Genomic DNA, 115343 nt, shown 5'->3' with positions numbered 1-115343 from the left:
CCGGTGTAAACCCGGTAGACGAACGCGGTGCAGAGGGCGACGAGCACTGCGGAGATGACGAAGTGGAGGCCGACGACGGTGGGGTCGAGCCTGCGTGAGCACGCTGATGCCGCCGATGACTGCCTGGGCGGGGATGCCGAGACCGGCGAACAGCGCGAGGCGGAACAGGTCGGGGCGTTCGCGCCGCAGCCGGACGACGGCGAGGAAAGCGAGTACGGCGACGAGGCCGAGCACGACGCCGAGCAGGCGGTTGCCGAACTCGATGACCCCGTGGATGCCCATCTCCGGGGTGTTGACGAGCGATCCGTCCGTGCACTTCGGCCAGGTGGGGCAGCCGAGCCCTGAGCCGGTGAGGCGGACGAGGCCGCCGGTACCGACCAGCAGGATCTGCGCGGCGAGGTACACCCACGCGATCACGCGAACCCGTCGGTCAACGCTCGTGGGCAGCCATTCGGAAATCCGTTTCACGGGTTCTGCTTCCTCTCGGGCCTGGTGCATGTGAAATCGCCGGGCGGGCCACTTAATGCATCGGGAACCTGTAGAATTAGGTGTTTCTGGGCGGTGATCACGCGGTTGTTTGAACCGCGGTTCGACACCTCGCCGCCTCTAATCATCTTAGGTACGCAACGTAGCCGCCCACGCAACCCGTTCACCGCACGTCTTCGCCTGGAGCCGTACGGGAATGACCGGACTAATATCCGGGTTGTCGTGGATGGGAGAAGAGGTAAATATGTCTGACGTCCTGCTCGACCGGCCCGAACTCGCGGGCCTGGGAACGTACGAATTCGGCTGGTCCGATTCCGACGCGGCCGGAGCATCCGCTCGCCGCGGCGTCTCGCCAGAGGTCGTGACCGACATCTCGAAGCTCAAGAACGAGCCGGACTGGATGCTGCAGCGCCGGCTCAAGGCCCTCGAGCTCTTCGAGCGCAAGCCGATGCCCACGTGGGGCGCCGACCTGTCCGGCATCGACTTCGACAACATCAAGTACTTCGTGCGTTCAACGGAGAAGCAGGCCCAGACCTGGGAAGACCTGCCTGACGACATCAAGAAGACCTACGAGAAGCTCGGCATCCCCGAGGCGGAGCGCCAGCGCCTCGTCTCCGGCGTCGCGGCCCAGTACGAGTCCGAGGTCGTCTACCACCAGATCAATGAAGAACTCGAAGCCCAGGGCGTCATCTTCATGGACACGGACACCGCGCTCAAGGAATACCCGGAGGTCTTCAAGGAGTACTTCGGAACGGTGATCCCCTCCGGTGACAACAAGTTCGCCGCGCTGAACACCTCGGTCTGGTCGGGCGGCTCGTTCGTCTACGTGCCGCCGGGCGTTCACGTCGAGATTCCCCTGCAGGCCTACTTCCGCATCAACACGGAGAACATGGGCCAGTTCGAACGCACGCTCATCATCGCCGACGAGGGCAGCTACGTGCACTACATCGAGGGCTGCACCGCCCCGATCTACTCGTCTGACTCGCTGCACTCCGCGGTCGTCGAGATCATCGTGAAGAAGAACGCCCGCGTTCGCTACACGACGATCCAGAACTGGTCGAACAACGTCTACAACCTCGTCACCAAGCGCGCGACCGCAGCAGAGGGCGCGACCATGGAATGGATCGACGGCAACATCGGCTCCAAGGTCACCATGAAGTACCCCTCTATCTACCTCATGGGCGAGCACGCCAAGGGCGAAACCCTGTCCGTGGCCTTCGCCGGTCCCGGCCAGCATCAGGACGCCGGCGCCAAGATGATCCACATGGCCCCGTACACGCAGTCCTCGATCGTGTCCAAGTCCATCGCCCGCGGCGGCGGGCGCTCCGGCTACCGCGGTGAAGTGCGGGTGGATGCCGGTGCGCACCACTCCGCGAACACCGTGCGCTGCGACGCGCTCCTCGTCGACACCCAGTCCCGCTCCGACACCTACCCGTCCATCGACATCCGTGTCGACGACGTGCAGCTCGGCCATGAGGCCACTGTCTCCCGCGTCAGCGAGGAGCAGTTGTTCTACCTGATGAGCCGCGGCATGCCGGAGGACGAGGCCATGGCCATGATCGTCAGAGGCTTCATCGAACCGATCGCACGGGAGCTCCCGATGGAGTACGCCCTCGAACTCAACAAGCTCATCGAAATGGGCATGGAAGGATCCGTCGGCTAAATGTCCGCCGCCCCGACTTCAACCACAGCAGCATTGCCCACCAGCGAACAGCACGGAATCAAGGCCCACTCGGACGGACGCTTCGGCTTCGTCCCTGTGCAGACCAGGAACGATCGCTTCAAGAGCGTCGATGTCGACGACTTCGCCCCCGTCACGGGGCGCGAAGCCGTGTGGAAGCTCTCCCCGGTCGCCAAGTTCACCGACCTCACGGCCGGCGAGCTCGACGGCGCACCCTATGGCGTCGACTCGACCCCGACCGACGGTGTCGCTATCGACTGGGTCGGTCGCGACGACGCCCGGATCGGTTCCGTCGGCGCCCCGGAAGAACGCGCAGCCGCCAACGCCTGGACGAGCTTCGAGAAGGCCCTCGCCATCACCGTCACAGGTGAAGAGGACAAGGAGATCACGATCACCCGGGCCGCACTCGGCACCGGTGCCCGGGGAGCGCACACCATCATCGAGGCCAGGCCGTTCAGCCGGGCGACGATCATCCTCGAGAACACCGGCGATGCACGCATCACCGAGAACCTCGAGATCATCGTGGGGGAGTCCGCGCACCTCACGGTCGTCTCCCTGCAGGAGTGGAACACCGGTGCCGTGCACCTGGCCAACCACTTCGCATCCGTCGGCCGCGACGCGTACCTCAAGCACGTCGTCGTGTCCCTCGGCGGCAGCATCGTGCGGGTCAACCCCTCGGTGCGTCTCGCCGGACCCGGCTCGGACACCGACCTCTACGGGCTGTACTTCGCGGATGCCGGCCAGCACCTCGAACAGCAGGTGTACGTGCACCACGACGCGGCGAACAGCCGCAGCCGGGTGACCTACAAGGGCGCCCTGCAGGGCACCGGTGCACGGACCGTCTGGATCGGCGACGTTCTCATCGGGCGCAACGCCCCGGGGACCGACAGTTACGAACAGAACCGCAACCTCGTGCTGACCGAAGGCACGCGCGCGGACTCGATCCCGAACCTCGAGATCGAGACCGGTGACATCAAGGGCGCCGGGCACGCGAGTGCGACCGGGCGTTTCGACGATGAACAGCTGTTCTACCTGCAGTCCCGCGGAATCACGGAAGACGAGGCGCGACGACTCGTCGTGCGCGGCTTCCTGAGCGAGATCGTGCAGCACATCGGATCCAAACCGCTCGAAGACCGTCTCCAGGCGGCCATCGAAGCGGAACTGCGCAGCACCGACGAGGTCCGCGCACCCGCACCAACCGAGGAGAACTGACCATGGCGTCCACGAAGATCTGCGCCTTCGACGAGCTCGAAGAGAACCAGGCCGTCAAGGTCGAGATCGACGGAGTCCCCATCGTCGTGGTGCGGGACAGCGCCGGCGACGTCTTCGCGATCGGCGACACCTGCACGCACGGTGACATCTCCCTCTCCGAGGGATTCGTTGAGGACGACACTGTCGAATGCTGGGCGCACGGCTCCAAGTTCTCCCTGAAGAGCGGTCGCCCGCTCAACCTCCCGGCGTACGAACCCGTTCCCGTCTTCAAGGTCGAGTTGATCGACGGCGACGTCTACATCGACCCGACCCCCATCAGCGTTCCCGCGTAACGGGTCTCCGACCCTTCGCGTTTCGCCCCACCACGTACCGGCGCCTCGGCGCCGTTTGAATGAAAGAGACCAGAGAATTCATGTCAGTTCTTGAGATCAAGGACCTGCACGTCAGCGTCGAGACCGACCAGGGCACCAAGCAGATCCTGAAGGGTGTCAACCTCACGATCAACGAGGGCGAGATCCACGCCATCATGGGGCCGAACGGCTCCGGCAAGTCGACCCTCGCGTACACGATCGCCGGCCACCCCAAGTACCACGCCGACAGCGGCTCCATCCTGCTCGACGGTGAGGAAGTCCTCACCATGACCGTCGACCAGCGCGCCCGAGCCGGGCTCTTCCTCGCGATGCAGTACCCGGTCGAGATCCCGGGAGTCACCGTCACCAACTTCCTCCGCACCGCCAAGACCGCGATCGACGGCGAAGCGCCCGCGATCCGCTCCTGGATCAAGGACGTCCGCCAGTCCATGACGAACCTGCGCATGGACAAGAGCTTCGCTGAGCGCAACGTGAATGAGGGCTTCTCCGGTGGCGAGAAGAAGCGCAACGAGATCCTGCAGGCTCGAACTGCTCAAGCCCAAGTTCGCGATCCTCGACGAGACCGACTCCGGCCTCGATGTCGACGCGCTCAAGATCGTCTCAGAGGGTGTCAACCGCGCCAAGGCGAACACCGGCCTCGGCATCCTCCTGATCACGCACTACACCCGCATCCTGCGCTACATCGAGCCCGACTTCGTGCACGTGTTCGTCAACGGGCGGATCGCGGAGCAGGGCGGGCCCGAGCTGGCCGACCGGCTCGAGGACGAAGGTTATGATCGCTTTCTCGTCGATTCGAACGTAGGCTGACCGCATGGTTTCAACGCTGGCACCCGAGCGATTCGATGAGATCGAAGAGGCGCTCAAAGACGTCATGGACCCCGAGCTCGGCATCAACGTCGTCGACCTCGGACTCATCTACGACCTGGGCTGGGACGACGAGAACGACGCCCTGATCATCCACATGACCCTGACCTCGGCAGGCTGCCCGCTGACGGACGTGCTCGAGGAGCAGACCGCCGAAGCACTCGACGGCGTCGTGGAGCAGTTCCGGATCAACTGGGTCTGGATGCCGCCGTGGGGCCCGGAGAAGATCACCGACGACGGCCGCGACATGATGCGCGCCCTCGGCTTCGCGATCTGACCGTCGCACCGGTATCACCCGCACAGCAGCAACGTCGCCCCGGATTCCGATCCGGGGCGACACTGCGTTAACCGGCGGATGCCGTCGACCGGCAGTCCAACCGGGGCCCGCCCGCGCCCGTGGCTGACTTAGTATGCTCTTCCACTCACTGGAACGGTATGCTAATCAAATGGATTTCCCTGGAAAGACGCGGCCGAACCGTCGATCGGTGCAAAGTGAGGCGACCAGGACCGAGATCCTCGACGCGGCCGAGCGCCTCATGCTCGAGCGCGGGTACATCGCGGCCTCCGTGGCAGCGATCGCCGCGGAGGCGGGTGTCGCGGTGCAGACCATCTACAACTCCGTGGGCCTCAAGGCGGACCTCCTCGCTGCCGTGCTCGAGCGCGGCGCCACGGGGCCCGCCGGCCTGGGGGAGTCCGCGCATGAGCATCCGGTTTCGGCACCCCGGTCGGGGAGCGGACCGCGCTCGGCGACCGACATCATCCGCCTGCTCGTCGATTGGTGCGTTGAGACGAACGTGCGCACCGCCGCACTGCGGAGGGTCGTCGCGCAGGCAGCCGGGGTGGACGCCGACGTGGCTCGGCTCGAGCCTGCGCCAGTCCGCGCGATTGCTGCACAACTTCAGCCAGACGGCAACGGCGTTGCGCGACCGCCATGCGCTGCGGAGCGGACTGAGCGACCACGAGGCCGCCGCGGCGATCTGGGCACTCGCCCACCCGCAGGTCTACCGATCGCTCGTCCTCGACCTGGACTGGTCGGTCGGGGCATACCGGGAGTGGCTTGCGAACACGCTGAGGGCGACACTTTTCTGAGCGTCCCGGCTGGTCGCCGCGCGAGAATATACTAAATAGCTGGCCCGGTCGGGCCGAACCCCTCCCACGAACATTCCGAACGGACTATTGCTGTGCTCAGTGTGCAAAACCTCGAAATCAGAGTCGGGGCGCGCGTGCTCATGGAAGACGTCAGTTTCCGCGTCTCCGCCGGCGACAAGATCGGCCTCGTCGGCCGCAACGGTGCGGGAAAGACGACCCTCACGAAGACGCTCGCGGGCGAGACGATGCCGACGCACGGCCAGATCGACCGGTCCGGTCAGATCGGCTACCTTCCCCAGGACCCCCGCTCCGGTGAGCCGACGATGCTCGCGCGCACGCGGATCCTCGATGCGCGCGGCCTCGGCACGATCTCGCTCGGCCTCTACCAGGCCGGTCTCGACATGGGCAGCGACGACCCCAAGGTCGCCGCGAAGGCCATGAAGGTCTACGGTAACCTGACCGACCAGTTCAACTCCCTCGGCGGCTATGCCGCGGAGGCGGAAGCCGCCTCGATCGCGAGCAACCTGAACCTTCCGGACCGGATCCTCGACCAGGAGCCTGCAGACGCTCTCCGGAGGCCAGCGCCGCCGCATCGAGCTCGCCCGCATCCTCTTCTCCGCCGCGGAAACGATGATCCTCGACGAACCGACCAACCACCTCGACGCCGATTCCGTCGTCTGGCTCCGTGAGTTCGTCAAGAACTACCGCGGCGGTGTCATCATCATCTCGCACGACATCGAACTCGTCGGCGAGACCGTCAACCGGGTGTTCTACCTCGATGCGAACCGCATGGTCATCGACATCTACAACATGAACTGGAAGAACTACCAGCGCCAGCGCCTCGCGGACGCCGACCGTCGCAAGAAGGAACGTGCCAACGCCGAGAAGAAGGCGTCCACCCTGCAGCTGCAGGCCGCCAAGTTCGGCGCCAAGGCGAGCAAGGCCGCAGCGGCCCACCAGATGGTCGCCCGGGCAGAGAAGCTGCTCTCCGGACTCGACGCCGTGCGTGCCGTTGATCGCGTGGCCAAGCTGCGCTTCCCGGTGCCGGCGCCGTGTGGTCGCACACCGCTGATGGCAAACGACCTGTCCAAGAGCTACGGTTCGCTCGAGATCTTCGCAGCGGTCGACCTCGCGATCGACCGCGGGTCCAAGGTCGTCATCCTCGGCCTCAACGGTGCGGGCAAGACCACGCTGCTGCGGATGCTCGCGGGCGTCGACAAGCCGGACACCGGCACGATCGTCCCCGGCCACGGTCTGCGCATCGGGTACTACGCGCAGGAGCACGAGACCATCGACGTCAAGCGCAGCGTGCTGCAGAACATGGTGTCCTCGTCACCGAACATCACCGAGATGGAGGCCCGCCGGGTCCTCGGCTCGTTCCTGTTCACGGGTGACGATTCCGACAAGCCGGCCGGGGTCCTCTCCGGTGGAGAGAAGACCAGGCTCGCCCTCGCCATGATCGTCGTGTCCGGCGCCAACGTGCTGCTTCTCGACGAACCCACCAACAACCTCGATCCCGCGAGCCGCGACGAGATCCTCGACGCGCTCGCGCACTACGAGGGTGCCGTCGTCCTGGTCAGCCACGACGAGGGCGCCGTCGAGGCGCTCAACCCGGAACGCGTGCTGATCATGCCTGAGGGCACTGAGGACCACTGGAACAAGGACTACCTCGACCTGATCATGCTGGCCTAGTCGCCAGCAACCATCCGCCGGTGCATGCTCGCAAACGGTGCTTGCTCGCGAGCGGTGCGTGCTCGCTGCTAGTGCGTGCTGTCGATGAGGTCGTCTTCGACTTCTGCGTCCGAGCGGGGCTTGGCGGCCACGCGGCGGGCGCGTTCCGCTGCGCGGGTGCGTTCCTCGGGGTCGTCCGCGTTGAGAGCGCGGAACTCCTGGCGAACCGCCCAGGCGAGCCCGATGAAGCCGAGCAGGGCGAACAGCATCCACTGGAACGCGTAGGACAGGTGTGATCCCTCGTCCGCGACGGGCCGGGTCACGCCGGCGGGCCGGGTGGCCGGCGCGGGGTCCTCGGACGCCATCAGCCCGTATGCCGCGGTATAGGTCGGCGCGCCGACCCGTTCGGCGACGTCGGCGAGATGGATCGTGGCGATCTGGTTACCGCTCGCCGTGCGCCCGGGAAGGGTCGGCTCCCCAGCCTTGAGCCGGGCGATGACGGTGACTTCACCGGACGGGGCGGCGGGAACCGGGCCGGGGGCATCCGCTGACTCGCCGGTCGGGACCCAGCCGCGATCGACGACGAAGACGGTGCCGTCGGCGAGGAGCAGCGGGGTGAGCACCTCGAAACCGGGGTGCACGTTCATCGGGCGGTTCCGCACGATCAGCTCATCGGTGGCGAGATAGGTGCCCGTCATCGTCACCGGGAGCCACTTCTGCGACTCGTTGAACGAATCGAGGGTAGGCAGGGCTTCGGTCAGGCTCACCGGCGTGTGGTCGTAGTTCGCGTCGACCTTGTTGATCTCGACGAGGGCCTCGTTACGCCTGGCGAACTGCCACATGCCCAGGCCGGCGCACGCGGCGCCGAAGATGATGGTCAGCACGAGGTATCCGGCCCACCGTCGGGTGAACGCGAACTTCCAGCCGATCATGACGGGTTCGTCCCGACGGCGGCATGGCCCGGAGTCGTGCCCGGCGCAGCGTTGAGCGCGACGACAGCCACTGGAAAGTCCCTGGCGCTCAGGAATTCTCGGAGGAAGTCGACGTGCCCGGAGCAGGCGAGCCACGTCTTCACCCGGTCCTCGGCGTGGATGCGCGGATTGCGCCAGTCGATGCGCCAGGTAGCGTCGTCCTGGCACCCTGCCCGGGAACACCGGGGGATCTCGAGGTCGTCGTCGAAACCGATCATGCGGCCTCTGCCGGGCCGCGCGACCCATCCGGGCGCGCGGAGTTCGATTCAGCCGAGGTCGCTTCAGTCGACCCGGGTTCCGCCGATGCGTGGGCCTCTGACGCGGGTCCCCGATACGACTCGGACTGCCCGCGGTACAGCTGCACGGCGCCGGGGCGTACGACGGTGCTTGCCTCGCCCGTGCCGTGGACGTTCGCGATGATCATGGCGAAATACGGAAGCACGATCGCGCCGGCGGCGCAGACCAGAAGCCACCAGCCGTGCACGAAGAGCATCAGGACGATGCACACCATGCGGATGCCCATGGTGACGGAGTACTTGATCATCCGGGCGTGTCGTTCGGCCTCCGGAGACGGAGGCAGGGAAGTGATCGACTGCTGTTTCATACTCTCATCGCTTCGGTCAACCGGTCGAGGTTTTGCCTGATAAGCCTACGTCTCGCCCGGTCTGTGGGATGACACCGTAAACTGGAATATACGTGCGTACGGCTGGTCGTTCGCTGGGAATAGATTGGAACCGGATGCCTTCCGTCAGGACCGTTCTCGTGACCGGGGGCAACCGCGGGATCGGCTTTGCCATCGCCGAAGAATTCGTACGCCAGGGCCACCGCGTGGCGGTCACCGCCCGCTCCGGGTCCGGCCCGGAGGGCACCCTCACGGTGCGGGCCGACGTCACGGACGCCGCATCGATCGACGCCGCGTTCACCGAGATCGAGGCGTCCCTCGGACCGGTCGAAGTGGTCGTGGCCAACGCCGGAATCACCAAGGACACCCTCCTGATGCGGATGACCGAGGACGACTTCACCTCGGTGATCGACACGAACCTGAGCGGCGCCTTCCGCGTCGTCAAGCGCGCGTCCAAGGGCATGCTCAAGGCCAGGTTCGGCCGGATCGTGCTGATCTCGAGCGTGGTCGGCCTCTACGGTTCCGCCGGGCAGGTCAACTACTCCGCCTCCAAGAGCGGGCTGGTCGGGCTCGCCCGCTCCGTCACGCGCGAACTCGGTGCCCGCGGCATCACCGCGAACGTCGTCGCGCCCGGCTTCATTGAGACCGAGATGACCGCCGAGCTTTCCGATGCCGTTCAGGCCGAGTACAAGAAGAACATCCCGGCAGGACGCTTTGCGTCTGCCACCGAGGTCGCGAAGGTCGTCACGTGGCTCGCGGGCGACGACGCCGGGTACATCTCCGGTGCCGTGATCCCGGTCGACGGCGGTCTCGGCATGGGTCACTGACCAGGTCAGCGATGCGCCCACGGCGACATGGAGGTCGGCGCGACCCTGCGCGAGACCCTCGCCTCACGCAGTAGCCTCAGGAGATTCGGGCAGTAGTGGTGGCTACCTCAGGAGATCCGTGCTGCCGGGAGGGATCCGCCGCACTGGTCCGCGGACCTGAGGCGCTCGCCCGGGCGGATCTCATGAGGTAGCCACCACGGGCGATGCTTACTCTCGTCTGCAGGTGTGAAACTTGAGATGATCAGCCATAAATTAGGTGAGTAAGTCTCGCATTCGTGTTCGATTCGGGGTAGAATCGGGGTATGGCAGGAGCTACGGATCCCCAGTCACACACCCCGCAGACACCCGATTCCGGGGCCGCGGGAGACCAGCCCACCGTCGGTGTCGAGCCGGCCCAGCCGGCCCAGCCGGTCGCCGTTGCCGAGGGTTTCGAAGGTGCGGAAGGGCTGGCCGGGTCGGTGCCGTCGGTGCCGTCGGTGCATGCGGATGCTGTCGCCCGGCTCGTCGAGGCGCAGGCGGCTCTCGCAGAAGCCCTGGCCGCGATCCCGGTCGGACTGCTCAGTGACACAGAAGCGGTGAAGGCGCTCAGCACTGTGGAGGCGATCGGCCGGACGGTGGACGCGGCCCGGGTGAACACCGCCACGGATGTGGACCGGCGGGCCCGGGTGCTCGGCCGGGAGGGCCTGGCGTGGCGCATGGGCTGCCGGGGCCCCTGGGATGTGCTGACCCGGGTGACGCGGGTCTCGGCCCGGGAGGTGAAGCGCCGCATCAAGCTCGGGGATGCGGTGTTGCCCCGCCGGGCGGGCCTGGCGGTGTTGCCGCCGCTCTTCCCGGTCGTCGGGGCCGCCCTGGCGACGGGGGACATCGGTGTGGAAGCGGCCGAAATGATCACCACGGGGCTCGGGGCGGTCAGTCACCGGGCGGTCCCGGCCGAGGTCGAGGTCGCCGAACGTGCCCTGGTCGCCACGGCGGCCGGGTGGATCACGCCCGAGACCGAGATCCTCGCCGGCGCCGGGGTGCCCGCGGCCGCAGACCTGATCCGCGGCATGGTGCTCCAATGGCAAGCCATCCTCGACCCCGACGGGGTCCTGCCCCAGGAGGATCTGTTCGAGGCGAAGTCGAACATCGGCTTCGGCCAATTGAAGAACGGCCTGTACCCGGTGAAGGGTGGGGTGACGCCGGAGCTCTACGGGATGATGAACACCCTCTTCGACGCGTTCCTCAGCTTCCACGCCCGGCCCGCGTTCCCCACCGAGGAGGAGCAAGCCCTGATGGACTCCGGGCAGCTGATCCCCGGCGCCGAGACCTCTGGCGAGGCTGGTACGGGCCCAGAGCTGGATGTGATCGAGGCCGAGCTGCGGGAGCGCCGTGCGGATACCCGTACCGGCGGGGAGAAACGTGCAGACATCCTTCGGGCCTTGTTCGAGCACGCCGCCCGGGACGAGGACACGCCCAGCATGGGCGGGTCGGCCCCGACGGTGATGGTGCACGTGAACGCCGCCGACCTCGCGAGCGGCGTCGGCGTCGGGTGGATCGACGGCGTCGAGGCCCCGGTGTCTTTGAAGACGGTGCATCAGCGGATCTGTGACGGCGGCTTCCAAGGGGTGTTGTTCGGGGAGAACAACCAGGTCCTCAAACTCGGACCGGAGCGACGGTACTTCAACCGGGCGCAGCGCCGGGCGATCACCGCCCGCGACGGCGGCTGCATCATCCCCGGCTGCAAAGCACCCGCACACTGGGCCGAAGTGCACCACGTGAAGCCATGGGCGAAAGACGGACCCACGACCGTCGACAACGGTGTCTTACTGTGTTGGTTCCATCACCACACGATCGACACCTCCGGGTGGGAGATCCGCATGGTGAAGGGGTCGCCGCAAGTCCGGGCCCCGGGGCTGATCGACCCGCAACGACTGTGGCGGCCACCGAACCGGCACCGCGCCCACCAGGTCCTCACCGGACCACCCAACCGCGACTGAGTCCACCGGACACGGCGGCGCCTGGTGCGGAAGCGCTAGCCGCGGAGGCCGAGGATGGGAAGGACCTGGCTGAGGTCGCAGATGTCGATCGCGACGTCCGCCTTGGCCCGAACGAGAGGCTTCGCGTTGAACGCGATGCCGAGGCCCGCGACGTGCATCATCTTCAGGTCGTTCGCGCCGTCGCCGACGGCGACGGTCTGGGGGAGTGCGACGCCGAGTTCCGCCGCCCATTCCTGGAGGGTGTCCGCCTTCGCGGTCGCGTCGATGATCGGCCCGACCAGGTTGCCGGTGAGGTGGCCGTCGGCGACCTCGAGCCGATTGGCTCGCCAGTGGTCGATTCCGAGGCTCTCCGCGAGCGGATCGAGCACTTCGTGGAAGCCTCCCGAGACGACCCCGATGCGACTGCCGTGGGCGTGCAGGCCGGCGATGAGCTCGTGGACGCCCGGAGTCGGGCGCACCAGACGGCCGACCTCGGTGAAGACGCTCTCCGGCAGCCCGGCGAGCGTCTTCACCCGGGCACGGAGGCTCTGGGCGAAGTCGATCTCGCCGCGCATGGCCTGTTCGGTGACCGCGGCGACGAGTTCGAGCGAACCCGCGGCATCCGCCAGGAGTTCGATGACTTCGTTTTCAATCAGGGTGGAATCGGAATCGAGGACGACCAGGAAACGAGTGGGACGGGTCACGGGTGTACGTGCACGCCCTTGCCGACCACGGTGATGCCGGACTCGGTGACGCTGAATCCACGCGCGAGGTCGCGATCCTTGTCGACGCCGACGGTGGCCCCTGCGGCGACGACGACGTTCTTGTCGAGGATGGCCCGACGAACGGTCGCGCCGGGCAGGATCTGCACCCGGTCGAAGAGGATCGAGTCGGCGATGTGGGCGCCGGAATCGATCGCCACCCACGGCCCGAGCACGCTGCGCTCGATGTGGGCACCGGAGATGACGCAGCCGAGGGACACGATCGAGTCGATCATCGTGCCGAGCGAGCCACGGCCGTCCCGGACGAACTTGGCCGGCGGCGAGTTGAGCTGCTGGCTGAAGATCGGCCACTTCTGGTTGTACAGGTTGAAGACCGGGAGCGCGCTGATCAGGTCCTGGTGCGCCTCGAAGAAGGAGTCGATGGTTCCCACGTCGCGCCAGTAGTACCGGTCGCGATCGGTGGAACCCGGAACTTCGTTGCGCTGGAGGTCGTAGACACCGGCCTCACCGCGGGACACGAAGTCGGGAATGATGTCCCCACCCATGTCGTGGCTCGAGTCGGTTCGTTCGCCGTCACGCAGCACGGCCTCGATCAGGGCGTCTGCGTTGAAGACGTAGTTGCCCATGGACGCGAACACCTCGTGCGGTGCGTCGGCCAGACCGACGGCGTCCTTGGGCTTCTCGCGGAACTCGCGGATGTGGTCCGGAGTGGCTCCGTCGACCTCGATGACGCCGAACTGGTCGGCGAGGCCGATCGGCTGGCGGATCGCAGCGACGGTGGCCTGCGCCCCCGAGGCGATGTGGGCGGCGATCATTTGACTGAAGTCCATGCGGTACACGTGGTCTGCACCGACGACGACGACGATGTCGGGCTTCTCGTCGTGGATCAGGTTGAGGCTCTGCAGGATCGCGTCCGCAGAACCGGAGAACCAACGCTTGCCGAGGCGCTGCTGCGCGGGGACGGAGGCGATGTATGAGTTGAACAAGCCGCCGGAGACGTGCCAGGTCTGTGAGACGTGACGGTCGAGGCTGTGCGACTTGTACTGCGTCAGGACGACGATCTGGGTCAACCCGGAATTGATCAGGTTGGACAGTGCGAAGTCGATGAGCCGGTAGTTGCCGCCGAACGGTACGGCCGGCTTTGCGCGGTCCTCCGTCAACGGCATCAGTCGTTTGCCCTCGCCACCAGCGAGTACGATTCCAAAGATCTTCTTCGATGCCATGTCTTTACAGTAAGGGCATCCGGGGCCGGGGGCCACCCGAAAACGGTGTGTCGGACGCGATGCTGCGCTAGTTTTACTTTCATGCGAGTCGATCTGTTGACAAAGGAATATCCACCAGAGATCTACGGCGGGGCCGGCGTGCACGTCGCCGAGCTCGTCAAGGCCCTCCGTACCGACATCGATGTCGTGGTGCGCTGCTTCGGTTCTCCACGCGACGAGCCGGATACCTTCGCCTACGGCGTCCCCGCCGAGCTGGCCACGGCGAACGGTGCCCTGTCGACGCTCGGCGTCGACCTGTTGATGGCCCAGGACGCCGCGGGCACCGATATCGTGCACTCGCACACCTGGTACGCCAATGGCGCCGGGCACCTCGCAAAGCTCCTCCACGGCGTCCCTCATGTCGTCACCGCGCACAGCCTCGAGCCGCTCCGGCCGTGGAAAGCCGAACAGCTCGGCGGCGGCTACCGGGTCTCGAGCTGGATCGAACGCACGGCGTTCGAGGCAGCGGATGCCGTCATCGCCGTGAGCGGTGGCATGCGGGCGGACATCCTCCGCAGCTACCCGGCACTCGACGAGTCCCGGGTGCACGTCGTCTACAACGGAATCGACCTCGAGAAGTGGAAGCCGACCGCAGACGAAGACATCGTTCGTTCGCTCGGCATCGACCCCACCCGGCCCTCGGTCGTGTTCGTCGGACGGATCACCCGGCAGAAGGGTCTGCCGTACCTTCTCCGGGCCGCAGCGTCGCTCCCGCCTGAGGTCCAGCTCGTCTTGTGCGCCGGGGCACCGGATACCGCGGAGATCATGGCCGAGGTGACGGCGGGAGTCAGGGCGCTGCAGGCCGAGCGCACCGGCGTCGTCTGGATCCCCGAACACCTGTCCCAGCACGACCTCTCTGCCGTACTGACCGCCGGGACCGTCTTCGTCTGTCCCTCGGTCTACGAGCCGCTCGGCATCGTCAACCTCGAGGCGATGGCCTGCGGCCTCCCCGTTGTCGGGTCGGCGACAGGCGGCATCCCCGAGGTCGTCGACGACGGCGTCACCGGACGCCTCGTTCCCCTCGACCAGGTCACCGACGGAACAGGAACGCCGATCGACCCCGATCGTTTCGTCGCCGACCTCGCCGGCACCCTGATCGAGGTCCTCGCAGACCCCGACCGCGCCGCGGAGATGGGCAGGGCCGGCCGGATCAGGGCCGAGCAAAAGTTCAGCTGGAGCCAGATCGCCACGAGCACGCGGGAGATCTACGCCGGGTTGCTCTGAGGCCCGCCCGGCGTGCCGGCGCGTCGGCGTCGGCAGATAACATGGATGCATGGTCAACGTTCTTCACTTCACCGACGTCTCCGTCGTCCGGGCTGGCACAACCATCCTCGACTCAGTGAACTGGAGTGTTGATGACGATCAGCGCTGGGTGATCCTGGGCCCGAACGGAGCAGGAAAGACCACGCTCCTGCAGATCGCCGCCGCGATGCTGCACCCCACCAGGGGCACCGCAGAGGTGCTCGAAGAGCCGATCGGCGGCACCGACCTGTTCGAGCCTGCGTCCCCGCATCGGCTTCGCGTCGACAGCGCTCGCCCGCAAGGTTCCGGCCGGGGAAAAGGTGCTCGACGTCGTCATGACCGCCGCGTACTCGGTGACCGGTCGCTGGACCGAGGAATACGAGACCATTGACGAGCGTCGTGCCCAGCGTGTGCTCCAGGAATGGCGACTCGACCACCTCGCCGACCGCACCTTCGGCACCCTGAGCGACGGCGAACAGAAGCGCGTCCAGATCGCCCGCTCGATCATGACCGACCCCGAACTGCTCCTGCTCGACGAACCAGCGGCCAGTCTCGACCTCGGCGCCCGCGAAGAACTGCTGCGCCTTCTCGGCGGCTATGCCCTCGAGGCGAGCTCCCCGGCGATCATCATGGTCACCCACCACGTCGAAGAGATCCCGTTGGGCTTCACCCACGCCCTGCTGCTTTCCGGCGGTCGGGTCGTCTCGGCCGGCCCATTCGCCGAGTCGCTCACGGCGGACACCCTCACCGAAACGTTCGGCCTGCCGATCGACCTCGGCCAGGATGGCGGCCGTTTCACGGCCCGTGCGGCCTGACGCCGGCTTCTGCTAGACTCGACAGTCGGTCCTCGGGCCGTGCAACTTTTTCCTGCCGCCGTTCCCCGGTCCACCCGGTCCGGACCGGCGCAACTCATATAAGGAAGTTTTCATGAAGTCTGACATCCACCCCACCTACACCCCCGTGGTCTTCCGCGACCTCGCGTCGGGTGCGACCTTCCTGACCCGTTCGACGGTCTCGAGCGCCAAGACGATCGAGTGGGAAGACGGCACCACCTACCCCGTCATCGACGTGGAAATCTCCTCCGAGTCGCACCCGTTCTACACGGGCAAGCAGCGCATCATGGACTCCGCCGGACGCGTGGAGAAGTTCAACTCCCGCTACAAGGGCTTCGGCAAATAAGACCGACGCACTCAAGCGCGATTTAGAAAAGGCGAGCAGCCCTGTCTGCTCGTCTTTTCTGTACCCGCGCTACCGCTCAGGCCACGCGCCGGTCGCGACGAACTTCGGGTCGCGTTCGCGGCGCATGTAGTCCTGGAAGCGCTCCGCCTGCTGCATCGACCACTGCACCTGCAGCTCGTGCAGCTCGGCGACCGTGCCAGGCAGCACCGCGACGTGCGCCTTGGCGATGGCCTGGGCGACCCTCCCAGCGGCGATCGCGTCCGCGCCGGCGTCATGGGCGTCGTCGAGGGAAACCCCGTAGTAGGCGCTCGTGACCTCGAGCGTGCGCTTGCCCTTACGGTAGCGGTCCACCTGCTTGTCGATCACCAGTGGGTCGACGACGGGTGAGGGGGAGACGAGCGGTGCGACGCCATAGCGCAGTGCCTCCCGGTTGAGCAGGGAGAGGTCGTAGGGAGCGTTGTACGCGACGATCGGAAGGCCCCGGCCGAGCAGCTCGCGGATGGTCGCGACGATCTCCGTGACGCCTTCCCCGGCGACGCGGCCGTTCGCGACGGCCTGGGCGGTCGTGATGCCGTGCACGTTGGTCGCCTGTTCCGGGATCTCGACGCCGGGGTCGAGAAGCCAGTCGATGCGTTCGACGACGGCCCCCGAGACGTCGATCACGGCCACCGTCGCCGAGACGATGCGACTCGTCTCCACGTCGATTCCGGTCGTTTCGAGGTCGAAGACGGCGAGGGTGTCACTCCAGTTGCTCATGGGGCCAGCCTAGGGCCGACCGCCGACATCCCCGGGAGTCACCGCCGTCCGCCGTGCGCGTCACCGTAAACTGGAGCGGATGATTGTTCCTTCGCCATACGACGCCCAGCTCGCCCGCATCCCGGTGAGCGTCCACACCGTCCCGGTGCTCGGGACCGACACCCGTTACTGGGAGTACGGGGATCCGGCCGCGACGACGACGATCGTGATGGTGCACGGCTTCCGCGGTGACCATCACGGCCTCGAGCCCGTTGTCGCCCAGCTCGCGGGGTACCGCATCCTCTCGCCCGACCTGCCCGGCTTCGGCGAATCGGCGCCCCTCACGGCCCTGGCACACGATGTGCCCGGCTACTCGGAGTGGCTCAGGGGGTTCGTCTCTGCGGTCGCCCCGACCGGGCGCACGGTGATCCTCGGGCACTCCTTTGGCTCGATCATCGTGGCCTCCGCCGTCGCCGGCGGGCTGCCCGCCGATGTCGTCGTGCTGGTCAACCCGATCGCGGCGCCGGCCCTGTCCGGTCCCCGCGGCATCCTCACCCGACTCGCGGTGTTCTACTACTGGTCGGCGGCCGCCCTGCCAGAACGGTTCGGCTTCGCCCTGCTTCGCAACCGCGTCATCGTGCGCGTGATGAGCATCGCGATGGCCAAGACCCGTGACCCCGCCCTGCGCCGCTGGATCCACAACCAGCACGACCGGTACTTCTCCGCCTTCTCCGATCGTCGGGTCGTGCTCGAGGCCTTCCGCGCCTCGGTCGGAAGCGATGTCAGTGAATTCGCCGCACGCATCCCGCAGCGCACCCTGCTGATCGCGGCGGACAAGGACGACATCACCCCCGTCGAGGCCCAGTATCGGCTGCGCGGGCTGTTCCCCGACGCACGTCTCTATGTCATCCCCCACGTCGGGCATCTCATCCACTATGAAGTCCCCGCCGAAGCGGCGGAACAGCTGCGTCGCTTCCTCGACGAAACGGCCTCCTCATGAACGGCCGACCGGCATGAGAATCGTGTTCGACTGCCGCTACACCCGGTTCGACCGGCACGACGGCATCAGCCGCTACACCTCCGAACTCGTGACCGAGCTCAGCAGGCTGCACACGGTGACGATGCTCATCAGCGACCACCGGCAGCTCGCGATGCTGCCCGCACTCCCGTGGCAGCTCGTGAACGCGCCCACCAGCATCCGTGAACCCCTCGTCGCCCTCAGCGTCAACCGGCTGCACCCCGATGTCGTCTTCAGCCCGATGCAGACCATGGGATCGTGGGGCCGCAACTACCGGCTGCTGCTCACCGTGCACGACCTGATCTACTACCGCAACCGAACACCCCCGCGCGACCTGCCCGGCTTCATCCGGCTGCTCTGGCGGCTCTACCACCTGTCCTGGTGGCCCCAGCGGATGTTGTTGAACCGCGCAGACGGCGTTGTGACCGTGTCCGAGACGACACGGGCGCTCATGCTGAAGCACCGCCTCACCCGCAAACCCATCACGGTCGTCCCCAATGCCGCCGGCGCCCTCGGCGGGGCGGCCGGGGCGGAGACGGTGGTGCGGCGCACCGGGCCGGCAACGGGCAGCCTCGTCTACATGGGCTCGTTCATGCCGTACAAGAACGTCGACACGCTCGTGCGCGCCCTCGTGGACCTCCCTGGCCACGAGCTGCACCTGCTCAGCCGGATCGGAACCGCAGAACGGGCCCGTCTCGGGGCGCTCGCCCCCGGTGCCCGGATCGTGTTCCACGACGGGGTCTCCGACGAGGAGTACGTGTCCCTGCTCGATTCGGCGACTGCCCTCGTGACCGCGTCCCTCGACGAGGGCTTCGGAATCCCCCTCGTCGAAGCGATGAGCCTCGGGATCCCGGTCGTCGTGAGCGATGTCCCGATCTTCCGCGAGATCGGCGGTGAGGCTGCGCTCTACTTCGAACCGCGCGACGCGAGCGGGCTCGCCGCCGTCGTGCACCGGCTCGACGAGCCGGGGGAGTGGGCGAAGCGCTCCGGGCTCGCCATCGAGCAGGCCGCCCGGTACAACTGGGCCGATTCCGCCCAGATCCTGCTCCGTGTGATCCGGGAGACCGCTCAGCCCGAATAGTGCGTGTTCTCCGCGAAGCCGCGGATCGTCGCGTCGAAGTGCTCGAGCTCGAGGTGGCCGTCTGTCCAGAGGAAGTCGTGGACGGATCCGTTGGCGATGATCTCGTCGGGGTGCGGGCGCACGCCGGCGGTGAGGTACCGGATCAGCGTTCCGATCACGCCGCCGTGGCAGACCACGAGCACCGCGTCGCCCGGGAATTCATCGGCCACACGGCCGAGCGCCGGAAGGACCCTGTCGAGGACCTGCTGGCGCGACTCGAGCCCGGGCACGGGTATCCCGTTCGGGAACTGGCGCTGTCGTTCGGCGAACGTGAGGCCCTCGATGTGGCCGTGGTGGCGCTCGGTGAGATCGTCGATGATCTCCGGCCGTGGCAGGCCGAGTTCCCCGGCGATGATGCGGGCCGTCTCCGCAGCCCTGTCGAGCGGGCTCGACACGATCTTCTCCCAGCCTGCCGCACTCGGAGTCTGGCCGCCGTCGAGGCTCGGCGCCGCACCTTCGCGACTCCGTTTGAGCAATCGCAGACCGGTCTCGGCCGCCTGGGCTCGTCCCGTCGAGTTCAGCGGGATGTCGGTTCGACCCTGGATGCGGGTGGCGAGATTCCAGTCGGTCTGGCCGTGGCGGACGATCGAAAGCCTGGTCTGCAACCGGTGCATGGTCTCGCGTGGCTCCTGTCTGGCGGTTTTCGGTGCTTCCCCGCCCTGGCGAACCGGACCCCGCTACCCCGCGAGGCGCTGAGCGAGCCCGGACAGCACCTCGGAGGTGCCGGCTTCCAGTTTAACCAGTGCGCGCGCGTCTCCCTTGGTCACGCCCCGATTGATGACGATAATCGGCAGTTTGCGGCGGCGGGCCTGTTCGAGCAGGCGGATGCCCGAATTCACCGCGAGGGACGACCCGGCGATGATGAGCGCCTGGGCCCCGGCGACGAGGGCGGTGGCCTCGACGAACTTCACCGTCGGCACGAGCTCGCCGAAGAAGACCACGTTGGGCTTGAGCATCCCACCGCAGACCGTGCACGCGGGGATGACGAAGCCCGTGAGGTCGGTGACGTCTGCGTCACCGTCCGGTGCCAGACGGGCGGAGTCGGGTCGCCGGAGCGACGGGTTGTCCGCCTCGAGGCGTGCCGCGATGCTCTCCCTGTCGAAGGCCTGGCCGCAGGAGAGGCAGACGACGAGATCCATCGACCCGTGCAGGTCGACGACGTGGCGGGAGCCTGCCCGGGTGTGCAGCCCGTCGACGTTCTGGGTGATCACGCCCGAGATGACCCCGCCCGCCTCGAGGGCGACGAGGGAACGGTGCCCGAGGTTCGGCTCGGCGGCGCGGAACCGACGCCAGCCGAGGTGGCTGCCTGCCCAGTACCTGACCCGGGCCCTCGGGTCGTCGATGAAGGTCTGATAGTTCATCGGGGTGCGGACCGGTGCGCCCTTCCCCCGATAGTCGGGGATGCCCGAATCCGTGCTGAGCCCGGCGCCGGTCAGCACCGCAGCACGCTTTCCGCGCAGGAGTTCGGCGACCGTGTCAAGGGTGTCTGCCGAAACCTCGCCCGCGACCGGAATCGTCTCGGTGGTCATAACGCTCCGTCCTGTCCACTCCGAGTCTAGGCGGGCCAGTTTTCGTCCTTGTTACAGAACCCAGGTACCGGACCCCGAGTACGTGACCTCGGGTACGTCACCTCGGGTACTGGACCGGGCGGGACAACTGGCAGGCTGGACGTGTTCTCCTTCGAAAGGCAATCACCGTGCAGATCATCCACATCGACTCCCTCGACCTTCCCGGTCTTGCCGATTATTCCCAGCTCACGGATGTCGCACTCCGGCGGAAGTCCGAACCGGCGGGCGGCCTGTACATCGCCGAGTCGACCAAGGTCATCGCGCGCGCCCTCGAGGCCGGACACCGCCCCCGCTCGGTGCTCCTGCAGGAGCAGTGGCTGCCCGACGCCCTCGAACTGCTCGCCGACTGGCCGGACGTACCGATCTACGTCGGCGCGGCATCCGTGCTCGAAGAACTCACCGGGTACAACCTGCACCGGGGGCACTCGCCGCGATGCACCGGCCCGCGCTCGCGCCGGTGTCCGACCTGATCCGGGACGCCCGCCGGATCGTGATCCTCGAGAACATCGTCGACCACACCAACGTCGGCGCCATCTTCCGCTCCGTCGCCGGACTCGGCGCCGACGCTGTGCTGATCACCCCGCGCTGCGCCGACCCGCTGTACCGGCGCAGCGTGCGCGTGAGCATGGGCACGGTGCTGCAGGTGCCGTGGACCCGCCTGCCGGAGTGGGACGAGGCCGTTCCGCTGCTGCACGACGCCGGTTTCCACCTCGCAGCACTCGCCCTCGCCGACAACGCGGTGAGCCTCGACGACTTCGCGATCGACCCGCCGGAGCGGCTCGCGATCGTGCTCGGCGCAGAGGGCGACGGGCTCAGCAGACAGGCGCTCGCGGTCGCGGACACGGTCGTGACGATCCCGATGCTGCACGGCGTCGACTCGCTCAATGTCGCATCGGCGAGCGCGGTCGCACTGTACGCACTGCGCTGACCCGCGCCGCGCCGCGGTGCCCAGCGTTTCCCTATCCGTGGATCGGTAAAGTGAACGGATGCCTTCCGCGAGTCGTTCCACCATCCTGCGTCGCCGATTCGCGGTCCTCGGCGGCCTGCTCGTCGTGATCCTCCTCGGGGGCTACTTCGCGACCACGAGTATCGCAGCCCTCCCGGCCTCGGCGGCGACGCTCACCCAGCCCGCCGCGCTCACCCAGCCGGCGACGGCGATGGCATGGCCGGGAATCGGGGAGGGCGCGATCGGCGCCGTCGGCTACGACGGTGTCCTCGGCTCCAACGGCAGCCAGGCCGCCGTGCCGATCGCGAGCATCACCAAGATGATCACCTCCCTCGTGCTGCTCGAGGCGAAACCCCTCGCAGCCACGGAGGCCGGACCCGCCCTGAAATTCACCGACGCCGACGTGCAGATCTACTACGACGTGCTCGCCCAGGACGGCTCGGTCGCCCCCGTCGTGTCCGGCATGGTGCTGAGCCAGCGCCAGGCCCTCGAGGGCATGCTGCTGCCCTCCGCGAACAACTACAGCATCACCCTCGCCAACTGGGCGTTCGGATCCGTGGACGCCTACCTGAAGGTCGCCAGGGCCTGGCTCACAGACCATGGCCTGACCGGGACCACGATCGCAGACACCAGCGGGCTCTCCCCGCTGAGCGCAAGCACGCCCGCGGACCTCGTCGAGATCGGCAAGCTCGTGCTGAAGAACCCGGCGCTCGCCTCGATCGTCTCCGAGAAGACGGCCACGCTTCCGACGATCGGAACCGTGACCAACACGAACGAGATGCTCGGCGAGCACGGCGTCGACGGCATCAAGACCGGGACGACGGACGAAGCCGGCGCGTGCCTGCTCTTCTCCGCGGACTTCACCGTCGGAGACAAGACCGTGACCCTGGTCGGGGTCCTGCTCGGCGGGACCACCCACAACAGCCTCGACGCCGACATCGGACGGCTCATCGAGAGCGTCAAACCCGGTTTCCGTGAGGTCGCCCTCACACAGGCGGGTGCGCCCTACGGAGCGTACGCGAGCGTCTGGGGACAGAACGGGACGGTCGTGGCCGCCGAGCCGGCATCCGCCCTCGTCTGGTCAGACACGCCCGTCACGGGCGTCGCCACGGCTCGTTCGGTCGGGGTCGGCTCGAACGGGGACGCCGTCGGGTCCCTCGATTTCACGGTCGGCACCGAGAAGATCAGTGTGCCCCTGGTACTCGAAGGCACCCTGAGTGATCCCGGACCCGGCTGGCGCTTCACGCACCCGGGCGAACTGCTCGCGTCCCGCTGACCCCCGCTACGTGACGGCCTGGCGCTACTTGACGGCCTGGCGGAACGGGCCGGCTTGCGGGCGCTTGGGCAGCACGTGGTCCCCGGACGACTGGTGCCGGATGCGGCGCAGTACCCACGGCACGAGATACTCCCGCGCCCAGACCATGTCCTCGCTGCGGGCCTGGCGCCAGGTCTGCGCGGGCAGCGGCTCGGGCTGCGAGGGTTCGAGGCTATTGGGCACGTTGAGCACGTCGAGGACCATCCGGGCGACGGTGTGATGTCCGAGGGCGTTCAGGTGCAGCCGGTCGGGCGCCCACATCCGTGCGTCCTGGATCTCGGTGAGCGCCCACAGGTCGGCGACGACACAGTCGTACCGGGCCGCGACCGCGCGGATGTTCTCGTTGTAGATCGCGATCTTGCCGCGAATCCCGCGGAAGACCGGGGCGAACCCGACATCGGCGCCCGTGAAGAGCACGACCGTGGCCCCGTCGCGGCTGAGCAGGCGAACGGCCTCGTCGCATCGGGCGGCGATCTCATCGGGGTCGGACCCCGGCCGGATCACGTCGTTGCCACCCGCGGAGAAGGTGATCAGGTCGGGGTGCAGGTCGAGGGCCGGCTCCAGCTGCTCGTCCATCACCTGCCGGATCAGCTTGCCCCGCACGGCGAGATTCGCGTATGCGAAGTCCGCCGAGCCCTGGCTGAGCACCTCGGCGACCCGGTCGGACCAGCCCCGGAACCCGCCTGGGCACGCGGGCTCGGGGTCCCCGACGCCCTCCGTGAAGGAATCGCCGACGGCTACGTACCGCGACCAAGGATGCAATGGGGTTGTCATCAGTCCATTCTCCTCGTTTGCACGAAACTGTCCGTGCACCTTGCTAGGTTCTATTGAAGTGACTATCTCAGCAGCGTTCGAACCGAACCAGGGAACGAGTGCAGCCGAACACCTGTCCCCGTCCTTCCCCGGCCGGGCCGCCTGGGGCACCGCGACCAAGCTGCGTGCCTGGCAGGAAGAGGCCCTCGCCGCCTACTTCGTGCACCAGCCCCGGGACTTCCTCGCCGCCGCGACACCGGGAGCAGGCAAGACCACCTTCGCACTCCGGCTCGCCTCCGAGGCTCCGCGCGCGGCACCTGATCGACCGCATCACCGTCGTCGCCCCGACCGAACACCTCAAGCGCCAGTGGGCGGATGCCGCAGCTCGCGCGGGCATCCGCCTCGACCCCTCGTTCAAGAACGCGGACGGGCGCTACGGCAACCACTTCCACGGAGTCGCCGTCACCTACGCCCAGGTCGCCAGCCGGGCCGCCCTGCACCGAGAGCTCACCCAGTCGAGCCGCACCCTGGTCATCCTCGACGAGGTGCACCACGGCGGCGACGCCCTCAGCCTGGGGCGACGCGATCCGCGAGGCCTTCGAACCGGCGACCCGCCGCCTCTCGCTGACCGGGACCCCGTTCCGGTCGGACACCTCGCCGATCCCCTTCGTCAGCTACCTGCCCGACGAGCACGGCATCCGCCTGTCGCAGAGTGACTACAACTACGGCTACGGTCGCGCTCTCGCCGACGGTGTCGTGCGACCCGTCATGTTCATGGTCTACGCCGGGCACATGAAATGGCGCACACGCGCAGGCGACGAGATGGAAGCCAAACTCGGCGAGGGCAACACCAAGGACATCACGAGCCAGGCCTGGCGCACCGCGCTCGAACCGACGGGGCAGTGGATCCCCGCGGTCCTCCGTGCGGCCGACTCCCGCCTCACCCAGGTGCGGCACGGCATCCCGGACGCCGGCGGTCTCGTGATCGCGACCGACCAGTCGGCCGCTCGGGCCTATGCCACCATCCTCGAGGAGATCTCCGGGGAACCGGTCACCGTCGTGCTCTCGGACGAGAAGGAGTCGAGCGACCGGATCGACGAGTTCTCGAAGAACACCCGGCGGTGGATGGTCGCCGTGCGAATGGTGTCCGAAGGTGTCGACGTGCCCCGGCTCGCCGTCGGTGTCTACGCGACGAGCGCGTCGACGCCGCTGTTCTTCGCCCAGGCGATCGGCCGCTTCGTGCGCGCCAGGCGCCGCGGTGAGACTGCCTCGATCTTCCTGCCCAATGTGCCGAGCCTCCTGAGCCTGGCCAACGCGCTCGAACTCGAGCGCGACCACGCCCTGGACCGCAGCAACCGGGACGACGGCGACGACGGGATGTACAACCCCGAAGATGCGATGGTGGCAGCGGCCAACCGCGACGAGAAGGGGTCGGACGGTCTCGGCGAGGACGAGTTCACCTGGCAGGCCATCGACTCCCAGGCGACCTTCGACATGGTCATGTTCGACGGCGACGAATTCGGCCAGCTCGCCGAACCGGGAACCGACGAGGAGTTCGACTTCATCGGCATCCCCGGGCTCCTCGAACCGGAACAGGTGTCCGAGCTGCTCAGGCAACGGCAGTCCCGCCAGGCGAAACGTTCGACCGACCGGCGCAAGAACCCGGTGACGGGCGAGGTCGCCCCGGAGGAACCGCCGCCGCTCTACCGCACCCTGAAGGAACAGCGCACCCTGCTCGCGAGCCTGGTGGGCATGTGGTCGAAACTGGCGAACGAACCGCACGGAATCGTGCACGCCGAACTTCGGCGCGTGTGCGGAGGACCCGCGGTCGCCCAGGCGAGCGTGACCCAGCTCCAGAACCGGATCGACCTCCTGCGCCGCCGTCTCGGCCGCAGCTAAAGCCAGGGAGAGAGGCGATCGATCCTCGATCGTTATCCGGTTTGGCCGCAGACCCTTGCGTCTGGGGGAGTTTTGTCGCATAAACTCTCAATGACGAAAGAGTGTGACTGATGGAACCGAAGAAGGCCGAAATCGACAGGGTCGACCGGGCATTGCTGAAGGCCCTCTCGGTCAACGCGCGGGCCTCCGGCGCCGCACTGGCTGCCGAAATCGGTGTCGCCGAGTCGACGGTGTCGCTCCGGCTGCGCCGGCTGCAGCAGCTCGGGCACATCCGCGGGTACCGGGCGAACATCGACCTCGCGGCCCTCGGTGCCTCCCTGCAGGCGCTCATTTCGGTGCGGCTCGTCAAGCACGCCCGGGTACAGATCGACGACTTCCGCAACGCCGCCCCGCACTGGCCCGGCGTCATCGGCCTCTTCCACACCGCGGGGGCGGACGACTACCTCCTGCACGTCGCGGCGGCGAACGCGTCAGCGCTCCGTGACTTCGTGCTCGAACATCTCGCCGAGCATCCTGCGGTCGCGCACACCGAGACCAACCTCATCTTCGAGTACGTCGACGGCGACGGCTGGCAGGACCTCGTCAACTAGTCCCACGACCGTCTCGTCACCGGTCGCGGTGCCGGTGCGGAATGTCTTCGGGCGGGCGCCCGGTCGCGAGCATCTCGGCCGGCTGCCGGCCGGCGTCGGACCACGGTCCGGTCAGGCCAAGCACGGCGAGTGTGCTCGTCGGCATCGGTATCCACGCACCGGTGAGGAGTTCGGCGAGGCCGGCGATCCCGGGGTTGTGCACGACGAGAACGACAGTATCGAACTCGTCCGGAAGTTCCCGGACGACGTCGAGCAGCTCACCGGCGGATGCCGCATAGCCGCGGCTGTCGACCCGGATCGGCGGCGTTTCCGCCAGCTCACCCGCGGCGATGTCCCAGGTGCTGCGGGCACGGTGCGCGGGGGAGACGACCGCGAGATCGATGTGACCGATGTTCCGGTCGAGCCACGCGCCCGCCAGCGGCGCCTGGAGGAGTCCCCGGTCCGCGAGCGGGCGCTCGAGGTCGGAGACCTCGCCGGACCAGTCCGATTTGGCGTGCCGCAGCAGGATCAGGGTGCGCTCAGTCATACCCTGAGTCTGCCACCGCCGGCCGCCCCGGTCGCCTCGGAAACTGGCTCCTGACAGGGTTCACGGAATCTGGGAGGATTCCCTGACTGCATTGTGCTCTTCACGAGGGACTCGGAGGCATCGTGACCAAGAACAGGCTCGAAGCGTTCAGCGATGGCGTGCTCGCCATCATCATCACGATCATGGTGCTCGAGATCCGGGTGCCGGAAGAACCGACCTGGCAGGGGCTCGCGTCCCTCCTGCCGACGCTGTTCAGTTACCTGCTGAGTTTCCTCTACATCGGGATCTACTGGAACAACCACCACCACCTGCTGCGCCTCGCCTCCGGCGTGAACGGCGGCATCCTCTGGGCGAACCTGAACCTTCTGTTCTGGCTCTCCCTGTTCCCGTTCGTGACGAGGTGGAGCGACGAGTCGGGCTTCGCCGAGGTTCCGGTCATGGTCTACGGGATCACGTTGCTCCTGGCCGCCGTGGCGTTCTTCATCCTGCAGCAGGCGCTGATCCGTTACCAGGGCGCAGACGGAGCCCTGGCAACGGCCCTCGGGCGGGACTGGAAGGGCAAGGCCTCGCCGTTCATCTACCTCGCCGGGGTTCTGCTTGCCCTCGTGCAGCCGCTCGCGTCCATGGGCGTCTTCGCCGTGGCCGCACTGATCTGGCTGGTACCGGACCGGCGGGTCGAGCGTTTCGTCGGCGAGGGCCGCGAAGAGTGATGCGCCGGCACCGCTTCAGTTCTTAGAACTGCTTCAGGGCTTAACGAAGTAATGCCCCCGCCGAAGCGGGGGCATTACTGGAGCTCTCTGGGCGAGTGACTGGGTCAGTCGCAGTTCAAGCAGTGTGCTGATTCAGCACTGAGCAGAATCAGAGGGCGCGGATGTTCTCGGCCTGGGGACCCTTGGGGCCCTGGGTTACCTCGAACTCGACCTTCTGGTTCTCGTCGAGGGACTTGTAGCCATTGGAAGCGATCGCGGAGTAGTGCGCGAACACGTCGGCGCTTCCGTCGTCGGGAGCAATGAATCCGAAGCCCTTTTCAGCGTTGAACCATTTCACGGTACCTGTTGCCATTTTTGAAACTCCTCCAGGAGTGTTAGACCGACCCCGACTGTCGGGGCCGTTCGTCGCGGTATTCGTCGTCCGCTTCCGAAAGGAATACGCCGCATGGACCGAAGTCCGTGCGTTTTAAGACGTGCAAGCACTACAACTACTGGGACAAGACTAGACCACTTCGCTCGGTAAGAAGCCGAATCGGGGCGAATTCGAGTCATAACCGTTACGTTTTATGAATATTTCGCTCGAACAGGGGCAGTATCCAGTCGAACTGTCAATCAACGGTGACGAAGTCGATGAGTTGTTCGACCCTGCCGAGGAAGGCGGCCTCGAGGTCGGCATACGACCGCACCCGGCCCAGGATGCGTTGCCAGGCCCTGGCGATGTCGGCCTGGTCTTCGTGCGGCCAGCCCAGGTGCTGGCAGATCCCGTGTTTCCACTCCACCGACCGGGGGATCGTCGGCCAGCCCGTCATGCCGAGCCGCTCCGGTTTCACGGCCTGCCAGACGTCGACGTACGGATGTCCGACGACGAGCACGCTCCGACCGTGCGGCCCCCGAGAGACGCTCTCGGCGATGCGGCTCTCTTTGGACCCCCGCACGAGGTGGTCGACGAGCACGCCGACCTTACGTCCGGATCCCGGCTTGAATTCGGCGAGGAGCTCCTCGAGGTTGTCGACGCCCTCGAGGTATTCGACGACGACGCCCTCGATCCGCAGGTCGGCCCCCAGACCTTCTCGACGAGCTCGGCATCGTGCCTGCCCTCGACGAAGATCCGGCTGCCGCGGGCGACCCGCGCGGGTGACGAAGCCACAGCGAGGGAACCGGAGGCCGTCCGGGCGCGCTGCTGGGGCGCCCTGGCCGGGACGACGAGCCGCACGGGCTCCCCGTCGATCAGGAAGGCGGAGCCGAGGGGAAAGAGCCGGAGGGCGCCGTGGCGGTCCTCGAGGGTCACGATCTGCTTCTCGAGGCGTACGATCGCACCGCAGAACCCGGTCGCGACCTCTTCGACGACGAGGTCGCGGACGGCCTCCTGGGTCGGGACGACCTTCCGTCCCACGTCGCGCCAGCCCGGTCTCAGGGCGTCCTGTCCGTATCGGTCCTCATTCACCCGTTCGACGTTAGCCGAAGAGATCAGCCGGCGATGCGCGGGTCCTCAGCGGAAGTCCCGGGAGGTCGTCGGTGCGACGAGGGTGAGGGTGTCGAACTTGTCGGCGAGGAGGTTCGTGACTCCCTCCGGGGAGCGCTCCAGGATGCCGCGCACCACGAGGGCGGGCGATTCCCGTGCGATCCGACGGTACCGGTTCCAGACGCCGATTCCGGCGATGACGTTGAGGGTCCCGGTCTCATCCTCGATATTGAGGAAGGTCACCCCACCGGCGGTCGCCGGTCGCTGCCGGTGCGTCACGACGCCACCGACCTGGATCCGGCGTCCGGACTCGACGGTGGGCAGCCGGTCGATCGGCACGGCGCCGCGTGCGGCCAGGCCCGCGCGCGCGTGACTGATCGGATGGTCGTCCGGGGAGATGCCGGTCGCCCAGAGGTCGTAGACGACCTGCTCGACCGGGCTGAGAAGATCGAGCAGCGGCGGCTGCACGGTGACCGCTGTACCGCTGAGGTGCTGGGGTCGCTCGGTAGCCGCCTCTCCGGCCGTCCACAGCGCGGTCCGCGGTTCGAGCCCCAGGCCGGAGAAGGCGCCGGCGGCGGCGAGCGCTTCGAGCCTGCTCCGTGTTCAGCCCGACCCGGCCCGCGGCATCCGCCATCGACAGGTACGGCCCGCCCCGGTCGCGCTCGGAGACGATGCGGCGGGCGAGGTCACGGCCGATGCCGGATACCTCGGCGAGGCCGAGGCGGACGGCGAAGGCGCCGTCCCTGCGGTGATCGGCCCAGTCCGGAGGAACCAGGCGGTCGAAGAGCGGCACCGGCGGCTGCTCGGGGTACAGGCACGCGGCACCGCGAGCCGTTCGTGGGACTGCCGGGGGAACGGCGGCGGCTGCGACGCAGGCCTCGAGGCCGGCCTCGGCGCCCGAACGGAGGATGTCCGGGCGGAGCACGGTGACGCCGTGGCGGCGCGCGTCCGCGACGAGGGACTGCGGAGAATAGAAGCCCATCGGTTGGGCGCGGAGGAGGGCCGCCAGGAAGGCGCCCGGATAGTGCAGGCGCAGCCAGGCGCTCGCGTACACGAGCAGGGCGAAGCTGATCGAATGACTCTCGGCGAAGCCGAAGTTGGCGAAGGCCTCGATCTTGGCGTAGATCGTGTCTGCGACGTCCCCGGTGATCCCGTTCGACGCCATCCCGGCGTAGAGACGGTCGCGGAGGGTGGAGATCTTCTCGATGCCGCGCTTGGACCCCATCGCGCGGCGAAGCAGGTCGGCGTCCTCGCCGGAGCACCCGCCGACGGCCATGGCCATCTGCATGAGCTGCTCCTGGAACAGCGGGATGCCGAGGGTGCGTTCGAGCACAGGCTCGAGTTTCGGGTGCAGGTAGGTCACCGGCTCCTGCCCGAGCTTGCGCCGGATGTACGGATGCACGGCGCCGCCCTGGATGGGCCCCGGCCGGATCAGGGCGATCTCGACGACGAGGTCGTAGAACCGGCGCGGCTGCAGGCGGGGCAGGGTGCCCATCTGGGCACGGCTTTCGACTTGGAAGACTCCGACGGAGTCCGCCCGGCTGAGCTGGTCGTAGACGCCGGCTTCCTCCTTCGGGATGGTCGCGAGGGTCCAGGTCTCGCCGAGGTGTTCTGCGGTGAGGTCGAAGGTGTACTGGATGGCCGCGAGCATCCCGAGTCCGAGCAGGTCGAACTTCACGAGGCCCATCCAGGCGCAGTCATCCTTGTCCCACTGCAGGACCGTCCGGTTGTCCATCCTGGCCGGTTCGATCGGGCAGACCTCTCCGACGGGGCGGTCGGTGAGGACCATTCCACCCGAGTGGATGCCGAGGTGTCTGGGCGCCCCGAGGAGCCTGCTCGGCGAGGTCGGTCACGAGCGGGGGGATGTCGTGCTCCGGGCTCGAGGCCGATTCTCCCCAACGCTCGATCTGCTTCGACCAGGCATCCTGCTGGCCGGTGCTGAAGCCGAGCGCCTTGGACATGTCGCGCACAGCGATCTTGGGCCGGTAGGTGATCACGTTCGCGACCTGGGCGGCGTTGAGCCTGCCGTAGCGGCCGTAGACGTACTGGATGACCTCTTCGCGCCGGTCGGAGTCGAAGTCGACGTCGATGTCCGGTTCCTCGTCGCGGAGGCTCGACAGGAACCGTTCGAACGGGAGCCGGTAGAAGATCGAGTCGACGGCGGTGATGCCGAGCACGAAGCAGACGGCGGAGTTGGCCGCAGAGCCGCGGCCCTGGCAGAGGATGCCGCGACTGCGCGCGAACCGGACGATGTCGTGCACGATCAGGAAGTATCCGGGGAAGTCCTTGGCCTCGATGACCGCGAGTTCCTTCTCGATGCGTTCGAGCACCGACGGAGCAGCGCCCGGGTATTTCTCGGCGACGCCGTCCGTGACGAGGGACCGCAGCCACGTCATTGGCGTGTGTCCGGCGGGGACATCCTGGCGGGGCAGGCGGGGGCGCGCCCGGCGCAGTGAGAATGCCAGCTCGGTCGCGAGCGGTACGGTGTTCGCGACCGCGCCGGGGTAGCGCGCGAAACGAGCGGCCATTTCCGCGCCGCTGCGCAGGTGGGCCCCGTCGGAGCCCGGGAGCCAGCCGTCCATCTGGTCGAGGCTGCGCCGGGCGCGCACGGCCGCGAGGGCGGCGGAGAGCCGGGAGCCCTCCGGGGTGGCGTAGTGCACGGCGTTCGTGGCGAGCACCGGCACGCCCGTTTCTGCGGCGAGGCCGGCGAGGACGTCGTTCGCGGCGCTGTCCGCCGGGTAGCCGTGGTCGTACAGTTCCACGAAGACGTTGTCCCTTCCGAAGAGACGAATGAGTCCGGCCAGTTCCCGAGCCGCGGCAGTGGGCCCCCCGGTTGCGAGAGCCCTGCGCACGGCGCCCTTGCGGCATCCGGTCAGGACGGCCCAGGTCCCGTCGCCCTGGGCGGCGAGTTCCTCGGTGTCGTAGAGCGGCCTGCCCTTCTCGCCTCCCGCGAGATGGGCGCTCGTGAGTGCGGCGGCGAGGCGGTGGTAGCCGGCCTGGCCGCGGGCGAGCACGAGCAGGTGGGTGCCTGCCGGGTCCGCACTGCCGTTCTGCGGCTCGGTGAGGCCGAGAGAGAGTTCGGCGCCGAAGATCGTGGCCACGCCGGGGAAGCTCTCGGCCGTCTCGGCAAGGCGCACGGCGCCATAGAGTCCGTCGTGGTCGGCCAGGGCCAGGGCGGAGAGCCCGAGTCTCGCGGCCTCCTCGAGAAGGGCCTCCGGGGAGCTCGACCCGTCGAGGAAGCTGAAGTTGGAGTGGGCGTGCAGTTCCGCGTACGGCACGACAGCACCAGCGGCGGGAGAGCCGACCGGGGCCGTTGGTGCGGCCGGACGGTACGGCATGCGCTTTCCTGACCAGGCCGGGCTGTCGCCGCCGTCGGCTCCCGGCGGCGGGCCGCCGGGTCTGCGCTGATCGGAGAGGGCGCGCTCGAGGTCCGACCACGGGATCGGGGGATTGCTCCAGCCCATCAGTAAGCACCCTTCTCACTGACACGGTCTTCGGTAAGACGCGTCCCGGCCATACGGTCTTCAGTCATAGCGCGCCTCGGCGACCCAGCCGGCGGCGTCGAGCAGGAGCAGCCAGGCCGTGCCCGATCCGTCCACGAGCTGAAGGCGCTGGCAGTGGTTCGTCCGGACGGGATCCCACCAGTGCTCGACGAGAGGCCACGGACCGGCCCAGGCCGTGACCGGGCCGAGGCCTTCCGGCCGAAGGGTGGGCGAGAAGGAGGCCGGGGCGCCGGAGAGCACGCCGCGGTCGTCGACTCCGACGGCGGCGCCGTCCGGCGCGACGAGCAGGACCCGGGGCGGGTCGGCGAAGACGGTGGCGGGGGAGAGCCCGGGCAGGCTGCCCGGCCAGGGCGCCGATTCGGTGCGTTCGCGCGCCGAGGCGGGCTGGACTCGGGCGGCGGGCGCCGCATCCCCCCACGGCACGAGCACCCGACGGTCCCTGAGCAGCCGGCCGCCGCCGTTGACCGCGGTGAGCACCCCGTCGTGGCCGAGCAGGCCCTGGACCCTGGTGAGCGCGTGGTGGATCCTCTCGTCGGGCCCGGAGTCCCAGAGTCCCTGCTCGTGATCCGCGGTCGAGTCCACCCGCTCGGGGATGATGCGCACCCGGGTGATGGCGGCGTCGAGTTCGCTCGTGCCCGGGCCGGCGCCCTGCAGTTGCCAGCGCACCCGGTCCGCGATGTCGGCGCCGGTGAACCAGCGCGGATGCCGCCACGAACGCGTGTGCACGCCTCCCGCTCCGGCCAGGGCCTCCGTGCATACCTCGATCGTGACTTCGGTGCAGACGAGGCGTGAGGCGGCGAGGGCGCTGACGAAGTCATCGAGTCCCGCCCGGATGGCGAAGGTGACCTGGTCGACCCGGTCGAGCGGAGGCTCCCAGTCGAAGGCCACCTCGCGGTGGCGCGGCGGGACACGCGGCACGACGCGGCCGTCGTCCGTCGCCCCGGCGATCCGGTGGGCGCGGGCTGCTGCTGCCCCGAACCGGTGCCGGACCCTGTCGTCGGGGAGCGCCGCGAAATCGCCCAGGGTGTGCACGCCCAGGCGCCGGAGCAGGGTCGCGAGTTCCCTGTCGATGAGCCCGGTCTCGACGAGCGTCGTGACCGGGCGGACGGCGAGGAATGCCGCTGAGTCGCCGGAGGGGACGACCCTGACGGGGGCTGAACCGGCCTCCCTGGCCACCTGTTCTGCGGCGAAGGTCCCATCGGCGATGCCGACCCTCGCGCCGGTGATCCCCAGACCCGTGACACACGCGATGAGTGCCGCCGCGGCCGCCTCTTCGCTGCCGTAGAACCGCGCGGGTCCGCGGGAGCGGACGGCGCAGAGTCCAGGCCGGAGTACCTGCACGCCGGGGGTCGTGTCCTCGAGGCGCTCGATGACGGGCTCGAACGCCCGATCGTCGAGCACGCGGTCGTAGCCGAGCACGACGAGGTCGGGGCAGCGGAACTGGGCCTCGCGTGCGGCGAGTCCTCGCCGCACCCCTGCCTCCCGCGCCACGGGCGAACACGCGAAGACGATTCCGCGGTCGACGAGCGCGAGCGCGGCATCCGCCGCGAGGCCGGCGCGTACCCGCGCTGCCGTGACGGGCCAGTCAGGGCACCAGAGCACCAGGGTGCGATCGGGACCCGACCGGCGCCCGATCGTCGGGTCGGCGAGCGCGGTCACACCGCCTCGCTGGATCGCTGTGCGGAGAGAGTCAGGTCGAGGTCGGCTGTCTGCGCTCCCGGAGCATCCGGCGGCCGGCCTCCCAGCGACATCCGTGCGGTGCGGGAAGGGCCGGAGCGCACGGAGGCGGCGACGAGGACCTCTCGCCCGGTGAGGTGGCCGTGTCCGAAGCCGAGCCCGCTCCAGGTGTTCGTGCGCAGGGCGAGCCTCGCCTCCGCGAGCGGCCAGTCGCCGGCGACGAGGAGTGTGCAGCCGCGCTGCCGGAGCCGGGCACCCAGACGCGAGGCTTCGGTCTCCGAGACCCGCCGGGTCGGCCGCACGGCGACGACGGGGAGCACGTCGGCGAGCGCCGCGGTGACGGTGAGCCACTGGTCGCCCGGCGTGGGAACCAGGACGAGCCGGGCGAGGTCGATTCCGAGGCTCGCCGCCGCTTCGGGGCCGAGGTCCGGCAGTCCGATGACGCCGCACCAGGACCCGGCCAGGGACGGCCCGGCGAGCAGGGCGAGCACGAGGGACACGGAGCCGTCGACGGTGTAGACCGAACCAGGCTTGAGCGCGCCGCCCGGCAGAAGGCCAGAGAATCCCGCAGCGGCCGGACGGGTTTCGAGCCCCCGACGAGTGGATTCCATCCCGCGGATGCGCGATTGAAGCCCGGCCGCGAGTTCTCGCGGTCCGGGTCCGCTGCGGGGGACGGGAAGACTGGACACCCCACCATATTCGAACAGACATTCGATTAAGTCAAGAGGGGCCGCGGCGCGCTGGGGCCCCGCCGACGCCCGGGAACCGGGGTGTCGGTGGGCCGCGCTAGCCTGAGACCATGTGTGGTCGATTCATTATCACGGACACGGCGCCGGACCTCGCCGCGATGTTCGACGTCGAGCATGAGGGCGAGAACCTCCCCGAACCGTCGTGGAATATCAAGCCGACCGAGCGGATTCCGATCGTTCTCGAGTCTGCGAAATCGGGAGCCGTCGTGCGCAGGCTCGAGTCGGCCCGCTGGTCGCTCGTGCCCTCGTTCGCGTCGGCGCTCGTGTCGACCTTCCCGACGTTCAACGCCCGGTCGGAGACCGTGGGGGAGAAGGCCACTTTCCAGCCGTCGCTCGCGTCACGCCGTGCCCTCGTGCCGGCCACCGGGTACTACGAATGGCACACCGAGGGCGCGGTCAAGACCCCGTACTTCGTTCATTCGGACGATGGGCTGCCCCTGGCCCTCGCCGGTCTCTACGCGTGGTGGCGCAACCCCGCCCTCGCGGAAGACGACCCGGCGCGCTGGGTGCTCAGCGCCACGATCCTCACCCAGGAGGCGAGCGGCCGTCTCAGGGGGCCTGCACGAGCGGATGCCCGTCGTGCTGCCGGAGGAGACCTGGGACCAGTGGCTCGACCCGCACACCGTCGGCGACCAGGAGTTCGTGGATGCGGCCGTCGGCGCCTCTGCGGAGTCGGTGGAGGGACTCACCTTCTACGAGGTCGCGCCGCTCACCGGCGACGGTCCCGAACTCATCGAACCGGTCGCCTGAACCTGGTGCCCGAACCGGTCGCCTGACCTGCTCAACGCACCGGTCGTCCGAACGGCTACGCTCGTCATGGCGCGGAACGGCCGGGCCGGTGTGGAAAGGACCCCTCCCATGAACGTTGTCGCCTTCATCGTCGCGATGGCCGTGTTCGTCTTCGGACTCTGGCTCTTCGGGTTCGCGTTCACCGTCACCGCGGGCCAGCTTCCGATCTTCTTCGGCGGGATCCTCTGCGTGGCCCTCGCGGTCGCGATTCCCGTCCAGATCCTGCGCGACTGAGCCGCCCCGTGCAGGCCGAACAGCGCACAGATCCTCTCGCCTTCCACGGCGAAGGTCCGGTATGGTCCCCGTCCTGGGGCGGCCTGCGCTGGCTCGACATGTTCGCGGGAGACATCCTCTCCCTGGACGGCGACACCGTGCACCGCAGGCACGTCGGCAGCATGGTCGTGACCGTGCGTCCGCGCCGCGCGGGCGGCGCCGTCCTGGCCCTGCAGCGCGGTTTCGCCCTCGAGGACGCACACGGCACGATCACGGAGCTCGGTGACCTCTGGAGCGATCCGCTTCTCCGGCTGAACGAGGGCGGGTGCGACCCGGACGGCCGGTTCTATTGCGGGTCGATGGCTTTCGACCAGAAGCACGGCGCCGGTTCGCTCCGCCGCCTCGATCCGGACGGGTCGGTCGACGTCGTCCTGACCGGCCTGACCATCTCCAACGGTCTGGACTGGAGCCCCGACGGCTCCCTGGCCTACTACAACGACACCGCGACCGGCCGGGTCGCCGTGTTCGACTACAGCGCAGAGACCGGCCTGACCGGCCAGCGCAGTTTTGCCGAGATCCCCGCGGAATCGGGCTTCCCGGACGGCCTCACCGTGGACAGCCAGGGCGGGGTCTGGGTGGCCCTGTACGGCGGAAGCGCCGTGCACCGCTACACGCCGGATGGCCGACTCGACGGCGTCGTCGAGGTCGCCGCAAGCCGGGTCACGGCGTGCACCTTCGGCGGCCCGAACCTCGACGAGCTCTTCATCACGACCTCCCGGGAGGGCCTCGACGAGGGCGAAGAGGCCCTCGCCGGGTCTCTCTTCCGGGTGGATGCGGGGGTCACCGGCCAGCCCGTGCGCGAGTTCGCCGGCTGAGCAGCCCGCCCGGCGCTCGCACCTGGCCCGAATCAGATCAGTGCAGCAGCCCGGCGACGAGATTGATCATCGTCGCGAGGATGACCGATCCGAAAAGGTAGGACAGCAGTCCGTGGCGGAGCGCCGTCATCCGGATGATGTGCGTCTTCAGGTTCGTGTCAGACACCTGGAAGGTCATGCCGAGGGTGAATGCCAGGTAGGCGAAATCCCCGTAGCTCGGCGGTTCGGTCTGGTTGAACTCGATCCCGCCATCCGCTCCCTCGTAGTAGAGCCGGGCGTAGCGGAGCGTGAACAAGGTGTGCAGCAGCGTCCAGGACAGGACGACGCTCAGCACGGACACCAGGGCGAGCACGACCTGAGCCGCCCCCGTCGTGGAATGCGTCTCGATGAGGAGGAGGCCGAGGGCGCCGAGGCTCGCGAGACTGATCAGGAGCACGAGCAGGTCTGACACGCCCCGGGACGGGTCCTCCCTGGTCGCGTGGGTCGCGGTCGTCGCGGCGTCCATCGGCGCGATCACGATCCAGACCCAGCCGATGAACGTGACGCACGCTGCCGCCCAGCCCACGATCGGGGTGAGCACCCAGTCGCCCCAGATCGACGCCACGAATGCGGCGGCCACGCCGATCACGGCCATAACGATCAGGCGGGTGCTCGAGCGACGCACCCGCAGGGTATCCCAGGTCTTCATGGCCCGATCGTCCCACAGATCCGCCCGGAGTCCGTGAGCGGCACGGGTGGGGCGAGATGCCAGAATCGCTCGATAAGGTGAAGAGAACGTCAGACGCAGGTCTGGCCCAGGACAACTGCGGCTTACCGCACACGATCGAACGAAAGAGACCGCGAGGATGTCAGACAGCCCGGCCGCGGCATCGCCATACGAGGTGCTCGGCGTGAGCCCGGAGGCGACCAGCGAGGAATTGCGGCGCGCGTATCGCAAGCGGCTGCGTCTCACCCACCCGGATGTCGGGGGTCGCGCCGCCGACTTCCAGGCCGTGCAGGTGGCGTGGGAACGGATCGGCAATCCCGAGAGCCGGGCGGACTACGACCGGCGCCGGTACCCGGACAACGATCCGGGGACCGTGCACACCGGCTCCGCCACCGGTTCAGGCTCGCCGCGTGCGTCGTCTGCGGCGACGGGTCCACGCGCCCGGATGTACGGCCACCCGGGTGGCCACGCCCGGCAACGGTACCTCGAACTCCTCCGCGAATGGGTCGGCCGCGGCACCGTCATCGAGGATCCATACGCGCCCCAGCTCGTCCGCTCCGCGCCCCGCGAGATCCGGCACTGCCTGGCCCGCGCCCTCGCCCAGGAATCGACGGCCCACCTCGTCTCCCTGCTCGGCATCGGCTACACGGCCTGGCACGACGTGCTCGCCGGCTCGCACCCCGACCCGGTCGACCACGTCGTCCTCGGCCCGGCCGGCCTGTTCGCGATCCTCTCCGAGGACTGGGGCGCCCCGGTCGAACTCCGCCGCGGGGGGAGCTCCTCGCGGAGACCCTGCGGCCGGAAGACCGTCCCGTGCACGAATTCGAGGACGCCGCGCGCGCGCTCTCCCGCGCCCTCGGCGTGCGCTTCACCGCCCTCGTGGTCGTGCTCCCCGACGACGCACTCTCCGAGCCGCTGGGAATACCCGGTCGCGGACGGCGTCCCTCGGTCGTCATCATTCCACGGTCGCGGCTCGTCGGCCTGTTACGCGACGGGCTGCCCGGCATGGATCGCGGCAGCTTCGAGAAGGTGTTCGAGCTGCGCAGCCGCCTTCAGGACGGCATCCGCTTCGTCACCGACTAGTCATTCGGCCTGGTCATTCAGCGCTGGCGAAGACCCAGTTTGTCGACCCAGTAGGACAGGAAGCTCGCACCGGCGGCGTCGTGAATCAGGTCACCCTCGACGATCACCGGGTACGGCCGGTCGAGGACCCCGTCGGACGGGCGCACGTCGACGTGGGCGACCTCGTACCCGGCGGTGTGCAGGTGGTCGGCCATCAGGTAGTCGCTGCGGGAGTCGCCGACGGAGCGCCACACCCGGGGGAGCGGGCCGGACTCGGCGAAAAAGGCGAGGGCGCGTTCTGCACCGTGGTCCTTGTCGAGGGTGACGGACTCGATGTCCGTCGAGATGATCGTGGGATCGATCCGGAACGGTACGGCGCCGGACGCGTCCGGTGAGACCCGGTCGCCGAAGCGGACCCCGAGCCCGAGGCCCGTGAGGATCGCGAAGGAGGCGTCGTTGAAGTCGGCCGCTGCCGCGGCGTAGTCCGCGTCTGCGGCATCCGTGCGTTGCTCGACGGACACCATGGCCTGCTTGGTCTCATCGAAGAACATCGTGTCGGCGAAGCGGTTGTGCACGAGCGAACGGATCGCGTCGACGGCCGCCGTCGGCAGTGCGACGCTCGGATCGACGACGGCCGTGCCCATTCCGGCCGCGGTGATCGGGAACCAGACGGCGCCCTTTTCGCACACTCCGTACATGCGCATGGTCTCGGGCAGGCCGGCCGCGAGGAGAGGCGAGATGACCTGCTCCCGAATGAAAAGCGACGAGCGGCCGGTGATGAAGGCGATCGGAACGTTCGCGGCGGCGAGCGTGATCAGGTCGGCGATGATGCTGTCGCGCCGGATCGTCCGGGTGACCGGACTGGCGATCGGCCCGTCGACGTCGAGGAGGAGGCCGAGGGGAGGAAGGCTGTCTGGCATGCCCCCATTGTTTCATGGCCCGCCTGTTCCACGACCCGCCGGCGCTGCGTCAGCGGGTCGTGACCCTCACGTCTCCGTTGGTGGTCTGCGCGATGATGGTGCGCCGCGCCGAGGGATCGCTCGGGATGGAGCCGGTGTCGACGTTCCCGTTCGTCGTGCGCGCGTCGACGCGGTAGGAGAGTCCGGCTTCGGGCATCCGCACCGTGATCGAACCGTTGGTGCTGCGGGCCTCGACGGCCTCGGGGGCATCCCGGAAATCGACCTCGACGGCTCCGTTCGTGGTCGTGGCGACCACGCGGCGGGAACCGGCATCGCGCACCCTGACGGCGCCATTGGTGGTGTGGACCTCCACCCGGCCGAGCGTGCCGGTCGTCTCGACGGCTCCGTTCGTGGTCGTCAGCCTGAGGGCGCCGGTGAGCCCCGACACTTCGATCTGCCCGTTCACCCCGTCTGTCGTGACGGAGAGGGCCGCGGGCAGGGCCACGGTCATGGTCAGGGAGCAGAAGCCGAGCCACTGGTTCGGGCATCCTCCGGTGACCTCGGTCACGCCGTTCGCCGTGGTGATCTCCAGCGTGGGGGTGGCACCGAGGGAGCTGCCGTCGGCACGCACGTGCACCTGGGCGTCGGGGCTGGACTCCAAACGGAGGGCGGAGTTCGGAACCCGGACGTCAACACTCGACCCGGCTTCGGCATCCGCTGCGAGATGGACGGGCGTGCCGACCGCGCCGCCGGTGACCAGGAGGACGAGCAGCCCGGCCCCGGCGAGGATGACGAGCGCCAGCACGACCACGGCAACGATGAGGCCGGCCCGTCCTCCGCGGCGCCGGGCCGGCTGCGAGGATGCGGCGGCCTGGTCCTGGGCGCTCGGGGGCGGTATCGGTGGTCGTGCCGGCGGTGTCGCACTCGCGCTCATGCAGCAGACCATACCCGGGTCGCGCTCACCCGGCGCGGCAGGAGGCCTGGCGCAGCGGGTCAGCTGACGTGCACCGCCGGTCGGCGTTTGACGTCGCGCTCGGCGACGCGGAGCACCTCGCGGGTCACCGGGGCGACCTCGCCGTTTCCGAAGAACAGGAACCTGGCCATGTTGGAGATCGGGCTGCCCTCTGTCCACTCGAAGTAGATCGTGGGGACGACTCCGGTCAGATCGCGGATCTCGAGGAGCACGGAAGCCAGGGTGTTGGGGATGTTCCCGCTGTAGACCTCGAGGACCCGGTAGCCGTGCTTGACCACGCCGCGAACGAGGAGGTCTTCCTCGAACTCGGAGGAGTCCGTGCCGTGCACCTCGAGGAAGATCGTCTGGGAGTCTCGGGGAATGTGCGAGTAGCGACGTTCGTCGCGGTCCTTGTGCCGGTACTCGTGCTCGCTGCCGTCATCGGGTTCGTTCGCGATGACCCGGACGGCACCGTCAGTGGCATCCGCCTTGACGAACGCGAGGGCCGTCTCGTCGAGGACCACGGATGTCGCCCGAAGCTGGAAGGAACGGCGCACCCGGGAGATCAGGGAGATCAGCAGGATCCCGGCGATGAACAGCGCCGCGATGCGCAGGCCGTCCGGGCGTTCGATGATGTTGAGCACGGTCGTGTACGCGAAGACGAGGGAAATGGCGCCGAAACCGATCGTGCGCTTGCGCTGGCCCTGCCGGCGGGCAGACAGGGTCACCGCGGCGGACGCCGAGGTGATCAGCACGAGCACGCCCGTCGCGTATGCGCCGCCCTGGGCATCGACGCTGGCCTGGAAGACGACCGTGATGATGAATGCGATCGCGGTGAACACGAGCACGAGCGGCCGCACGGCGCGGGCCCACTGCGGCGCCATGCCGTAACGCGGCAGGTAGCGGGGCACGAGGTTGAGCAGTCCGGCCATGGCGGACGCCCCGGCGAACCAGAGGATGCAGATCGTGCTGATGTCGTACACGGTTCCGAACACTGGGCCGAGGAACTCGTGCGCGAGGTACGCGAGCGCGCGACCGTTGGCCTGCCCGCCGGGCTGGAATTCGGCTTGCGGGATCAGGAACGTCGTCATGAAGCTCGTCAGGATCAGGAAGCCGCTCATGATCACGGCGGCCGTCGTCAGCAGTCGGCCGGCGCCTCGGATGCGCCCGGCGGGGCGCTCGGGGGTGTCGCTGGGGTCCCCGGTGATCTGGGGCATCACGGCGACGCCGGTTTCGAAGCCGGAGAGTCCGAGGGCGAGCTTCGGGAAGACGATCAGGGCGATCCCGACCATGATCAACGGGTCACCGTGCTGGGCGTTGAGGGCGCTCCACCAGTCGGTGATCATCACCGGCTGGCTCGCAATCTGCGCCAGGGAGACGAACACCACCACAAGGTTGAGCGCGAGGTAGATGCCTACGAGCACGACGGCGATGCCGATCGCCTCCTTGAACCCCTTGAGGAAGACGATCGCGAGGAGCGAGATCAGGGCGAGGGTGATGCCGATCTCGTTGCCGTGGAACCACTCAGGGGCGAACGGGTTCTCGATGGCGTGGGCCGTGGCATCCGCCGCCGAGAGCGTGATCGTGATCATGAAGTCGGTTGCCGCGAAGCCGAGCAGGGCCAGGACGAAGAGCTTGCCCGCCCACCAGGGCAGGAGATGTTCGAGCATGTGGATCGAACCGGAGCCGTTGAAGCTCTCCCGGGCGACCCTCCGATAGACGGGGAGCGCACCGAGCAGCGTGAGCAGGACGAGAACGATCGTCGCGAACGGGGACAGCAGGCCGGCCGCGAGCGCGGCGATGGCCGGCTGGTAGCCGAGCGTGGAGAAATAGTCGACGCCGGTGAGGCACATGACCCGCCACCAGCTGTGCGTCTTCTCCGCGGTCCGGGCGTGCGGGCCCTGGTGCGGACGCTCACTGTCCTGCAGGAGCCAGTGCGACAAACGGTCCCGCCGGGTGGGAACGGTGCGGGGAGCCGCGGTGGAGCCGGCCTCCGTCGAGGAGTGAGGCATACGAGGGGCCCTTACTGGTGTGGAGGTCGCGCAGTGCAGAGATTATCCTACGCGCCTGCACGGCCCGCGGACACGGTCGGAAGCCCCGAAGCACCGGCGGAGGCCGGGGTGGCGACCTGGAGTGCACTCCCGGCCAGCGGCGATTATCCTTGAACACGATGATTACGAGACGAATGGCCGCCTTGCGCCTGGATATTCCGCTCGAGATGGCGCAACGACACGACCTCCCTGCGCGCCTCACCGAGGCGGAACTGGCCCAGATCGAAAGCAACCCGCCTGACTGGCTCGTGCAGTCGCGGGCCAACCGAACGGGCAAGAAACCCGTCTGGGTTGAACTCCGCTGCGACGTCTGCGGTTTCTCGGAGGCGGCCCGCCCGAAGAAGTGGTGGCCTGCCTTCACCTACCTGACCTGTGACGACCATGGCGCGGACGAACTGCCGGAGCCCGCGGCCGGGCTCAGCCGGACAGAGGTCGACGGTGTCGGCACCCGCTTCATCGGGATCGTCGACGAGACTCCCTGATACTTCCTGACCGGGCCTGCCTCAGGCCCGGGTGCGCCGGGGCATCGACACCGCGGCGACCACCGTCAGCGCAGCGGTGATCGCGACCGCGACGAAGACCGCAGCGGATGCCGCCTGGACGCTTGCGGCATCCCGCACGCCCGATGCCGAGGCGCCGATGATCGCGTTCGCCACTGCCCCGAAGATCGCGACTCCGACGGCGCTGCCGATGGACCGGGAAAACAGGTTCGCACCCGTCACGACGCCGCGTTCGTTCCATTCGACGCTCGACTGCGCGGCGATGAGCGTGGGAGTCGCGACGAGGCCGAGGCCGAGTCCCACCACGAAACAGCTGAGCGCGGTGACGCCGAGAAGCGGCGTGCGGGCCGTCCCCGCGAGGATCAGGGCACCGGTCAGCACGATCGAGACACCGATCAGCGCCGTGTTCCGGAATCCGATCCTGAGGTACAGCCGGCCTGAGAGTGCCGCCGAGATGGGCCAGCCGATGGTGAGGGCGGCGAGGGCGAGGCCGGCGACGAGCGGCGGCGTGCCGAGTACACCCTCGAGGTAGGTCGGCACGAAGGAGGTCAGCCCGATCAGGATCGCACCGACGCCGACCGAGATCAGCGCTGTGCTGAGGAGCAGGCGCCGGCTGAACGCCCAAAGCGGGAGCACCGGCTCTGCGGCCCGACGCTCCGCAAAGCCGAACAGCACGAGGAGCACCGCCCCGGTCGAGAAGGCCGCGATGCTCGGCACGGAGTCCCAGGCCCAGGCCTGGCCGCCCTCGAGCACCGCGAGGATCAGGAGGGTGAGCGCCGCGGTCAGGAGGACGGCGCCGAGGTAGTCGACCCGGTGGCGGCGGACCGTGATGGTCTCGTGGAAGGTGCGCTGCAGCATCCACGCCGCGATGAGGCACAACGGGATGTTCACGAAGAAGATCCAGCGCCAGGACAGGAACTGCGAGAAGATCCCGCCGAGGCTCGGGCCGACCACCGAGGAGATCGCCCACACGCTCGCGAGGTAGCCCTGCACTTTCGCACGTTCGACGACGGTGTAGATGTCACCGGCGATCGTGATCGCCATGGGCTGCACGGCGCCGGCTCCCAGGCCCTGGATCGCCCGGAAGGCGATCAGGGCGGGCATGCTCCAGGCCAGGCCGCAGAGCACGGAGCCGAGCAGGAACAGCCCGATGCCGATCATCACGATCGGTTTGCGGCCGAGCGTGTCGGACAGTTTTGCGTACACGGGCACGGAGACGGCCTGGGCGAGCAGGTAGATCGAGAACAGCCACGGGAACTGGGCGAAGCCGCCGAGGTCGCCGACGATCGTCGGCACCGCGGTCGCGAGAATTGTCGCGTCGATCGCCACGAGTCCCGTCGTGAGCATCAGGGCGATCAGGATCGGGCCGCGCGCGGACCGGAAACCTACTTCAGTGGTGCTCATTCGGCCTCCGTCGTCAATTCGGTACGAGGGATGTAATCCTTACGGGCGGTCCGGCATTCCCATTCCGGAATAAGAACTCGGGCAGGGGCACATTCGACCTGAGGCAAAGAGAAGGCCCCCGGACGAATCCGGGGGCCTTCCTGCACTGTCTCAACCAGCGCTCGTCCGGTCGCTTTGGTTATGTGCGAACGGAAGTCTAGGTCGAGTGTAGCAACGCCTCGCCGTCGAGGCGGTACGTCGTCCACCCGTCGAGGGGCCGGGCGCCGAGCGACTCGTAGAAGCCGATGGCGGGCGCATTCCAGTCGAGGACGTCCCATTCCAGGCGCGCATACCCGCGCTGGACGCAGAGTGCCGCGAGGCCGGTCAACAGCGCGGTACCGAGACCGCTGCCGCGATAGGCCGGGCGCACGTAGAGGTCCTCGAGATGGATGCCGTGCACGCCCTCCCAGGTCGAAAAGGTGAGGAACCACACGGCCATCCCGGCAAGGGTCCCGGCCTCGTCGCCGTCGATGACGAATGCATGGACCGCGGGGTCGTCGCCGAAGAGGGCGGTGAGGAACCCCTCCTCTGTCGCGGCAACGGCGTCGGGTTCGCGTTCGTATTCGGCGAGCTCGATGACCAGCCTGAGGATCTCGGGAACATCGGCGGGCACGGCGGGACGGATCGGTTTCATCCGATCAGCGTACGGGACCTCCCGCTGACCGGCGCTACTCCTCCGACGGCTTCCGGCGCTGTTGTTTCGTCGCCGAACGCTGTTCCTTGTTCGCGAGTCGACGACGGGTCGAGCCCCTGGTCGGCTTGGTGGCCCGGCGGGGAGCAGCATCCGGAGCGAGGGCCGTGGCCACGAGTTCGGCGAGTTTGGTCAGGGCGATCTCGCGGTTCCTGAGCTGGGATCGTTGCTCCGATGCGGCCATGGTGACCACTCCGCCGACAAGTCGTCTGTCGAGTCGCACCATGAGCCGTGCCCGCTGGTCCTCGGACAGTGTCGGGGACAGGGCGACGTTCCAGGACACTTCGACCCGGCTGTCCGAGGTGTTCACGTGCTGCCCGCCCGGTCCCGGCGACCGCGAGAACCGCCAGCCCAGTTCCGCTGCGGGAATCGTGAGCGCGGGCGACACCTCCAGATCCATGGTCCCAGCGTGTCACACCCGGGCGAAGTGCATGCGCAGTGCGTGCGGTGTGGCACCCCGGTGACTTCCTTTGCTAGAGTAGCCGCGGGCGCCAATGAGAGCGCTCTCACAAGGTTTGGGTCTGGTTCGTCGTTGGAGTCCACTATTTTGGAACCCATCGCCATCCGGTTCTCCGCATATCGCAAAGGTGCACACATGAGGTTCGGTCATTTCGACGACGAGGCCAGGGAATACGTGATCGAGACCCCGCTCACGCCATACCCGTGGATCAACTACCTGGGCAGCGAAGATTTCTTTTCCCTGATTTCTCATACGGCCGGCGGGTACACGTTCTACAAGGACGCGAAGATGCGTCGCCTCACCCGGTATCGCTACAACGACATTCCCACCGACTCCGGCGGACGATATTTCTTCATCAACGACGGCGGCGACGTCTGGACGCCCAGCTGGCTGCCGATGAAAAAGGACCTCGACTTCTTCGAGACCCGGCACGGCATGGGCTACACCCGCATCACCGGCGAGCGCGGCGGCCTGCGCGTCTCCACGCTCTACTTCGTGCCCCTCGGCGAGACGGCCGAGGTGCAGAAGGTGACGATCACCAACACCTCGGACCACGTCAAGACGTTCTCCCTCTTCTCCTACCTCGAGTTCTGCCTCTGGAACGCCCAGGACGACCAGACCAACTACCAGCGCAACCTCTCCCTCGCCGAGGTCGAGGTCGAGGGCAGCACGATCTACCACAAGACGGAATACCGGGAACGGCGTGACCACTACGCCGTCTACTCGGTGAACGCCGAGATCGCCGGCTTCGACACCGACAGGGAGACCTTTGTCGGGCTCTACGAGACCCTGGCCGAGGCGAAGGTCCCGAACGCCGGCACGGCACAGAACTCGATGGCGTCCGGATGGTACCCGATCGGTTCGCACCAGGTCGACTCCACCCTGCAGCCCGGCGAGACCCGCGAGCTCGTGTTCGTGGTCGGCTACGTCGAGAACACCGAGGAGAACGGCCAGGGCAAGTGGGCCGACGACGCCAAGCAGGTCGTCAACAAGACCCGGGCACACGAACTGCTCGCCCGCCTCGACACCACCGAGAAGGCGGATGCCGCGTTCGCGGCCCTGGGGGAATACTGGACCACCCTGCTCTCCGCGTACACCGTGACCTCGCCGGACGACAAGCTCAACCGGATGGTCAACATCTGGAACCAGTACCAGTGCATGGTCACGTTCAACATGTCCCGCTCGGCCTCCTACTTCGAGACCGGAATCGGGCGCGGGATGGGCTTCCGAGACTCGACCCAGGACCTGCTCGGCTTTGTGCACCTGATCCCGGACCGCGCACGCGAACGCATCCTCGACATCGCCGCCACCCAGCTTCCGGACGGGTCGGCATACCACCAGTACCAGCCGCTCACGAAACGCGGAAACAACGAGCTCGGGAGCGGCTTCAACGACGACCCGGCCTGGCTGATCATCGGGGTGGATGCCTACCTCAAGGAAACCGGGGACTTCAGCATCCTCGACGAGGTCGTGCCGTTCGACAATAACGACGCGCTCGCGCAGACGCTGTACACCCACCTCACGCGCTCCTTCGAGTTCACCCTCAACAACCTCGGCCCGCACGGCCTGCCCCTGATCGGGCGCGCCGACTGGAATGACTGCCTCAACCTGAACTGCTTCTCGACGACGCCGGGCGAGTCCTTCCAGACCACGGAGAACCAGGCAGGCGGCGTTGCGGAATCGACCTTCATCGCAGCGCAGTTCGTCCTCGCGGCCGGACAGTACGCGACCATCGCTGAACGCGGCGGCGACACCCAGCAGGCCGACCGCGCCCGCAAGGCCGCTGCGACCATGAGCCGGGTTCTGCTCACGGACGGCTGGGACGGCGAATGGTTCCTGCGCGCCTACGACTTCTACGGCAACAAGGTCGGCACCCACGAAGACACCGAGGGCCGGATCTGGATCGAGCCCCAGGGCTTCGCGGTCCTCGCCGGCGTCGGCGTCGAGCACAACGCGGACGGAACCCCGTCCGCCACGAGCCCCGCGTTCCGCGCCCTCGACTCCGTGGACCGCCTGCTCGGCTCCGAGCACGGACTCGTGCTGCAGTACCCGGCGTACAAGAGCTACCGCATCGAGCTCGGCGAGGTCTCGACGTACCCGCCGGGCTACAAGGAGAACGGCGGAATCTTCTGCCACAACAACCCGTGGGTCATCATCGGCGAGACGGTCCTCGGCCGCGGCGCCAAGGCCTTCGACCACTACCGCAAGATCACGCCCGCGTACCGGGAGGACATCTCCGAGGTGCACCGCCTCGAGCCGTACGTGTACGCGCAGATGATCGCGGGCAAGGAGGCCTCCCGCCACGGCGAGGCCAAGAACTCCTGGCTCACCGGAACGGCGGCGTGGAACTTCGTGACGGTCTCTCAGTACCTCCTGGGCGTGCGCACCGACTACGACGGCCTGGTCGTCGACCCGCAGCTCGGGCCGGACGTCGCGGAATTCACCGTCACCCGGCGCGCCCGCGGTGCGACCTACGTCATCACGGTGGCGAACTCGGGCCGTGAGGGGTCCCGCGCGAGCCTCGAGGTCGACGGAGTGGCGATCGACGGCCGCACGGTGCCGTACGCCCCGGCCGGCAGCGTCGTGCAGGTGCGCGCCACCCTGTAGCGACAAAGGCCCGGTCTCCCACCCGGTTTTCGCTCAGCGGTCAAGCGAAACCCGGGTGGTGCGGCCAGCCGGTTGGCGGCGCCGTTCTAATCGTGTTGGGCCGACGTGGGCGTCGAGCCAGTCGGTCAACGGCCGGGAAGCGCGCAGGACGTCGGCAATGTTTCCTTTGGCCGTCGCGGTGTGAATCCTTCTCTGCCTCGGATTGATTCTTGCTCCCGTCGTGGTTGGATGAGTTTGCACTTGGGCGCCTGGCTTGAGGCGTTCTCACGTCGCATCGAGGCGGCCGCACGGGACGCCGCACGCGATTCCGCAGCCCAAGCCCGTGCCCTTCGGGCGCTCGGGATCGGAGTGACGGTCGATGTCACGGTCGCTGAGGCTACCGTCGAAACCGATCTGAGAGGCCTGTCCACGTCCACCCGCTTCTTGCAGGCCGTCCACCACGGTCACATACCGAGTGGCGGTTACTTCCTTCGGATCTTGGGCTGCTTGGCGGGCAGCTCACTGACTTGGGTGAACGCTGTCTCCATCCATTCCGAGACACGGTCGGGATCCGACTTCCACACCTCCGGCAGGGCGATGTACCCGCCCATGGGGCGTTCCTCCGGTCCGAACGGGCCTGTGCCCTCGATAGCCCGGAGCTCCCGCTGCGACGCCGCATCCAACAGACGGATGCCGATGGCCGGGCCATACAGGCCGGCGAACATGTTCCCGTTCACGAACGCCCCCAGATTGCCGAACATCGGTTTGACCACCACGGACGGCCCGTCCGGAACGACCGAGCGGAAGAGCTCCTTGACCTCGTCGGTCGGCTTAGGAATCTGCATGCCCCAGTCTCACCCGGTCGTCAACCCTGCGCTGCGATTCTCCGGGATTCGCTTGACAACGCGGCCCGAAACGCGAGTCCGAAGGTGTCGTCAGCGGGCTCGCCGACGAAGGACTAGCTTGGCGGCGTGACCACTCCTGCGATCGACGCACGCACCGCTCACGCCGCCGGCGTCGAGCGACTCCTCGCGAGCTACCGGGCGGTCCCGCCGGCGGCATCCGTTCGGCTGGCCAAGCCCACCTCGAACCTGTTCCGGTCACGCACGAAGCCGGACGCACCGGGCCTGGACACGTCGGGATTGACCGGCGTCATCGCGGTCGACCCGGAGGCGCAGACGGCCGACGTGGCCGGCATGTGCACGTACGCCGACCTCGTCGCCGCGACGCTGCCGCACGGGTTGGCGCCCCTCGTGGTGCCGCAGCTGAAGACGATCACCCTCGGCGGTGCGGTCACGGGCCTGGGCATCGAGTCGACGTCGTTCCGCAATGGACTCCCGCACGAGTCGGTGCTGGAGCTGGACATCCTCGCGGGAACGGGCGAGGTCGTCACCGCTTCGCCCACCGAGCACGATGACCTCTACCGTGCCTTCCCCAACTCCTACGGCACCCTCGGTTACGCGGTGCGCCTGCGCATCGAGCTGGAGCCGGTGGAACCCTTCGTCGAGATCCGGCACGTTCGGTTCCACTCGCTTCCCGACCTCGTCGCGGCGATGGGCCGAATCGTCGCGACCGGGGAATTCGACGGTCACCGCGTCGATTACCTCGATGGCGTGGTGTTCAGCGCCACAGAGAGCTACCTCTGCCTGGGCACGCAGACCGCGGCGCCCGGCCCCGTGAGCGACTACACCGGCCAGAAGATCTACTACCGCTCCATCCAGCACGATGACGGCACCACGGTCGACCGGCTGACGATCCACGACTACCTGTGGCGGTGGGACACGGACTGGTTCTGGTGCTCGGAGGCATTCGGTGCCCAGCGTCCGCTCGTGCGCAGGCTGTGGCCCAAAACGCTTCGGCGCAGCAGCTTCTACGGGAAGCTGATGCGCTACGAACAGCGATTCCACATCGGCGATCGCCTCGAGCGACTCCGGAATCGTCCGCCCCGGGAACGGGTCGTGCAGGACGTCGAGATACCGATCGAGCGATGTGCGGAGTTCCTCGGCTGGTTCCTGGACACGGTGCCGATCGAACCGATCTGGCTCTGCCCGCTGAGGCTGCGTGACGACGGCGACTGGCCGCTCTACCCGCTGCGGCCCCGGCAGACCTATGTCAACGTCGGATTCTGGTCGACGGTACCGGTGGGGTCCATCGAAGGGGCGACGAACCGTCTGATCGAGGCTGCGGTCAGCGAGCTCGACGGCCACAAGTCGCTCTACTCCGACTCGTACTACTCTCCGGAGAGATTCGATGAACTCTATGGCGGAGACGCCTATCGGAGCGTCAAGAACCGCTACGACCCCGACTCACGTCTCCTCGATCTCTACGCAAAGGCGGTGCAACGACGATGACCACGTTCCAGCAGCGATCCTCGGAAGCCACGGAAGGGGCTCGCACGTCGGAGGCGGAGGGGAAGCTCGCCCTCGCCGGGATCCTCGAAATCCTGGCCGGCGGACGGCTCCCGCTCCGTTTCACCGCCTACGACGGGAGTTCGGCCGGCCCGCCGGATGCACCGCTCGGGCTGGAGCCTGAGAACGCCGCGGGGGACGACCTACCTGGCGACCGGCCGCGGCGACCTGGGCCTGGCCCGCGCCTACATCGCCGGTGACCTCGAGATCCACGGGGTGCACCCCGGCGACCCGTACGAACTTCTCAGAGCGCTCACCGGCGACCTGGTCTTCACGCTGCCGTCGCCCCGGGTGATGGCCACCATCATCCGCTCGATCGGAGTCGGGCACCTGCGCCCGATCAAACCGCCGGAACTGGAGGCACCGCCGCGCTGGCGCCGGATCGCCGGGGGACTCCGGCACAGCAAGGGCAGGGACGCAGAGGCGATCCACCACCACTACGACGTCTCGAACACCTTCTACGAGTGGGTGCTCGGGTCGTCGATGACCTACACGTGCGCGTGCTACCCGGGTCCGGATGCGTCCCTCGACGAGGCCCAGGAGAACAAGTACCGGCTGGTGTTCGAGAAGCTGCGGCTGAAGCCGGGCGACCGGCTGCTCGACGTCGGCTGCGGCTGGGGCGGCATGGTGCGCTACGCCGCCCGCCGCGGCGTGAGGGCCACAGGAGTGACCCTGTCGGAACAGCAGGCCGGCTGGGCGCAGCGTGCGATCGCCGAGGAGGGCCTGGCCGACCTCGCCGAGGTCCGGTTCGGCGACTACCGCGACATCGCCGACACCGGCTTCGACGCCGTGTCGTCGATCGGGCTGCTCGAGCACATCGGCGTGCGCAACTATCCCGCGTACTTCGAATTCCTGCAGTCCCGCCTGCGCCAGGGCGGGCTCCTGCTCAACCACTGCATCACCCGCCCGGACAACCACTCTGAGGCGTCCACCCGCGGGTTCATCGACCGGTACGTCTTCCCCGACGGCGAGCTCACCGGCTCTGGCCGCATCATCAGCGCCGCACAGGACACCGGCCTGGAGGTGCTGCACGAGGAGAACCTGCGCCAGCACTACGCACCGACCCTGCGGGACTGGTGCGCCAACCTCGTCGAGCACTGGGATGAGGCAGTCGCCGAGGTCGGGCTGCAGACCGCGAAGGTGTGGGGCCTGTACATGGCCGGCTCACGGCTCGCCTTCGAGACCGGGGGAATCCAGCTGCACCAGGTCCTTGCTGTGAAGCCGTCAGGCGCTGAGGGCCTCACTGACCTGCCCCTACGACCGTGGTGGACGCCCTGATTCGTTGGGGAAGCTCGTTGGGGAAGAATGATGGTCCGGAGAACCGATGTCGTCCTAAGCTGAGGCGTGATCAGTAACTCAGCGGCCGGCGTTGCCAGCACAGCAAAGAACAGCCGCGCTTTGCAGATGCTTGCCCGTCTGGGCTTCGCCGTCAACGGCTTGTTGCACATCCTCATCGCCGCGATAGCCATCGCTATCGCGGTTGGCGCCGGAAGCGGTAGTGCAGACCAGTCCGGTGCTCTCGGGCAGCTCGCGACGAGCCCGGGCGGAGTATTCGTTCTGTGGGTTGTGGTCGCGGGAATGGCTGCTCTCGGGCTCTGGCTGCTTCTGGGAGCGTTCCTGATGCGCGGCGCAGACCCCAAACGTAAGTGGTCCCGGCGCGTCACTGAAGTCGGCAAGGCGGTTGTCTACTTACTCCTTGCGGGTACCGCGTACACCTTCGCGCAGGGGGAGCGACGAGTTCCGCCGGCAGTACCCGTGATGCCAGCGCATCGCTTCTTGCGGCGCCAGGAGGCGTGATCGTCCTCCTGGCCGGGGGTCTCCTCGTGCTGGCCATCGGGGTCTACTTCGTGCGCAAGGGTGCGTTGCAGAAGTTCACGGCAGATATCTCGGTGCCGAGCGGGTCTGCTGGAAAGGTTGTCCTCGGCTTGGGAATCGTCGGCTACGTCGCCAAGGGAATTGTGTTGGGTGTCGTGGCGGTCCTCATCGTGGTTGCGGCCATAACCCTGGACCCGAGCCAATCGACCGGTCTGGATGGGGCGCTGAGGTCCCTCGTCGCTCTCCCGTTCGGCGGGCTTATCCTGTCTGCTCTGGGGGCGGGTCTGATTGCGTATGGGCTGTACTGCTTCGTCAGGGCCTGGCGCGCCCGGCTCTGACATCTGAGGTTCACGCGGGTCCAGGTCAGTCCGCAGCAGGCGGGATCGTGATCTTGGGCTCATCGGAAGCCCGAAGGCTTCGCCACGTGTCGTAGGCGATCACGCCGCCCACAATCACCAGGGACAGCGAGACGGATGCCAGGGCATCCGTTGCCCAGTGGTAGCCCAAATACACGCGACTGACCGCCGCGGCGACGATGCACAGGAGCGCGAAGCCGAAGCCCGCCCATGCGCCGCGGATGCTTCCACGACGGGAGAACACGAGATATGCGGTCAACAGGACGAAGTCTGACGCGCCCAGGACGTGTCCGGACGGAAAGGAAAAGGATGGATCGGGGCCGAACAGCATGAGATCGGTCGGCGGCCGATGGCGGTCCACCGCATGGCCGATCAGCTGCGCCAGCACGACTCCGACCAACATGGCCGATGCCAGGATCAGTGGACGTCGGGCGTGCTTGCCGACGATGCCCCAGACCACACACACGACGAGCAGGAGGCCGGGAAGGGCGACGGGCCCGAAAAGGATCGCCAGTCCGATCATGACCGCCGTCATGGTCGGCGACCGCAGTCCGAAGAGCCAGTCCTGCACAGGCGCGTCCACGCCGGTCAGTCCACCGTGCAGCAGAACGGAGGCGAGGATCGCCAGGAAACAGGCGGCACCGGAACCGGCGAGGATCATCGACGTCAGATAGAGTCGCCGGCGTGAGTCGGGTCCCAGCACGCGCTCCTCCGCGATGAATCTCGAGCGGATGCCGCGCACGGTAGGCCGCTCGTCATCGGTGTGGGGAGAAGTCACGAGGCACCACGGTGTGTCGAACGTGACCGGCGATCCACGGCAAGTGCGCGTTCACCGTCGAGCTTGGCCGCGAGCGGTGCCCAGACGACAATTGCGACGCCGATTCCGAGCAGCAGGGCGCCCACGGTATCGGTCAGCCAGTGGGCACCCAGATAGGTGCGACTGATCATCATGAGGGCCGTGTAGACGGTCCCCGCGGCTACGACCCAGATCCGCGGTGCGAGAATCGCCAGGACGGCCGCCATCGTCGCGGCATTGGCAACGTGGCCCGATGGGAAAGACCCGAAATCGAGGTTCGTCAGGAAATTTTCTGGGCGTGCGCGTCCGAAGAATTGTTTCAGGAGTTGGACGCCCGCTCCGGTGACGATGGTCGCGACCAGGTAGTAAGCCGCCGCCCAGGGACGTCGGGCCAGGAAGAGTGCGGCGGCGACGAGCACCGGCACGACGAGGGTCGCCACCACGCCTCCTCCGAGGAAGTCCATCGACAGTGCCAGGACCTGCCAGAGGGGTTCGCGATTCTCAACCAGTTCCCTCATCCATTCCACGTCGATGGACAGCGGCAGCCCATGGTCGCGGGTTGCAATCAGAGCGCCCAGCGCACACGCCAGGGCGACGGCTGCGAGGCCACTGATCAGGGGCCACCGCCGGGAGACGCGGCGTGCACCCGACGTTGCCGCACCTTCAGGACGCACACCGGGCGCTGCATCCGAGCGTTCTGTCGAACTACCGGCCATGACTCCAGCCAAAGGATCGTTTGATGGGCACCGATCGGTCACCATGCTCGTGCGGTGATCGAAGGTGAAGCGAGCTTACCTCCCGGGGTACCGTCGACCCAACTAAGGTGGGGACACGTGAATCCGCGCGGCCGCCCGTCAGATCGGACTTCCAGAGTGAACCTGCGAAAGCTGCCCAAGGCCCTGCCGATCGCGCTCCTCGTCATCGAGATGGCCATCCGCGTCGGGGCGGTCATCAGGATTCCGCCGAACCGCCGTCCCACGTCGGCGATGGCCTGGCTGATGGCGATCTTCATTGCGCCGATCCCGGGAGCGGTCCTCTTCAGCCTGTTCGGCAGCACCAGGCTCCCGAAGACACGGCGCGAGAAGCAACAGGACATCAACGACTACATCCTCGGCACGACCGCCGGCCTCGACCAGGTCTCCAAGACGGAGACCTGGCCCCAATGGTTCGAATCCGTCGTCGAACTGAACCACACGTTGGGCGCCATGCCGCTCGTCGGCGGCAACGACGCTGTGCTTCTGCCTGACTACGAGGAGTCGATCGCCGCGATGACCGAGGAAGTGATGAGGGCCGAACGGTACGTGCACGTGGAGTTCTACATCCTCAGCCGGGACCGGACGACGATGCCGTTCTTCGACGCCCTCCTGGCAGCCCATGAACGGGGTGTGATCGTCAGGGTTCTCTATGACCACATCTCGACGATCCGGAGCCCACAGGGCCGGGCGACCCGCCGTTGGCTGAGGAACGTCGGCATCGATTCCCACGAAATGCTGCCCTTCCATCCCTTCAGAACGCAATGGCGGCGCCCGGACCTGCGAAACCACCGCAAGGTGCTCGTGATCGACGGAATCGTCGGATTCATGGGCTCGCAGAACATGGTCGACCCCAGCTACAACACCAGGGGAAATATCAGACGGAACCTCCGGTGGAAGGATCTCATGGTGAGGCTGGAAGGCCCCGTCGTCGCGGGCGTCAACGCGATCTTCATCACCGACTGGTACTCCGAGACGGAAGATCTCCTCACCCGTGAGGCAGACCCGATCTATTCAGTGACCACCGAGGACACCCTCGACTGCCAGGTCGTCCCGAGTGGGCCCGGATTCGAAGGCGAGAACAACCTGCGGGTCTTCAACGCCCTGCTCTACTCGGCCCAGGAACGACTCGTCATCGCCAGCCCCTACTTCGTCCCCGACGACTCCATGCTCTACGCGATCACGACGGCCGCGGAACGGGGAGTAACGGTGCACCTGTACGCCTGCGAAGTCGCCGACCAGGCCCTCGTCTACCACGCACAACGCTCGTACTACGAGACCCTGTTGCGGGCGGGCGTGCGCATCTTCCTGTACGAGAAACCGGTCGTCCTACATGCCAAGCATTTCACTGTCGACGATGAAGTCGCGGTGATCGGGTCGAGCAATATGGACATGCGCTCGTTCAGCCTCAACTTCGAAGTCTCGCTGCTCGTCCGGGGGAGACGTTTCGTCGACGCGCTGCGCAGCATTCAGGACGACTACCGGACCCATTCTCGGGAGGTGCTCCTCGACGAGTGGCTCGAGCGGCCGCTGCGCACACAAGTCCTGGACAACCTCAGCCGGCTCACGGCAACGGTCCAATGACCGCCGCATAGCGCGATCACTCCCGCGCCCGTCGCACAACGAGAGGGCAGGTACGTCAGTCGTTCTTCAGGACTCGGGCGGCACGATCGGGAACGCATCGGAATGAGTCCTTGGGCCACTGTCAGCAAACTGCAGGCTGCCTATATCGCAAGAATCGCTGAGCATCCGATCCGGGCAAAAAAATAGGCCGGACATCCGCTGGATGTCGCGACCTATTTCATTTCACAGCGAAGAACCTGACCTGCCGGATCTTCATTCTGTGCCCGAGGGGGGACTTGAACCCCCACGCCCATAAGGGCACTAGCACCTCAAGCTAGCGCGTCTGCCATTCCGCCACCCGGGCTGGTGCTGGCCAGCCGTTGACCGGCTGACGAGTCAATAATCTAGCACGGATTTCGAGGCCCTCCGGCACACCCCGGCCACGCGCCTGTCAGATGACGGTCATTGACCGCCCACGAGCCCTCTCGACGACGACTACCGATAGCGTGAAGTCATGGCTTCCTGGGCAGACGACACCGATCCGGCAACACCCCCGATCTGACCGCGGAACTCGCCCGCGACCTGATCCGGTTCGACACCACGAACTACGGCGAGGGCCGATCCAACGGCGAAACGGATGCCGCGGAGTACGTCGCCGAGCACCTCAGGGGCCTGGGACTCACCCCGGAACTCTTCGACTCGGAGCCGGGCCGAACGAGCGTCGTCGTGCGCGTCCCAGGCAGGAACCGCGATGCGGGCGCGCTCGTGGTCCACGGCCACCTCGACGTCGTCCCCGCCGACCCGGAGGCCTGGTCGGTCGACCCCTTCGCCGGCGTCATCAAGGACGGCCTGCTCTGGGGCCGCGGAGCCGTCGACATGAAAAACATGGATGCGATGATCCTCGCCGCCCTGGGCGACATCCTCGGGGCAGGGGACGCGCCGGCCCGCGACCTCGTCGTCGCGTTCTTCGCCGACGAGGAGGCCGGGGGAGTGCTCGGCTCGCACCACCTCGTCGACACCCGCCCGGGGCTCTTCGCCGGCGCCACCGAGGCGATCAGCGAGGTCGGCGGCTACTCGATCACCCTCGGCGGCCAGCGCGCCTACCTGCTGCAGACGGGGGAGAAGGCCCTCATCTGGATCAAGCTCGTAGCCCGGGGCGACGCCGCCCACGGTTCCCGGCTGATCAGGAACAACGCCGTCACGAAACTCGCGACTGCTGTCGCTGCGATCGGAAGCCAGGATTGGCCGATCCGGCTGACCGGCACGACGACCCAGCCTGCTCGCCGAGATCGCCCGGATCCTCGACGTTGACCCGCAGGCTCGTCGGCCCGGACGAACTCGCCCTCGCGACCGGCACCGCCTCCGGATTCATCCAGGCCAGCCTCCGCACCACGACCAACCCAACGCTGCTCAAGGCCGGGTACAAGCACAATGTGATCCCCGACCTCGCAGAGGCGCTCATCGACATCCGCACCCTTCCCGGCGAGGAGGACGCGGTGCTCGCCGAGGTCGCGAGCCTCATCGGCCCGGATATCGAGATCGTCGTCATGCACAGGGACATCGGCCTCGAGACCGACTTCGGCGGCCCGCTCGTCGACGCCGTCGTCGGCAGCCTGCACCGGCACGACCCGGGAGCCCCCGTGCTGCCCTACCTTCTGTCCGCGGGAACCGACAACAAAGCCCTGTCCAAGCTCGGTATCCGCGGGTACGGGTTCGCCCCGCTCCGGCTTCCCGCCGAGCTGGATTTCCCGGGCATGTTCCACGGGGTCGATGAGCGGGTTCCGCTCGACGCGCTAGTCTTTGGCAGGCGGGTCCTTACCGACCTGTTGTCGACCTACTAGCAAAGCGAGCCACCGGTGAACTTCCTCAACGCCATCATTCTGGGACTCGTGCAGGGTCTCACCGAGTTTCTCCCGGTGTCCTCGAGTGCCCACATCCGCATCGTCGGCGAACTGCTCGGAATGGGCGGGGACCCGGGCGCCCGGTTCACCGCGATCATCCAGATCGGCACGGAGGCGGCCGTCGTGCTGTTCTTCTGGCGGGACATCTCGCGCATCGTGACGCACTGGGTCAAGGCCCTGTTCGGCAAGATCCCGCGCAGCGATCCCGACGCGCGGATGGGCTGGCTCATCATCTTCGGTTCGCTCCCGATCGTCGTGCTCGGCCTGGTCTTCCAGAACCAGATCGAGTCCACCCTTCGCAACCTGTGGATCACGGCGACCGTGCTCATCGTCTTCGGCGTGCTGCTCGGCGTCGCCGATGCGGTCGGGGCCCACCGGCGCCGCCTGAAGGACATCACGGTCACGCACGGCGTCATCTACGGCTTCGCCCAGGCGCTCGCGCTGATCCCCGGCGTCTCCCGCTCCGGCGGAACGATCACGGCCGGCCTGTTCATGGGCTACGAGCGCCGCGCCGCCGCCCGCTACGCGTTCCTGCTCGCCATCCCGGCCGTGCTCGGCAGCGGCTTCTACGAGATGTACAAGGCCATCGCGCACCCGTGCCTCGAAGGCGCCACCAACTGCACCCCGGAAATCTTCGGTCCGGCCGAGACCGTGGTCGCCACCGTCGTCGCCTTCATCGTCGCCTTGTTCGTGATCGGATTCTTCATGAACTACATCTCCAAGCGCAGCTTCCTGCCGTTCGTCATCTACCGCATCGTGCTCGGCTTCGCACTGATGGCCTTGCTCGCGACCAACACCATCGCGGCATAGGGGTCCCTGAATGCGCGCCTGGCGACACCCCGACATCCCCGTCCTCCCCGGAAACTCCGAAGCTCCGCGCCTGTACGACACGGCGACGGAAGCTCTCGTGCTCGCGGAACCGGTCGACGTCGCCCGGCTCTACGTCTGCGGGATCACGCCCTACGACGCGACGCACATCGGGCATGCGAACACCTACCTCGCCTTCGACACCCTCCAGCGGGTCTGGCTCGACGCCGGATACCGCGTGCACTACGCGCAGAACGTGACGGACGTCGACGACCCGCTCCTGGAGCGGGCGACGGCGACCGGTGTCGACTGGCGGGACCTCGCAGCATCCCAGGTCGACCTGTTCCGCACCGATATGGAAGCCCTGGGCATCATCCCTCCGGACAACTACGTCGCCGTGACCGAGGTCATCGAGGAGGTCGCCGACGCGGTCGCCCAGCTCTGGGACGACGGCCTCGCCTACGCGGTCGCCGTCGACGCCGCCGAGCTCTCCGACACCGACGGCCCGGCAGAGTCGGCAGGCTCCGACATCTACTTCGACATCGCCGCCGCAGAACGGGTCGCACCCTGGCGACTCGGCGACGAGAGCAACCTCGACCGCGAGCAGATGCTGACCCTCTTCGCCGAGCGTGGCGGCGATCCTGACCGCGAGGGAAAGCGCGACGCCCTCGACCCGCTGCTCTGGCGTGCCGCCCGGGTGGGGGAACCGGCCTGGGACTCCCGCGTCGGCGCCGGCCGACCCGGCTGGCACATCGAATGTTCCGTGATCGCGCTCAAGGAACTCGGCACGGACTTCACCGTGCAGGGCGGCGGCTCAGACCTGATCTTCCCGCACCACGACATGAGCGGCGGCCACGCGGCCGCCCTCTCCGGGCATCCGCTCGCCGGCGTGTACAGCCACACCGGCATGGTCGCCTACCTGGGCGAGAAGATGAGCAAGTCGCTCGGCAACCTCGTGCTCGTGTCGGCGCTGCGTGCCGGGGGCACCGATCCCCGGGCCATCCGCCTGGCTTTGCTCGCTCAGCACTATCGCAGCGACTGGGAGTGGACGGTTGACTCGCTCACCGCGGCAGAGGCGCGCCTCGAGGCGTGGACGAACGCCTTCGGTCGGGCCACCGCAGACACGACCGCGAACGCCGATGGCACACTCGCTGATGTCGACACGGATGCCATCGCAAGCGCTGACGAGGTCATCGTCACGCTGCGGGCGGCGCTCGTCAACGACCTCGACACCCCGGCAGCGCTGCGGACCCTCGACGCCGCAGCCGTTGCCGGCGCGGCCGAGCCGGAGCTCGTGGCCCTGGCCATCGACGCCCTGCTGGGCATCGCGCTCTAGCCAGACGAAGGGCTACGGCTGACGCGGCCCGTCTGGTCCTGGACGACCGTCTGCGCGGCCGGCCTGGCCGTCGCGGCCGTCTCCGCGCTTGCGGAGGTACTTCTCGAACTCCTGGGCGATCGCCTCGCCGCTCGCCTCCGGCGAGTCGACCGTGTCCCTGGCCTGTTCGAGCTGGTTGATGTACGCGGCCATCTCCTCGTCGTCCGCAGCGAGGGTGTCGATACCGGTCTGCCATTCCTCGGCTTCGGTGACGAGGTCGCCGCGTGGGATCACCACGTCGATGATCTCCTCGAGCTTGTCGATCAGGGCGAGCATCGCCTTGGGCGACGGCGCGTTGTGCACGTAGTGGGGGACCGACGCCCAGATCGAGAGGGTCGGGATGCCGACGAGCTCGGCCGCGTGCGAGAGCACGCTCAGGATGCCGACGGGACCCTCGTAGCTGCTGCGCTCGATCTGCAGGCTCGCTGCGCACCTCGGGATTCTCGCTCGAGACGAAGATGGAGATCGGGCGCGTGTGCGGAACGTCGGCGAGCATGGCGCCGAGGAAGACGATTCCCCCGATGTCCGCCGCGAGGGCGGCGTCGAGCACCTCAGCGGTGAATCCCTTCCAGCTGCGGCTCGGCTCGGTGCCCAGCAGCAGGTAGATATTGCCCGCGTTGCTGCCGCTCACGCGCAACTGCGCGTCATCGGCGAGAGGCTCGCCGACTACTCCGGGTTCGGCTGGACCGAACAGGGTCGCGCCGGGCCATTCGAGCTGGCGGTGACCCTCGTCATCCGTGGAGATCGTCGGCCGGTTGAACTGGTAGTCGAAGTAGACCTCGGGGTCCACCTCGAAGAGCGAGGACACGTCGAGGAGGTCCCTGAGGATGCCCACGGCACCGGTCGCAGCCTCACCCGCGTCGTTCCAGCCCGCGAACGCCACCACGAGGAGGCGTCCGCCCAGGAATCCATTGCCATCTGTCACTGCGTGAAACCTCGATCTGCCGGGGCGCCCGGAAAAGCACCGTCAGTCAAGGATAAGCGGTGCCCCTTACACTTGGACCCTGTGAACCCGTTCCGTCTGAATTCGCCCCTGCCCGCGGCCGTGCTGTGGGATATGGACGGCACGATCGTCGACTCGGAACCGTACTGGATGCGCGCCGAAACCGAGCTCGTCGAAAGCTTCGGCGGGGTCTGGACGCACAGCGATTGCATGCTCCTGGTCGGCAGTGGCCTGCTGAACTCCGCGTCCATACTTCAGGACCGCGGGGTCCGCCTCGACGCCGAAGCGATCGTCGACCGACTGACCACCCGGGTGCAGGGTCTCCTCGGCGAATTCGGGGCGCCATGGCGTCCCGGAGCGCTCGAACTGATGACGGAGGTCAAGGCCGCGGGCATCCCGATGGCCCTCGTGACCATGTCAGAACACCGGATGGCGCAGCAGGTGTCCGACCAGGTCGGATTCGCAGCGTTCGACGCGATCGTCGCCGGGGACATGGTCGTCCAGAGCAAGCCGCACCCCGAGGCCTACCTGTCCGCCGCCCGGTTGCTCGGTGTCGCCCCCGCAGACTGCGTCGCCGTCGAAGACTCCCTTCCCGGCATTGCGGCGGCCGTCGCCTCCGGCGCCGTCGTCATCGCGGTTCCGCACATGGTCGAGATCGAGGCCAGCGCCCGGTACGAACTGTGGCCGACCCTGCACGGACGCACGCTGGCCGGCGTCCACACTGTCTTTGCCGAGCGGCGCGCGGATGCCGCCGAGGTACCCGCGCGGCCCGGTTCCGGCCCGCATCCGATCGAGGACGACACCCACGCATGAGCGACACCGACAACATGAGCGACACCGGCACCACCCCGAACGGCGAGTACACCCAGGTCATCCAGAGCAGCGGGCCCTTCCGGGTCGGTGACCGTGTGCAGCTGACCGGCCCCAAGAACAAGCTCAACACGATTACGCTCGAGCCGGGCAAGGTCTTCCACACCCACAGGGGAATCCTCGCGCACGACGACATCATCGGCCTGCCCGATGCATCCGTCGTCGTGAACAACGTCGGGGTCGAGCACCTCGCGCTGCGCCCGCTGCTCAACGACTTCGTGATGTCGATGCCGCGGGGCGCTGCGATCATCTACCCCAAGGACGCAGCCCAGATCCTGGCCCAGGCCGACATCTTCCCCGGCGCGACGGTCGTCGAGGCCGGGGTGGGCTCCGGAGCCCTGTCGCTCTGGCTGCTTCGCGCGATCGGGCCGGCCGGGCACCTGGCCTCCTTCGAACGCCGCGCCGAGTTCGCCGACGTCGCGAGGGACAACGTCGCGACGTTCCTCGGCGCCGACCCGTCGAACTGGACGATCACCCTCGGTGACCTTGCGGACGCCCTGCCGTCGGCGGTCCCGGACCAGACGGCCGACCGGGTCGTGCTCGACATGCTCGCCCCCTGGGAATGCCTCGAGGCCGTCTCCGCCGCACTCAAGCCCGGCGGCGTCCTGCTCTGCTACGTCGCGACCGTGACCCAGCTCTCCCGGGTGGCCGAGGCCATCCGCGGAACCGGCTTCTACACGAACCCGGATTCGAACGAGACCATGGTGCGCGGCTGGCACGTCGAAGGACTTGCGGTCCGCCCTGACCACCGCATGATCGGGCACACCGGGTTCCTCATCACGGCCCGGCGTCTCGCACCCGACACGATCCTGCCCGAGCTCAAGCGCAGGCCCTCGAAGACCGACTTCTCGGATGCGGATGTCGAGGCCTGGACCCCCGGCGCACTCGGGGAACGCAGCGTGAGCGGGAAGGTCATGCGCAAGCGGGTCCGGATCGCGGAGGCCGGCGCGGCCACCTCCAAGGCCCGGGGCCTCGACGGGCGAGGGCCGGCCGTCGTCGCCACGCAATTGGACGAGCCCGGAACCACCGAGACGCCCACCGACACCGAGACCGACACCACGACCGATACCGCAGCCGACGCCGGTTAGGATAGGCTCCGGCCGTGTTCGGCCTCCCGACTGTGGGCGCCCCGAGGGCGCCGCACGCTGAACGTCCCACACTGAAATGAGATCCTGTGCGTAGAGCTTCTGCCCTCATTGCGACTGCCAGCCTTCTGCTTGCCGCCCTCACCGGGTGCAGCAGCAGTGCGGATGCCGCGTCGAGCCTGCGTCGCACCCATCAGCGATGGCGCCGCCTCGAAGCTCGTCACGGTCAGCGACAACCTCGGCGCAGTCCCGAAGGTCGACTTCCCCACCCCGCTCATGACCGGGGCAACCCAGGGCCGGGTCATCGTCCCCGGCTCCGGCGACAAGCTCGTGACCGGCCAGCAGGCGAAGATCGAACTCAACGTCTACAACGGGACGACGGGCTCGCCGATCCAGGTCAGCAAGTACGACAGCACGAGCGCCAACGTGCTCACTCTCAACGACCAGACCATCAAGGGCATCACCGACGGACTCGCGTGCGCGCAGGCAGGCTCGCGCATCGCCGTCGTCGTCTCCCCGGATGACGCTTTCGGACCGCAGGGCGGCAACTCCACCCTCGGGATCGCCGCGACCGACTCGCTGGTCTTCGTGATCGACGTTGTCAAGACCTACCTGCTCCGGGCGAACGGTGCCGATCAGGCCCCGGTCAACGGCCTTCCCGCCGTCGTGCTCGACGCCAACGGCACCCCGGGCATCACCATCCCGGGCGGCACACCGCCGGCTGACCTCCAGGTCGCCGTCCTGAAGAAGGGCACCGGCGACACCGTCAAGGAGGGCGACACGGTCACCGTGCACTACACCGGTGTCCTCTGGGCCGAGAAGAAGGTCTTCGACTCCAGCTGGACCAAGGGCGCACCGGCACAGCTGCTCGCCGTCGACGGCTCGAAGACCCAGGGCGGCGTCGTCCCCGGTTTCGCGACGGCGATCATCGGCCAGACCGTCGGTTCGCAGGTCCTCACCGTCGTCCCGCCCGCCAAGGGCTACGGGGACGCAGTGCAGGGAACCATCCCCGCCGGCTCCACCCTCGTCTTCGTCATCGACATCCTCGGCATCGGCTAGCCAGCCCGCTCCGCAACCTCACGCGTCACCCTCCGTTCACGACAACGGGGGGTGATGCTTGTTTTCCGGGGACTGTCCCGTACTTTCGCCGGATCGGCCGTGTCTGCACGCATGCCCCACGAACCTCGGGCCAGGACAATGCGGGCGCGTCTGGGCTCGTGAGTGTGTCGAATTCAGGAGATCCGTGCTGCCGGGTGGGATCGGCCGCACTGGTCCGCGGGCCGGTGTTGCTCTCCCGGGCGGATCTCCTGAGTTCGCCACACAGTGTGCTGGCGTGCATGCGGCCAAACGTCTGAAAATCAGGATAAAAACTCAGAAATTAGGTGAGTAAGTCTCGTATTCGTGTTCGATTTGGGGTAGAATCGGGGTATGGCAGGAGCTACGGATCCCCAGTCACACCCCCCACAGGCAGACGATCTGGCCTCGGGGGATCAGCCCACACCGGTGGGGCTCGCCTCCACCGAATCGTCGGCTGAATCGTCGGCTGAATCGTCGGTCAACTCCTCGGACGGGCAAGTCGAGTCGGCGCATCCCGTTGCGGTCGCAGAAGGATTCGAGGGTGCTGTCGGGCTGGCCGGGTCGGTGCCGTCGGTGCATGCGGATGCTGTCGCCCGGCTCGCCGAGATCCAGGCGGCTCTCGCGGACGTTCTAGCCGCGATCCCGGTCGGGCTGCTCAGCGATGCGGAAGCGGTCACTGCGCTGAAAGAGGTCGAGGCCATTGGGCGGTCGGTGGATGCGGCCCGGGTGACCACCGCAACCGATGTGGACCGGCGGGCGCGGGTGCTGGGCCGGGAGGGTCTGGCGTGGCGGATGGGGTGCCGGGGCCCGTGGGATGTACTGACGCGGGTGACGCGGGTGTCTGCCCGGGAGGTCAAGCGGCGCATCAAGCTCGGGGATGCGGTGTTGCCCCGCCGGGCGGGCCTGGCGGTGTTGCCGCCGTTGTTCCCGGTCGTGGGCGCCGCGCTGGCGGCGGGGGATATCGGGGTGGAAGCGGCCGAGCTGATCACCACGGGGCTCGGGTCGGTCAGTCACCGGGCGGTCCCGGCGGAGGTGGAGGTCGCCGAGCGTGCCCTGGTCGCCACGGCGGCCGGGTGGATCACGCCCGAGACCGAGATCCTCGCCGGCGCCGGGGTGCCCGCGGCCGCAGACCTGATCCGCGGCATGGTGCTCCAATGGCAAGCCATCCTCGACCCCGACGGGGTCCTGCCCCAGGAGGATCTGTTCGAGGCGAAGTCGAACATCGGCTTCGGCCAATTGAAGAACGGCCTGTACCCGGTGAAGGGTGGGGTGACGCCGGAGCTCTACGGGATGATGAACACCCTCTTCGACGCGTTCCTCAGCTTCCACGCCCGGCCCGCGTTCCCCACCGAGGAGGAGCAAGCCCTGATGGACTCCGGGCAGCTGATCCCCGGCGCCGAGACCTCTGGCGAGGCTGGTACGGGCCCAGAGCTGGATGTGATCGAGGCCGAGCTGCGGGAGCGCCGTGCGGATACCCGTACCGGCGGGGAGAAACGTGCAGACATCCTTCGGGCCTTGTTCGAGCACGCCGCCCGGGACGAAGACACCCCGTCGATGGGCGGGTCAGCCCCGACCGTGATGGTGCACGTGAACGCCGCCGACCTCGCCTCCGGGGTCGGCGTCGGGTGGATCGACGGCGTCGAAGCCCCGGTGTCTTTGAAGACGGTGCATCAGCGGATCTGTGACGGCGGCTTCCAAGGGGTGTTGTTCGGGGAGAACAACCAGGTCCTCAAACTCGGACCGGAGCGACGGTACTTCAACCGGGCGCAGCGCCGGGCGATCACCGCCCGCGACGGCGGCTGCATCATCCCCGGCTGCAAAGCACCCGCACACTGGGCCGAAGTGCACCACGTGAAGCCGTGGGCGCAGAACGGGCCCACCACGGTCGACAACGGTGTCCTGCTCTGTTGGTTCCATCACCACACGATTGATACCTCCGGGTGGGAGATCCGCATGGTGAACGGCTCACCACAGGTCCGAGCTCCCGGGCTCATCGACCCGCAGCGACTGTGGCGGCCACCGAACCGGCACCGCGCCCACCAGGTCCTCACCGGACCACCCAGCCGCGACTGAACAGGGACCCGGGCACCGTGTCGCATCCGCTTCTCACTGCTCGACACGGGCGGGCTACCGGGGCTCGGTTAGACTCACAGCGTGTCGACCACCCCCGAACCGATCAACCGCGTCACGGTTGAAGAACGCCTGTTCAGCCTCGTGCTGGCACTGATAGCGACGGAAAACGGCCTGACGAAGGCCGACATTCTCTCGACCGTCCAGGGCTACCGGCAGCGTTACGTGCACAGTGGCGACAATGCGAGCCTGGAGCGGCAGTTCGAGCGGGACAAGGACGACATCCGCGAACTCGGGATCCCGCTCGAGACCGTCGAGCAGCCCGAGGATCCCGGCAACAACCGCAACCTGCGCTACCGGATCCCCAAGGGCCTCTACGAACTCCCGACGGACGTATCATTCTCCGGCGACGAACTGATGCTGCTCAAACTCGCCGCGACGGTCTGGAAAGAGGGCTCGCTGTCCGCCGAGTCCCGGCGCGCCCTGACCAAGCTCAACGCGCTCGGCGGAGCGGACGGCGACCCCGTCCTCGGATACGCCCCGACCCTCCGGGTCCGAGAGGCCTCATTCGAACCGCTCAGCAAGGCCATGGACCGTGGGCACGTCGTCTCCTTCCTCTACCTCAAGCCCGGCGAGGCCGCCCCGCGACGCCGGAAGGTGGCGCCGCGCGCGGTCGTCCAGCACGAAAGCCGCTGGCATCTGTTCGGGACCGACCTCGACGCCGGGGCCACCCGCACGTTCCTGCTGTCCCGCATCGTCGGACCGGTCACGGTCGTCCCCGACCTCGTCGCCCCCGAATCCGGGCCGGACGCGGGCCAGACCGCCCTCGCCGAACTCGACGCCCTCTTCACGGCCAACGTCGCAGAGATCGAGGTCCTCCCGGGCAGCGATGCCGCCGTCCGCCTCGGCAAGCGGGCAGCCGATGCCTCCGGCGCCCAGCCGACCGCGGCGCTCGTCCTGCACTACACCGACCTGAACATCCTCGCCGACGAGCTCGCAGGATTCGGGCCGGAGGTGTTCGTGCACGCCCCGCAGGCGCTCAGAGACGCCGTGCTCGACCGGCTTCTCTGCGTCCGCGACGCCCACGAGCCGCTCGAGGCGCGCTCATGAGCCCCCGCGTGCCGCTCGGCGCACCCGACAAGCTCACGTTCCTGCTCTCGCTCGTCCCGTATCTCATCGACCACGACGGCATCAGCGTCACGGACGTCGCGGCCCACTTCGGCGTCGCCCCCGAGCGCGTGCGCGACGCCGTCACCCTGATCGCCGTGTCCGGGGTGCCCGGCGACACGAGCCAGTACCTGCCGGGGGACCTCTTCGACATCGAGTGGGGCCAGTTCGAGGCCGACGACACGATCGTGCTGACCCATCTCGTGGCGATCGAGGATTCCCCCCGGTTCTCCGCCCGCGAGGCAGCCGCGCTCATCGCCGGGCTGCAGTACCTCTCGTCCCTTCCCGAGAATGCCGACCGCGATGCGATCGCATCCCTGATGGCCAAGCTGACCCGGAGCGCCACCGCCGCGCCGAGCCAGCTCGCCGTGTCCGCGAGCACCTCGGGAGCAGCGATCTCCGTCATTCAGTCCGCCCTGCGGACCGGCGTCCAGGTGCGGTTCGACTACCTGAACGCCCGCGGCGGGCAGGAGGAACGCTATGTCGACCCGCTCCGGGTCGAATCCGTCGACCGGGACTGGTACCTGCGCGGCTGGTGCCACCTGCGCGGCGCCGTCCGGACTTTCCGGCTCGACCGGATGAGCGCGCTCACCGCGACCGATCGCCCCGTGACAAGCCGCACCGAGGAACTCATCCTGCCCGAGACCCTGTTCCAGGGCTCCGAATCCGACCTGAACGTGGTCGTCGAGCTCGCCGCCGGTGCGCTGCCCCTCCTCGGCGACTACCTCTCCGGCCGCCCGGTCCAGCCCCTCGAGAGCGACCGGGTCAGGGCGACCCTGCGTGTCTCGCACTATCACGCGCTCAAACGCCTCGTCGCGGGTCTCTCCGGGGTCGTCACCGTCGTCGAACCCGCCGCAGCTCGCGAGATCGTGCGGGCGTGGGCGGATGCCGGTGCGGCGCGGTACGCGGAGGCTGCGGCATCCACTGCAGCGGCAGGGCCGGGGGAGTAGCCGATGCCGTGGTGGAGTTGGGTCCTGATCTGGACCGGCCTCGTCCTGGTCCTCCTCGGGATGCTGGCCTGGTTCGCCGTGACGCTGTTCCGGAAGCTGATGGCCCTTGCGGATGCGGTCGGCGCGCTCGGCGACCTCGTCGGCGGACTCGACGCCGACCCGGCCGAGGAGACGCCACCACGACGTCCGGCGATCTTCGCGGACTGGAGCGAACTCGCCCTGGCCGTCGACCTGCAACGCACCGCCCGTGAACGCCACAGGCAGGAACGGCGGGATCGCCGGATCGCCAGAGGTAAGCTATTGCAACACGGCCCGATCGTTAGACCTGACCCACCGATGAAGAGGACGCAACCTCATGCTTAACAACCTGACCGGATGGCACTTCCTGATCATCCTTGTCATCGTTCTGCTGCTCTTCGGTGCGCCCAAGCTTCCCGCACTCGCGCGCAGCCTCGGCCAGTCGATGAAGATCTTCAAGAGTGAGATCCGCAGCGACGAGCCCGCCGAGACGAAGAGCGCACCGGGGACGGACTCCGCCCCGGGAGCCGACGCGCCCGATCCGACGACAAAGCCGTAACCTCCGTGCCTGGGCGCACTCCTCGGCGCACGAACTCCGACGGGAAGATGTCCCTCGGGCAGCACCTGCTCGAGCCTGCGGAAACGCCTCTTCCTCGCGGCAGCCGGAATTCTCGTCGGCGCGGTGATCGGCTATTTCCTGTCCGATTTCGTCTGGAACGCCCTCAGGGAGCCGATCTACACGATCGCGTCGGCACAGGGGCGCAGCGCGCAGCTGAACTACCCGGACATCACGAGTGCCTTCGACCTCAAGCTCAAGATCTCCGTCTACGTCGGAATCGTGATCTCGAGCCCGATGTGGCTGTACCAGGTCTTCGCCTTCCTGATGCCCGGACTTACCCGAACCGAGAAGCGCTACACCTTCGGCTTCTTCTTCACCGCGGTGCCTCTTTTCCTGGCGGGCTGTGCCGCCGGCTTCTACGTCCTGCCGCACGTCGTCGAGCTCATGACGAGTTTCGCACCGTCGCAGGACGCCGCGCTCATCACCGCTCAGAGCTATTTCGATTTCGTGCTCAAGCTCGTCGTCGCGATCGGGATCGCATTCGTGCTGCCCGTGTTCATCGTTCTGCTCAATTTCGCGGGGGTGATCAGTGCGACGTCGATCATCAAGTCCTGGCGGGTCGCCATCCTCGTGATCATCCTTTTCACCGCCATCGCTACCCCCGCGGCCGACGTCGTGTCGATGTTCCTCCTCGCCGTCCCGATGGTGGTGCTGTATTTCGCCGCGTACGGGGTTGCCGTGCTGCATGACCGGCGTGCCGCCCGGCGCGCCCTCGCATTCGAACAGGAGCCTGGCGCTCTAGGCGTCCCCCATGACCTCTCTCCAGACTCCGGCCGAGCCGACACCGGCCGAGCGCTTCGCAGCGGCTCGGGACCGGGCGAGCCGTCCCAGGCTCTCCGCCTTCCGAGCCGGCCTCCGGTTCGATCTCGACCCGTTCCAGATCGCCGCCTGCGCCTCCCTTGAGGACGGCAACAGCGTGCTCGTCGCGGCTCCGACCGGAGCGGGCAAGACCCTGATCGCGGAGTTCGCGATCTACCTCGCGATGAAGCAGTCGACCAAGAAGGTCTTCTACACCGCCCCGATGAAGGCGCTGAGCAACCAGAAGTTCCAGGAACTCGTCGCGGAGTACGGGGCAGACGAAGTCGGCCTCCTCACCGGTGACACCAACGTGAACCCGCAGGCCCGCATCGTCGTCATGACGACCGAGGTGCTGCGCAACATGCTCTACGCGGACTCCGACCTGCTCACCAACCTCGCCTTCGTGGTGCTCGACGAAGTGCACTTCCTCGCCGACCGGTTCCGCGGCGCCGTCTGGGAAGAGGTCATCATCCACCTGCCGCAGAACGTGCGGATGGTGTCCCTGAGCGCAACCGTGTCGAACGCCGAGGAGTTCGGCGACTGGCTGCAGGCCGTTCGCGGCGAGACCGACGTCATCGTCTCCGAGGAACGGCCCGTGCCGCTCGAGCAGCACGTGCTCGTCAAGAGCAAGATGCTCGACCTGTTCGACTCCGCGGGGGCTGCGGGAACCCACCGGGTCAATCCGGAACTGGTCCGCCTCGCCCAGGGCGCCGGCCGCGGGGTCTCCGTCCGCCAGGATGGCAGGCACGGGGGCAACCGCGGCCGCGCGCAGCCTCCGCGGTCGACCTTCGAACCGGGCAGGATGGACCGCGCCGAGATCGTCCGGCTCCTCGGCGGCAAGCACCTGCTCCCCGCGATCTTCTTCATCTTCAGCCGGGTCGGTTGCGACCAGGCGGTCAACCAGGTCCTGCGGGCGGGCGTCCGCCTGACCGATGCCGCCGAACGCGCCGAGATCCGCGCGATCGTCGACGAACGCTGCCGCACCCTGCTCGACGAGGACCTCGGCGTGCTCGGCTACTTCGAGTGGCTCGACGGTCTCGAACGCGGTGTCGCCGCCCACCACGCCGGCATGCTGCCCGCCTTCAAGGAGGTCGTCGAGGAGCTCTTCCAGAAGAAGCTCGTCAAGGCGGTCTTCGCGACGGAGACGCTCGCCCTGGGGATCAACATGCCCGCGCGAACCGTCGTCCTCGACAAGCTCGAGAAGTTCAACGGCGAGGCCCGGGTACCGATCACGCCGGGGGAGTACACCCAGCTCACCGGCCGCGCCGGCCGGCGCGGCATCGATGTCGAAGGCCACTCGGTCATCCAGTGGGCCGCAGGACTCGACCCGCAGACCGTCGCGTCGCTCGCCTCCCGCCGCACCTACCCGCTCAATTCGAGCTTCAAGCCGACGTACAACATGGCCGTGAACCTCATCGACCAGTTCGGGCGTGACCGCACTCGCACGGTCCTGGAATCCTCGTTCGCCCAGTTCCAGGCCGACAGGGCCGTCGTCGACATGGCCAGGGCCGTTCGCCAGCAGGAGGCATCCCTCACGGGCTTCGCCGCCTCGATGGTCTGCCACCTCGGCGACTTCACCGAGTACTCGGCAATCCGCCGCCGGCTCACCGAGGTCGAACGGGAGACGCTCACGGGGGAGACCGGCGCCCGCGCGGCGAAGGAGCGCCGCCAGCGCGAGCTCGCGAGCCTGCGGAAGCGGCTGCGCGCGCATCCGTGCCACAACTGCCCCGAACGCGAGTCCCACGCCCGCTGGGCGCAGCGCTGGTGGAAACTGCGTCGAGAGACGGATGCCCTCACCAAGCAGATCACGACGCGCACCGGCGCCGTCGCCCGCGTCTTCGACCGTGTCACCGAGGTCCTGCTCGGCTACGGATACCTGCTCGAAGACCACGCCGGCGCGGTGACGCTGAGCGAGAGCGGCCTCATTCTCCGGCGGATCTATGCCGACAGGGACCTGCTCGTCGCCGAGTCGCTGCGCCGCGGACTGTGGAACGACCTCGACCCGGCCGGACTCGCAGCGATGGCCTGCGCCCTCGTCTTCGAGCCGCGGCGCGAGGAGGGGCTCATCGACGAGCGGTATCTGCCCCGGGGACCGTTCCGGGCGGCCCTGCACGACACCCAAGAGCTCTGGAGCCGCCTGGACGACCTCGAGCGGGAGCACCAGCTGCCGGGAAGCAACCCGCTCGCGGTCGGGCTCAGCCTCGCGATGTGGAAATGGGCCCGCGACGGCTCGCTCATCGACGTTCTCGACGAGGCGGAGATGGCCGCAGGGGACTTCGTGCGCTGGACCAAGCAGACCATCGACCTTCTCGACCAGCTGTCCGTCGTCGCCGACGCCCCGGTCGGCGTGACCGCCCGGATCGCGCTCGACGCCATTCGGCGCGGCATCGTCGCATACTCCTCGTTCGCCTAGGCCGTGCCGGTGAACCCGAGAGAGATGAACGCGAGAGAGATGAACGCGGAGCGGGGGCCTTCCGGCTGCCCCTCCCTGCGGCCGTCCTGCTGGCCGCCGGCGCGGGAGCAATCCTCGACGGCGGGTTCCCCGACCGCTCCTGGTGGGTCCTCGCGCCGCTCGGGGTGCTGCTGATGTTCGTCGCGTTGCTCGGTCGCCGGCCGGCGCCGGCGCTTCTCGTCGGCATGGTCGCCGGGCTGTCGTTCTGGCTGATCCACATCAGCTGGATCACCCTCTACCTCGGCCCGGTGCCCTGGCTCGCCCTCGGAGGACTCGAGGCGATCTTCTTCGGCGTCGGACTCTGGCTCATCGCCGTGGTCCTGAACCGTGGCCCGCGCGCCTGGCCGACCCGATGGGGACGCCTCGGCCTCGTTCCGCTGGTCGTGGCCGGCCTCTGGACGGCACGTGAGGCGATTTCCGCGGTCTGGCCGTATGGCGGCTTCGCCTGGGGCCGGGTGGCCATCTCACAGTCGGAGAGCCCGTTTGCCGGCCTCGTGGCCTGGGTCGGGATGTCCGGGCTCAGCTTCCTGATCGTCTGGCTCAGCGCGCTCGCGCTGCAGTTGCTGCGGGAGGTCGGCTGGGGCGCGCTGGCCAGGTGGACCGTGCTCACGGCATCCGTCGCCCTGCTCCTCGTCGTGCCGGCGGTGCCCATCGCCCAGTCGGGGGAGGCCAGGATCGCCGCCGTCCAGGGCGCGTCCGATGCCGGTCTCTTTGCGCAGTATTCGCCGGGGCAGATCCTCGCCGACCACACCTCGGCTACCCTGCCGCTGGTCGGTCAGCCGGTCGACTTCGTCGTGTGGCCGGAGAACGGCAGTGACATCGACCCGACCCGGTCTCAGGACGCTGCGAACGTCCTCGACTATGTCAGCCGCGCGATGATGGCCCCGCTCATCACCGGCACGATCACCTACCGGGACGGCAAGTACTACAACACGAGCCTGCTCTGGAAGGCGGGGGAGGGCGTCACGGCCCTCTACGACAAGGTGCACCCGGTACCGTTCGCTGAATACATGCCTGATCGGGCCTTCTGGCGTCCCTTCGCCCCGGAGTTGATCGACCTGATCTCGCGGGACTACCAGCTCGGGACCCAGCCGAACGTCTTCGACGTCAACGGGATCCTGGCCGGAATCGCGATCTGCTTCGATATCGCCGACGATCAGCTGGTCCACCAGATGATCGACTCCGGGGCGACGGTGATCCTCGCGCAGACCAACAACGCGGACTTCGGACATACGGACGAGAGCGTCCAGCAGCTCGCGATCGCCCGGTTGCGCGCGATCGAGGCCGGACGCACCGTCGTCAACATCTCGACGGTCGGAACGAGCGCCATCATCGCGCCGGACGGCCACACGATGGACAGCCTCCCCACCTGGGTCCCCGGTTCCATGGTGCAGACCGTTCCGCTCAGTACGACCCGGACGCCCGCGATGGCGGCGGGGCGGGGCATCGAGTGGCTCGTCTCCGGGCTCGGCCTCGCGGGGCTCGTCTTCTGCCTGCTCTTCGCGCCCTCGGCACCGCGTGAGGCGCGCCGGCGAGCGGCCGAGGCAGCGGCGCGACCGGTTAACGCAGAACGCACCCGAACGAATCGGGTGCGTGCGTAGTGTCTGATCGGCGTTAGGCGCCGATCTTCTGCTGTCCGCGACGTGCGCGCAGGAACGCGAGGCGTTCCTCGAGCAGTTCCTCGAGCTCGGGACGGGTGCGACGTTCCAGGAGCATGTCCCAGTGCGTGCGCGGTACCTTCTCGGCCGAGTGATCGACGATGACGGGCTTGGAATCGACGAGCCGGGTGGCCGTCTGGGAACAGAACCGGCATTCCCACTCGTCGGGGGCTTCCGCCTCCGCCGAAAAGATCATCACCGTCTCTCGTGAGCACGTTGCACACAGGTATGTGTGACTAACTCGTGGTGAAAAGGTTACGCCCTCTTCGCTTTGAAGGCTTTGTGCGCCCAACCTCATGCCACGCAAACTGCGATCCGCCATTGTGTGGTCTCCTCTCGCGATGCAACTCTCAGTTATAAACCGTCAAGCTGGGCGTTATCTTTCCGTTATGCCCTTACTCGGTGATAACTCTCAGTTTCGGAACTGAGTTTCATGGCGTTCCGGGCGTGTCGTGGTCGGTTCCGAGATGGGTCAGCGTTGGGATCGGTCGCTGATGAGTGCGGCAGCAACGTCCGATCGGTCCGTGATCAGGCCTTCCACGCCGGTGTCCAGGAGGCGGTCCATGGCTGCGGGCTCGTTGACCGTCCAGACATGCACCTCGACGCCGACTAAGTGCACGGCCCTCACGAAGTGGGGTGTCACCACGTGCAGCACCGACGCGGTCTCCGGCACCTGGACCGCGACACATCCGCTGAGAACGCGCCGGAGCAGCGCCCTGTTCCCGACCCGGGCGGCGACGACGGCTTGAGCAACCACGGATGCGGATGCGCTCGAGGCGACGCCGGGCAGGAGCCGGACCGTCCTTCTCCGGCGATCCTCAGAGAACGAGGTCACCAGCACCCGGTCGGTTGCGCCCGCGGCACGGACGGCCGTCGCCGTTGCGGCAATGGCGTCCTCTGATTTCACGTCGAGGTTGAACCGGGCCTCCGGGAAGGCGTCGAGCGCTTCGGCGAGGGAGGCGAAGGACTGGCCGAAGCCGAGGTCGATTCGTTGCAGTTCGGCGATGCGCAGCGCCTCGAGCTGGATGTCCAGTTCGGGGAGGGCCAGGCGGGCGTCATGACTGAGCACGGCGACCCCGTCCCTGGACACGTGGACGTCCGTTTCCAGGTGGGTCGCACCGCTCGCGAGGGCATGACTGAAAGCGAGGACCGTGTTCTCGGGGGCATTCAGTGCCAGCCCGCGGTGCGCGAAGATGCGCGGGGGCGACCCGGCCAGGAAAGTAGAGGGGCCGCCCGAGATCACGCGGCTACCCCTCGGCGGCGTGCGAGCCGGCGGTGGTGCCGGCGGGAGTCTCCGCGACAGGTGGGGGCGACGTCGGTGCGGCGGCCTGGGGAGCGGCGGGGGCAGTGGCAGCCGGAGGAGTGGCGGACCCGTCGACGGGCCGCTCGCCGAACGCGCGGCCGATGCCCTTCATCGCCTCGGTGAGTTCGCTCGGCACGATCCACAGTTTGTTCGCGCTGCCCTCTGCGAGTTTCGGCAGGGTCATCAGGTATTGGTATGCGAGGAGTTTCGGGTCGGGGTCGCCCTCGTGGATCGCCCGGAAGACGGTCGTGATGGCCTCGGCCTCGCCCTGGGCCCGGAGCACGGCCGCCTTCGCGTCGCCCTCCGCGGAAAGGATGGCCGCCTGGCGGGCGCCCTCGGCGGTGAGGATTGCGGACTGCTTTGTGCCCTCTGCGGTCAGGATCAGGGCGCGACGGTCACGCTCGGCGCGCATTTGCTTCTCCATCGAGTCCTGAATGGAGTGCGGCGGGTCGATGGCCTTGAGCTCGACCCTGCCGACCCGGATGCCCCACTTGCCCGTTGCTTCGTCGAGCACGATGCGGAGCCTGGCCGTTGATGTTGTCGCGGCTCGTGAGCGCTTCCTCGAGATTCAGCCCGCCGACGACGTTACGGAGGGTCGTCGTCGTGAGCAGTTCGACCGCGCCCAAGTAGTTGGCGATTTCATAGGTCGCGGCGCGGGCATCCGTCACCTGGAAGTACACGACCGTGTCGATGGACACGACGAGGTTGTCCTCGGTGATGACCGGCTGGGGCGGGAAGGACACGACCTGCTCGCGCAGGTCGATGAGTGGACGCAGCCGATCGACGAACGGGATCAGGATGTTGAGGCCCGGCATGAGTGTCTTGTGGTACCGGCCGAGCCGCTCGACGACCCCGGCCCTGGCCTGGGGGATGATGCGGATGGACTTCGCGAGGGTCACGATCACGAAGATGACGAGCGCGGCGACAAAGGCCACAACGATCACCTGCACGACAACCTGGGTCGGATCATTCATGAAATGTTCCTTTCTGCCGGGATGACTACTGCGGTCGCCCCGTCGATGGCGATGACGATGACACGTTCGCCCGGCTCGAAAACGGCCGGCTCGACGAGGGGGAGAAGCGCGCGGTCCAGGTCTCACCGTTAGCGAGGCGCACCTGGGCGAGGGGGCCGGTCGAGCTCACGATGTGGCCGTCCTGGCCGAGGAGGGCGTCGACGTTGCTGAGCGTGGGGTCGCTGCCGCGTTTGAGCACGCGGAGCAGGGGCGGGCGGATGCCGAGCAGCAGCCCCATGGACAGGAGCGCTGCGATCACGAGCTGGCCCCACCACGGCACACCGAACAGGCCGGAGACCAGGCCGCCGAGACTGCCGAGCGAGATCATCAGGAACGTGAGGTCAAGAGTGACCATCTCGATCGTGATGAAGATCAGTATGAGCACCAGCCAGACAACCCACGCGTAATTCGCGGCGAATACGTCCATCGTGACCCTCCCCGTTGTGTTCCCCTTCTCAAACTAGCAGGTGTGCCGACAAGGGCGGGGGCGGGGTTCTTGGTAAGGTCTTCTGCTAGACCCAGTTCGTTATTTGAGGAGTTCGCGTGACCAACCCACTTGCCGCAGGTTCACTGAACGGACAGCGCGTCCTCGTCACCGGTTCTTCCCGGGGCGTGGGAGCCGCGACCGTCGGAATCTTCGCGGAGGCCGGAGCGAGCGTCGTCATCAACTTCCGCAACAAAGAGGCGCGGGCCATCAAAGTCGCCGACGCCATCCGCGCAGCCGGCGGAACGGCCATCACCGCGGGCGCCGACCTCACCGATGAGGCCTCCGTCACGGCCATGATCGACACGATCCGGGCGGAATACGGCGGACTCGACATCCTGGTGATGAATGCCTCAGGTGGCATGGAGACCGGCATGGCCCCCGATTACGCGATGAAGCTCAACCGGGATGCCCAGCTCAACCTGCTCGCTGCCGTTCGGCCGCTGCTGGGCGCCGGCGCCCGGGTCGTGTTCGTCACGAGCCACCAGGCGCACTTCTTCGAGACCGCCCCGACCATGCCGGAGTACGTGCCGGTCGCACGGAGCAAGCGAGCGGGGGAGGACGCCCTGCGTGCGCTCATCCCCGAGCTCGAATCCGAGGGCATCGGCTTTGTCGTGGTCTCCGGCGACATCATCGAGGGCACCGTCACCGCGACTCTCCTCGAACGCTCCAGCCCCGGAACGATGAGCGCCCGCAAGGTCGCCGCCGGTCGCCTCTACAACGTGAGCGAATTCGCCGCGGAGGTCGCCCTGGCCGCCGTCGAACCGATTCCCGCGGGTAACACCCGGTACGTCGGGGACACCACGGACATGGTCACCGACTAGCAAGCGACGACTCGCAAGCAGGACGGCACGTCAGTCGGTGACGGTCGTCTGCGCTCCACGGCCGAGGGTGAAGGACATCACCAGCTGGACAAGGCCGGAGACGATCAGGAAGACGCCGCCGACGACGACGAGCACCCCCAGCGAGTTGACGGGGGACAGCAGCACCACGATGCCGGCGACGATGCTGATCACCGCGAAGAGGATCCCGAACCATCGGCTGGAATCCGAAGCCGTCTCAACGAGCGCCGCGACGCCTTCGATCAGCCACGAGATCCCGATGACCATACCGAGCACGGCAAGGGACCCGATCGGATTCCGGATCGCCACGATGCCCGCGACCAGCAGCAGCACTCCCAGCAGGATGTTCAGCACGCGGACGCCGGCACTGCCCCCGGCCATCGCGATGCCGCGGACGATGCGAGCGATCCCGCCGACGAGGAAGTAGAGGCCGAAGAGCACGGCGATGACGTTGAGGGTCGCGCCGGGCCAGACCAGGATCATCACTCCGAGGATCACGGCGACCACACCGCCGATGGCCATGGCCGTTCGGATGGTGGTCACTTCCGACTTGCTCAGTTTCCGTGGATCGATCGTGAGATCGAATACCGCGACGGGGTTCGACATGGCTGCGCTCCTCGGACTTGGGAACCCCCGAAGGAGGGGTTCGGTCACCGAGACTGTAGCGAAGACGGCACCTCGGGCGCAATGGCACAAGCCCGCCGACGTGCTTGATGCTGCTTGAATGGAGCCATGACGAGCCTTCCTCCGCACGCCGCCGATGTCCACGACCTGATCCGGGTGCGGGGAGCACGGGAGAACAATCTCAAGGACGTCAGCATCGACATCCCGAAGCGTCGCCTGACGGTCTTCACCGGTGTATCCGGTTCGGGAAAGAGCTCGCTTGTCTTCGGCACGATCGCCGCGGAGTCGCAGCGGATGATCAACGAGACGTACAGCGCCTTCCTGCAGGGTTTCATGCCGACCCTCGCGCGGCCGGATGTGGACGTGCTCGAGGGCCTCACGACGGCGATCATCGTCGACCAGGAACGCATGGGCGCCAACTCCCGGTCGACCGTGGGCACCGCGACCGATGCGAACGCGCTGCTGCGCATCCTGTTCAGCAGGCTGGGACAGCCGCACATCGGCTCGCCCCAGGCCTATTCCTTCAACGTGGCCTCGATCAGCGGGGCAGGAGCGGTGACGCTCGAACGGGCGGGGAAGACCGTGAAGGAACGGCGGAGCTTCACGGTCACCGGAGGCATGTGCCCGCGCTGCGAGGGCATGGGAACGATCAACGACATCGATCTCACGCAGGCTCTACGACGCGGCCAAGTCGCTCAACGAGGGGGCGCTCACGATTCCCGGATACACGCCGGACGGCTGGGGCGTGCGGATTTTCACGGGATCGGGCTTCCTCGACGCGGACAAGCCGATTCGGGACTACAGCGCGCAGGAACTCGAGGACTTCCTGTACCGGGAACCGGTCAAGGTGAAGGTGGGGGACATCAACATGACCTACGAGGGCCTGGTCCCCAAGGTCCAGAAGGCGTTCCTCTCCAAGGACCGCGAGGCGATGCAGCCGCACATCCGCGTGTTCGTCGATCGTGCCGTCACCTTCACGACCTGTCCGGAGTGCCGGGGGACCCGCCTCAGTGCGGCCGCGCGGTCCTCGAAGGTCTCGGGGATCAGCATCGCGGATGCCTGCTCCCTGCAGATCAGCGACCTGGCCGACTGGGTGCGCGGCCTGGATGAACCGTCCGTGTCGCCGCTCCTGACCGCGCTGCGCCAGCTCCTGGACTCCTTCGTGGAGATCGGACTCGGGTACCTGTCTCTCGACAGGCCCGCCGGAACCCTGTCCGGTGGCGAGGCGCAGCGCACCAAGATGATTCGGCACCTGGGATCCTCGCTGACCGACGTGACCTACGTTTTCGACGAGCCGACGATCGGACTGCACCCCCACGACATCGAACGCATGAACACGCTGCTGCTGCAGCTGCGCGACAAGGGGAACACGGTGCTTGTCGTCGAGCACAAGCCCGAGACCATCGTCGTCGCGGACCACGTCGTCGATCTCGGTCCCGGCGCAGGGACCGCAGGGGGCACCGTCTGCTTCGAAGGAACCGTCGAGGAACTCCGCACCAGCGGCACCCTCACGGGTCGCCACTTCGACGACAGGTCCAGCCTCAAGGACACCGTGCGCATCCCGACGGGAGTGCTGGAGATCCGCGGCGCGACGAAGAACAACCTGCAGAACGTCGACGTCGACATCCCGCTCGGCGTGCTCGTCGTGCTGACCGGGGTAGCCGGGTCGGGAAAGAGCTCCCTCGTACACGGGTCGATCCCGGCCGGCGCGGACGTGGTGTCGATCGACCAGGGCGGTATCCGGGGGTCCCGGCGCAGCAACCCGGCGACATACACCGGAATGCTCGAGCCGATCCGCAAGGCCTTCGCCAAGGCCAACGGCGTGAAGCCGGCCCTGTTCAGTTCCAACTCAGAGGGCGCCTGCGCCAATTGCAACGGGGCCGGCGTCATCTACACGGACCTCGGCGTGATGGCCACCGTCGCGACTACCTGCGAGGTCTGCGAGGGGAAGCGATTCGAGGCATCCGTGCTCGACTACCACCTCGGCGGCCGCGACATCAGCGAAGTTCTCGCGATGTCGGTCACCGAGGCGGAGAAATTCTTCGGTTCGGGGGAGTCGCGCACCCCCGCCGCTCACGCCATCCTCGTGCGGCTGGCGGATGTCGGACTCGGCTACCTCAGCCTGGGCCAGCCGCTGACGACCCTGTCCGGGGGCGAACGGCAGCGGCTCAAGCTCGCGAGTCAGATGGCCGAGAAAGGCGACGTCTATGTCCTGGACGAGCCGACCACGGGCCTCCACCTCGCCGACGTCGAACAGCTCCTGGGCCTGCTCGACCGGCTGGTCGACTCCGGCAAGTCCGTCATCGTCGTCGAACATCACCAGGCGGTGATGGCACACGCCGACTGGATCATCGACCTGGGTCCGGGTGCCGGCCACGACGGCGGTCGGATCGTGTTCGAAGGGACACCCGCCGATCTCGTCGCCGCCCGGTCGACCCTGACCGGCACCTTCCTCGCGACGTACGTCGGAGCCTGAACAACCCTGAAAACCAGCTATCCGACAATGACCGATAATGCACATTATGTCAGTTTGAATGGAGCTTATGTCAGTTTGAACGAACTAATGTCAGTCCGAACGAACTCATGTCAGTTCAGGCCGGTGGCTCCCACAGCTCGATCGGAAGCCCCTCGGGGTCATGGATACGCGCAAAGCAGCCGTAGTCCGTCGTGTCCCACTCCGGCCGACGCTCGACCGGGATGCCCGCCGCCGTGAGCTCCGCGGCGAGTGCATCGAGTCCCGTGACCCGAAGGTTGAGCATGAACGATTGCTTCTCCGAGAAATAGTCACTTTCGGAGGGAAAAGGCGCGAACACGGTCGGGCCGGCCTGCTGGTGCCAGACACCGGCCTGGCCCGCTTCGATGCCGAGGTGCTCCCGGTACCAGGCTGCCCGGGTGTCCGGATCATTGCTGCGGAAGAAGAGCCCGCCGATGCCCGTCACTGCCATGATTCGCTCCCCGACCCGGTCCCCCGGATGAGCTGGGTCAGAAGTGTCGCCGCGACCTCGTTGCCCTCGTCGGCAAGACGGCTCAGTTCGTCGATGTCCTCCCGCGCCGCGGCGAACTGGGCGAGCTTGTCCGCCGCGAGCTCGTTGCCCTCGTCGACCAGATGGCGCAACTCGTCGATGTCACCGCGCTCCCCCGCGAGCCGCGCGAGCTGTTCTCCCGCGAGTTCGTTGCCGGAATCCACCAACGCGCGCAGTTCGACCAGGTCGCCGCGCTCGGCCGCGAGTTCGACGAGCCGGTTCGAGGCCTCTTCGTTGCCCTCCGCGGCCAGGCGACGGAGGGTGGCCAGATCCATTGCGCTCATGGTGCCACGGTAGCGCGCACGTCCCCCGGTTTCCAGAGGTCCGTCTCCCGATTCCCCGGGTTCCCGATCCCCCTCGTCAGCCGTACAGGCGTTAGACCCGTGGCACGCATCACCCGCTCGGTCCTGGTGCAATCGGAGGACTACAGGAAGCGACGGGAGATCCGTTGTCCCCCCGAATTAGGAGATTCGTCGGCGGGCAGTAAGTTTGCAGACGGAGGAAAGGAGTTTCGATGAGCAGAATCGTGGTCACCAACAGCGTGACCCTCGACGGCGTGATGCAGGCGCCCGGCCGGGCGAACGAGGATCGCAGGGACGGCTTCGACCTCGGCGGCTGGGCCCAGCCCTATGCCGACTCGGTGATGGGCAGCGTCATGGCAGCGGGAATCGGCGACGCAGACGCCCTGCTCTTCGGACGCAAGACGTACGCGGACTTCGCCTCGATCTGGCCGGCAATGACCCTGGACAACCCGTACACCGAGGTCATCAACAACATCCCGAAGTACGTGACGTCGAAGACCCTTCCCGGCCCCCTGGCCTGGAACAACTCGATCCTGTTGAACGGCGAGGCCACGACCACCGTGGCGGAACTGCGTGAGCGGCCCGGCAAGGACATCGTCATCCTCGGGAGCGGCGAACTCGTCCGCGCCCTGATGCGCTGGGGCCTGATCGACCAGTACACCCTCCTCATCCACCCGCTCGTGCTCGGCACGGGTCGACGCCTCTTCCCCGATGGCGGTCCCTCTGCGTCCCTCGACCTCGTCGACAGCCGGACGACGAGCACGGGCGTCATCATCGCGACCTATCGCCCCGCCGCCCCGGTCCCACCGGCGCCGCCGGTGCCTCTTCCCGGACTCGCCTGACCTACAGGTCCAGTTCAGATCGGCCGAACTTCTCGCGCAGGAAGCGACTCTGGTCTTCGAGCGCAGCGAGATCTTTCGCGTAGAGCGCGGTACGGATGCGATCGCTCTCGGTCTCGAGCAGGTCGAGCTGCTCGATCAGTTCGTCCTGGGCCGTCTTCTTCCCTTCGATCCGGCTCCCGATGGCAAAGCTGCGTGGCAGGTTCAGGAAGCGCTGGATCGACGTGGGCAGATAGTCGAGGATCATCTGCTCGACCGTGTGGGCCTGGTCAGCCGCTTCGGTGAGATCCGTCCAGCGGGCGACAATCTGATCGAGGGCGTCCAGGATCCGGGCGAGCCGCGCGGTCGCTTCGTCAGGCAGGCGGCGGTTCTCCGCCGTCATCGATCGCCTCAACACGGCCAGCTGGGCGGCGAGGTCCGCCGCTGACGCCACTCCCCCGTTCCCGTGCAATGGTCCGGGCCGCAGGTCGATCCTGTCGCGCGGTGCGACGAGCGCACCGACGAGGTACATCGCGACGACGACACCGGGCCACAGCGGGCCGAGGCCGACGACGACCTGCGCGCCGAGTGCCGCGAGGCCCAATGCCGAACCGACGATGTTCTTGGTGGAGGCGAGCCACCGCGACACGCTACTGGTACCCACGGATGTCCTGGAATGCGCTCGACAGGTCGCCGTTCAACGCGTCGAAGGCCTGGCCTCCCGTGAGCTTCGCCACGCCGGTGAGCTCCTCCACGTTGCCGTTGCCGAAGAGCACGACGTAGGTCGCAATCGAGCGGGTGTCCGCGTCCTGGGCCCCGTAGTACTCCGCGAAGTCCTTCGCCGTGGCCCCGTCGGTGTTCTCGCCGTCGGTCATCAGCACGATCGAGACGAAGGTGTCCGGTCGCTCCGCCTTCTGCTGCCGGGCCAGCGCATAGGCGCGCTCCAGCGAGGCGTAGATGGCCGTGCCACCGTCCGCGGAGAGCCCGTCCGCGACATGACGGATCCGTTGCAAGGCCTCGGTCTTGTCCGCCGCAGGCACGTCGACGATGGTCGGGGCGTCCGGGGCGGTGCTGAACGGGATCAGGGTCACGCGTTCTCGGTTGCGGAATGCTGCGAAACCGCCCGTCGTCGAGGAATCCGCCCCGGCGAGGTTCTTGAGCGCCTGTTGGAGCGCCGTGAGCCGCTCCCCAGCCATCGACCCGGAGGTGTCGAGCACGAAGAGCGTCTGTGCGGGCGCACGCACCGTGTCGAGGTAGGTCTGGATCAGGGTGTTTGCGACGTCGAGGGTGTTCGGGAATGGCGTCTCGAAAAGGATTCCGGCAGGGAAGGCCGACCCGGTGTCGATCCCGGGAACGCCCGGGCGACGATGGGTCTCCGCCACGATCCTCTTCTGGACGGCGTCCGTGGTCAACCAGGCAGTGAGGCTGTCGAAGAGCGGGCGCTTGCCGGCGTCGGCCGAAGCCAGCAGGGTGAGCGGATAGTCGCTCGTGACGACTCCGTCGGTCGGCCGGATGATACTGAGCGGTGCGCCCTTGGTGTCGAGGCCGAGGAGCACGGACTCGTAGTTGATGACGCCGTCGACGAGGGTGGGGTCCGCGACGAACTTGTCGGCGAGGAAGCCGGAGGACCCGGCAGTCAGTTTCTGCCCGGCGAAGAACCGGGTCAGTACAGGACTGACCGCCGTGACGTCCGCATCCGTGAGCGCGGTCCCGGTGCCGGACAGGGCCGTTGCGACGGCGACCAGGGCGCTGAACCCGGAATTCGAGGCCGCGGGATTGGTCATGCCGTAGGTGAACTTGCCGTCGGCGGCTGCGGCGGCGAGGTCAGCCCAGGTCGGCGGGGCGGTGTCCCAGCCCAGCCGGGCCGCCACCGCCGGCCGGAGTCCGAGGACGACCGGTGAGCTCATGATCTTGACACTCGAGGACACGGCCCGGGCGGCACCGGGAAGCAGCGACAGGTACCGGTTGTTCGGGAACCACGTCGCGTCATAACGACCGGTGGCACGACCGGATGCCACGAGTTCCGTTCCGGCGAGGGTACCGGTGTAGTCGAAGACGACCCGGATTCCCAGGTCGGCTGCCGCAGACTCCAGGATGGGAGCCATGTCCTTGACCTCGCTGCCCGCAAGGACCCGAAGAGTCGTGGCGTCGTTGGGCAGGCCGTCCTGCTCGTTCGGCTGCGTAACCGTGCAGCCGGCCAGCACCAGCGCCGTGACCATGGCCAGGCCGAGGCTCTTCAGGAGGCGGCGCATGCTCAGTGGGCTTCCGGCCGGGCTCGCTCGAGGTATGCGGTCGCCTCGGTCAGTCTGGCCTGCAGTGTGTCGACCGTCTGGGCCATCGTCGCGACGGCCTTGAGCTTGTAGCTGTCCAGGGCGTCCATGGTCTCGTAGATGTTCTGGAAGGCCGTTTCCAATGATTCGAGGCTGATGGTGGCGGATGCCGACTGCTCGCTGATGGCGACCGACTGGGTCTTGAGCATCTGCGAGGTCGATACGATCAGGTTCGAGGTCGTCGTGTTCAAGGCGGTGATCTGGTCGAGGACGAGCTTCTGGTTGGCCAGTGCCTGTGCGACGATCACTGCCGTGCGCAGGGCGGAGATGGTCGTCGTCGTTGCCCGCTCAACGCCCTTGATGAGTTCCACGTTGTTCTTTCGCACGACGTCGAGGGCGAGGTACCCCTGGGCGCTCACGGCGAGCTGGGTCAGCAGGTCCTGGTGCTTCTGGCGGATCGTGAAGAGGAGATCGCTCGTGAGCGCGTCCGCCCTGGCCGGGTCGGTCGTCCTGACCGTGTCGATCTGTTCCACGAGCTGGGCGTCGAGTGCGCTCGTGAGCAGGGCGTACTCCTGCAGGCGGTTCATCGTCTCCCAGAGCCGCACTTTCTCCCCCTCCACGGCGGCGTTGTCCTTGAGGAGGGCGTCCTGGCCGTTCTGGAGCGAGTGGATGATCTTGTTGAGCTGGCTCTGTGCGGAGGCGTACCGGGCGAAATAGCTGCGGAGCTTGTCCCGGAAGGGGATCAGGTTCAGGAGGAACTGGGCGACCCCGCCATCGGCCCTGGACGGGTCGAGGTCCTCGATCGTGCCGCGCAGTTCGACAAGGGTGCTGGCAACGCGCCGTTGCGCGTCGGCCTCGTCGCCTTTCCCGCGCGCGGCGGCCAGCGCGGCGACCGGGCGCTGGAGCATCCGGTTGCTGACCTCCGACGCGGCCCGGATCTCGTCCCTGCCCATCTGGGCGACGTCTGAGATCTTCTTCTGGAATTCCGGGGCCGAGGGGTCGAGGTCGATGAGGTCGGCGACGAAGGCTCGTGCGCGTCCGGCGAGTTCCTCGGTGCGGGCATCGTTGACCGGCATCATCGCGCTGGCCTGGGTGCCGCCGATGTCCGGGACCGGGTTCGGGGGCACGAGCACCAGCCCGGTGTCGACGCGCGGTGCCTTCGTCGCGGCAGCGGCCGGCCTTTCGCCCGGTGTGGGAGTGCTCAGATCGAGGGATGCGTCTGCCATGGTGCTCCTTGGTCTCCGGTGGATCGTTCAGCAGGTGGTGCGTTCAATGAGTGTTGTCGGGTCATTTGTCCACGTTCGCGTCCGGCGACGCCAGGGGCGTGTCGTAGCGTCCGCTGATGGTCGTGATCATCGACTCGAGCGTCTCGTAGCTGGGCGGGTCGATGACGTTGACGGGGCTTGCCTGCGCCGTGAGGCCATTGTCGGCGAGTGCTGCCGTGAACACGGCCGGGTCGGCCGGCCGGAACCCGTATTGCGCCGCGAGCCGGGCAAGGCGGGGGTCGGACTGGAGGAGCTCGCCGACCCGGGTTCCCTGATCGGAAAGAGGCACAACGGTGTGCTTCGAGAGCACGGTCGGATCCGGATACATCAGGACCATGTCGGGGGTGATGGCGCTGCGGCCCGTGGCGCTCATCTGTCGGCCGAGGAATTGCGCCTCATAGATCATCACGAGGGGTTTGGACCCGATTCCCTGGGACAGATAGTCCTCGAACGGAGCCTCAGACGAGGAGGCCGAGAAGCCCTGCTCGAGGAAGAGCGCCGCCATCGGGTCGATGACGGCTGTCTCAGCGGCTGCTGAGCTGATGACGCTGTCCCCGTTCGCGACGTAGGACGCGATGGCGAGGTACATCGCCGCGGAGTTCGACTGGCGGATGTCCGTGCTCGAGATCAGGATCGAGCGGGAGCTGTTGTAGGTCGCCGCGGCACCGGGGAGCTGATTCCACCGGGTTCCCGCTGCGACGGCCTTGAGGTATTCAGCGACGTTCAGATGCCAGGTGCCTGCGGCGTCCTGGTTCGCGATCCCCGCGGACTGCAGGAGGGTCACGATCGGCGTGAAGGTCGCGATCGCGAGCGGCGAGTAGAACGGGGAGAACACGCTTCGCGCCCCGGCTTCGCGCCGGATCTTCTCGGCGGCGGGCGCGGAGGACGGGAAAACGAAATCGACGCCGGTGAGGTCGACGGAGGTGGCGATCTGGCGTGATCCCGCCGTGACGACCTCGACGTCGATGCCCTTCTCGGCGAAGACCGCCCGGACGGCCGGATCGTCGAAGAACGGCTTCTTCTCCGAGCCGATGACCCCATGGACGACCGTGAGGTCCGTGGCCCCAGGAGCGGTGCCTGTCGTTCCTCCGAACAGGCGACCACCGACGACGACGACGACCACGCCGACGATGAGCACGCCCGCGAGGACGAGCCCGATCACACGCTTGACTGTGGCGCTCATTCGATGGCTACCGTCTGGATTCGGTGGTACGACGTTGTGCAGGACATCTGCACTGCAGACAATAGGGCATCAGGGGTAAATCTTGGTGAACGCAGGCGTGGTGAACTTAGGCGCTGACCGGCCGTTGCTGGTGTGGGGTCCGAGAATTCAGCCGGGAACGGGCGGGTCATCCGCGGGGTACTGGTGGGTGACCATGCCGAATTCGTTGACCGGTTCGAATGCGTCCCTGTCCCATGCCCCCGGATGGGGCACCGGACAGTTCAGGATCGTGTCGTGTGCGCCGTGCACGATCGTGTGTTCACTCATGGCATGGCCGCACACGGGACACGGCGCTGTGTTGTCCTGCATCATGCGGCCAGCATAGATCCAATCGGGTTGATGTGAGCCGAATTTTTGCTTAGGCCTCGCCGAACCCGGATTCCAGGAGAGAGGCGAGAGCGTCGACCGCCGCAGCCGCGCCGTCACCGGTTGCCGAGAGTTCGACCCGTGCGCCACGCGTCAATCCGAGGCCCATGATGGCCAGCAGGCTCGCGGCATCCCTGCCGTTGACCGTGACCGGAACGCCGAGCGTCGCGGCGAGAGTCACGAACTCCGCGGCGGGACGGGCGTGCAGACCGTCCGCGTTGATCAGGGTCACCGTCCGCGTCACCGTCGAGTCGTCCCTGGCCGGGCCGGACTGGGTATCGGTGGCCGGCACCGGTGCTTGTACCGAGGCCCCGCCGGAGTGCGGTGCCCCGGCCGACCGGGCCGCAGACTCCACGGCGGGCAGGTCGCCGCCGATCTGCGCGGCGACGGCGGCGGCGACGGCGCCCTCGACCAGAGGTGCGTCGACGATGACGACCCGGGATCTGGTCTCATCGTCGAGGAAATCGAGCGCTGATTCCGCGGTCAGGATTGCCGAGCCGAGGTCGCAGAGCACCACGACTCCCCTGCCGGCCTCCGCCGCCTCGATGCCCGCCGCCACTTTGGCGAAACTCGTCCCGATCCGGTCGTCGTCCGTTCCGCCTGCCGGGAGCATGCGCACGGTCGGCGCCATCTGGCGGGCGAGATCGACGAGGCCCTTCGCGATCAGCGAGCTGTGCGACACGAAGACGAGGCCGACGAGTGCGCCGGGGGCGGTGGGCGTCGAATCATTCATCGGCGACCCGCTCGGCGGTCTCGGCTGCCGCACGGAGGAGCAGGGCGCTGGACTGGGCGCCCGGATCGCGATGTCCGATCGCACGTTCCCCGAGATAGCTCGCGCGTCCCTTGTGGGCGACGAGCGGCTCGGTTGCGACGGCGCCGGCCTCCGCGGCATCCGCGGCCTCGACGAGGATGGCCACGGGGCTCGCTCCGGCGCGTTCCGCGGCCGCTGCGGCGTCCACGGCTGGCGTCCAGGCGTCGACCATGGTCTTGTCGCCGCTGGCCGCCTTGCCCCGGAGCACGATTCCGTCGCGAGCCGCCGTCAGCAGTGCAACGACGGCGGCACCGTCCAGGTCGGGCTTCCCCGCTACGGCGACGGCGGCCTTCAGGAACGCCGTGCCGTAGAGGGGCCCTGCCGCGCCGCCCACCGTGGAAATGAGTGTCGTCGCCACCAGTTTGAAGACGTCGCCGGGGACGGCATCTGCCGGGAGCGTATCGAGTTTGCCCAGCACGGCCTGGAAGCCCCTGTCCATGTTCTCGCCGTGGTCGCCGTCGCCGATGTCCCTGTCAAGGGTGATCAGGCTCCACGCGATGGTCGGCGATGACGTCTACACACTGCCGGATCCAGGCTTCAGCCCAGGTGACACTCAGATTCATGGAATCTCCTTCTACCGTCCCCACCGTAGCGCCGCAGTCTGCACCGGCGCATCCCAGAGCTCGGTGAGCTCGTCGTCGAGCTTGAGAACGCTGATGGACATGCCCTGCATTTCCAGGGAGGTAGTGAAATTCCCGACCAGCGTGCGCGTGACGGTGATCCCCTTGGCTGCCAGGACCTCGGCGGCCCTTCGGAAGACGATATAGAGCTCGATCTGGGGGGTTCCGCCCATGCCGTTGACGAGCAGGAGCACGGAGTCCCCGCTCACAAACGGAATGTCCTCCAGAATCGGACCGAGAAGGCGATCGACGATGGCGTCAGCGGGCTCGAGCTGGATCCGTTCCCTGCCGGGCTCGCCGTGGATGCCGATGCCGATCTCGATCTCGTCCTCCGCCAGGGTGAAGCTCGGCTCTCCGGCGTGGGGGACGACACACGGCGTCAGTGCAACGCCCATCGTGCGCACCTGTCCGATGACCTTCTCCGCGACGGCGGCGACGGCGGCGAGGTCGTCGCCGCGTTCGGCCGCCGCCCCGGCGATCTTCTCGACGAGGACCGTCCCGGCGACTCCGCGACGTCCAGCCGTGTACAGCGAGTCCTTCACGGCGACGTCGTCGTTGACGATGACCGTGCGGACCTCGATGCCCTCGGCGAGGGCAAGGTCGGCAGCCGTCTCGAAATTGAGCACGTCACCGGTGTAGTTCTTCACGATGTGCAGCACGCCGGCACCGCCGTTGACCGCCTGCGTCGCCGCGAAGATGGGATCAGGGGTCGGCGAGGTGAAGACCGCACCGGGCACGGCGGCGTCGAGCATGCCGACGCCGACGAATCCGCCGTGCAGCGGCTCGTGGCCGCTTCCGCCTCCGCTGACCAGGCCCACCTTGCCGGACACCGGGGCGTCGGCGCGGACGATGAACGTGGGGTCACTGGATACGCGCACGATGTCTCCGTGCGCGGCCGCAAACCCGGCCACTGCCTCATCGACAACGTTCTTGGGATCATTGACGAGCTTTTTCATGACTCTTCCTTCGGGTCGGATGGTGATGATCGGTCGGCGTCGCAGGCTCCCGGACGATACGGAGCCTGTCCTTAACCTACGCGCACGAACGCGGCGAGGTAAGGGACGAACCACGCCTCTACCTGCCTATTTCGCTCGGGATACCAGCGCGCTATGGCGTTGCCAGTCGCTCACCGCGACCAGGCTGTTCAGCGCTCGAGCCCTACCAAGGAAGGTCAACGTGGACAATATTGGAGTCGTATTCTTGTCGGAGGTCGTGGGCACCGCGATGCTCGTCCTCCTCGGTACCGGTGTCGTAGCCAACGTCGCCCTGGCCAAGAACAAAGGTCTCGGCGGCGGCTTCCTGATGGTCACCATCGGATGGGGTTTCGCCGTCTTCTCCGGCGTTATCGTGGCATACAACTCAGGTGCGCACCTCAACCCCGCCGTCACCCTCGGCCTCGTCGCATCCGGTGCGACCGAATTCGGCTCCGGGGTTCCGGTGAACTTCCTGTCCGTGCTCGTCTACATCGCCGCACAGGCTCCTCGGCGCCATCATCGGCGCCGTGTTCTGCTGGCTGGCGTACAAGCAGCACTTCGACCAGGAACCGAACCCGGCCAACAAGCTCGGCGTCTTCTCGACCGGTCCGGCCATCCGCTCCTACGGCTGGAACCTCGTCACCGAGATCATCGGCACCTTCGTGCTGGTCTTCGTGATCATCGCCTTCGGCGGCGGTCGCCAGGGCGTCAACGGCGGACTGGCCGCGCTCGGCCCGCTTCCGGTGGCCCTGCTCGTGATCGTGATCGGCACTTCGCTCGGTGGGCCGACCGGGTACGCGATCAACCCGGCCCGTGACCTGGGGCCGCGCATCGCGCACTTCCATCCTGCCGATCAAGGGCAAGGGCTCCTCGGACTGGTCGTACTCCTGGGTGCCGGTCGTCGGCCCCATCATCGGCGGCGTCCTCGCAGGATGGGCCTCGTACGCTCTTCTGCCCATTCTCGCCTAGTGCACCGGCCGACCGGCCGGTCCCCCACCGGGACCGGCCGGTCGGCTTCTGCATGTGAATCGCTCCTCAGCACGTCAGCTAGTGAGCTAGTCAGTCAGTATCAGCATGAGTCAGAACAATACAAGGAGGTATTCCATGGCCCAATACGTCATCGCCATCGACCAGGGCACCACGAGCTCCCGGGCGATCATCTTCGACAAGGCCGGGTCGATCGTCTCGACCGGCCAGCTCGAGCACGAACAGATCTTCCCCCAGGCAGGCTGGGTCGAGCACGACCCGATGGAGATCTGGAACAACACCCGTGAGGTCATCGGGCAGGCGCTGTCCAAAGCGAACCTGACCCGGCACGACATCGTCGCCGTCGGCATCACCAACCAGCGCGAGACCGCCGTGGTCTGGGACCGCACCACCGGGCTCCCCCGTCTACAACGCGATCGTCTGGCAGGACACCCGTACCCAGCCCATCGTCGACCGCCTCGCCGCCGACGGCGGCGTCGAGCGCTTCAAGAAGCAGGTCGGACTGCCGCTCGCCACGTACTTCTCGGGCACGAAGATCGTCTGGATCCTCGAGAACGTCGAGGGAGCCAGGGCCAAGGCGGATGGCGGCGAGCTGATGTTCGATGTTCGGCACGACGGACTCCTGGGTGCTCTGGAACCTCACCGGCGGCCTCGAGGGCGGCGTGCACGCGACCGACGTCACCAACGCGAGCCGCACGATGTTCATGGACCTCGAGACCCTGCAGTGGGACGACGACATCCTCGCCGCGTTCGACGTGCCGCGCTCGATGCTGCCCGAGATCCGTTCCTCCTCCGAGGTCTACGGCACGGTCAACGAACACAGCCTGCTGCGCGAGGTCCCGATTTCGGGCATCCTCGGCGACCAGCAGGCCGCGACGTTCGGCCAGGCCGCGTTCGACGCGGGCGAGGCGAAGAACACCTACGGCACCGGTAACTTCCTGATCTTCAACACCGGCACCGAGATCGTCCACTCGAAGAACGGCCTCCTCACGACCCTCGGCTACAAGCTCGGCGACGCGGAACCGCACTACGCACTCGAGGGGTCGATCGCCGTCACCGGAGCGCTCGTGCAGTGGCTGCGCGACAACCTCGGCATGATCAGTTCATCCGAAGAGGTCGAGACTCTCGCAAAGTCCGTCGACGACAACGGCGGCGCCTACTTCGTGCCCGCGTTCTCGGGGCTGTTCGCGCCGTACTGGCGCTCGGACGCCTGCGGCGCCCTCGTCGGGCTGACCCGGTTCGTGAACAAGGGCCACATCGCCCGGGCAGCACTCGAGGCGACCGCGTTCCAGACCAGGGAGGTGATCGACGCGGTCAACGCCGACTCCGGGGTTCCGCTCACCGAGATCAAGGTCGACGGCGGCATGATCGCCAACAACACGCTCATGCAGTTCCAGGCCGATATCCTCGGCGTGCCCGTCGTCCGGCCCGTCGTCGCGGAGACCACGGCGCTCGGTGCGGCATACGCCGCGGGGCTCGCGGTGGGTTTCTGGAGCGATCTCGACGAACTCCGCGCCAACTGGCAGGAAGACAGCCGCTGGACCCCGCAGATGACCGTCGCCGAGCGCGACCGGCAGCTGCGCAACTGGAAGAAGGCCGTCACGAAGACCTTCGGCTGGGTCGACGAGGACGTGCTGTAAGAAGAACACCTCACCGTTTCGACGGAGATTTTGGCGCTGTCGAAATCTCCGTCGAACCGGTTGAGGGCTCGCTGTTCGGGTCTGGCGGCTACACGCGACTGGCGGTGACCCATTCGGCCAGTTTCGCCGCAGCCGCCCCGGAGTCGATGGATTCCGCTGCCACGGCCAGCTTGTCGCGGAAACGGTCGAGGATGCTCGACTGCGCGGACACCGGATTCTTCGCGAGATCGAAGGCGACGAGTCCGGCCGCCGCATTGAGGAGCACGATGTCCCGCACGGCGCCCGCCTGCCCGGCGAGCGTCTGGTGCACCACTTCCGCGTTGTGTGCCGGGTCTCCGCCGACGAGTTCGCTCATCGAGGCGCGGCGGATGCCGAGATCGCGCGGGTCGATGTCGTGCTCGGTCACGAGACCCCTCGACACCTCCCAGACATGACTGTGGCCGGTCGTCGTGAGCTCGTCGAGTCCGTCGTCCCCGCGAAACACCAGCGCCGCCGCTCCCCGGGTCTGGAAGACGCCGACGATGAGCGGAACTCGGTCGAGGCCGGCCACGCCGACGGCGGAGGCCTCCGGGCGAGCCGGGTTGCAGAGCGGCCCGAGGTAGTTGAAGACGGTCGGGATCCCCAGTTCGGACCTGACCGCTCCGGCGTGCCGGAAACCGGGATGGAACGCGGCGGCGTATGCGAAAGTGATTCCCGTCGCCTCGAGGATCGCCCCGACCTTCTCCGCAGACAGGGTGAGGTCGATCCCGAGGGCCGACAGGACGTCAGATGCCCCCGATGCCGAACTCGCCGCCCTGTTCCCATGCTTGATGACAGGAACGCCCGCGCCGGCACAGACGATCGACGCCATCGTCGAAATGTTGACAGTGCCGAAACGGTCGCCGCCGGTGCCGACGATGTCGAGGGCCATCGGGTTGACCGGGAGGGCGACGGCGTGGTCGAGGATGGCGTCCCGGAAGCCGACGATCTCATCGACGGTCTCGCCCTTGGCGCGCAGGGCGACGAGGAACCCGGCGATCTGGGCCGGCGTCGCGTTGCCCTGCATCACCTGTTCCATGCTCCACGCCGCGTCGGACACGCTCAGGTCCTCCCCGTTGAGCAGGGCGCTGAGGACATTGGGCCAGGACTGGATATCGAGCATGAACCCGATCTTAAGCGAATCCGCTGCCGGGTTCCGAATCTGCCCCAGCGGCGCTTTCGTTCCAATCTGGTCACCTTTTGGGCAAATGACCCACCCGCATCCGCATGGTGCGCACCCCCGCTGCGAAATCGGCCATAATGGACGAGTGACGAGCCCTTCGATAACTTATTCAGCCACAGCGCCCGTGGTAAATCGGCCCAACAGCGTTGCTGTCGGCACCATTGTGTGGCTGGGCAGCGAAGTCATGTTCTTCGCCGGCCTGTTCGCCATCTACTTCACGCTGCGGTCGACCTCGCCGGAACTGTGGCAGTTCGAGGCCGAGAAGCACAACTTCCCCTACGCGCTCGTGAACACCCTGATCCTCGTCTCCTCGTCGATCACGTGCCAGTTCGGCGTGTTCGCCGCTGAGCGTCTCCAGGCCCGCTCAACGGGCTGGAAGCCCAGCCAGTGGGGCATGGTCGAGTGGTTCTTCCTGACCTACGCCCTCGGCGCCGTCTTCGTATCCGGGCAGATCTGGGAGTACGCCACCCTGGTCTCCGAGGGTGTTTCGCTGCAGAGCAACGCATACGGTTCGGCGTTCTATCTCACCACCGGCTTCCACGGCATCCACGTCACCGCCGGCCTGATCGCCTTCCTCCTCGTGATCGGCCGCGGGTTCGCGGTCAAGAACTTCGGTCACAAGGAGGCGACGAGCGCCATCGTCGTCTCGTACTACTGGCACTTCGTCGATGTCGTCTGGATCGGCCTCTTCCTCGTCATTTACGTCCTCAAATAGAGATCCGGAGCGGACACCTCAGAATGACCACGACCAACACCCCCAAGCCGGCCCGCGTGCGCAAATCCGGCCGCCGCAGCCCACTTGCCAGTGTCGCCCTGATCGCCATCGGACTGCTCTTCACCGGCGGCGCCTATGCGCTGTTCAGCACGAGCACCGCGAGCGCCCAGACCGATGCCTCGTCTCAGCAGACCATCGGAGAAGGTCAGAAGCTGTTCGCGAGCAACTGCGCCACCTGCCACGGCCTCGGCGCCGCCGGAACCGGATCCGGGCCCAGCCTCATCGGTGTCGGTGCGGCCTCCGTCGACTTCCAGGTCGGCACCGGCCGGATGCCCATGCAGATGGACGGTCCTCAGGCAGAGAAGAAGGCCGTCTCGTTCACGGAAGAACAGATCGCAGCCCTCGCCGCCTACGTCGCCTCCCTCGCCCCCGGACCGGCCGTCCCCGATGCGCGCTACCTCGACGCACAGGGCGACTCCGCGAAGGGCGCAGAGCTCTTCCGCATCAACTGCGCCATGTGCCACAACGTCGCGGGCGCCGGAGGTGCCCTCACCCAGGGCAAGTTCGCCCCCGCTCTCGACGGCGTGTCCGCCCAGCACATCTACGAGGCCATGATCACGGGGCCGCAGAGCATGCCGGTCTTCAACGACATGAACATCTCCCCGGAGAGCAAGCGCGACATCATCACCTACCTCAAGTACCTCGAGAACAACCCGTCCCCGGGCGGCTACGCCCTCGGCTCGCTCGGCCCCGTTTCCGAAGGACTGTTCCTCTGGATCTTCGGACTCGGCGCGATCGTCGGGTTGACGGTGTGGATCACCGCGAAATCGAACTGACCCGCATCCGAACAGGGCGCGGAATCAGAAGCATGCAGCAGACACACCTGCTCGGCACACAACTGCACGACACACAGCAGACAAAGGAGCACAATGGCCACGGACGATAACAGCGGGAAGGACCTCACCGCTGCTGACTCCGGCGCCGGGCACAACCCCGCAAACGCCGGCACGGCCGTTGTCGTGCGCGACGCCGTGGACAACCCTGGATTCCCGCCGCACCGCCCCCGCGTCACCGACCTGAACCCGAGCGCCGAACGCCGTGCCGAGCGCACGGTCTACACGCTCTTCTACCTGTCGATCGTCGGCAGCGTCTTTGCGATCGCCGCGTACATGGCGTTCCCGATCGTGGACACCGACCCGGGTTCCGTGCGGCTGAACAACCTCTTCATTGGCCTCGGCCTCGCCCTCGCGCTGCTGGCGATCGGCATCGGCGCCGTCCACTGGGGCAAGGCGCTGATGAGCGACCACGAAGGCATCGACGTCAGGCACCCTGTCCGCGGCTCGGAGGAGACCAGGGCACGGGCCGTCGAGATCTTCGCCGAGGCAAACGAGGAGTCCGGGATCGGACGCCGCAGCCTCATCCGCAACAGCCTGATCGGTGCGCTCATCGCCTTCCCCCTTCCCGCGGTCGTTCTCTTCCGCGGCCTCGGTCCGATGAACGAGAACCCCTCTGAGTTGCTCACCCACACGATGTGGACGAAGGGGACCCGCCTGGCGATCGACCCGACGGGTACGCCGATCAAGGCGTCCGACGTCACCCTCGGCTCCGCCTTCCACGTCATTCCGGAAGGTCTGCAGGACCTCCCGAGCGGTCGCCTGGAAGAGAAGGCCAAGGCCGCCGTCCTGCTGATGCGGCTCAAGCCCGAGGACCTCAACGAGCTCCCCGAGCGTGCAGGCTGGTCGTACGACGGCATCGTCGCGTACTCCAAGATCTGCACCCATGTCGGCTGCCCCGTGGCCCTCTACGAACAGCAGACCCACCACCTGCTCTGCCCGTGCCACCAGTCACAGTTCGACGTGTCGAACCACTGCGAGGTCATCTTCGGACCGGCCAAGCGGCCGCTCCCCCAGCTGCCCATCGCGGTAGACTCTGAGGGCTACCTCATTGCGCAGAGCGATTTCACTGAACCCGTCGGACCGAGTTTCTGGGAGCGGCATTGAGTATCACGAAAACGACCACAGGCGTGGTCGAGACGACGAAGAGCAACGGCGGCTTCACGGGCGCGGCGGCGAATTACATCGACGAGCGCACGAGCATCTCCACCGCGGTGAAGGAACTCGGCCGGAAGATCTTCCCCGACCACTGGTCCTTCCTCCTCGGTGAGGTCGCCCTCTACAGTTTCGTCATCATCCTGCTGTCCGGGACGTTCCTGACGTTCTTCTTCAGCGCCTCGATGGCCCCCGTCCACTACGAGGGCTCCTACGTGCCGCTCAAGGGCGTCGAAATGTCCGCGGCGATGTCCTCATCGCTCAACATTTCCTTCGACATCCGCGGCGGCCTCCTGATGCGCCAGGTGCACCACTGGGCGGCACTGCTGTTCGTGGCGTCGATCGGCCTGCACATGCTCCGGATCTACTTCACGGGCGCGTTCCGCAAGCCCCGCGAACTCAACTGGGTCATCGGCTTCATCCTCTTCATCCTCGCGATGGCCGAGGGCTTCACCGGCTACTCCCTCCCCGACGACCTGCTGTCCGGCAACGGCCTGCGCATCATCGACGGAATGGTCAAGGGGATCCCGCTGGTCGGAACCTGGATCTCCTTCCTCCTCTTCGGCGGAGAGTTCCCCGGCGAGGCGATCGTAGGACGGCTGTACTCGCTGCACATCCTGCTGCTGCCGGCCATCATCATCGCCCTCATCGCAATGCACCTGCTCTTCGTCGTCGTGCACAAGCACACCCAGTACCCCGGTGCCGGGCGTACGAACCAGAACGTCGTCGGCTACCCGGTGCTGCCGGTGTACGCCGCCAAGGCCGGTGGATTCTTCTTCATCGTCTTCGGCGTCGTGATGTTGATGGCTTCGCTGTTCACGATCAACCCGATCTGGAACTACGGTCCCTATGACCCCTCCCCGGTCTCGGCCGGCACCCAGCCCGACTGGTACATCGGCTTTGCCGATGGGGCGCTGCGCCTGATTCCGCCGGGGCTCGAGTTCGTCTGGCTCGACCGCACCTGGTCGTTCAACATCCTGATTCCTCTGGTCAGCCTCGGACTCTTCATCCTCGTCGTGCTGATCTACCCGTTCATCGAGGCCTGGGTGACCGGGGACAAGCGCGAGCACCACATCCTCGACCGTCCGCGTAACGCTCCGACCCGCACCGCGATCGGCGCCGCCGGCGTCACCTTCTACGCCGCGCTGTGGTCGACCGCATCCTCGGACATCATCGCCACGCACTTCCACGTGACGATGGAGGGCGTCATCCACGCCTGCCAGTTCGCCACGATCGTCGGACCATTCATCGCGTTCTTCGTCGCCAAACGGGTCTGCCTCGCACTCCAGAAGAAGGATCGCGAGATCGTCCTGCACGGCTACGAGTCGGGCCGGATCGTGCGTCTGCCCGGTGGCGAGTACATCGAGGTGCACCAGCCCGTCGACGAGTACGAGCGCTGGAAGCTCGTGAGCTATTCCGACTACAAGCCCCTGATGATCCGCCCGAACGACCAGGGCAGGATCACGGCCGGCCAGCGCGTGCGCGGCGGACTCTCCCGCTGGTTCTTCGAAGATCGGATCGTTCCGGTCACCACGACGGAACTCGAGCAGAGCCACGGGGATCACCACTAACAAGCGGTCCCACCTTCACCACAACACAACATGAACAGATCGGGCATCGATGTCCCTCCAGACCTTGTCGGAGTGGCTTCGGTGCCCGAACTGTTTCTCGCCTCTCACACCCGCGGGCGACCTCGTGCTGCGATGCTCCGCGGGGCACTCGTTCGACGCCAACCGGCGCGGCTATGTGTCGCTTCTGAGCGGTCGCAGCCATGTGGTGGGTGACAGCGCCGCAATGCTCGATGCGCGTACGGCCTTCCTCGAGGCGGGCTGGTACGCAGACCTGCGGAGTGCCGTCATGACGCTCGTCGCTCCGGAGAGTCCCGATCGGGTCCTCGACATCGGCTGTGGCACCGGGTATTACCTCCGCGGAGTGACCGAAGCCTGCCCGGCCGCCGGATTCCTCGGAATGGACCTCTCCCCCGTCGCCGTCGCCCGCACCGTGGCCGCCGCCCGCGCTGCCTCACGACCCGGACATGCTGCCGTCGCAGACGAGAGGCTCCCGGACCCGCCCCTCGTGGACGGACTCGTCGCCGACGTGTGGACCGACCTTCCGGTCCGGACGGGCATCGCCGACGTGCTCCTGAACGTCTTCGCCCCCCGCAATCCCCCGGAGTTCTATCGTGTGCTCCGGGACGACGGTCTCCTCGCGGTCGTCGTGCCCCACGACGACCATCTCCGTGAGCTTCGTGACGCGGGCCTGGCCCTCGACATCCCGCCGAACAAGGCGGAAGACCTCCGTGTCGCCCTGGGGCCCTGGTTCGCACTCGAGGCCCGCATCGGGGTCTCCGGCCGTCACTACCTCGGCGCGGACGAGGTTGCCGCGCTGATCGGGATGGGTCCCTCAGCCCACCACACGGGGACGGAGACGGTCGCGGACCGCTGGCCCGCCAGGAACCCGGTGACGTTCTCCTTCAACGTGCTCGGCTTCCGTCGCCGCGCCGTGCCCGCTCTCCCCCGTCAACGCGAAAGCGGGTGAATCGCCGGTCTCAGAAGTTGAGACCGACGATTCACCCGCTTTCGCGAACCAGGATGCTTAGCGCGCGAAGTTTCCGCGGTAGTACTCGTACACCCAGCCGATGAGACAGATCACGCCGACGCCGAGCGCGATGATCGAGATCCAGAAGCCGATCGCCAGGCCGAGGAACAGCAACGCCGCACTCGCGGCAAGAAGGATCGGCCACCAGCTCCACGGGCTGAAGAAGCCGACCTCGGGGTCGCCGTCATCGACGTTCGCGTCGAGGCGGTCCTCCGGGAGCTCCCCGCCCTGGGCGCCGTGCACCCGGGAGAGGTAGAACGCGACGAAACTCACGAACACCGAGCTCAGCGCGAGGGCGAAGGTTCCCGCCCATTCGATGCTGTGCTGGTGCGGGTCGACGAGGCCCCAGATGATGTACGCGACCGTTACGAGGGCGAAGAAGCCCGCGAGCAGCCAGAGCAGGTTGGTGTTTGCCCTCATTTATTTGACCTCGTTCGTTCCGGCGTCGTAGACAGGTGCATCGGGACCATCCTTGCCCGGTCCGATTCCGACCGGCATGGCGACCTCGGGGTGGTTGAGGTCGAAAGCAGGGCGCTCCGAGCGGATGCGCGGAATCGACGTGAAGTTGTGCCGCGGCGGCGGGCACGACGTGGCCCACTCGAGGGATGCTCCGAAGCCCCACGGGTCGTTCACCGTGACCTTCGGCGCCTTGCGGGCCGTGATGTACACGTTCAGGAAGAACGGGATCATCGAGACCGCGAGGATCATCGAGCCGATGGTGGAGAGCTGGTTCATCCAGGTGAAGCCGTCCTCCGGAGAGTACGAGGCGTAACGACGCGGCATGCCGACGACGCCGAGCCAGTGCTGCACAAGGAAGGTGGTGTGGAACCCGATGAACAGGAACCAGAAGTGCCACTTGCCGAGGCTCTCGTTGAGCATCTTGCCCGTCCACTTCGGCCACCAGAAGTAGAAGCCGCTGAACATGGCGAACACGACGGTGCCGAAGATGACGTAGTGGAAGTGCGCCACGACGAAATAGGTGTCCGAGACGTGGAAGTCGAGTGGCGGCGAGGCGAGGATGACGCCGGTCAGCCCGCCGAAGGTGAAGGTGACCAGGAAGCCGAGCGCCCACAGCATCGGCGTCTCGAAGGTCAGCGACCCTCGCCACATCGTGCCGATCCAGTTGAAGATCTTCACACCCGTCGGAACGGCGATGAGCATCGTCATGAGCGAGAAGAACGGCAGCAGCACCGAACCGGTTACGTACATGTGGTGGGCCCAGACCGCGACCGACAGGGCGGCGATCGAAATGGTCGCGTAGATCAGCGTCTTGTACCCGAAGATCGGCTTGCGGCTGAAGACCGGGAACACCTCGGAGACGATGCCGAAGAACGGCAGCGCGATGATGTACACCTCGGGGTGGCCGAAGAACCAGAACAGGTGCTGCCAGAGGATGGCGCCACCGTTGGCCGGATCGTAGATGTGCGAGAGGAAGATGCGGTCAGAGGCCGCGGCGAGCAGCGCTGCGGCGAGCACCGGGAAGGCCATCAGTACCAGCAACGACGTGACGAGCGTGTTCCAGGTGAAGATCGGCATGCGGAACATGGTCATGCCGGGGGCGCGCATCGTGATGATGGTCGTGATGAAGTTGACCGCTCCGAGGATGGTTCCGAACCCGGACAGTCCCAGGCCGACCATCCAGAGGTTTCCTCCGACGCCGGGTGAGAACGTCGTACTAGCAAGCGGTTGGTAGGCGAACCAACCGAAGGATGCCGCTCCCTGTGGGGTGAGGAACCCGCCGACGGCGATGAGGCTGCCGAAGAAGAAGGCCCAGAACGAGAAGGCGTTGAGGCGGGGGAAGGCGACGTCGGGGGCGCCGATCTGCAGCGGCATCAGCGAGTTCGCGAAACCGAAGAACAACGGTGTCGCGAACATCAGCAGCATGATCGTGCCGTGCATCGTGAACAGCTGGTTGTACTGCTCCTTGGTCTGAACGACTTCGAGGCCTGGCTCGAAAAGCTGGGCGCGGATGACGAGCGCCATCACACCGGCGAGGCAGAAGTAGACGAACGAGGTGATGAGGTACATGTACCCGATCACCTTGTGGTCGGTGGAGGTGATCCAGCGAACGAGGACGTTGCCCTTGCGCTCGACGCCCGTCGGACGACGCGGGGCGGTCGGGGCGGCCGGCGTCGCGGCTGCTGCGGGTGCGGTTGTGGTCATGGCCTACTTGCCTTCCTCTGCCGCCGGGGCGGACGTGCCCGGAAGATTCTGGTTGCGGTTGTACCCGTTGTCGAGCTGTCCGGTGTTGCCGGCCGTCTTGAGCGAGGCGGTGTATGCCTCGTAGTCGGCCTCAGACACGACCTTGACGTTGAAGAGCATGAGCGAGTGGTACTCACCGCAGAGCTCTGCGCACTTGCCGGAGTAGGTGCCGATCCGCTCGGGGATGACCGACATGTAGTTGGTCTTGCCGGGGATCATGTCCTTCTTGTAGAGGAAGTCGATGACCCAGAAGGAGTGGATGACGTCACGGGACTCGAGCGCCAGTTCGATCTTCTTGCCCACCGGGAGGACGAGAGTCGGCAATTCGGATTCGACGAGCGAACCCTTGGGGCCGTCGAGGTTCGGCTGGCCCTGGATGCCCGCGGAGTAGACGTCCTCGTTGACGTAGTTGAAGTCCCAGGCCCACTGCTTGCCGATGACTTCGATCTTCACGTCCGGAGAGTCGAACCGTGCCTCGATCGCGGCCTGGTCCCTCGCGGTGAATGCGAAGAAGCCGATGACGAGGATGAGGGGGACGATCGTGTAGAAGATCTCGATCGGCATGTTGTACCGCAGCTGCACCGGGAGTCCGGTCTGGCCCTTGCGGCGCCGGTAGACGACCACGGCCCAGATCGTCAGGCCCCAGGTGATCAGGCCGACGACCAGCAGCACGATCCAGGATGTCGTCCAGAGACCGGCTACGCGGTCGGTCTGGTTCGTCACCGCCGGTTCGCCCTCGACGAAGCCGGGCAGGAAGCCGTGGAGCCTGGGCTTGGGTGCACCCCGCTAGAACAATGACCAACGACGCTGCGATCGGAATTGCAGCCCATCGGAGACGGTGGTTTTTGCGCACCAGTAACCTTTCGGGGAGTCTCGACATCACTTCATCGGAAGTGCCTCTGTGTGAATGACAGCCTACTGCGCGGGATGAGCTCCGGGGTGCAGCGCAGGCGCTGATCCGGTAACGAATCCACGCCAAGATGCCGGGCGGCCCGCCCGGCATCCTACGTATTCCCTAGCTGAACGAGTCGCCACAGGCGCAGCTTGCCGCCCGCGTTGGGGTTGTCGATGGTGAAACCCTGCTTCTGGATGGTGTCCTCGAAGTCGATGGAGGCGCCGTCCAGGTACGGGACGCTCATCTTGTCGACAACGACCTCGACGCCGTCGAAATCGACGAGTGCGTCACCGTCGAGCACACGCTCGTCGAAGTAGAGCTGGTAGATAAGGCCGGAACAGCCGCCGGGCTGGACGGCGACGCGGAGGCGCAGGTCCTCGCGGCCTTCCTGGGCGAGCAGGCTTCGTACCTTCAGTGCTGCGGCCTCGCTCAGGCCCACTCCGTGGGCGGCGGTGCTGGTTGTGATGGTGTCGGTCATGACGCTCCTTGCGCTGTGCTCGAATTCTGACAGATTCTACCTGCAGCAACGGTGAGACCGCCGCAGTAATTCCCGCTTGGCGGCCTTCGGCCGCTGACCCGGGCGGATGCGCTCACCGGTCGGCCGGAGTCCCCGTGCGGCGGTTGAGCCGGTCGAGCAGGAAGGCCTCGGCGAGGACCGCCCGTTTGAACACGCCCAGGTGCAGGGACTCGTTGGGGCTGTGCGCCCGGGAATCGGGGTCTTCGACGCCCGTGACGAGGATCTGGGCCTCCGGGAACACCCGGACGAGGTCCGAGATGAACGGAATGGAGCCGCCGATGCCGACGTTGACGGGGGGCTTGCCCCAGGCATCCGTCATCGCCCCGAGGGCGAGGGGCACGGCCCAGCCGCTGTCGTCGACGAGGAACGCCTCGCCGGTGTCGACGTCGTCGATCGTGATGGTCGCCCCATACGGAACGTGGGCGCGCAGGTGTGCCTCGAGGGCTCGGTAGGCCTCGACAGCGGGCTGGCCGGGAGCGATCCGGGTGCTCAGCCGCACGCTCACGACCGGGGACAGGGTGTTCGAGGCGTTCGCGACGCTCGGCGCGTCGATGCCCGTGATCGTGATGGCCGGCTGCGACCAGAGCCTGCTGAGCAGCGGGCCGTGGCCGATGGGCGTGGCACCGTCGAGGAGCCCGGTCTCCAGACGCAGTTGTTCCTCGGTGTATTCGGGAGTCGGGACGTCCCGGCTTGTGAGCCCGTCGACGGCCACGGAGCCGTCTTCCGCGTAGAGGCTCGCGAGGAGGCGCACGGTGGCCATCATGGCGTCCGGTACCGCTCCCCCGTACATGCCGGAGTGGGACGCATGTTCGAGGGTGCGGACGGTCAGGCGGAAGGTGACGTTGCCGCGCAGGGCGACCGTGAGGGCGGGGGTGTCCACATCCCAGTTGTTCGAGTCGGCGACGACGATGACGTCAGCGCGGAGCGACTCCCGGTTGTCCTCGAGGAATGCCGCGAATGAGCGACTGCCGAATTCCTCCTCGCCCTCGATGAACACGGCGATTCCGAGGTCGAAGTCGGGACCGGCGGTCTCGGCCAGTGCCCGGATCGACGCGACGTGTGCCATCACGCCTGCCTTGTCATCCGCGGCTCCCCGGCCGTAGAGCCGATCTCCGCGGACGGTCGGCTCGAACGGAGTGGATTCCCAGTCGATGTCGTGGCCGGGGGGCTGCACGTCGTGGTGGGCGTAAAGCAGGACGGTGGGACGGCCGTTGCGGGCCGGCCGGTGCGCGAGGACGGCAGGCTGGCCCAGTTCGGCGGTGCCGGGAATTCCGGAACGGGTCACGACGACCTCGTCGAAGACGTTGAGCCCGCGGACCAGGTCGGCGACGGCCTCCGCGCTTTCCGCCACCCTGGCCGGATCGAACGCGTCCCAGGACACGGACGGGATGCGGACGAGGGCACACAGGTCGGCGATCGTGGCGGGAAGGGCGGCCTCGACGGCGGCGCGCACGGGCGCATCCGCGATCCCGGCTTCGGGTGCAGTATCTGGAGTAACGGTCATCAGGTAATCTTAATCCAACTAATTGCAAGGAACTGATGTGGCCAAGCCAGTGAACCCAGACGCACAATCGCCGATTGAATCGATCGACGAGACGAGGGCGCGCCTCGCCGCCGCCCACCCTGCCGGCCACCCGGAAGGAAAAGGCCAGCCGACGCCGAGCCGTAAGGAGCAGGAGGCCGCCAACCGGCGCCCCCTCGTGCCGGACGACCGCAAGCTCGCCGCACGCCAGGCACGTGCCAAGTCCGCGGAGACCCGCGACAGGGCCAGGATCGGCATGGCCGCAGGTGAGGACAAGTTCCTCCCCGTCCGCGAGCGCGGCCCGCAGAAGCGCTTCGTGCGCGACTACGTGGACGCCCGCGTGAACATCGGCGAGTTCATGATCCCGGTCATGTTCCTCGTCATCTTGCTCACCTTCTTCCCCGACCGCAACGTGCAGACCTACGGGATCCTCGCCCTCTGGGCCTTCTTCCTGATCGCCGTCGTGGACTGCGTCCTGCTCGGCTTCACCCTGACCCGCAAGGTCAAGGCGAAGTTCGGCGACGCCAAGGCGGAACGCGTGCGCTGGTACGCGGCGATGCGCGCCCTCCAGCTGCGAGCGATGCGGCTTCCGAAGCCCCAGGTCAAGCGCGGCCAGTACCCCGCCTGAGCCTCCTTCTGCCCTTCCTCAGGCCCGTTCCCCTCGGGGGGCGGGCCTGACGCGTTCCCCGGCGGATGCCGCGGCTACGCTCCGAACGCACCGTCGCGGATCACTGGGACGCGCAGTTCCTCATCCGTGAGCGAACCGTGCTGGCCGATCATCGACCTGGCCGACTGGTTCGGCTCGCGGGAGTCATAGTATGCCACGGCCTTCCGTGCTGCGACGATCACGTCACCGATCCTCGGCAGGACCTCGTCGTCGACGCTGCCGAACAGTCCGGCCGTGACGGCCTCCGCACGCGTGAAGATCCAGGCCCGCTCGCCCTCGACCTCGCGCCAGGTCTCCGCCAGCGCGGTCGCTGCCTCCGATCCGGACCCTGCGGCCTCCCCGGCGGTCTCGTCGAGGTACAGGTAGAGGCAGCGCGGGTCTCCCCCGATGTGCCGCACCGGGGCGACGAGTTCGGGAACGCTGTCGAAGAGCACGTGTTTCGTGGCGGGAACGTCGAGGACACCGTGGTCGGCGGTGACGATGAGCCCCTCGTCCCGGCGTAGTCCGGCAGCGAAGCGTCCCGCCGCGGAGTCGAGGGCTTCGAGGGCCGCGAGCCATTTCGCGGACTCCCAGCCGTGCGCGTGCGCGGCAACGTCGAGTTCGGGCACGTACAGGTAGACGAGGGCGCGCGGCTCGGCATCGAGCAGGGCGCGGGCCGCCGCGAACCGATCGGCGATGCCCTCCGCCGGCACGTAGCGGGCGCCGCGGAGGGACGCCAGGGTGAAGCCGGAGTGGGCGTACCGCTTCGGGCCGATGGTGAAGCTCGGCACACCGTCGTCGGTGGCGCGCTCGAAGACGGTACGGGTCCGCTGCCAGGTGTCCGGCGGCATCCGGTCGTCCCAGCCGCTCAGCTGGTTGACGACCCTGTCGTTGGCGGCGTCGAGGGCCCGGTAGCCGACGAGACCGTGCCGGCCGGGTTCGACCCCGGTGGTCAGGCTGGTGATCGCGGCGGCGGTCGTGGCGGGGAAGACGGTGTCGACGACCCCGGCCCTGGTCAGTTTCGAGGTGAGGTAGCGCGCATGGCCGGCCCTGGCCCGCAGCGAGCTGACACCGAGGCCGTCGACGAGCACGACGACGGCCTTGTCGACGGCAGCGAGGTGGAGTGCATTCTCCCGGCCGAGGACCGCCGAGAGGCAACTTGACAGGACGTCGGCAAGGCGCAGCGCACTGAATTGGCGGGCCGGTAGCATGGGGGGCATTGGGTCAAGTCTGTCACGGACCGGGCCCTGCACTGGCGCGCAGCCTGCGCGCCCACCCGATCGTGCCGCTGGTCCTGCCACCGGAGCACCCCAAGCAGAATTCACGAATGAGCCGCACACCCGCTACCCCGCCCGCAGCTTTCACCGAACGCATCGAGGACGTCGACGTCTCGACGGAGATGCAGGGATCGTTCCTGGAGTACGCGTACTCGGTGATCTACTCCCGTGCCCTCCCGGACGCGAGGGACGGCCTCAAGCCCGTGCAGCGCCGGATCCTCTACCAGATGGCCGAGATGGGCCTGCGTCCGGACAAGGGCCACGTGAAGTCGGCGCGCGTCGTCGGCGAGGTGATGGGGAAGCTGCACCCGCACGGCGACACCGCCATCTACGACGCGCTCGTGCGGATGGCCCAGGCCTTCACCCTCCGCGTGCCCCTCATCGACGGCCACGGCAACTTCGGTTCCCTCGACGACGGCCCCGCCGCACCGCGGTACACCGAGGCGCGCCTCGCAGCCCCCGCCCTCGCGATGACGGAGAACCTCGACGAAGACGTCGTCGACTTCGTCCCGAACTACGACAACCAGCTGACCCAGCCGGACGTGCTCCCCGCCGCGTACCCGAACCTGCTCGTCAACGGGGCAGCGGGCATCGCCGTCGGAATGGCGACCAACATGGCGCCGCACAACCTCATCGAAGTCGTCGGCGCGGCCCGGCACCTGCTCGCCCACCCCGACGCGACGCTCGACGAGCCTGATGGAATACGTGCCGGGTCCCGACCTGCCGACCGGGGGCACGATCGTCGGCCTCGCCGGGATCAAGGACGCCTACCTCACGGGCCGCGGCAGTTTCAAGACTCGCGCAAAGGTCTCCGTCGAGGCCATCACGGCCCGGAAATCGGGCCTGGTCGTCACCGAACTCCCCTATCTCGTCGGCCCGGAGCGGGTCATCGAAAAGATCAAGGACGGCGTCACGTCCAAGAAGCTCAGCGGCATCTCCGACGTCACGGACCTCACCGACCGCACCCATGGCTTGCGGCTCGTGATCGGCATCAAGACCGGCTTCAGCCCCCTGGCCGTTCTGGAGCAGCTCTACCGGTACACCCCCCTCGAAGACTCCTTCAACATCAACGCGGTCGCCCTCGTGGACGGCGGACCGCAGACCCTCGGCCTGCGCGAGCTCCTCTCCGTCTACGTCGGCCACCGGATCGAGGTCGTCACCCGGCGCAGCGCCTACCGCCTGGCCAGGCGCAAGGAACGACTGCACCTCGTCGAGGGCCTTCTCGTCGCCATCGTCGACATCGACGAGGTCATCCAGGTGATCCGCACGAGCGACGACACCGAGCAGGCCCGCACGCGCCTGATCGACGTCTTCTGAGCCTGAGCCAGATCCAGGCCGAGTACATCCTCGAACTCCGGCTGCGCCGCCTCACCCGTTTCTCCCAGATCGAGGCTCGAGGCCGAACGCGACCAGGCTCCTCGCCGAGATCGCCCTCCTGGAAAAGCTGCTCGGGAGCAAGCAGGCCATCCGCACCCTCGTCTCCGACGAGCTCGCCGCCGTCGCCGAGAAGTTCGGCACGCCCCGCCGCACCCTCCTCACCGAGGCGAAGCCGAGCATCGCCGGCGCCGTCGCCAAACGCAACGCCCCGGTGCTCGAACTCACCGACACGCCGACCCGGGTCTACCTGAGTGCGACCGGCCGCATCGCCAGGGTCGACCTCGCCGCCATCGGGCCCGCCGATGACAACCCCTTCGATCTCGATCCGCTCCACACTGAGACCGCCCAGACCGAGACCGGTGATGCGGCATCCGCGCCCCGCACCAGGACCGTGCCGACCCAGCGCCGCAGCAAGCACGACGCCGTTCTCGGGACCCTCGACACGACGAGCCGCGCCGAGGTCGGCGCCGTCACGAGCCGCGGCAGGCTCATCCGGTTCACACCGGTCGACCTGCCGGTCATGCCTCCCACGTCCATCCAGCTCGGGGCAGGCGTACGCGTGGCCGACTACCTGGGCCTGACCGACCGGTCCGAGACGGTGCTCGCGCTCGTGTCCCTCGAGTCCGACCGCTCCATCGCACTCGGAACGGCGTTCGGGACCGTCAAGCGCGTCGTCGCCGGCGACTGGGCCAACCGACCGGACTTCGAGATCATCCAGCTCAAGCCGAAGGACGCCGTGATCGGCGCCGTGCAGGGCGCGGAGGACGACGAACTCATCTTCGTCACGTCCGACGCCCAGGCTCCTGCGCTTCCCGGCGGCGTCGGTGCGGCCGCAGGGTCGGCTCGCCGGCGGCATGGCCGGGATCAAGCTCGCGGCGGATGCGCGGGCCGTGTTCTTCACGAGCCTGCCGGCCGACGACGCGGAGACCGCCGTCGTCGCGACCGTCGCCGCGTCCAGCCACACCCTCGCCGGCACAGACCCGGGCAGCGCCAAGGTCTCCGAGTTCACCGAATTCCCCGCGAAGGGGCGCGCGACGTCCGGCGTCCGCGCCCATCGCTTCCTCAAGGGAGAGGACGCCATCGCGGTCGCCTGGGTCGGTCCGATGCCGGCCCGTGCGGTCGGTCCGGATGGATCGCCGCGCACCCTTCCGGAGACGGGGGCACGGCGCGATGCCTCTGGAACGATGCTCGAAGCCCTGATCGGCACGATCGGTGCCCGGATCGCCTGATCCCGCCCGTCGGTCCGGGCGGCCCCGGCGGTCTGAGCGTTCCGCCCGCCCGGCTCTCCCGGCTCTCCCGGCTACAGTGTTCGGATGACTACACTTCCCGGCTCTGTCGTCCTCGTCGTCGGCGCGACGGGCGGCCTCGGCCGCGAAATCGCCAGGCAGCTCTCCGCCGCCGGCGCGACGCTCGTCCTGGCCGGGCGTGACGCGGCCAGGCTCGAAGCCCTCGGGATCCCCGGCACCATCGTCACGGGCGACCTGACCGACGCTCCGGCCGTCGACGCCCTCGTCGCGCGCGCAGTCCTGGCCAACGGAGGGCTCGACGGCGTCGTCAACGCGGCGGGTGTCGTCGCGTTCGGGCCGGCCCGAACGCTCACGGACGCCACCCTCGAGGAACTCTTCACCGTCAACGCGCTCGCGCCCATCCGGCTTCTCCGCGCCGCGACGGACAGCCTCGCGGCATCCGCGGCCGCCGGAAGGGAACCCTTCTTCGTGACTCTCAGCGGCGTCGTGAGCGAGAGCCCGACCGCCGGCCTCGCTGCATACTCGGCCTCCAAGGCCGCCCTCGCCGCATTCGGCCAGGCCGCAGGGCGAGAACTTCGGCGCAGCGGCATCCGCGTGATGGACGCCCGCCCAGGCCACACCGAAACAGGTCTCGCCGACCACCCGATCTCAGGCGTCGCGCCCGCCTTCCCTGCCGGTCTCCACCCAGGGGACGTCGCGGCGCGGATCGTCGCCGCCATCGCCGCCGGGGAGCGCGACCTGCCCAGTTCCGCGTTCGCCCCACCCGCCTGAGCGCCGCAGACCGGCGTTCGCTAGATCGTCGACCAGCCGCCGTCGGACATCAGGACGGCGCCGTTGACGTTGGGTGAGTCCTCGCTCAGCAACCAGCAAATGGACGCGGCGAGTTCCTCCGGCTCCGCGGGGGCCGGAATGGTCGTCTGCATGATCGGTCCCAGGCGCTCAGCGGCCCACGCGGAGAGGAACGGAGCCTCGATGTTCGTCTTGACCGCGCCGGGAGCGACCGCGTTGCACCGCACCCCCTTCGGCCCGTAGAACAGCGCAGTGCTCTTGGTCAGTCCGATCACGGCATGCTTGGACGCACTGTACGTCGTGCCGGACGCCCCGGCGCGGATGCCCGCCTCGCTTGCGATGTTCACGATTCGCCCGAAACCGGCCGAGACCATGCCGGGAAGCACGGCGCGCATCAGCCGCATCTGCGACGTCACGTTGACCCGGAAGACCCGGTCCCAGACCTCATCGGTGATCTCGGCGGTCGGCAGGAACGAGTCCATGATCCCGGCATTGTTGACCAGCCCGTCGACCGTGGGGCCCGCGGCCAGGAAGAGCGCGTCGACGTCAGCCTGCAGGCTCACGTCGCCGGTCACGCCGACGAGCCGATCGCTTCCGCCATCCTCCTGCAGCACGGCGAGTCGCTCGGCGGAGATGTCGGCGGCGATGACCCGGGCGCCCTCACTGAGGAGCCGGAGCGCCGTCGCCCTTCCGATGCCGCTGCCCGCCCCGGTCACGATGATGGTCCGGCCGCTGAATCGTGCCGGCTGGAACGGTGCCTGGTCCGCCTGAGTGTTCATCTGTTGCGCCCTCCGCCTGTGCCGGCGCCAATGCCGGCAGTGTGCGGTGACCATATCACCGCAGATCAGGCATTACACGTCGATGCGGTCCCTGCTGAGCTTGTCAGAGCTGTCGATGATGAACTCCTTGCGCGGGGCGACGTCGTTGCCCATCAGGAGTTCGAAGACCTTGCCGGCCTGCTCGGCATCGGCGACCCGCACGCGGCGGAGCATCCGGTGCGATCTCTCCATCGTCGTCGTCGCCAGCTGGTCCGCGTCCATCTCGCCGAGCCCCTTGTACCGCTGGATCGGATCCTGGTACCGCTTGCCGCTCTTCTTCAGGGCCGCGAGCACGCTGTGCAGTTCGGGCTCCGAGTAGGTGTAGATGGTCTCATTGGGCTTCGAGCCCGGGTTCATCACGACCACCCTGTGCAGGGGCGGCACTGCGGCGAACACCCGCCCCTCGGTGATCATCGGGCGCATGTACCGGAAGAACAGGGTCAGCAGCAGGGTGCGGATGTGAGCGCCGTCGACATCCGCATCGCTCATGATGATGACCTTGCCGTAGCGCGCCGCCGAGAGGTCGAAGCTGCGGCCGGAGCCGGCGCCGATCACCTGGATGATCGAGGCGCACTCGAGATTGGAGAGCATGTCGGCGACGGACGCCTTCTGCACGTTCAGGATCTTTCCCCGGATGGGCAGAAGCGCCTGATGCTCGCTGTCGCGCGCAAGCTTGGCGGTGCCGAGCGCCGAGTCGCCCTCGACGATGAACAGCTCACTGTTGAGCACGTCGTTGCTGCGGCAGTCGACGAGCTTCGCGGGCAGCGAGGAGCTTTCCAGGGCGTTCTTGCGCCGCTGCGTCTCCTTGTGGGCGCGCGCGGAAATACGCGACTTCATCTCGGCGACGATCTTGTCGAGCAGCACGGCCGCCTGGGTCTTGTCGTCGCGCCGGGTCGAGACGAACCGTTCGTTCATCGCCTGCGCGACGACGTTCGCGACGATCGCGCGCACAGCCGGCGTTCCGAGGACCTCCTTCGTCTGTCCTTCGAACTGCGGCTCGGGCAGGCGCACGGTGAGCACGGCGGTGAGCCCTGCCATGACATCGTCCTTTTCCAGCTTGTCTGAGCCCATCTTGAGCCTGCGCGCGTTGAGACTCGACCTGCGCCCGGAGGAATTTGATCAGCCCGGCGTCGAAACCGGCCTGGTGGGTGCCGCCCTTGGGGGTCGCGATGATGTTCACAAAGCTGCGGACGATCGTGTCGTAGCCGGTCCCCCAGCGAAGCGCGATATCGACGGCGCAGTCCCTGACAAGTTCGGTCGGGACCATGGCACCCGTCGGCATCAACACCGGAACGGTCTCGGTGAATGTGCCGTGGCCGGTAAGGCGCCAGGTGTCCGTGATGGCGGCATCCGTTGAGAGGTGCTCGACGAATTCGGAGATGCCGCCCTCGAACCGGAACACCTCGACAACGGGCTCATCGCCGCGGCGATCGTCAATGGACAGGGCGAGCCCGGGAACGAGGAACGCCGTCTGCCGGGCCCGTTCGAGCAGTTCCTCGGTCTGGAACGTCGCGCCCTTGGTGAAGATCTGGCGGTCGGCCCAATAGCGGATGCGGGTTCCCGTGACACCGCGACGGACCTTGCCGATCACACGGAGTTCGCTCTGGTGCTCGAAGGGGGTGAAGGGTGCGTCCGGGCTCTTCTCCCCGGTGTCGGCGAACAGTCCGGGTTCACCGCGGTGGAACGACATCGCCCAGGTCTTGCCGTCCCTGTCGACCTCCACGTCGAGGCGCTCCGAGAGGGCGTTGACGACGGACGCGCCGACTCCGTGCAGGCCGCCCGATGCCGCATAGGAACCGCCGCCGAACTTGCCGCCGGCGTGCAGCTTGGTGAACACGACCTCGACGCCGGTCAGTCCTGTCTTCGGTTCGATGTCCACGGGGATACCGCGTGCAGTGTCGCTGACCTCGACGCTCGCGTCCGGGTGCAGCACGATATCGATCCCGGCACCGAAACCGCCGAGCGCCTCATCGACGGAGTTGTCGATGATCTCCCAGAGGCAGTGCATCAACCCCCGGGAGTCCGTCGAGCCGATGTACATCCCGGGGCGCTTGCGCACGGCCTCGAGGCCTTCGAGTACCGAGAGGTGGCGGGCGGAATAGTCAGAAGAACTCACCATCCCAAGAATACTGGCCGGGGACCGGGGACTCTGCACGTCCGGACGCTCGTGTCGCCGGCAGCGCCATGCCGCCGCCGCGGAACTGGGAGGGCAGGACGCCGTAGCGTGCGCGGAACCCGGCGCGAAGCTCGAAGGCCGAGGTGTACCCGGAACGTGTCGCGATGTCTGCGATCGTGAGCCCCGCCGTGCGCGGTGCGAGCAACAACTGTGCGGCCGACTCCGCGCGACACCGGCTGATCTCCGCCGCGACGGTGCTGCCCCCGCCTTCGAACGCCCGCTGCAGGTGCCGCAGGGACACCCCCAGCCTGCGCGGCCACGACGGACGGGCTGAGGTCCCGGTTCCGGTGCCGGGCCGCGATGTGGGCGACGGCGCGCATGCGCAGGCCCGCCCGGAGGTCGATGCTGTCCATAGCATACCCTTCGCCCTCCAGGAACATGCCGACCACGAGGTCCTCGATCGTCCGCTCCGTGACCGATGCTCCGATGGCCGTCGGTGTCCAGGCCGCTTCGACGACCGCGAGGGCCAGCACCCGCAAGGGCGCAGCGAGGGACGCCGACCGTTCGAGGCGCGGACGTTCGCCCGCGAGCTGGATCCCCCGGGCTGTCAGGCGGGCCTGGGGCAGCTGGATGCCGAGTCCCCTTGTGACCTCCGTGGCCTGGACGGACGACGCGACCCCCGCAGGCATCACGTAGGCGCTGATCGGGCTGAACCGCTGGGGCGGGTGGTGACCGAGTCCGATCGTCATGCTGCCGTTGAGAACGAAGCCGACGTGCAGGGCGCTCGCGGTGGAATTGGTGCCCCCGGAATACCGGAAGGCCGATTGGGTGGCGAGCGTCACGGTCGTGTTGCCGATCGCCTTCCTGGTCGCCGAAAAATGGAACACTCCCTCTTCCGGGACCTCGAGGCGTTGCCGGAGGGAGCCGACAGCGTGGTCGGGAAGGGGAACCGGGATGCCTGACTGCACCGTGAGACGCCGCACCGCGTCGCTCGGCACTGGCACCCACATCCGAACCCCTGACTGCGCTCTCTTACAGAACGGCAGAATATCGCCCCCCAAACGGGAACACAATGCTTCACGAGTTGACTCCGGACTGCAGCGTCACGGCCTCGCACCCCCGCAGCGGTTTTGCGCCAGCACAGGCGCAGTTTCGCGCCAACTCCGCCGCACGCCGAAACCGTGGCCCTAGTCTGGCAACCACTCGCACAGAAATCAGTTGGGAGCGTGACTCGTGTCCTCACAGAACATCGCACCGGGGGGTACCGCCGACACAGTCACGGCGTCGTGGTTGCCGTTGATCGTGGTGGTGCTCACACAGATTCAGGCGTCGTTCGCGGTGAATGCGTTGACGGTGTCGATGCAGGGCATCACGACGGATCTGAATACTCCGGCGACAAGTGTGGGGACGGCGATCACGGCGGGCACGTTCGCGATGGCGGCGTTCATACTGTTGGGGGCGAAGCTGGGGGCGAAGTTCGGGTCGCGCCGGGTGTTCCAGATCGCGGTCGTGATCCACGGACTCGCGATGGCGGCCGTCGCGGTGAGTGTGAGCCCGGCGATGTTGTTCATCGCGCAGGCCGCGTCGGGTGCGGTGATCGCGTTGATCGCTCCGGCCCTGGTGGTGTTCATCGCCGCGAACTATTCGGGTGAGCAGCAGGCCCGGTCGATCGGGTTCCTCGCCGCGGCGATTCCCGCGGCCGGGGTGCTCGCGCTGCTGATCGCGGGGACGTTCGCGTCCACGATCCGGTGGCGGTATTCCTTCGCCCTGATCGTGGTGCTCGCGGCGGTGAACCTGCTGTTGAGTTTCCGGTTGAAGGTCGTCCCGCCCCAGCCCGGGGTGGTGATCGACTGGGTCGGCGCGTTCCTCGCGGCGGGGTCGATCATCCTGCTGAGCTTCGGGTTCAGTGGACTGAATTCCTGGGGGGTGCTCCTGGCGACGCCCGCGGCACCGTTCGCGATGCTGGGGGTGTCGCCGGCACCGATCCTGATCCTGCTCGGGGCGATCGGCGGGCAGGGGTTCTTCGTGTGGTTGCGTCGGCGGAAAGCCGCGCACCTTCCGCAGATCTTCGACCTCGAGGTGCTGAAGTCCGGCCCCGAGAAAGCGACGACGTTCGCGATGGCCGCGATGCTGTTCGTGGGCACGGCGGCGAACTTCCTGATCCCGTTGTACATCCAGATCGTGCAGGGCCGGTCGAGTTTCCAGACCTCGATCTCGATCATCCCGTACACCCTGTCGATCTTCATCGCCAGGCTCCGTGGTCGCGACCCTGTACAAGCGGTACCCGCCGCACCGGATCGGCCGGGTCGGGTTCGTCGTCGTCGCGGCTGGGCTCACCCTCCTCGCTTTCACGATCCGCAACGATTGGGAACAGTTCTTCGTGATCGTGGGCCTGATCATCCTCGGCCTCGGCCAGGGCGCCATCGTCGCCCTCGTGTTCAACACTCTGCTGTCCGCCGCCCCGAAACGCCTCGCCGGAGACGTGGGCGCCTGGCGCGGCCTCGTGCACAACATCTCCGGCAGCGTCGGCATCGCCGTCGCGAGCGTCTTCGCCGTCGGCATCCTCGGGTCGATCATCGCGGCGAGCGTCGCCAGCAGCCCGACACTGCCTCCCGAACTGACCGCACAGGTGCCGCTCGACAGCGTCAACTTCGTCACCAACGACCAGCTCGAAACGGTCCTGGGCCAGACATCCGCGACCCCGGACCAGATCGCTGAAGGCATCGCCATCAACGAAGACGCCCGGCTCCGCGCCCTGCAGATCTCCCTGCTCGGCCTCGCAGGCATCGCACTCCTCGCCATCATCCCCGCCGGACGGATGCCCGACTACCTCCCCGGGGACATCCCCGCCGTCCTCTCAAGCGGCACAGAAACCGATGACGCCGACCTGGACAAATCGGCACACTGAGATGGCGAGGCCACGCGGCGACGCCGCCCTCGGGATCCCGGGGAGCACTCGTGGGTGACATCTCGATCACCCTGATCGTGCTTCTGGCCGCGATCGTGCTCTTCGTCTGGAACGCGGTTCCCGTGGAGATCGTCGCCATCGGCGTCGCCCTGTCGCTGTTCCTGACCGGGGTGCTCTCCTTCGAGCAGACCCTCGCGGGGTTCGGTGACCCGGTCATCGTCTTCATCGCGGCCCTCTTCGTCGTCAGCGAAGCACTCGACGCGACCGGGGTGACCACCTGGGCCGGCCAGCAGCTCACCAAACGCACCGGAACGAACCAGCGCATCGTCGTGACGTTCGTGATGCTGCTCGTTGCGGTCGTGACGGCCCTGATCAGTGTCAACGGCGCCGTCGCGTCCCTGCTCCCGATGGTCGTCGTGCTCGCGATCCGGATCCGGCAGCCTCCGTCCCGGATGCTAATGCCGCTCGCCT

General features: G+C 67.5%; 91 protein-coding genes, 1 tRNA gene and 25 pseudogenes (2 of these 117 cut by a window edge). 64 read left to right on the top strand and 53 right to left on the bottom strand.

Annotated elements, in window-relative coordinates; translation table 11 throughout:
* Window positions 1-498: pseudogene (locus KIV56_RS02510) on the bottom strand (COX15/CtaA family protein) (it extends 475 nt beyond the left edge of the window).
* A 232-nt stretch (window positions 499-730) separates the two neighbouring features.
* Between KIV56_RS02510 and sufB the strand changes: the two are divergent.
* From sufB to KIV56_RS02470, 8 genes and pseudogenes are all read left to right on the top strand, one after another.
* A complete protein-coding gene (sufB, locus tag KIV56_RS02505) occupies window positions 731-2149 on the top strand; it encodes a Fe-S cluster assembly protein SufB (protein ID WP_134448681.1) in 1419 nt (472 codons plus the stop codon).
* Complete coding sequence (sufD, locus tag KIV56_RS02500) at window positions 2150-3379, top strand: Fe-S cluster assembly protein SufD (RefSeq protein WP_281535039.1); 1230 nt, start codon at window positions 2150-2152, stop codon at window positions 3377-3379.
* Between the two features lie 2 nt (window positions 3380-3381).
* Window positions 3382-3711, top strand: a complete 330-nt coding sequence (locus tag KIV56_RS02495) for a non-heme iron oxygenase ferredoxin subunit (protein WP_281535038.1) — start codon at window positions 3382-3384, stop codon at window positions 3709-3711.
* An 80-nt stretch (window positions 3712-3791) separates the two neighbouring features.
* A pseudogene (gene sufC, locus KIV56_RS02490) lies at window positions 3792-4557 on the top strand (Fe-S cluster assembly ATPase SufC).
* Between the two features lie 4 nt (window positions 4558-4561).
* Window positions 4562-4891 carry a metal-sulfur cluster assembly factor gene (locus KIV56_RS02485; RefSeq protein WP_281535037.1) on the top strand — a complete coding sequence of 110 codons (330 nt, stop codon included), beginning with the start codon at window positions 4562-4564 and terminating at the stop codon, window positions 4889-4891.
* Window positions 4892-5024: 133 nt separating this feature from the next.
* A pseudogene (locus tag KIV56_RS20140) lies at window positions 5025-5255 on the top strand (TetR family transcriptional regulator); the annotation flags it as partial.
* A gap of 142 nt (window positions 5256-5397) precedes the next feature.
* Window positions 5398-5703 carry a hypothetical protein gene (locus tag KIV56_RS02480; protein ID WP_281535036.1) on the top strand — a complete coding sequence of 102 codons (306 nt, stop codon included), beginning with the start codon at window positions 5398-5400 and terminating at the stop codon, window positions 5701-5703.
* A gap of 92 nt (window positions 5704-5795) precedes the next feature.
* A pseudogene (locus KIV56_RS02470) lies at window positions 5796-7395 on the top strand (ABC-F family ATP-binding cassette domain-containing protein).
* 68 nt (window positions 7396-7463) lie between these two features.
* On the opposite strand, the gene KIV56_RS02465 reads toward KIV56_RS02470, so the two are convergent.
* From KIV56_RS02465 to KIV56_RS02455, 3 genes are read right to left on the bottom strand one after another with little or no spacing between them, the layout of a single operon-like run.
* Window positions 7464-8306, bottom strand: a complete 843-nt coding sequence (locus tag KIV56_RS02465) for an SURF1 family cytochrome oxidase biogenesis protein (protein WP_281535033.1) — start codon at window positions 8304-8306, stop codon at window positions 7464-7466.
* Complete coding sequence (locus KIV56_RS02460) at window positions 8303-8563, bottom strand: hypothetical protein (protein WP_281535032.1); 261 nt, start codon at window positions 8561-8563, stop codon at window positions 8303-8305. The genes KIV56_RS02465 and KIV56_RS02460 overlap by 4 nt, the downstream gene beginning before the upstream one ends.
* Entirely contained in the window at window positions 8560-8949 is a 390-nt protein-coding gene (locus KIV56_RS02455; RefSeq protein ID WP_281535031.1) for a DUF3099 domain-containing protein, read from the bottom strand. The genes KIV56_RS02460 and KIV56_RS02455 overlap by 4 nt, the downstream gene beginning before the upstream one ends.
* A 134-nt stretch (window positions 8950-9083) precedes the next feature.
* Here KIV56_RS02455 and fabG point away from each other — a divergent pair, with 134 nt between their 5' ends.
* The gene (fabG, locus tag KIV56_RS02450; protein WP_281535030.1) at window positions 9084-9794 is read left to right on the top strand and encodes a 3-oxoacyl-ACP reductase FabG; all 711 of its coding nucleotides are present in this window, start codon (window positions 9084-9086) and stop codon (window positions 9792-9794) included.
* 302 nt (window positions 9795-10096) lie between these two features.
* On the top strand, window positions 10097-11770 hold the full coding sequence (locus tag KIV56_RS02445) for an HNH endonuclease signature motif containing protein (protein ID WP_281535029.1): 1674 nt from the start codon (window positions 10097-10099) through the stop codon (window positions 11768-11770).
* Window positions 11771-11805: 35 nt separating this feature from the next.
* On the opposite strand, the gene serB is transcribed toward KIV56_RS02445, so the two are convergent.
* Window positions 11806-12453: a phosphoserine phosphatase SerB gene (serB, locus tag KIV56_RS02440; protein ID WP_281535028.1), complete on the bottom strand. Its 648-nt coding sequence runs from the start codon at window positions 12451-12453 to the stop codon at window positions 11806-11808.
* Window positions 12450-13694, bottom strand: a complete 1245-nt coding sequence (locus KIV56_RS02435) for a glucose-1-phosphate adenylyltransferase (RefSeq protein WP_281535027.1) — start codon at window positions 13692-13694, stop codon at window positions 12450-12452. Before KIV56_RS02435 ends, serB begins: the two co-directional genes overlap by 4 nt.
* Window positions 13695-13775: 81 nt before the next feature.
* Between KIV56_RS02435 and glgA the strand changes: the two genes are divergently transcribed.
* The 3 genes and pseudogenes from glgA to KIV56_RS02420 all read left to right on the top strand — a co-directional run bounded on the left by glgA (window position 13776) and on the right by KIV56_RS02420 (window position 16154).
* On the top strand, window positions 13776-14957 hold the full coding sequence (gene glgA, locus KIV56_RS02430; protein ID WP_281535026.1) for a glycogen synthase: 1182 nt from the start codon (window positions 13776-13778) through the stop codon (window positions 14955-14957).
* 49 nt (window positions 14958-15006) lie between these two features.
* Window positions 15007-15790, top strand: a pseudogene (locus KIV56_RS02425) (ABC transporter ATP-binding protein).
* Between the two features lie 112 nt (window positions 15791-15902).
* On the top strand, window positions 15903-16154 hold the full coding sequence (locus KIV56_RS02420; RefSeq protein WP_134531880.1) for a type B 50S ribosomal protein L31: 252 nt from the start codon (window positions 15903-15905) through the stop codon (window positions 16152-16154).
* A gap of 69 nt (window positions 16155-16223) precedes the next feature.
* Here the strand turns inward: KIV56_RS02420 and KIV56_RS02415 are convergent, their stop codons facing one another.
* On the bottom strand, window positions 16224-16910 hold the full coding sequence (locus KIV56_RS02415) for an exonuclease domain-containing protein (RefSeq protein WP_281535025.1): 687 nt from the start codon (window positions 16908-16910) through the stop codon (window positions 16224-16226).
* A 79-nt stretch (window positions 16911-16989) separates the two neighbouring features.
* Between KIV56_RS02415 and KIV56_RS02410 the strand changes: the two genes are divergently transcribed.
* Window positions 16990-17889, top strand: coding sequence for an alpha/beta fold hydrolase (locus KIV56_RS02410; protein WP_281535024.1), 900 nt, complete (start codon window positions 16990-16992; stop codon window positions 17887-17889).
* A gap of 13 nt (window positions 17890-17902) precedes the next feature.
* Entirely contained in the window at window positions 17903-18988 is a 1086-nt protein-coding gene (locus KIV56_RS02405) for a glycosyltransferase family 4 protein (RefSeq protein WP_281535023.1), read from the top strand.
* Here the strand turns inward: KIV56_RS02405 and KIV56_RS02400 are convergent.
* Both KIV56_RS02400 and KIV56_RS02395 read right to left on the bottom strand, forming a co-directional pair.
* Window positions 18976-19632 (bottom strand): histidine phosphatase family protein, encoded by a 657-nt coding sequence (locus KIV56_RS02400; protein WP_281535022.1) that lies wholly within the window; start codon window positions 19630-19632, stop codon window positions 18976-18978. The genes KIV56_RS02405 and KIV56_RS02400 overlap by 13 nt on opposite strands.
* Before the next feature lie 72 nt (window positions 19633-19704).
* Window positions 19705-20556 carry a Sir2 family NAD-dependent protein deacetylase gene (locus tag KIV56_RS02395; RefSeq protein WP_281535021.1) on the bottom strand — a complete coding sequence of 284 codons (852 nt, stop codon included), beginning with the start codon at window positions 20554-20556 and terminating at the stop codon, window positions 19705-19707.
* A 167-nt stretch (window positions 20557-20723) separates the two neighbouring features.
* Here KIV56_RS02395 and KIV56_RS02390 point away from each other — a divergent pair.
* Together KIV56_RS02390 and KIV56_RS02385 are read left to right on the top strand one after the other, a co-directional pair.
* Window positions 20724-21523 (top strand): annotated as a pseudogene (locus tag KIV56_RS02390) (TrmH family RNA methyltransferase).
* 58 nt (window positions 21524-21581) lie between these two features.
* Complete coding sequence (locus tag KIV56_RS02385) at window positions 21582-22817, top strand: D-alanyl-D-alanine carboxypeptidase family protein (RefSeq protein WP_281535020.1); 1236 nt, start codon at window positions 21582-21584, stop codon at window positions 22815-22817.
* A 24-nt stretch (window positions 22818-22841) separates the two neighbouring features.
* On the opposite strand, the gene KIV56_RS02380 is transcribed toward KIV56_RS02385, so the two are convergent.
* A complete protein-coding gene (locus tag KIV56_RS02380; protein WP_281535019.1) occupies window positions 22842-23630 on the bottom strand; it encodes an SGNH/GDSL hydrolase family protein in 789 nt (262 codons plus the stop codon).
* 58 nt (window positions 23631-23688) lie between these two features.
* Here KIV56_RS02380 and KIV56_RS02375 point away from each other — a divergent pair.
* Both KIV56_RS02375 and KIV56_RS02370 read left to right on the top strand, forming a co-directional pair.
* Window positions 23689-25508: pseudogene (locus KIV56_RS02375) on the top strand (DEAD/DEAH box helicase).
* A 110-nt stretch (window positions 25509-25618) separates the two neighbouring features.
* Window positions 25619-26098, top strand: coding sequence for an Lrp/AsnC family transcriptional regulator (locus KIV56_RS02370; protein ID WP_134446595.1), 480 nt, complete (start codon window positions 25619-25621; stop codon window positions 26096-26098).
* 16 nt (window positions 26099-26114) lie between these two features.
* Here the strand turns inward: KIV56_RS02370 and KIV56_RS02365 are convergent, their stop codons facing one another.
* Window positions 26115-26624: a SixA phosphatase family protein gene (locus KIV56_RS02365; protein WP_281535018.1), complete on the bottom strand. Its 510-nt coding sequence runs from the start codon at window positions 26622-26624 to the stop codon at window positions 26115-26117.
* Between the two features lie 122 nt (window positions 26625-26746).
* On the opposite strand from KIV56_RS02365, the gene KIV56_RS02360 reads away from it, so the two are divergent.
* On the top strand, window positions 26747-27334 hold the full coding sequence (locus tag KIV56_RS02360; RefSeq protein WP_281535017.1) for a TMEM175 family protein: 588 nt from the start codon (window positions 26747-26749) through the stop codon (window positions 27332-27334).
* A gap of 148 nt (window positions 27335-27482) precedes the next feature.
* On the opposite strand, the gene cspE is transcribed toward KIV56_RS02360, so the two are convergent.
* From cspE to KIV56_RS02335, 5 genes and pseudogenes are all read right to left on the bottom strand, one after another.
* Entirely contained in the window at window positions 27483-27686 is a 204-nt protein-coding gene (gene cspE / locus KIV56_RS02355) for a transcription antiterminator/RNA stability regulator CspE (RefSeq protein ID WP_035840308.1), read from the bottom strand.
* A 256-nt stretch (window positions 27687-27942) separates the two neighbouring features.
* A pseudogene (locus KIV56_RS02350) lies at window positions 27943-28778 on the bottom strand (DUF3097 domain-containing protein).
* 45 nt (window positions 28779-28823) lie between these two features.
* Window positions 28824-32260 (bottom strand): annotated as a pseudogene (locus KIV56_RS02345) (error-prone DNA polymerase).
* Window positions 32261-32320: 60 nt separating this feature from the next.
* A complete protein-coding gene (locus KIV56_RS02340; protein WP_281535016.1) occupies window positions 32321-33958 on the bottom strand; it encodes a DNA polymerase Y family protein in 1638 nt (545 codons plus the stop codon).
* Window positions 33955-34665 carry a hypothetical protein gene (locus KIV56_RS02335; protein ID WP_281535015.1) on the bottom strand — a complete coding sequence of 237 codons (711 nt, stop codon included), beginning with the start codon at window positions 34663-34665 and terminating at the stop codon, window positions 33955-33957. Before KIV56_RS02335 ends, KIV56_RS02340 begins: the two co-directional genes overlap by 4 nt.
* 110 nt (window positions 34666-34775) lie before the next feature.
* On the opposite strand from KIV56_RS02335, the pseudogene KIV56_RS02330 reads away from it, so the two are divergent.
* The 4 genes and pseudogenes from KIV56_RS02330 to KIV56_RS02315 all read left to right on the top strand — a co-directional run.
* Window positions 34776-35216 (top strand): annotated as a pseudogene (locus KIV56_RS02330) (SOS response-associated peptidase); the annotation flags it as partial.
* Window positions 35152-35475 (top strand): SOS response-associated peptidase family protein, encoded by a 324-nt coding sequence (locus KIV56_RS19385; protein ID WP_348648534.1) that lies wholly within the window; start codon window positions 35152-35154, stop codon window positions 35473-35475. The pseudogene KIV56_RS02330 and the gene KIV56_RS19385, both read left to right, overlap by 65 nt.
* A gap of 108 nt (window positions 35476-35583) precedes the next feature.
* Window positions 35584-35748, top strand: a complete 165-nt coding sequence (locus tag KIV56_RS02320) for a hypothetical protein (protein ID WP_281535014.1) — start codon at window positions 35584-35586, stop codon at window positions 35746-35748.
* An 8-nt stretch (window positions 35749-35756) separates the two neighbouring features.
* Window positions 35757-36602 carry an SMP-30/gluconolactonase/LRE family protein gene (locus tag KIV56_RS02315; protein WP_281535013.1) on the top strand — a complete coding sequence of 282 codons (846 nt, stop codon included), beginning with the start codon at window positions 35757-35759 and terminating at the stop codon, window positions 36600-36602.
* A 37-nt stretch (window positions 36603-36639) separates the two neighbouring features.
* Here the strand turns inward: KIV56_RS02315 and KIV56_RS02310 are convergent, their stop codons facing one another.
* On the bottom strand, window positions 36640-37290 hold the full coding sequence (locus KIV56_RS02310) for a DUF1345 domain-containing protein (protein ID WP_281535012.1): 651 nt from the start codon (window positions 37288-37290) through the stop codon (window positions 36640-36642).
* A 157-nt stretch (window positions 37291-37447) separates the two neighbouring features.
* Here KIV56_RS02310 and KIV56_RS02305 point away from each other — a divergent pair.
* Together KIV56_RS02305 and KIV56_RS02300 are read left to right on the top strand one after the other, a co-directional pair.
* Window positions 37448-37588, top strand: a pseudogene (locus KIV56_RS02305) (DnaJ domain-containing protein); the annotation flags it as partial.
* Between the two features lie 533 nt (window positions 37589-38121).
* On the top strand, window positions 38122-38391 hold the full coding sequence (locus KIV56_RS02300; RefSeq protein WP_281535011.1) for a hypothetical protein: 270 nt from the start codon (window positions 38122-38124) through the stop codon (window positions 38389-38391).
* Between the two features lie 17 nt (window positions 38392-38408).
* Here KIV56_RS02300 and KIV56_RS02295 read toward each other — a convergent pair whose 3' ends face one another.
* The 3 genes from KIV56_RS02295 to KIV56_RS02285 are packed head-to-tail and all read right to left on the bottom strand — an operon-like array spanning window position 38409 to window position 42233.
* A complete protein-coding gene (locus KIV56_RS02295) occupies window positions 38409-39290 on the bottom strand; it encodes a hypothetical protein (protein ID WP_281535010.1) in 882 nt (293 codons plus the stop codon).
* 49 nt (window positions 39291-39339) lie between these two features.
* A complete protein-coding gene (locus tag KIV56_RS02290; RefSeq protein ID WP_281535009.1) occupies window positions 39340-40203 on the bottom strand; it encodes a DUF4097 family beta strand repeat-containing protein in 864 nt (287 codons plus the stop codon).
* Window positions 40204-40262: 59 nt separating this feature from the next.
* Window positions 40263-42233 (bottom strand): amino acid transporter, encoded by a 1971-nt coding sequence (locus KIV56_RS02285; protein WP_432432593.1) that lies wholly within the window; start codon window positions 42231-42233, stop codon window positions 40263-40265.
* Between the two features lie 158 nt (window positions 42234-42391).
* Here KIV56_RS02285 and KIV56_RS02280 point away from each other — a divergent pair, with 158 nt between their 5' ends.
* Entirely contained in the window at window positions 42392-42754 is a 363-nt protein-coding gene (locus tag KIV56_RS02280) for a hypothetical protein (RefSeq protein WP_281535008.1), read from the top strand.
* A gap of 21 nt (window positions 42755-42775) precedes the next feature.
* On the opposite strand, the gene KIV56_RS02275 is transcribed toward KIV56_RS02280, so the two are convergent.
* The 3 genes from KIV56_RS02275 to arfB all read right to left on the bottom strand — a co-directional run bounded on the left by KIV56_RS02275 (window position 42776) and on the right by arfB (window position 45306).
* Complete coding sequence (locus KIV56_RS02275) at window positions 42776-44176, bottom strand: MFS transporter (RefSeq protein WP_281535007.1); 1401 nt, start codon at window positions 44174-44176, stop codon at window positions 42776-42778.
* A gap of 196 nt (window positions 44177-44372) precedes the next feature.
* A complete protein-coding gene (locus KIV56_RS02270) occupies window positions 44373-44849 on the bottom strand; it encodes a GNAT family N-acetyltransferase (RefSeq protein ID WP_281535006.1) in 477 nt (158 codons plus the stop codon).
* A 34-nt stretch (window positions 44850-44883) separates the two neighbouring features.
* Window positions 44884-45306, bottom strand: a complete 423-nt coding sequence (gene arfB / locus KIV56_RS02265) for an alternative ribosome rescue aminoacyl-tRNA hydrolase ArfB (protein WP_281535005.1) — start codon at window positions 45304-45306, stop codon at window positions 44884-44886.
* Between the two features lie 195 nt (window positions 45307-45501).
* Between arfB and KIV56_RS02260 the strand changes: the two genes are divergently transcribed.
* Complete coding sequence (locus tag KIV56_RS02260; protein WP_281535004.1) at window positions 45502-47973, top strand: GH36-type glycosyl hydrolase domain-containing protein; 2472 nt, start codon at window positions 45502-45504, stop codon at window positions 47971-47973.
* Window positions 47974-48434: 461 nt separating this feature from the next.
* On the opposite strand, the gene KIV56_RS02255 is transcribed toward KIV56_RS02260, so the two are convergent.
* The gene (locus KIV56_RS02255) at window positions 48435-48797 is read right to left on the bottom strand and encodes a TfoX/Sxy family protein (RefSeq protein ID WP_281535003.1); all 363 of its coding nucleotides are present in this window, start codon (window positions 48795-48797) and stop codon (window positions 48435-48437) included.
* 126 nt (window positions 48798-48923) lie between these two features.
* Here KIV56_RS02255 and KIV56_RS02250 point away from each other — a divergent pair, with 126 nt between their 5' ends.
* The 4 genes and pseudogenes from KIV56_RS02250 to KIV56_RS02235 all read left to right on the top strand — a co-directional run.
* Entirely contained in the window at window positions 48924-50303 is a 1380-nt protein-coding gene (locus KIV56_RS02250; RefSeq protein ID WP_281535002.1) for an FAD-binding oxidoreductase, read from the top strand.
* Window positions 50304-50459: 156 nt separating this feature from the next.
* A complete protein-coding gene (locus KIV56_RS02245; RefSeq protein ID WP_281535001.1) occupies window positions 50460-51638 on the top strand; it encodes a class I SAM-dependent methyltransferase in 1179 nt (392 codons plus the stop codon).
* A gap of 126 nt (window positions 51639-51764) precedes the next feature.
* A complete protein-coding gene (locus tag KIV56_RS02240) occupies window positions 51765-52157 on the top strand; it encodes a DUF1206 domain-containing protein (RefSeq protein WP_281535000.1) in 393 nt (130 codons plus the stop codon).
* A pseudogene (locus KIV56_RS02235) lies at window positions 52142-52513 on the top strand (DUF1206 domain-containing protein); the annotation flags it as partial. The gene KIV56_RS02240 and the pseudogene KIV56_RS02235, both read left to right, overlap by 16 nt.
* 25 nt (window positions 52514-52538) lie before the next feature.
* Here the strand turns inward: KIV56_RS02235 and KIV56_RS02230 are convergent.
* Together KIV56_RS02230 and KIV56_RS02225 are read right to left on the bottom strand one after the other, a co-directional pair.
* The gene (locus KIV56_RS02230) at window positions 52539-53273 is read right to left on the bottom strand and encodes a phosphatase PAP2 family protein (protein WP_281534998.1); all 735 of its coding nucleotides are present in this window, start codon (window positions 53271-53273) and stop codon (window positions 52539-52541) included.
* A gap of 32 nt (window positions 53274-53305) precedes the next feature.
* The gene (locus KIV56_RS02225; protein WP_281534997.1) at window positions 53306-53845 is read right to left on the bottom strand and encodes a phosphatase PAP2 family protein; all 540 of its coding nucleotides are present in this window, start codon (window positions 53843-53845) and stop codon (window positions 53306-53308) included.
* Between the two features lie 408 nt (window positions 53846-54253).
* On the opposite strand from KIV56_RS02225, the gene cls reads away from it, so the two are divergent.
* The gene (gene cls / locus KIV56_RS02220) at window positions 54254-55663 is read left to right on the top strand and encodes a cardiolipin synthase (RefSeq protein WP_281536043.1); all 1410 of its coding nucleotides are present in this window, start codon (window positions 54254-54256) and stop codon (window positions 55661-55663) included.
* 260 nt (window positions 55664-55923) lie between these two features.
* On the opposite strand, the gene KIV56_RS02215 is transcribed toward cls, so the two are convergent.
* Window positions 55924-56006, bottom strand: a tRNA-Leu gene (locus tag KIV56_RS02215).
* Between the two features lie 158 nt (window positions 56007-56164).
* Between KIV56_RS02215 and KIV56_RS19380 the strand changes: the two are divergent.
* From KIV56_RS19380 to mshC, 3 genes and pseudogenes are all read left to right on the top strand, one after another.
* Window positions 56165-57483, top strand: a pseudogene (locus tag KIV56_RS19380) (M20/M25/M40 family metallo-hydrolase).
* A gap of 15 nt (window positions 57484-57498) precedes the next feature.
* Entirely contained in the window at window positions 57499-58353 is an 855-nt protein-coding gene (locus KIV56_RS02200; protein ID WP_281534994.1) for an undecaprenyl-diphosphate phosphatase, read from the top strand.
* Window positions 58354-58363: 10 nt separating this feature from the next.
* Window positions 58364-59686, top strand: coding sequence for a cysteine--1-D-myo-inosityl 2-amino-2-deoxy-alpha-D-glucopyranoside ligase (gene mshC, locus KIV56_RS02195; protein ID WP_281534993.1), 1323 nt, complete (start codon window positions 58364-58366; stop codon window positions 59684-59686).
* Between the two features lie 12 nt (window positions 59687-59698).
* Here mshC and KIV56_RS02190 read toward each other — a convergent pair.
* Window positions 59699-60650 (bottom strand): annotated as a pseudogene (locus KIV56_RS02190) (PAC2 family protein).
* A 3-nt stretch (window positions 60651-60653) separates the two neighbouring features.
* Here KIV56_RS02190 and KIV56_RS02185 point away from each other — a divergent pair.
* The 11 genes and pseudogenes from KIV56_RS02185 to lnt all read left to right on the top strand — a co-directional run bounded on the left by KIV56_RS02185 (window position 60654) and on the right by lnt (window position 73375).
* On the top strand, window positions 60654-61481 hold the full coding sequence (locus KIV56_RS02185; RefSeq protein ID WP_348648453.1) for an HAD family hydrolase: 828 nt from the start codon (window positions 60654-60656) through the stop codon (window positions 61479-61481).
* A gap of 14 nt (window positions 61482-61495) precedes the next feature.
* The gene (locus KIV56_RS02180; RefSeq protein WP_281536041.1) at window positions 61496-62626 is read left to right on the top strand and encodes a tRNA (adenine-N1)-methyltransferase; all 1131 of its coding nucleotides are present in this window, start codon (window positions 61496-61498) and stop codon (window positions 62624-62626) included.
* 162 nt (window positions 62627-62788) lie between these two features.
* Entirely contained in the window at window positions 62789-63682 is an 894-nt protein-coding gene (locus tag KIV56_RS02175) for an FKBP-type peptidyl-prolyl cis-trans isomerase (protein WP_281534992.1), read from the top strand.
* Window positions 63683-64126: 444 nt separating this feature from the next.
* Window positions 64127-65773, top strand: coding sequence for an HNH endonuclease signature motif containing protein (locus KIV56_RS02170; RefSeq protein WP_281534991.1), 1647 nt, complete (start codon window positions 64127-64129; stop codon window positions 65771-65773).
* A gap of 81 nt (window positions 65774-65854) precedes the next feature.
* Window positions 65855-66880, top strand: coding sequence for a helix-turn-helix transcriptional regulator (locus KIV56_RS02165; RefSeq protein WP_281534990.1), 1026 nt, complete (start codon window positions 65855-65857; stop codon window positions 66878-66880).
* Complete coding sequence (locus KIV56_RS02160; protein WP_281534989.1) at window positions 66877-67887, top strand: helix-turn-helix transcriptional regulator; 1011 nt, start codon at window positions 66877-66879, stop codon at window positions 67885-67887. The genes KIV56_RS02165 and KIV56_RS02160 overlap by 4 nt, the downstream gene beginning before the upstream one ends.
* Before the next feature lie 3 nt (window positions 67888-67890).
* Window positions 67891-68250 (top strand): hypothetical protein, encoded by a 360-nt coding sequence (locus KIV56_RS02155; RefSeq protein WP_281534988.1) that lies wholly within the window; start codon window positions 67891-67893, stop codon window positions 68248-68250.
* Entirely contained in the window at window positions 68243-68464 is a 222-nt protein-coding gene (tatA, locus tag KIV56_RS02150; protein WP_134446564.1) for a twin-arginine translocase TatA/TatE family subunit, read from the top strand. Before KIV56_RS02155 ends, tatA begins: the two co-directional genes overlap by 8 nt.
* Window positions 68465-68511: 47 nt before the next feature.
* Window positions 68512-69253, top strand: a pseudogene (gene tatC / locus KIV56_RS02145) (twin-arginine translocase subunit TatC); the annotation flags it as partial.
* A 22-nt stretch (window positions 69254-69275) separates the two neighbouring features.
* Window positions 69276-71735 carry a DEAD/DEAH box helicase gene (locus KIV56_RS02140; RefSeq protein ID WP_281534987.1) on the top strand — a complete coding sequence of 820 codons (2460 nt, stop codon included), beginning with the start codon at window positions 69276-69278 and terminating at the stop codon, window positions 71733-71735.
* Window positions 71717-73375: an apolipoprotein N-acyltransferase gene (lnt, locus tag KIV56_RS02135; protein WP_432432626.1), complete on the top strand. Its 1659-nt coding sequence runs from the start codon at window positions 71717-71719 to the stop codon at window positions 73373-73375. Before KIV56_RS02140 ends, lnt begins: the two co-directional genes overlap by 19 nt.
* 13 nt (window positions 73376-73388) lie before the next feature.
* Here the strand turns inward: lnt and KIV56_RS02130 are convergent, their stop codons facing one another.
* The 4 genes and pseudogenes from KIV56_RS02130 to KIV56_RS02115 form a co-directional block, all read right to left on the bottom strand.
* Entirely contained in the window at window positions 73389-73754 is a 366-nt protein-coding gene (locus tag KIV56_RS02130) for an RNA polymerase-binding protein RbpA (RefSeq protein WP_134531837.1), read from the bottom strand.
* Between the two features lie 150 nt (window positions 73755-73904).
* Entirely contained in the window at window positions 73905-74675 is a 771-nt protein-coding gene (locus tag KIV56_RS02125) for a glycerophosphodiester phosphodiesterase family protein (RefSeq protein WP_281534986.1), read from the bottom strand.
* Between the two features lie 4 nt (window positions 74676-74679).
* Window positions 74680-75709 (bottom strand): annotated as a pseudogene (locus KIV56_RS02120) (SPFH domain-containing protein).
* Window positions 75710-75734: 25 nt separating this feature from the next.
* Complete coding sequence (locus KIV56_RS02115) at window positions 75735-76175, bottom strand: NfeD family protein (RefSeq protein WP_281534985.1); 441 nt, start codon at window positions 76173-76175, stop codon at window positions 75735-75737.
* Window positions 76176-76291: 116 nt separating this feature from the next.
* Here KIV56_RS02115 and KIV56_RS02110 point away from each other — a divergent pair, with 116 nt between their 5' ends.
* Window positions 76292-77056 carry an SDR family oxidoreductase gene (locus KIV56_RS02110; RefSeq protein WP_281534984.1) on the top strand — a complete coding sequence of 255 codons (765 nt, stop codon included), beginning with the start codon at window positions 76292-76294 and terminating at the stop codon, window positions 77054-77056.
* Window positions 77057-77086: 30 nt separating this feature from the next.
* Here KIV56_RS02110 and KIV56_RS02105 read toward each other — a convergent pair whose 3' ends face one another.
* A complete protein-coding gene (locus KIV56_RS02105) occupies window positions 77087-77680 on the bottom strand; it encodes an HdeD family acid-resistance protein (RefSeq protein WP_281534983.1) in 594 nt (197 codons plus the stop codon).
* 126 nt (window positions 77681-77806) lie between these two features.
* Between KIV56_RS02105 and KIV56_RS02100 the strand changes: the two are divergent.
* Window positions 77807-80174 (top strand): annotated as a pseudogene (locus KIV56_RS02100) (ATP-binding cassette domain-containing protein).
* Window positions 80175-80289: 115 nt separating this feature from the next.
* Here KIV56_RS02100 and KIV56_RS02095 read toward each other — a convergent pair.
* Together KIV56_RS02095 and KIV56_RS02090 are read right to left on the bottom strand one after the other, a co-directional pair.
* The gene (locus tag KIV56_RS02095) at window positions 80290-80643 is read right to left on the bottom strand and encodes a VOC family protein (protein ID WP_281534982.1); all 354 of its coding nucleotides are present in this window, start codon (window positions 80641-80643) and stop codon (window positions 80290-80292) included.
* A complete protein-coding gene (locus KIV56_RS02090) occupies window positions 80634-81005 on the bottom strand; it encodes a hypothetical protein (protein ID WP_281534981.1) in 372 nt (123 codons plus the stop codon). Before KIV56_RS02090 ends, KIV56_RS02095 begins: the two co-directional genes overlap by 10 nt.
* A gap of 230 nt (window positions 81006-81235) precedes the next feature.
* On the opposite strand from KIV56_RS02090, the gene KIV56_RS02085 reads away from it, so the two are divergent.
* Entirely contained in the window at window positions 81236-81865 is a 630-nt protein-coding gene (locus KIV56_RS02085; protein ID WP_281534980.1) for a dihydrofolate reductase family protein, read from the top strand.
* 1 nt (window position 81866) lies between these two features.
* Here KIV56_RS02085 and KIV56_RS02080 read toward each other — a convergent pair whose 3' ends face one another.
* From KIV56_RS02080 to dhaK, 8 genes and pseudogenes are all read right to left on the bottom strand, one after another.
* Window positions 81867-82505: a hypothetical protein gene (locus KIV56_RS02080; RefSeq protein ID WP_281534979.1), complete on the bottom strand. Its 639-nt coding sequence runs from the start codon at window positions 82503-82505 to the stop codon at window positions 81867-81869.
* The gene (locus KIV56_RS02075) at window positions 82492-84093 is read right to left on the bottom strand and encodes a VWA domain-containing protein (protein ID WP_281534978.1); all 1602 of its coding nucleotides are present in this window, start codon (window positions 84091-84093) and stop codon (window positions 82492-82494) included. The genes KIV56_RS02080 and KIV56_RS02075 overlap by 14 nt, the downstream gene beginning before the upstream one ends.
* Before the next feature lie 2 nt (window positions 84094-84095).
* Window positions 84096-85337 (bottom strand): toxic anion resistance protein, encoded by a 1242-nt coding sequence (locus tag KIV56_RS02070; protein WP_281534977.1) that lies wholly within the window; start codon window positions 85335-85337, stop codon window positions 84096-84098.
* Window positions 85338-85398: 61 nt separating this feature from the next.
* Entirely contained in the window at window positions 85399-86559 is a 1161-nt protein-coding gene (locus KIV56_RS02065) for a hypothetical protein (protein ID WP_281534976.1), read from the bottom strand.
* A gap of 147 nt (window positions 86560-86706) precedes the next feature.
* Window positions 86707-86865, bottom strand: coding sequence for a hypothetical protein (locus tag KIV56_RS02060; RefSeq protein ID WP_281534975.1), 159 nt, complete (start codon window positions 86863-86865; stop codon window positions 86707-86709).
* Between the two features lie 91 nt (window positions 86866-86956).
* The gene (gene dhaM, locus KIV56_RS02055) at window positions 86957-87697 is read right to left on the bottom strand and encodes a dihydroxyacetone kinase phosphoryl donor subunit DhaM (RefSeq protein ID WP_281534974.1); all 741 of its coding nucleotides are present in this window, start codon (window positions 87695-87697) and stop codon (window positions 86957-86959) included.
* Window positions 87690-88338, bottom strand: a pseudogene (dhaL, locus tag KIV56_RS02050) (dihydroxyacetone kinase subunit DhaL). Before dhaL ends, dhaM begins: the two are co-directional and overlap by 8 nt.
* Before the next feature lie 11 nt (window positions 88339-88349).
* Window positions 88350-89351, bottom strand: a complete 1002-nt coding sequence (gene dhaK, locus KIV56_RS02045) for a dihydroxyacetone kinase subunit DhaK (protein WP_281534973.1) — start codon at window positions 89349-89351, stop codon at window positions 88350-88352.
* Window positions 89352-89619: 268 nt separating this feature from the next.
* On the opposite strand from dhaK, the pseudogene KIV56_RS02040 reads away from it, so the two are divergent.
* Window positions 89620-90338: pseudogene (locus tag KIV56_RS02040) on the top strand (MIP/aquaporin family protein).
* 135 nt (window positions 90339-90473) lie between these two features.
* A pseudogene (glpK, locus tag KIV56_RS02035) lies at window positions 90474-91996 on the top strand (glycerol kinase GlpK).
* An 88-nt stretch (window positions 91997-92084) separates the two neighbouring features.
* Here glpK and trpD read toward each other — a convergent pair.
* Complete coding sequence (trpD, locus tag KIV56_RS02030; protein WP_281534972.1) at window positions 92085-93137, bottom strand: anthranilate phosphoribosyltransferase; 1053 nt, start codon at window positions 93135-93137, stop codon at window positions 92085-92087.
* Window positions 93138-93222: 85 nt separating this feature from the next.
* On the opposite strand from trpD, the gene ctaE reads away from it, so the two are divergent.
* From ctaE to KIV56_RS02005, 5 genes are all read left to right on the top strand, one after another.
* Window positions 93223-93912, top strand: coding sequence for an aa3-type cytochrome oxidase subunit III (gene ctaE, locus KIV56_RS02025; protein WP_281534971.1), 690 nt, complete (start codon window positions 93223-93225; stop codon window positions 93910-93912).
* Window positions 93913-93935: 23 nt separating this feature from the next.
* Window positions 93936-94748: a cytochrome bc1 complex diheme cytochrome c subunit gene (qcrC, locus tag KIV56_RS02020; protein ID WP_281534970.1), complete on the top strand. Its 813-nt coding sequence runs from the start codon at window positions 93936-93938 to the stop codon at window positions 94746-94748.
* Between the two features lie 93 nt (window positions 94749-94841).
* Window positions 94842-95912 (top strand): cytochrome bc1 complex Rieske iron-sulfur subunit, encoded by a 1071-nt coding sequence (gene qcrA / locus KIV56_RS02015; RefSeq protein WP_281534969.1) that lies wholly within the window; start codon window positions 94842-94844, stop codon window positions 95910-95912.
* A 23-nt stretch (window positions 95913-95935) separates the two neighbouring features.
* On the top strand, window positions 95936-97531 hold the full coding sequence (gene qcrB / locus KIV56_RS02010; RefSeq protein WP_281534968.1) for a cytochrome bc1 complex cytochrome b subunit: 1596 nt from the start codon (window positions 95936-95938) through the stop codon (window positions 97529-97531).
* Window positions 97532-97580: 49 nt separating this feature from the next.
* The gene (locus KIV56_RS02005; protein WP_432432592.1) at window positions 97581-98498 is read left to right on the top strand and encodes a putative RNA methyltransferase; all 918 of its coding nucleotides are present in this window, start codon (window positions 97581-97583) and stop codon (window positions 98496-98498) included.
* 57 nt (window positions 98499-98555) lie between these two features.
* Here KIV56_RS02005 and ctaF read toward each other — a convergent pair whose 3' ends face one another.
* The 5 genes and pseudogenes from ctaF to KIV56_RS01980 form a co-directional block, all read right to left on the bottom strand.
* Complete coding sequence (ctaF, locus tag KIV56_RS02000; RefSeq protein WP_281534966.1) at window positions 98556-98978, bottom strand: aa3-type cytochrome oxidase subunit IV; 423 nt, start codon at window positions 98976-98978, stop codon at window positions 98556-98558.
* Entirely contained in the window at window positions 98979-100721 is a 1743-nt protein-coding gene (gene ctaD, locus KIV56_RS01995) for an aa3-type cytochrome oxidase subunit I (protein ID WP_281534965.1), read from the bottom strand.
* A gap of 3 nt (window positions 100722-100724) precedes the next feature.
* Window positions 100725-101613: pseudogene (ctaC, locus tag KIV56_RS01990) on the bottom strand (aa3-type cytochrome oxidase subunit II).
* Window positions 101614-101775: 162 nt separating this feature from the next.
* A pseudogene (gene erpA, locus KIV56_RS01985) lies at window positions 101776-102133 on the bottom strand (iron-sulfur cluster insertion protein ErpA).
* A gap of 112 nt (window positions 102134-102245) precedes the next feature.
* Window positions 102246-103676, bottom strand: a complete 1431-nt coding sequence (locus KIV56_RS01980; RefSeq protein WP_281534964.1) for a dipeptidase — start codon at window positions 103674-103676, stop codon at window positions 102246-102248.
* 37 nt (window positions 103677-103713) lie between these two features.
* Between KIV56_RS01980 and KIV56_RS01975 the strand changes: the two genes are divergently transcribed.
* A complete protein-coding gene (locus KIV56_RS01975) occupies window positions 103714-104322 on the top strand; it encodes a DUF3043 domain-containing protein (protein ID WP_281534963.1) in 609 nt (202 codons plus the stop codon).
* Between the two features lie 74 nt (window positions 104323-104396).
* On the opposite strand, the gene KIV56_RS01970 is transcribed toward KIV56_RS01975, so the two are convergent.
* On the bottom strand, window positions 104397-105560 hold the full coding sequence (locus KIV56_RS01970; RefSeq protein WP_281534962.1) for an alkaline phosphatase family protein: 1164 nt from the start codon (window positions 105558-105560) through the stop codon (window positions 104397-104399).
* Between the two features lie 107 nt (window positions 105561-105667).
* Here KIV56_RS01970 and KIV56_RS01965 point away from each other — a divergent pair.
* A pseudogene (locus KIV56_RS01965) lies at window positions 105668-108223 on the top strand (DNA gyrase/topoisomerase IV subunit A).
* Between the two features lie 84 nt (window positions 108224-108307).
* On the top strand, window positions 108308-109012 hold the full coding sequence (locus KIV56_RS01960; protein ID WP_281534961.1) for an SDR family NAD(P)-dependent oxidoreductase: 705 nt from the start codon (window positions 108308-108310) through the stop codon (window positions 109010-109012).
* Between the two features lie 20 nt (window positions 109013-109032).
* Here the strand turns inward: KIV56_RS01960 and KIV56_RS01955 are convergent, their stop codons facing one another.
* From KIV56_RS01955 to KIV56_RS20135, 3 genes and pseudogenes are all read right to left on the bottom strand, one after another.
* Window positions 109033-109809, bottom strand: a complete 777-nt coding sequence (locus KIV56_RS01955; RefSeq protein WP_281534960.1) for an SDR family NAD(P)-dependent oxidoreductase — start codon at window positions 109807-109809, stop codon at window positions 109033-109035.
* A gap of 72 nt (window positions 109810-109881) precedes the next feature.
* Window positions 109882-111967: pseudogene (locus tag KIV56_RS01950) on the bottom strand (DNA gyrase/topoisomerase IV subunit B).
* Window positions 111951-112382, bottom strand: coding sequence for a helix-turn-helix domain-containing protein (locus tag KIV56_RS20135; RefSeq protein ID WP_432432591.1), 432 nt, complete (start codon window positions 112380-112382; stop codon window positions 111951-111953). The pseudogene KIV56_RS01950 and the gene KIV56_RS20135 overlap by 17 nt, the downstream one beginning before the upstream one ends.
* Window positions 112383-112402: 20 nt before the next feature.
* On the opposite strand from KIV56_RS20135, the gene KIV56_RS20130 reads away from it, so the two are divergent.
* The 4 genes and pseudogenes from KIV56_RS20130 to KIV56_RS01925 form a co-directional block, all read left to right on the top strand.
* The gene (locus KIV56_RS20130; protein WP_432432590.1) at window positions 112403-112660 is read left to right on the top strand and encodes a hypothetical protein; all 258 of its coding nucleotides are present in this window, start codon (window positions 112403-112405) and stop codon (window positions 112658-112660) included.
* A 663-nt stretch (window positions 112661-113323) separates the two neighbouring features.
* Window positions 113324-114154, top strand: a pseudogene (locus KIV56_RS20125) (MFS transporter); the annotation flags it as partial.
* A 67-nt stretch (window positions 114155-114221) separates the two neighbouring features.
* A complete protein-coding gene (locus KIV56_RS01930; RefSeq protein WP_281534956.1) occupies window positions 114222-114872 on the top strand; it encodes a hypothetical protein in 651 nt (216 codons plus the stop codon).
* Between the two features lie 50 nt (window positions 114873-114922).
* On the top strand, window positions 114923-115343 hold the start of the coding sequence (locus KIV56_RS01925) for an SLC13 family permease (protein WP_281534955.1). 1142 nt of this gene lie beyond the right edge of the window; 421 of the gene's 1563 nt are visible here — the first part of the coding sequence; the start codon lies at window positions 114923-114925; its stop codon lies beyond the right edge, outside the window.

It is taken from the genome of Cryobacterium breve (assembly GCF_027594785.1).
GTDB classification, from domain to species: domain Bacteria; phylum Actinomycetota; class Actinomycetes; order Actinomycetales; family Microbacteriaceae; genus Cryobacterium; species Cryobacterium breve_A.
This window is presented reverse-complemented; position numbering and strand designations above follow the sequence as displayed.

Excerpts from the sequence above, each read along its gene's own strand:
- sufB (WP_134448681.1), top strand. The coding sequence starts at position 731 with ATGTCTGACGTCCTGCTCGACCGGCCCGAACTCGCGGGCCTGGGAACG.
- sufD (WP_281535039.1), top strand. The coding sequence starts at position 2,150 with ATGTCCGCCGCCCCGACTTCAACCACAGCAGCATTGCCCACCAGCGAA.
- KIV56_RS02495 (WP_281535038.1), top strand. The coding sequence starts at position 3,382 with ATGGCGTCCACGAAGATCTGCGCCTTCGACGAGCTCGAAGAGAACCAG.
- KIV56_RS02485 (WP_281535037.1), top strand. The coding sequence starts at position 4,562 with ATGGTTTCAACGCTGGCACCCGAGCGATTCGATGAGATCGAAGAGGCG.
- KIV56_RS02465 (WP_281535033.1), bottom strand. The coding sequence starts at position 8,306 with ATGATCGGCTGGAAGTTCGCGTTCACCCGACGGTGGGCCGGATACCTC.
- KIV56_RS02460 (WP_281535032.1), bottom strand. The coding sequence starts at position 8,563 with ATGATCGGTTTCGACGACGACCTCGAGATCCCCCGGTGTTCCCGGGCA.
- KIV56_RS02455 (WP_281535031.1), bottom strand. The coding sequence starts at position 8,949 with ATGAAACAGCAGTCGATCACTTCCCTGCCTCCGTCTCCGGAGGCCGAA.
- fabG (WP_281535030.1), top strand. The coding sequence starts at position 9,084 with ATGCCTTCCGTCAGGACCGTTCTCGTGACCGGGGGCAACCGCGGGATC.
- KIV56_RS02445 (WP_281535029.1), top strand. The coding sequence starts at position 10,097 with ATGGCAGGAGCTACGGATCCCCAGTCACACACCCCGCAGACACCCGAT.
- KIV56_RS02435 (WP_281535027.1), bottom strand. The coding sequence starts at position 13,694 with ATGGCATCGAAGAAGATCTTTGGAATCGTACTCGCTGGTGGCGAGGGC.
- glgA (WP_281535026.1), top strand. The coding sequence starts at position 13,776 with ATGCGAGTCGATCTGTTGACAAAGGAATATCCACCAGAGATCTACGGC.
- KIV56_RS02420 (WP_134531880.1), top strand. The coding sequence starts at position 15,903 with ATGAAGTCTGACATCCACCCCACCTACACCCCCGTGGTCTTCCGCGAC.
- KIV56_RS02415 (WP_281535025.1), bottom strand. The coding sequence starts at position 16,910 with ATGAGCAACTGGAGTGACACCCTCGCCGTCTTCGACCTCGAAACGACC.
- KIV56_RS02410 (WP_281535024.1), top strand. The coding sequence starts at position 16,990 with ATGATTGTTCCTTCGCCATACGACGCCCAGCTCGCCCGCATCCCGGTG.
- KIV56_RS02405 (WP_281535023.1), top strand. The coding sequence starts at position 17,903 with ATGAGAATCGTGTTCGACTGCCGCTACACCCGGTTCGACCGGCACGAC.
- KIV56_RS02395 (WP_281535021.1), bottom strand. The coding sequence starts at position 20,556 with ATGACCACCGAGACGATTCCGGTCGCGGGCGAGGTTTCGGCAGACACC.
- KIV56_RS02385 (WP_281535020.1), top strand. The coding sequence starts at position 21,582 with ATGCCTTCCGCGAGTCGTTCCACCATCCTGCGTCGCCGATTCGCGGTC.
- KIV56_RS02380 (WP_281535019.1), bottom strand. The coding sequence starts at position 23,630 with ATGACAACCCCATTGCATCCTTGGTCGCGGTACGTAGCCGTCGGCGAT.
- KIV56_RS02370 (WP_134446595.1), top strand. The coding sequence starts at position 25,619 with ATGGAACCGAAGAAGGCCGAAATCGACAGGGTCGACCGGGCATTGCTG.
- KIV56_RS02365 (WP_281535018.1), bottom strand. The coding sequence starts at position 26,624 with ATGACTGAGCGCACCCTGATCCTGCTGCGGCACGCCAAATCGGACTGG.
- cspE (WP_035840308.1), bottom strand. The coding sequence starts at position 27,686 with ATGGCAACAGGTACCGTGAAATGGTTCAACGCTGAAAAGGGCTTCGGA.
- KIV56_RS19385 (WP_348648534.1), top strand. The coding sequence starts at position 35,152 with ATGGGCTGCCCCTGGCCCTCGCCGGTCTCTACGCGTGGTGGCGCAACC.
- KIV56_RS02320 (WP_281535014.1), top strand. The coding sequence starts at position 35,584 with ATGAACGTTGTCGCCTTCATCGTCGCGATGGCCGTGTTCGTCTTCGGA.
- KIV56_RS02310 (WP_281535012.1), bottom strand. The coding sequence starts at position 37,290 with ATGAAGACCTGGGATACCCTGCGGGTGCGTCGCTCGAGCACCCGCCTG.
- KIV56_RS02295 (WP_281535010.1), bottom strand. The coding sequence starts at position 39,290 with ATGCCAGACAGCCTTCCTCCCCTCGGCCTCCTCCTCGACGTCGACGGG.
- KIV56_RS02290 (WP_281535009.1), bottom strand. The coding sequence starts at position 40,203 with ATGAGCGCGAGTGCGACACCGCCGGCACGACCACCGATACCGCCCCCG.
- KIV56_RS02285 (WP_432432593.1), bottom strand. The coding sequence starts at position 42,233 with ATGCCTCACTCCTCGACGGAGGCCGGCTCCACCGCGGCTCCCCGCACC.
- KIV56_RS02280 (WP_281535008.1), top strand. The coding sequence starts at position 42,392 with ATGATTACGAGACGAATGGCCGCCTTGCGCCTGGATATTCCGCTCGAG.
- KIV56_RS02275 (WP_281535007.1), bottom strand. The coding sequence starts at position 44,176 with ATGAGCACCACTGAAGTAGGTTTCCGGTCCGCGCGCGGCCCGATCCTG.
- KIV56_RS02270 (WP_281535006.1), bottom strand. The coding sequence starts at position 44,849 with ATGAAACCGATCCGTCCCGCCGTGCCCGCCGATGTTCCCGAGATCCTC.
- arfB (WP_281535005.1), bottom strand. The coding sequence starts at position 45,306 with ATGGATCTGGAGGTGTCGCCCGCGCTCACGATTCCCGCAGCGGAACTG.
- KIV56_RS02260 (WP_281535004.1), top strand. The coding sequence starts at position 45,502 with ATGAGGTTCGGTCATTTCGACGACGAGGCCAGGGAATACGTGATCGAG.
- KIV56_RS02255 (WP_281535003.1), bottom strand. The coding sequence starts at position 48,797 with ATGCAGATTCCTAAGCCGACCGACGAGGTCAAGGAGCTCTTCCGCTCG.
- KIV56_RS02245 (WP_281535001.1), top strand. The coding sequence starts at position 50,460 with ATGCACCGCTCGGGCTGGAGCCTGAGAACGCCGCGGGGGACGACCTAC.
- KIV56_RS02240 (WP_281535000.1), top strand. The coding sequence starts at position 51,765 with ATGCTTGCCCGTCTGGGCTTCGCCGTCAACGGCTTGTTGCACATCCTC.
- KIV56_RS02225 (WP_281534997.1), bottom strand. The coding sequence starts at position 53,845 with ATGAGGGAACTGGTTGAGAATCGCGAACCCCTCTGGCAGGTCCTGGCA.
- cls (WP_281536043.1), top strand. The coding sequence starts at position 54,254 with ATGGCCATCCGCGTCGGGGCGGTCATCAGGATTCCGCCGAACCGCCGT.
- mshC (WP_281534993.1), top strand. The coding sequence starts at position 58,364 with ATGCGCGCCTGGCGACACCCCGACATCCCCGTCCTCCCCGGAAACTCC.
- KIV56_RS02180 (WP_281536041.1), top strand. The coding sequence starts at position 61,496 with ATGAGCGACACCGGCACCACCCCGAACGGCGAGTACACCCAGGTCATC.
- KIV56_RS02175 (WP_281534992.1), top strand. The coding sequence starts at position 62,789 with ATGCCGCGTCGAGCCTGCGTCGCACCCATCAGCGATGGCGCCGCCTCG.
- KIV56_RS02160 (WP_281534989.1), top strand. The coding sequence starts at position 66,877 with ATGAGCCCCCGCGTGCCGCTCGGCGCACCCGACAAGCTCACGTTCCTG.
- KIV56_RS02155 (WP_281534988.1), top strand. The coding sequence starts at position 67,891 with ATGCCGTGGTGGAGTTGGGTCCTGATCTGGACCGGCCTCGTCCTGGTC.
- tatA (WP_134446564.1), top strand. The coding sequence starts at position 68,243 with ATGCTTAACAACCTGACCGGATGGCACTTCCTGATCATCCTTGTCATC.
- KIV56_RS02140 (WP_281534987.1), top strand. The coding sequence starts at position 69,276 with ATGACCTCTCTCCAGACTCCGGCCGAGCCGACACCGGCCGAGCGCTTC.
- KIV56_RS02130 (WP_134531837.1), bottom strand. The coding sequence starts at position 73,754 with ATGGCGGATCGCAGTTTGCGTGGCATGAGGTTGGGCGCACAAAGCCTT.
- KIV56_RS02115 (WP_281534985.1), bottom strand. The coding sequence starts at position 76,175 with ATGGACGTATTCGCCGCGAATTACGCGTGGGTTGTCTGGCTGGTGCTC.
- KIV56_RS02105 (WP_281534983.1), bottom strand. The coding sequence starts at position 77,680 with ATGTCGAACCCCGTCGCGGTATTCGATCTCACGATCGATCCACGGAAA.
- KIV56_RS02095 (WP_281534982.1), bottom strand. The coding sequence starts at position 80,643 with ATGGCAGTGACGGGCATCGGCGGGCTCTTCTTCCGCAGCAATGATCCG.
- KIV56_RS02090 (WP_281534981.1), bottom strand. The coding sequence starts at position 81,005 with ATGAGCGCAATGGATCTGGCCACCCTCCGTCGCCTGGCCGCGGAGGGC.
- KIV56_RS02085 (WP_281534980.1), top strand. The coding sequence starts at position 81,236 with ATGAGCAGAATCGTGGTCACCAACAGCGTGACCCTCGACGGCGTGATG.
- KIV56_RS02075 (WP_281534978.1), bottom strand. The coding sequence starts at position 84,093 with ATGCGCCGCCTCCTGAAGAGCCTCGGCCTGGCCATGGTCACGGCGCTG.
- KIV56_RS02070 (WP_281534977.1), bottom strand. The coding sequence starts at position 85,337 with ATGGCAGACGCATCCCTCGATCTGAGCACTCCCACACCGGGCGAAAGG.
- KIV56_RS02065 (WP_281534976.1), bottom strand. The coding sequence starts at position 86,559 with ATGAGCGCCACAGTCAAGCGTGTGATCGGGCTCGTCCTCGCGGGCGTG.
- KIV56_RS02060 (WP_281534975.1), bottom strand. The coding sequence starts at position 86,865 with ATGAGTGAACACACGATCGTGCACGGCGCACACGACACGATCCTGAAC.
- dhaM (WP_281534974.1), bottom strand. The coding sequence starts at position 87,697 with ATGAATGATTCGACGCCCACCGCCCCCGGCGCACTCGTCGGCCTCGTC.
- dhaK (WP_281534973.1), bottom strand. The coding sequence starts at position 89,351 with ATGAAAAAGCTCGTCAATGATCCCAAGAACGTTGTCGATGAGGCAGTG.
- trpD (WP_281534972.1), bottom strand. The coding sequence starts at position 93,137 with ATGCTCGATATCCAGTCCTGGCCCAATGTCCTCAGCGCCCTGCTCAAC.
- ctaE (WP_281534971.1), top strand. The coding sequence starts at position 93,223 with ATGACCCACCCGCATCCGCATGGTGCGCACCCCCGCTGCGAAATCGGC.
- qcrC (WP_281534970.1), top strand. The coding sequence starts at position 93,936 with ATGACCACGACCAACACCCCCAAGCCGGCCCGCGTGCGCAAATCCGGC.
- qcrA (WP_281534969.1), top strand. The coding sequence starts at position 94,842 with ATGGCCACGGACGATAACAGCGGGAAGGACCTCACCGCTGCTGACTCC.
- KIV56_RS02005 (WP_432432592.1), top strand. The coding sequence starts at position 97,581 with ATGTCCCTCCAGACCTTGTCGGAGTGGCTTCGGTGCCCGAACTGTTTC.
- ctaF (WP_281534966.1), bottom strand. The coding sequence starts at position 98,978 with ATGAGGGCAAACACCAACCTGCTCTGGCTGCTCGCGGGCTTCTTCGCC.
- ctaD (WP_281534965.1), bottom strand. The coding sequence starts at position 100,721 with ATGACCACAACCGCACCCGCAGCAGCCGCGACGCCGGCCGCCCCGACC.
- KIV56_RS01980 (WP_281534964.1), bottom strand. The coding sequence starts at position 103,676 with ATGACCGTTACTCCAGATACTGCACCCGAAGCCGGGATCGCGGATGCG.
- KIV56_RS01970 (WP_281534962.1), bottom strand. The coding sequence starts at position 105,560 with ATGCCCCCCATGCTACCGGCCCGCCAATTCAGTGCGCTGCGCCTTGCC.
- KIV56_RS01960 (WP_281534961.1), top strand. The coding sequence starts at position 108,308 with ATGACTACACTTCCCGGCTCTGTCGTCCTCGTCGTCGGCGCGACGGGC.
- KIV56_RS01955 (WP_281534960.1), bottom strand. The coding sequence starts at position 109,809 with ATGAACACTCAGGCGGACCAGGCACCGTTCCAGCCGGCACGATTCAGC.
- KIV56_RS20135 (WP_432432591.1), bottom strand. The coding sequence starts at position 112,382 with ATGCTATGGACAGCATCGACCTCCGGGCGGGCCTGCGCATGCGCGCCG.
- KIV56_RS20130 (WP_432432590.1), top strand. The coding sequence starts at position 112,403 with ATGCCGACCACGAGGTCCTCGATCGTCCGCTCCGTGACCGATGCTCCG.